Annotated in this window: 85 protein-coding genes and 2 pseudogenes; 39 read left to right on the forward strand and 48 right to left on the reverse strand. The window is 39.3% G+C overall.

The genetic code is table 11. The features are described from left to right. The 3 genes from ACTHN6_RS10135 to ACTHN6_RS10145 all read left to right on the forward strand — a co-directional run. The coding region (locus ACTHN6_RS10135) for a protein-L-isoaspartate O-methyltransferase family protein (RefSeq protein ID WP_440435641.1) at window positions 1–335 on the forward strand (335 nt) is incomplete at its 5' end. 125 nt (window positions 336–460) lie between these two features. Then, complete coding sequence (locus tag ACTHN6_RS10140; RefSeq protein WP_440435642.1) at window positions 461–955, forward strand: asparaginase domain-containing protein; 495 nt, start codon at window positions 461–463, stop codon at window positions 953–955. A gap of 55 nt (window positions 956–1,010) precedes the next feature. Further along, on the forward strand, window positions 1,011–2,009 hold the full coding sequence (locus ACTHN6_RS10145) for a beta-ketoacyl-ACP synthase III (protein ID WP_440435643.1): 999 nt from the start codon (window positions 1,011–1,013) through the stop codon (window positions 2,007–2,009). A 48-nt stretch (window positions 2,010–2,057) separates the two neighbouring features. Here the strand turns inward: ACTHN6_RS10145 and ACTHN6_RS10150 are convergent, their stop codons facing one another. Continuing rightward, window positions 2,058–2,300, reverse strand: a complete 243-nt coding sequence (locus ACTHN6_RS10150) for a hypothetical protein (RefSeq protein WP_440435644.1) — start codon at window positions 2,298–2,300, stop codon at window positions 2,058–2,060. 181 nt (window positions 2,301–2,481) lie between these two features. On the opposite strand from ACTHN6_RS10150, the gene pdxA reads away from it, so the two are divergent. Both pdxA and ACTHN6_RS10160 read left to right on the forward strand, forming a co-directional pair. Next, window positions 2,482–3,591, forward strand: coding sequence for a 4-hydroxythreonine-4-phosphate dehydrogenase PdxA (gene pdxA, locus ACTHN6_RS10155; protein ID WP_440435645.1), 1,110 nt, complete (start codon window positions 2,482–2,484; stop codon window positions 3,589–3,591). A gap of 121 nt (window positions 3,592–3,712) precedes the next feature. Beyond that, the gene (locus ACTHN6_RS10160) at window positions 3,713–4,228 is read left to right on the forward strand and encodes a YdeI/OmpD-associated family protein (protein WP_440435646.1); all 516 of its coding nucleotides are present in this window, start codon (window positions 3,713–3,715) and stop codon (window positions 4,226–4,228) included. 44 nt (window positions 4,229–4,272) lie between these two features. Here the strand turns inward: ACTHN6_RS10160 and ACTHN6_RS10165 are convergent, their stop codons facing one another. The 6 genes from ACTHN6_RS10165 to ACTHN6_RS10190 form a co-directional block, all read right to left on the reverse strand. Then, the gene (locus tag ACTHN6_RS10165; protein ID WP_440435647.1) at window positions 4,273–4,704 is read right to left on the reverse strand and encodes an acyl-CoA thioesterase; all 432 of its coding nucleotides are present in this window, start codon (window positions 4,702–4,704) and stop codon (window positions 4,273–4,275) included. Window positions 4,705–4,737: 33 nt separating this feature from the next. Then, entirely contained in the window at window positions 4,738–7,266 is a 2,529-nt protein-coding gene (locus tag ACTHN6_RS10170; protein WP_440435648.1) for a hypothetical protein, read from the reverse strand. Between the two features lie 108 nt (window positions 7,267–7,374). After that, window positions 7,375–7,758 (reverse strand): DUF3037 domain-containing protein, encoded by a 384-nt coding sequence (locus ACTHN6_RS10175; RefSeq protein WP_440435650.1) that lies wholly within the window; start codon window positions 7,756–7,758, stop codon window positions 7,375–7,377. After that, a complete protein-coding gene (locus ACTHN6_RS10180) occupies window positions 7,736–8,533 on the reverse strand; it encodes a HipA family kinase (protein ID WP_440435651.1) in 798 nt (265 codons plus the stop codon). The genes ACTHN6_RS10175 and ACTHN6_RS10180 overlap by 23 nt, the downstream gene beginning before the upstream one ends. 301 nt (window positions 8,534–8,834) lie before the next feature. Next, window positions 8,835–9,176, reverse strand: coding sequence for a hypothetical protein (locus ACTHN6_RS10185; RefSeq protein ID WP_440435652.1), 342 nt, complete (start codon window positions 9,174–9,176; stop codon window positions 8,835–8,837). A 14-nt stretch (window positions 9,177–9,190) separates the two neighbouring features. Next, window positions 9,191–9,583, reverse strand: coding sequence for a VOC family protein (locus ACTHN6_RS10190; protein ID WP_440435653.1), 393 nt, complete (start codon window positions 9,581–9,583; stop codon window positions 9,191–9,193). A gap of 415 nt (window positions 9,584–9,998) precedes the next feature. Here ACTHN6_RS10190 and ACTHN6_RS10195 point away from each other — a divergent pair, with 415 nt between their 5' ends. The 3 genes from ACTHN6_RS10195 (at window position 9,999) to ACTHN6_RS10205 (ending at window position 13,402) form a co-directional block, all read left to right on the forward strand. After that, window positions 9,999–10,808: a DUF6597 domain-containing transcriptional factor gene (locus ACTHN6_RS10195; protein WP_440435654.1), complete on the forward strand. Its 810-nt coding sequence runs from the start codon at window positions 9,999–10,001 to the stop codon at window positions 10,806–10,808. Between the two features lie 113 nt (window positions 10,809–10,921). Further along, window positions 10,922–11,362, forward strand: a complete 441-nt coding sequence (locus ACTHN6_RS10200) for an ester cyclase (RefSeq protein WP_440435655.1) — start codon at window positions 10,922–10,924, stop codon at window positions 11,360–11,362. Between the two features lie 141 nt (window positions 11,363–11,503). Beyond that, a complete protein-coding gene (locus ACTHN6_RS10205; RefSeq protein WP_440435656.1) occupies window positions 11,504–13,402 on the forward strand; it encodes a hypothetical protein in 1,899 nt (632 codons plus the stop codon). Window positions 13,403–13,483: 81 nt separating this feature from the next. Here ACTHN6_RS10205 and ACTHN6_RS10210 read toward each other — a convergent pair whose 3' ends face one another. Continuing rightward, on the reverse strand, window positions 13,484–14,059 hold the full coding sequence (locus tag ACTHN6_RS10210) for a TVP38/TMEM64 family protein (protein WP_440435657.1): 576 nt from the start codon (window positions 14,057–14,059) through the stop codon (window positions 13,484–13,486). A 3-nt stretch (window positions 14,060–14,062) separates the two neighbouring features. Further along, on the reverse strand, window positions 14,063–14,599 hold the full coding sequence (locus ACTHN6_RS10215) for a class I SAM-dependent methyltransferase (protein WP_440435658.1): 537 nt from the start codon (window positions 14,597–14,599) through the stop codon (window positions 14,063–14,065). Window positions 14,600–14,819: 220 nt separating this feature from the next. Here ACTHN6_RS10215 and ACTHN6_RS10220 point away from each other — a divergent pair, with 220 nt between their 5' ends. Together ACTHN6_RS10220 and ACTHN6_RS10225 are read left to right on the forward strand one after the other, a co-directional pair. Beyond that, window positions 14,820–15,929 carry a sensor histidine kinase gene (locus ACTHN6_RS10220; RefSeq protein WP_440435659.1) on the forward strand — a complete coding sequence of 370 codons (1,110 nt, stop codon included), beginning with the start codon at window positions 14,820–14,822 and terminating at the stop codon, window positions 15,927–15,929. Beyond that, complete coding sequence (locus tag ACTHN6_RS10225) at window positions 15,926–16,645, forward strand: LytR/AlgR family response regulator transcription factor (RefSeq protein WP_440435660.1); 720 nt, start codon at window positions 15,926–15,928, stop codon at window positions 16,643–16,645. Before ACTHN6_RS10220 ends, ACTHN6_RS10225 begins: the two co-directional genes overlap by 4 nt. A gap of 44 nt (window positions 16,646–16,689) precedes the next feature. On the opposite strand, the pseudogene ACTHN6_RS10230 reads toward ACTHN6_RS10225, so the two are convergent. The 4 genes and pseudogenes from ACTHN6_RS10230 to acs all read right to left on the reverse strand — a co-directional run. Further along, window positions 16,690–16,848, reverse strand: a pseudogene (locus ACTHN6_RS10230) (hypothetical protein); the annotation flags it as partial. A 104-nt stretch (window positions 16,849–16,952) separates the two neighbouring features. Next, window positions 16,953–17,189, reverse strand: a complete 237-nt coding sequence (locus ACTHN6_RS10235) for a hypothetical protein (RefSeq protein ID WP_440435661.1) — start codon at window positions 17,187–17,189, stop codon at window positions 16,953–16,955. Window positions 17,190–17,315: 126 nt separating this feature from the next. Beyond that, window positions 17,316–17,639: a hypothetical protein gene (locus ACTHN6_RS10240; RefSeq protein WP_440435662.1), complete on the reverse strand. Its 324-nt coding sequence runs from the start codon at window positions 17,637–17,639 to the stop codon at window positions 17,316–17,318. A gap of 140 nt (window positions 17,640–17,779) precedes the next feature. Further along, window positions 17,780–19,714: an acetate--CoA ligase gene (gene acs / locus ACTHN6_RS10245; protein WP_440435663.1), complete on the reverse strand. Its 1,935-nt coding sequence runs from the start codon at window positions 19,712–19,714 to the stop codon at window positions 17,780–17,782. A gap of 700 nt (window positions 19,715–20,414) precedes the next feature. Here acs and gldA point away from each other — a divergent pair. The 3 genes from gldA to ACTHN6_RS10260 all read left to right on the forward strand — a co-directional run bounded on the left by gldA (window position 20,415) and on the right by ACTHN6_RS10260 (window position 23,978). Then, a complete protein-coding gene (gldA, locus tag ACTHN6_RS10250) occupies window positions 20,415–21,338 on the forward strand; it encodes a gliding motility-associated ABC transporter ATP-binding subunit GldA (protein WP_440435664.1) in 924 nt (307 codons plus the stop codon). Window positions 21,339–21,429: 91 nt separating this feature from the next. After that, entirely contained in the window at window positions 21,430–22,101 is a 672-nt protein-coding gene (locus tag ACTHN6_RS10255) for a DUF2461 domain-containing protein (RefSeq protein ID WP_440435665.1), read from the forward strand. A gap of 131 nt (window positions 22,102–22,232) precedes the next feature. Then, entirely contained in the window at window positions 22,233–23,978 is a 1,746-nt protein-coding gene (locus ACTHN6_RS10260) for a tetratricopeptide repeat protein (protein ID WP_440435666.1), read from the forward strand. Between the two features lie 37 nt (window positions 23,979–24,015). On the opposite strand, the gene ACTHN6_RS10265 is transcribed toward ACTHN6_RS10260, so the two are convergent. Both ACTHN6_RS10265 and ACTHN6_RS10270 read right to left on the reverse strand, forming a co-directional pair. Then, window positions 24,016–24,840 (reverse strand): glycoside hydrolase family 19 protein, encoded by an 825-nt coding sequence (locus ACTHN6_RS10265; protein WP_440435667.1) that lies wholly within the window; start codon window positions 24,838–24,840, stop codon window positions 24,016–24,018. A 29-nt stretch (window positions 24,841–24,869) separates the two neighbouring features. After that, the gene (locus ACTHN6_RS10270) at window positions 24,870–26,354 is read right to left on the reverse strand and encodes a hypothetical protein (protein WP_440435668.1); all 1,485 of its coding nucleotides are present in this window, start codon (window positions 26,352–26,354) and stop codon (window positions 24,870–24,872) included. 295 nt (window positions 26,355–26,649) lie between these two features. Here ACTHN6_RS10270 and ACTHN6_RS10275 point away from each other — a divergent pair, with 295 nt between their 5' ends. Continuing rightward, window positions 26,650–27,060: a hypothetical protein gene (locus tag ACTHN6_RS10275; protein ID WP_440435669.1), complete on the forward strand. Its 411-nt coding sequence runs from the start codon at window positions 26,650–26,652 to the stop codon at window positions 27,058–27,060. Window positions 27,061–27,183: 123 nt separating this feature from the next. Here the strand turns inward: ACTHN6_RS10275 and ACTHN6_RS10280 are convergent, their stop codons facing one another. Beyond that, on the reverse strand, window positions 27,184–27,366 hold the full coding sequence (locus ACTHN6_RS10280; protein WP_440435670.1) for a hypothetical protein: 183 nt from the start codon (window positions 27,364–27,366) through the stop codon (window positions 27,184–27,186). A gap of 150 nt (window positions 27,367–27,516) precedes the next feature. Between ACTHN6_RS10280 and ACTHN6_RS10285 the strand changes: the two genes are divergently transcribed. Next, complete coding sequence (locus ACTHN6_RS10285; protein WP_440435671.1) at window positions 27,517–27,651, forward strand: hypothetical protein; 135 nt, start codon at window positions 27,517–27,519, stop codon at window positions 27,649–27,651. A 59-nt stretch (window positions 27,652–27,710) separates the two neighbouring features. Here the strand turns inward: ACTHN6_RS10285 and ACTHN6_RS10290 are convergent, their stop codons facing one another. The 11 genes from ACTHN6_RS10290 to ACTHN6_RS10340 all read right to left on the reverse strand — a co-directional run bounded on the left by ACTHN6_RS10290 (window position 27,711) and on the right by ACTHN6_RS10340 (window position 38,156). Further along, window positions 27,711–28,988, reverse strand: a complete 1,278-nt coding sequence (locus ACTHN6_RS10290; RefSeq protein ID WP_440435672.1) for a DUF4861 domain-containing protein — start codon at window positions 28,986–28,988, stop codon at window positions 27,711–27,713. A gap of 287 nt (window positions 28,989–29,275) precedes the next feature. Then, window positions 29,276–29,647: a response regulator gene (locus ACTHN6_RS10295; RefSeq protein WP_440435673.1), complete on the reverse strand. Its 372-nt coding sequence runs from the start codon at window positions 29,645–29,647 to the stop codon at window positions 29,276–29,278. 210 nt (window positions 29,648–29,857) lie between these two features. Next, entirely contained in the window at window positions 29,858–31,846 is a 1,989-nt protein-coding gene (locus tag ACTHN6_RS10300) for an FAD-dependent oxidoreductase (protein ID WP_440435674.1), read from the reverse strand. A gap of 195 nt (window positions 31,847–32,041) precedes the next feature. Beyond that, window positions 32,042–33,268 carry an RNA polymerase sigma factor gene (locus ACTHN6_RS10305; protein WP_440435675.1) on the reverse strand — a complete coding sequence of 409 codons (1,227 nt, stop codon included), beginning with the start codon at window positions 33,266–33,268 and terminating at the stop codon, window positions 32,042–32,044. Between the two features lie 44 nt (window positions 33,269–33,312). Beyond that, on the reverse strand, window positions 33,313–33,663 hold the full coding sequence (locus tag ACTHN6_RS10310) for a YciI family protein (protein ID WP_440435676.1): 351 nt from the start codon (window positions 33,661–33,663) through the stop codon (window positions 33,313–33,315). Window positions 33,664–33,745: 82 nt separating this feature from the next. Further along, a complete protein-coding gene (locus ACTHN6_RS10315) occupies window positions 33,746–34,087 on the reverse strand; it encodes a YciI family protein (protein WP_440435677.1) in 342 nt (113 codons plus the stop codon). A gap of 84 nt (window positions 34,088–34,171) precedes the next feature. Beyond that, the gene (locus ACTHN6_RS10320; protein ID WP_440435678.1) at window positions 34,172–34,636 is read right to left on the reverse strand and encodes a carboxymuconolactone decarboxylase family protein; all 465 of its coding nucleotides are present in this window, start codon (window positions 34,634–34,636) and stop codon (window positions 34,172–34,174) included. A 130-nt stretch (window positions 34,637–34,766) separates the two neighbouring features. Further along, a complete protein-coding gene (locus tag ACTHN6_RS10325; RefSeq protein WP_440435679.1) occupies window positions 34,767–35,690 on the reverse strand; it encodes an SRPBCC family protein in 924 nt (307 codons plus the stop codon). A gap of 71 nt (window positions 35,691–35,761) precedes the next feature. Beyond that, the gene (locus tag ACTHN6_RS10330) at window positions 35,762–36,628 is read right to left on the reverse strand and encodes a DUF6597 domain-containing transcriptional factor (protein ID WP_440435680.1); all 867 of its coding nucleotides are present in this window, start codon (window positions 36,626–36,628) and stop codon (window positions 35,762–35,764) included. A gap of 99 nt (window positions 36,629–36,727) precedes the next feature. Continuing rightward, entirely contained in the window at window positions 36,728–37,597 is an 870-nt protein-coding gene (locus tag ACTHN6_RS10335) for a DUF808 domain-containing protein (RefSeq protein ID WP_440435681.1), read from the reverse strand. Window positions 37,598–37,745: 148 nt separating this feature from the next. After that, window positions 37,746–38,156, reverse strand: a complete 411-nt coding sequence (locus tag ACTHN6_RS10340; RefSeq protein WP_440435682.1) for a VOC family protein — start codon at window positions 38,154–38,156, stop codon at window positions 37,746–37,748. Between the two features lie 387 nt (window positions 38,157–38,543). Between ACTHN6_RS10340 and ACTHN6_RS10345 the strand changes: the two genes are divergently transcribed. The 9 genes from ACTHN6_RS10345 to ACTHN6_RS10385 all read left to right on the forward strand — a co-directional run bounded on the left by ACTHN6_RS10345 (window position 38,544) and on the right by ACTHN6_RS10385 (window position 44,474). Then, window positions 38,544–38,909, forward strand: coding sequence for a DUF2200 domain-containing protein (locus ACTHN6_RS10345; RefSeq protein ID WP_440435683.1), 366 nt, complete (start codon window positions 38,544–38,546; stop codon window positions 38,907–38,909). A 509-nt stretch (window positions 38,910–39,418) separates the two neighbouring features. Then, window positions 39,419–39,862, forward strand: a complete 444-nt coding sequence (gene rplK / locus ACTHN6_RS10350) for a 50S ribosomal protein L11 (RefSeq protein WP_440435684.1) — start codon at window positions 39,419–39,421, stop codon at window positions 39,860–39,862. Between the two features lie 21 nt (window positions 39,863–39,883). After that, complete coding sequence (rplA, locus tag ACTHN6_RS10355) at window positions 39,884–40,576, forward strand: 50S ribosomal protein L1 (protein ID WP_440435685.1); 693 nt, start codon at window positions 39,884–39,886, stop codon at window positions 40,574–40,576. Between the two features lie 38 nt (window positions 40,577–40,614). Beyond that, window positions 40,615–41,142, forward strand: coding sequence for a 50S ribosomal protein L10 (rplJ, locus tag ACTHN6_RS10360; protein ID WP_440435686.1), 528 nt, complete (start codon window positions 40,615–40,617; stop codon window positions 41,140–41,142). Between the two features lie 173 nt (window positions 41,143–41,315). Further along, entirely contained in the window at window positions 41,316–41,696 is a 381-nt protein-coding gene (rplL, locus tag ACTHN6_RS10365; RefSeq protein WP_090659314.1) for a 50S ribosomal protein L7/L12, read from the forward strand. Between the two features lie 126 nt (window positions 41,697–41,822). Then, window positions 41,823–42,317 (forward strand): hypothetical protein, encoded by a 495-nt coding sequence (locus tag ACTHN6_RS10370; RefSeq protein ID WP_440435687.1) that lies wholly within the window; start codon window positions 41,823–41,825, stop codon window positions 42,315–42,317. Window positions 42,318–42,368: 51 nt separating this feature from the next. Further along, window positions 42,369–42,701, forward strand: coding sequence for a nucleotide pyrophosphohydrolase (locus tag ACTHN6_RS10375; RefSeq protein ID WP_440435688.1), 333 nt, complete (start codon window positions 42,369–42,371; stop codon window positions 42,699–42,701). Window positions 42,702–42,796: 95 nt separating this feature from the next. After that, a complete protein-coding gene (gene tsaE / locus ACTHN6_RS10380; RefSeq protein ID WP_440435689.1) occupies window positions 42,797–43,210 on the forward strand; it encodes a tRNA (adenosine(37)-N6)-threonylcarbamoyltransferase complex ATPase subunit type 1 TsaE in 414 nt (137 codons plus the stop codon). Between the two features lie 49 nt (window positions 43,211–43,259). Continuing rightward, window positions 43,260–44,474: an alanine dehydrogenase gene (locus ACTHN6_RS10385; protein ID WP_440435690.1), complete on the forward strand. Its 1,215-nt coding sequence runs from the start codon at window positions 43,260–43,262 to the stop codon at window positions 44,472–44,474. Between the two features lie 14 nt (window positions 44,475–44,488). Here ACTHN6_RS10385 and ACTHN6_RS10390 read toward each other — a convergent pair whose 3' ends face one another. Then, window positions 44,489–46,222 carry a M14 family metallopeptidase gene (locus ACTHN6_RS10390; RefSeq protein ID WP_440435691.1) on the reverse strand — a complete coding sequence of 578 codons (1,734 nt, stop codon included), beginning with the start codon at window positions 46,220–46,222 and terminating at the stop codon, window positions 44,489–44,491. 209 nt (window positions 46,223–46,431) lie between these two features. Between ACTHN6_RS10390 and ACTHN6_RS10395 the strand changes: the two genes are divergently transcribed. Both ACTHN6_RS10395 and ACTHN6_RS10400 read left to right on the forward strand, forming a co-directional pair. After that, a complete protein-coding gene (locus tag ACTHN6_RS10395) occupies window positions 46,432–47,016 on the forward strand; it encodes a hypothetical protein (protein WP_440435692.1) in 585 nt (194 codons plus the stop codon). A 152-nt stretch (window positions 47,017–47,168) separates the two neighbouring features. After that, window positions 47,169–47,996 (forward strand): alpha/beta hydrolase, encoded by an 828-nt coding sequence (locus ACTHN6_RS10400; RefSeq protein ID WP_440435693.1) that lies wholly within the window; start codon window positions 47,169–47,171, stop codon window positions 47,994–47,996. Between the two features lie 45 nt (window positions 47,997–48,041). Here the strand turns inward: ACTHN6_RS10400 and ACTHN6_RS10405 are convergent, their stop codons facing one another. The 5 genes from ACTHN6_RS10405 to ACTHN6_RS10425 form a co-directional block, all read right to left on the reverse strand. Then, on the reverse strand, window positions 48,042–48,662 hold the full coding sequence (locus tag ACTHN6_RS10405; RefSeq protein WP_440435694.1) for an outer membrane beta-barrel protein: 621 nt from the start codon (window positions 48,660–48,662) through the stop codon (window positions 48,042–48,044). Window positions 48,663–48,674: 12 nt separating this feature from the next. Then, window positions 48,675–49,307, reverse strand: a complete 633-nt coding sequence (locus tag ACTHN6_RS10410) for a DUF4136 domain-containing protein (protein ID WP_440435695.1) — start codon at window positions 49,305–49,307, stop codon at window positions 48,675–48,677. A 174-nt stretch (window positions 49,308–49,481) separates the two neighbouring features. Next, window positions 49,482–49,634: a lmo0937 family membrane protein gene (locus ACTHN6_RS10415; protein WP_440435696.1), complete on the reverse strand. Its 153-nt coding sequence runs from the start codon at window positions 49,632–49,634 to the stop codon at window positions 49,482–49,484. 105 nt (window positions 49,635–49,739) lie between these two features. Continuing rightward, window positions 49,740–51,185, reverse strand: coding sequence for an ATP-binding response regulator (locus tag ACTHN6_RS10420; RefSeq protein ID WP_440435697.1), 1,446 nt, complete (start codon window positions 51,183–51,185; stop codon window positions 49,740–49,742). 135 nt (window positions 51,186–51,320) lie between these two features. Next, entirely contained in the window at window positions 51,321–52,793 is a 1,473-nt protein-coding gene (locus ACTHN6_RS10425; protein WP_440435698.1) for a sigma-54-dependent transcriptional regulator, read from the reverse strand. A 286-nt stretch (window positions 52,794–53,079) separates the two neighbouring features. Here ACTHN6_RS10425 and ACTHN6_RS10430 point away from each other — a divergent pair, with 286 nt between their 5' ends. The 7 genes from ACTHN6_RS10430 (at window position 53,080) to ACTHN6_RS10460 (ending at window position 59,940) form a co-directional block, all read left to right on the forward strand. After that, complete coding sequence (locus ACTHN6_RS10430; protein WP_440435699.1) at window positions 53,080–53,421, forward strand: response regulator; 342 nt, start codon at window positions 53,080–53,082, stop codon at window positions 53,419–53,421. Next, window positions 53,402–54,523: a DNA topoisomerase IB gene (locus ACTHN6_RS10435; RefSeq protein WP_440435700.1), complete on the forward strand. Its 1,122-nt coding sequence runs from the start codon at window positions 53,402–53,404 to the stop codon at window positions 54,521–54,523. The genes ACTHN6_RS10430 and ACTHN6_RS10435 overlap by 20 nt, the downstream gene beginning before the upstream one ends. A 135-nt stretch (window positions 54,524–54,658) precedes the next feature. Further along, a complete protein-coding gene (locus tag ACTHN6_RS10440) occupies window positions 54,659–55,147 on the forward strand; it encodes a RidA family protein (RefSeq protein WP_440435701.1) in 489 nt (162 codons plus the stop codon). A gap of 232 nt (window positions 55,148–55,379) precedes the next feature. Continuing rightward, window positions 55,380–56,471 carry a chorismate mutase gene (locus ACTHN6_RS10445; protein ID WP_440435702.1) on the forward strand — a complete coding sequence of 364 codons (1,092 nt, stop codon included), beginning with the start codon at window positions 55,380–55,382 and terminating at the stop codon, window positions 56,469–56,471. 86 nt (window positions 56,472–56,557) lie between these two features. Further along, window positions 56,558–57,586 carry a 3-dehydroquinate synthase gene (gene aroB / locus ACTHN6_RS10450; protein ID WP_440435703.1) on the forward strand — a complete coding sequence of 343 codons (1,029 nt, stop codon included), beginning with the start codon at window positions 56,558–56,560 and terminating at the stop codon, window positions 57,584–57,586. A gap of 6 nt (window positions 57,587–57,592) precedes the next feature. Then, complete coding sequence (gene aroA / locus ACTHN6_RS10455; protein WP_440435704.1) at window positions 57,593–58,900, forward strand: 3-phosphoshikimate 1-carboxyvinyltransferase; 1,308 nt, start codon at window positions 57,593–57,595, stop codon at window positions 58,898–58,900. A gap of 35 nt (window positions 58,901–58,935) precedes the next feature. Then, window positions 58,936–59,940: a chorismate synthase gene (locus ACTHN6_RS10460; protein ID WP_440435705.1), complete on the forward strand. Its 1,005-nt coding sequence runs from the start codon at window positions 58,936–58,938 to the stop codon at window positions 59,938–59,940. On the opposite strand, the gene ACTHN6_RS10465 is transcribed toward ACTHN6_RS10460, so the two are convergent. From ACTHN6_RS10465 to ACTHN6_RS10480, 4 genes are all read right to left on the reverse strand, one after another. Then, window positions 59,937–60,941: a PorP/SprF family type IX secretion system membrane protein gene (locus tag ACTHN6_RS10465; RefSeq protein ID WP_440435706.1), complete on the reverse strand. Its 1,005-nt coding sequence runs from the start codon at window positions 60,939–60,941 to the stop codon at window positions 59,937–59,939. The genes ACTHN6_RS10460 and ACTHN6_RS10465 overlap by 4 nt on opposite strands. A gap of 95 nt (window positions 60,942–61,036) precedes the next feature. Next, window positions 61,037–61,690: a uracil phosphoribosyltransferase gene (gene upp, locus ACTHN6_RS10470; RefSeq protein WP_440435707.1), complete on the reverse strand. Its 654-nt coding sequence runs from the start codon at window positions 61,688–61,690 to the stop codon at window positions 61,037–61,039. 164 nt (window positions 61,691–61,854) lie between these two features. Beyond that, window positions 61,855–62,496 (reverse strand): response regulator, encoded by a 642-nt coding sequence (locus ACTHN6_RS10475; protein ID WP_440435708.1) that lies wholly within the window; start codon window positions 62,494–62,496, stop codon window positions 61,855–61,857. A gap of 108 nt (window positions 62,497–62,604) precedes the next feature. Continuing rightward, complete coding sequence (locus tag ACTHN6_RS10480) at window positions 62,605–63,246, reverse strand: sensor histidine kinase (protein WP_440435709.1); 642 nt, start codon at window positions 63,244–63,246, stop codon at window positions 62,605–62,607. A 671-nt stretch (window positions 63,247–63,917) separates the two neighbouring features. On the opposite strand from ACTHN6_RS10480, the gene ACTHN6_RS10485 reads away from it, so the two are divergent. Continuing rightward, the gene (locus tag ACTHN6_RS10485; RefSeq protein WP_440435710.1) at window positions 63,918–64,823 is read left to right on the forward strand and encodes an NAD(P)/FAD-dependent oxidoreductase; all 906 of its coding nucleotides are present in this window, start codon (window positions 63,918–63,920) and stop codon (window positions 64,821–64,823) included. Between the two features lie 78 nt (window positions 64,824–64,901). Here ACTHN6_RS10485 and ACTHN6_RS10490 read toward each other — a convergent pair whose 3' ends face one another. Further along, complete coding sequence (locus ACTHN6_RS10490) at window positions 64,902–65,198, reverse strand: SelT/SelW/SelH family protein (protein WP_440435711.1); 297 nt, start codon at window positions 65,196–65,198, stop codon at window positions 64,902–64,904. A gap of 81 nt (window positions 65,199–65,279) precedes the next feature. Next, window positions 65,280–65,810, reverse strand: coding sequence for a 5' nucleotidase, NT5C type (locus ACTHN6_RS10495; protein WP_440435712.1), 531 nt, complete (start codon window positions 65,808–65,810; stop codon window positions 65,280–65,282). A 232-nt stretch (window positions 65,811–66,042) separates the two neighbouring features. Between ACTHN6_RS10495 and ACTHN6_RS10500 the strand changes: the two genes are divergently transcribed. The 3 genes from ACTHN6_RS10500 (at window position 66,043) to ACTHN6_RS10510 (ending at window position 70,095) form a co-directional block, all read left to right on the forward strand. Further along, window positions 66,043–67,464 (forward strand): TolC family protein, encoded by a 1,422-nt coding sequence (locus ACTHN6_RS10500; RefSeq protein WP_440435713.1) that lies wholly within the window; start codon window positions 66,043–66,045, stop codon window positions 67,462–67,464. A gap of 24 nt (window positions 67,465–67,488) precedes the next feature. Beyond that, window positions 67,489–68,850, forward strand: coding sequence for an efflux RND transporter periplasmic adaptor subunit (locus ACTHN6_RS10505; RefSeq protein ID WP_440435714.1), 1,362 nt, complete (start codon window positions 67,489–67,491; stop codon window positions 68,848–68,850). Window positions 68,851–69,096: 246 nt separating this feature from the next. After that, window positions 69,097–70,095, forward strand: a complete 999-nt coding sequence (locus ACTHN6_RS10510) for an NAD(P)H-dependent glycerol-3-phosphate dehydrogenase (protein ID WP_440435716.1) — start codon at window positions 69,097–69,099, stop codon at window positions 70,093–70,095. On the opposite strand, the gene trpB is transcribed toward ACTHN6_RS10510, so the two are convergent. The 9 genes from trpB to ACTHN6_RS10555 form a co-directional block, all read right to left on the reverse strand. Beyond that, window positions 70,084–71,304 carry a tryptophan synthase subunit beta gene (trpB, locus tag ACTHN6_RS10515; RefSeq protein WP_440435717.1) on the reverse strand — a complete coding sequence of 407 codons (1,221 nt, stop codon included), beginning with the start codon at window positions 71,302–71,304 and terminating at the stop codon, window positions 70,084–70,086. The genes ACTHN6_RS10510 and trpB overlap by 12 nt on opposite strands. Window positions 71,305–71,409: 105 nt before the next feature. Then, the gene (locus ACTHN6_RS10520) at window positions 71,410–71,901 is read right to left on the reverse strand and encodes an N-acetyltransferase family protein (protein WP_440435718.1); all 492 of its coding nucleotides are present in this window, start codon (window positions 71,899–71,901) and stop codon (window positions 71,410–71,412) included. Then, a complete protein-coding gene (locus tag ACTHN6_RS10525; protein ID WP_440435719.1) occupies window positions 71,898–72,623 on the reverse strand; it encodes a phosphoribosylanthranilate isomerase in 726 nt (241 codons plus the stop codon). Before ACTHN6_RS10525 ends, ACTHN6_RS10520 begins: the two co-directional genes overlap by 4 nt. Window positions 72,624–72,713: 90 nt before the next feature. Then, on the reverse strand, window positions 72,714–73,517 hold the full coding sequence (gene trpC / locus ACTHN6_RS10530; RefSeq protein WP_440435720.1) for an indole-3-glycerol phosphate synthase TrpC: 804 nt from the start codon (window positions 73,515–73,517) through the stop codon (window positions 72,714–72,716). Continuing rightward, window positions 73,514–74,506 carry an anthranilate phosphoribosyltransferase gene (gene trpD, locus ACTHN6_RS10535; protein ID WP_440435721.1) on the reverse strand — a complete coding sequence of 331 codons (993 nt, stop codon included), beginning with the start codon at window positions 74,504–74,506 and terminating at the stop codon, window positions 73,514–73,516. Before trpD ends, trpC begins: the two co-directional genes overlap by 4 nt. 87 nt (window positions 74,507–74,593) lie before the next feature. Beyond that, window positions 74,594–75,184, reverse strand: a complete 591-nt coding sequence (locus ACTHN6_RS10540) for an anthranilate synthase component II (protein ID WP_440435722.1) — start codon at window positions 75,182–75,184, stop codon at window positions 74,594–74,596. Window positions 75,185–75,225: 41 nt separating this feature from the next. Further along, the gene (locus tag ACTHN6_RS10545) at window positions 75,226–76,638 is read right to left on the reverse strand and encodes an anthranilate synthase component I family protein (protein ID WP_440435723.1); all 1,413 of its coding nucleotides are present in this window, start codon (window positions 76,636–76,638) and stop codon (window positions 75,226–75,228) included. Between the two features lie 295 nt (window positions 76,639–76,933). Then, complete coding sequence (locus ACTHN6_RS10550) at window positions 76,934–78,382, reverse strand: sulfatase-like hydrolase/transferase (RefSeq protein WP_440435724.1); 1,449 nt, start codon at window positions 78,380–78,382, stop codon at window positions 76,934–76,936. A 162-nt stretch (window positions 78,383–78,544) separates the two neighbouring features. Continuing rightward, window positions 78,545–79,933 carry a sulfatase-like hydrolase/transferase gene (locus ACTHN6_RS10555; protein WP_440435725.1) on the reverse strand — a complete coding sequence of 463 codons (1,389 nt, stop codon included), beginning with the start codon at window positions 79,931–79,933 and terminating at the stop codon, window positions 78,545–78,547. A 175-nt stretch (window positions 79,934–80,108) separates the two neighbouring features. Here ACTHN6_RS10555 and ACTHN6_RS10560 point away from each other — a divergent pair, with 175 nt between their 5' ends. Together ACTHN6_RS10560 and ACTHN6_RS10565 are read left to right on the forward strand one after the other, a co-directional pair. Beyond that, window positions 80,109–81,224, forward strand: a complete 1,116-nt coding sequence (locus ACTHN6_RS10560) for an acyltransferase family protein (RefSeq protein ID WP_440435726.1) — start codon at window positions 80,109–80,111, stop codon at window positions 81,222–81,224. A gap of 103 nt (window positions 81,225–81,327) precedes the next feature. Further along, window positions 81,328–82,654: pseudogene (locus ACTHN6_RS10565) on the forward strand (hypothetical protein); the annotation flags it as partial.

The raw sequence follows: 82,654 nt of genomic DNA on the forward strand, positions 1-82,654 counted from the left end.
TTTATACAATAGAACGACAGCGTAAATTGTACGACATTAATAAATCTTTCTTCTTCAAAACAAAATATCCCAGCATAAAATTTTTTTACGGAGATGGCTTTGAAGGATTGCCGGCCTATGCGCCTTTTGATAAAGTGCTTATTACGGCAGCGGCGCCTTTTATCCCGCCTAAATTAGTGGAGCAGTTAAAAACTGGCGGCTTAATGGTGTTGCCTGTGAATGAAGGCGATAAACAACGTATGTTGCGCCTTACCAAAAAAGCTGATGGCAGTTATGATGAAGAATGGTTTGATTATTTTTCTTTCGTACCTATGTTGAAAGGGAAAAATAATTAGAAAAAATTCAGGCGTTTACGTGTTCACAGGTTCACTTGTTTGACAAGCTGGTTAAGTTTAAAACGCATGGTTTAATTTCAGTCCGTGAACAAGAAAATCATGACCTTGTAAACTTAAATTTTATTATGGCAATACGCATTTTTATAACCGGCGGCACATTCGATAAAGAATATAATGAGCTTACCGGCGAGCTTTTTTTTAAAGATTCGCATTTACCGGAAATGCTTAAGCTTGGCCGCAGCAATATAGATGTTGATATACGAACGCTAATGATGATTGACAGCCTTGGCATGAGCAATGAAGACAGGGATTTGATTACACATCATTGCGAAACGGCTAAAGAAGATAAAATTATTATCACACATGGTACGGATACAATGGCTGATACAGCTAAAGTGTTATCCGGTAAAATAAAAAATAAAACAATTGTACTTACCGGCGCAATGATACCGTACAAGTTTGGCAGTTCAGACGGGTTGTTTAATCTTGGCAGTGCGCTGGCTTTTGTGCAAACCCTGCCGCCCGGTGTTTATATAGCTATGAATGGAAAATACTTTCATGCGGATAACGTTCGCAAAAACAGGCAAACGGGTATGTTTGAAGCGCCGTATAAGCAATGACGGGTTCTGTCAATAATTATAATTTCAATACTTTTGAAACACAATATTTTAAAATATGAGTAAAATAACTGCAGCCATTACTGCTGTAGGCGGTTATGTTCCGGAGTACAGGTTAACGAATAAGGAACTGGAAAAGATGGTTGAAACAAATGATGAATGGATAAGAACAAGAACAGGTATTAGTGAAAGAAGAATTTTGAAAGGGGCCGGTAAAGGAAGCAGCGATCTTGCCTTACCTGCCATTCAGGAAATAATCAAAAAGAAAAATCTGGACCCTCTTGAAATTGATTGCATTATTGTAGGCACCGTAACACCCGATATGGTTTTTCCCGCCACTGCAAATATTATTGCGGCTAAAATTGGCGCAGCAAATGCATGGGGTTTTGATGTAAGCGCGGCCTGCAGTGGCTTTTTGTATTCACTCACAACCGGGGCCACGTTTATTGAAAGCGGACGGTACAAAAAAGTTCTGGTGGTTGGCGTAGATAAGATGAGCGCCATAGTTGATTACACCGACAGGGCCACCTGTATAATTTTTGGTGACGGTGCCGGCGCTGTTTTATTGGAACCTTCCACCGATGAAACGGGTATCAAAGACAGTATATTAAAAAGTGACGGAAACGGTGCTGAATACCTGCACATGAAAGCCGGCGGCTCCCGTGAACCCGCCACTATTGAAACGGTTCAGGCTAAAAAACATTTTATTTACCAGGAAGGCAAGGCCGTATTTAAACATGCTGTAGAGGGCATGGCCGACGTAAGTGCAGAGATAATGAAACAAAATAATTTGAGTGCAGATGATGTGGCATGGCTTGTGCCGCACCAGGCCAATCTCAGAATAATTGATGCTACTGCAAACCGCATGGGGTTATCAAGAGAAAAAGTGATGATTAATATCCAAAAGTATGGCAACACTACTGCTGCAACCATACCGCTTTGTTTGTGGGAATGGGAGAAGCAATTAAAGAAGGGCGACAATCTGATTCTCGCTGCATTTGGCGGTGGATTTACGTGGGGCGCTACATGGGTTAAATGGTCTTACGATACCCAATAAAAAAGAGGTTGCATTTCGCAACCTCCATTATTTTCCTGCTATAATAATTCAATTAGATTTCAATGTGGTTGACTTGGATTTTTTTACAGGCAGGCTTACCAGTATTAAAATAAATATGGCTGATCCTACTATCCAGATCCAGGTATGGTCATACCAGGGCGATGGGTTTGCTGTAGCTGCAACTTTTGGATTCTCTGAAGTTTCCTGTGCATACAAACAGCAAGTAATGAAGCAAAAAATAAATAATAATGAAAACATCTTTGCAGCAGCCGTTTTCATAGTTTGTTTCATATATTTTTATTTGATAATTATTCAACAATCGCGCCAGTAAAGGATTGTATTAGTTGCTTTGCGTGCAAAGAATTAAAATACAAGTACTTTTGCCATAAAGAAATCATGTACGAATAAATCCTGGTACAGGCTTTATTGTGGATTAATTTACTTTTACCCAAACAATGTTTATTAATTTATTATGAACGCAGAACAGCAAAAGCCACTTATAGGATTTACAAGTGGTGATATTAATGGTATTGGTATTGAGCTTATTATTAAAACATTAAGTGATAACCGCATTCTCGACCAATGTACGCCCGTGGTTTTTGCGAGTAACAAGAGCATAAATTTTTACCGTAAATCAATGCCTGAAATCAATTTTTCGTATCAGTCTGTGAAAGATTTTTCACGTATTAACCATAAGCAGCTTAATATATTTAATTGCTGGGATGAAGAAGTGCCTATTTCTGCCGGACAGTTAAACGAAACCGGCGGCCGGTATGCAAGGATATCCTTGCAACATGCGGTGGATGCTTTAAAGGATGGGCTAATACAGGGCCTTGTAACAGCGCCTTTACATAAAAAGAATATCCAATGTGCTGAGTTTAATTTTACAGGCCATACGCCTTATTTGAAACATGCATTTGGTTTAAATGATGTGGTTATGCTGATGGTTGCTTCAAACCTCCGCGTGGCGCTGGTTACAGAACATGTGCCTGTAAAAGATATAGCTGCCCATATTTCCAAAGAAAGTATATTAAGCAAGCTTATTATAATAAATGAAAGCCTGAAAAGAGATTTTGGTATTGAAAAGCCAAAGATCGCGGTGTTAGGCTTAAACCCTCATGCAGGCGATGAAGGCCTTGTGGGTAATGAAGAACAAACTATTATAAAACCTTCTGTGAAGGAAGCAAAAGATAAAGGCATACTTGCTTTTGGGCCGTTTAGCGCCGATGCTTTTTTTGCAAGAGCGCATTACCAGCAGTTTGATGCTGTGCTGGCTATGTATCACGACCAGGGTTTAATTCCGTTTAAATCACTGGCAATAGGCGAGGGCGTTAATTATACAGCAGGAATGCCGGCAATAAGAACAAGCCCCGATCATGGTACCGCTTTCGATATTGCAGGTAAAGGCAAGGCAGACGCTTCTTCTTTTCTTGCAGCATTGTTTGAATGCATAGATATAATTAAACGCCGCGCAGATTATGATGAAAGCCGCAGTAACCCGCTGCGTAAAATGAGTAATGTAATTATAGCCAATGCCGCCGATGAAGCCATTGAAGTGAATGAAGATGAAAGTGAAAACTGATTTATTGTAGGCTCAAAATATAAAATACAGTGTCCTGAATTGCTTTTTTTGGATTGCATGTTTAAAGATTACTCACGATATACCACTCACAAAGCACGGTTAACCTGAAAGCAGTATAACGATGGTAAAAATCACCGCTACATTATTGAAATTTGATGAACAGGGTGAAAAAACCGGCTGGACTTATTTTGTAATACCTGCTGATATTGCACAGCAAATAAAACCCGGATGTAAGAAAATATATCGCGTAAAAGGTAAACTGGATAATTATAAAATAAGCAGCGTAGCTATAATGCCAATGGGCGATGGTAATTTTATAATGCCGGTAAATGCAGTTATGCGCAAAGCAATTGGCAAACGCAAAGGCGCAATAATAACTGCAATGCTTGAAGCCGATGATAAGCCGCTGCAATTAAATGAAGATTTTATGGCCTGTTTAAATGATGAACCGGCAGCGCTGGAACATTTCTATTCGTTAAACGGCAGCCACAGAAATTATTTTAGTAAGTGGATAGACAGTGCTAAAACAGAACCTACCAAAACAAAAAGAATTGCAATGGCCCTTTCTGCTTTATCAAGAAGAATGGGTTATCCTGAAATGATACGCGAACAAAAGGCAAAGAAAGAATTAGGTTGAGCCCGGGTTTCCTTGTTTATACTTATTTTAAGTTTCAAAATAGATCACACCGTTTTATAATCTTCTGTTTTCGGAATGGTATTCAATGTATCAATCACCATTTGCGGGGGCGCAGCTATTTTTCTTTTTACTGTATCCATCCATGCGCCATCAACAATTAATAGCGCAGCCAATTCATTGTCGTTTCTAAAAATTTCGTGCTGCATAGAGAATTTCCTGAAATCTGCTGAAACGGATTTCAGCTTTAGCGATATACTTATCTTATCACCCAAAATTATTTCCTTCATAAAACAACATTCTTCGCGGAATAAAACAGGGCCGATAGAATGTTCCCGCATTATATCTTCTGTTATGCCGTTATCAAACAAAAAATTGATGCGGCAATAAGCACCAAAATCATAATAAACAGAATGGCGTAGATGAAAATTAGGATCAAGATCACTCCACCTGATTTCAACTTGTTTTATATAATTCATGTATTGAAGATAATAAAGACACGTTAAAGCCTGTTACTTCGGCAATGGAAATGTTGCCCGAACCTGCAGTGTATTTTCATTTTTATAAAACCCAAATGTGGCATCTAAATAAATGAGGTTAAAAGGAGCAACTATAAGTCCGGCGCCATAAGCAATGTGTAATGTATTTGATTTTTCACCCGAAAGCCAAACGCGGCCATCATCACAGAAAATCAGGAAGCCTGCCTTGCCATTAAAGAACCAGGAATGAAAAGGTGAGATAAAACGAAGATCATTTGTGTTATAAAAGGCTGTTTTACCACGAAACCTGTCTGCCGGCACACCGCGGAATATTACACCACCGATTGAAGGATATTGATAAAATTCAGGGTTGCCTGTAACAGTAGAAATGCCAGCCCTTAGATTAAGTGAAAATTTTGATACCAGCGGAATATAAACGTAAGCATTCCCACCATACTTTATATAATGGCTTGAACGGTCGTTTACATTTTGCTCGCCCATTGCCGAAGCGTTAATATAAAAACCTTTTGTTGGCACAATGGCATCATTCAATAGCTGGTAACTATAGCTTAAACCGCCGCCTGCATAAGTTTGCCATTTAAAATTAGTGGTATTCATGCCGGGATTGGCAATAAACCTCGCCGTATCGTTTATCACTTTTATACCCTGCACACTGGCAAATGCACCAATGCTGCTATTGCCAAAATATTTTGTAAGCTGTGGCCTGAATATCCACTGCCTTGTTCTTGTAGTATAATATTTCAGTTTACGAATGCCTTCATGTGTTGTTTTGTTGCCCAGCCCATAATAAAATTGCCAGCGCACATGATCATAATTAGCTAACAACGACAGGTTTGATTTTAAAATAAGCTTTGGAAATAATGCCTTATAGGTAAGGCTTGGTGCCTTTTCCATGATGGAGTAATGCAGGCTGAAATTTTGCACAGAAGCAAAAGGACGCTTGTCCCATCTATTCGATAATATATTATAGCTAAGCCCTGCAAATAACCTGTCTTCCAGGGTAAAGAATAGTATGGGCGATATACCACGCCGGTTATACCGGAACCAGTCATAATGATAAGACCGGTTCATAGTATCGCTGTTGATGTGAATGCTGTTGGCACCATTTGTTTTAATGCCATCTTTTGCATAAACCGTTATGGTATTATTTTTTTTGCTTAACGTTGATATATCAATAACAGAATCATTATTCAGGCCATCACTTATTTTTATGCTGATGTTATTTTTACCCTCGCCTGAAATATGATAACTGTCATTGCCATTCAATCCAAATAATCTTATTTCTTTTGTTTCGGAAGACTTAAACGTTTTTGAATAATGAGGAGAGTTATTATCCGCTTCAAAAACCTGCAGCCGCACTTCGTTGTTATTAATGCGTTGCACATCAAACCTATCGTTATTGGAAGAACCTGTTACCTGCACTTCTTTGAAAAGAAAATGATAATATTCATTTGCCCATTCCACAATATGCCTGCGCCTTTCTTTAAGTTTTGAAGTTATTGCATTACCTGTGGCGGCATACATTTCCGGCGGGAATTGTTTAACGGCATTTTCAATAACCTCATCTGCCAGGGACTGCTGTAAATCTTTTGCAATGCTTATCCATTCTTCCAGGCTGGTTTGATTGAGTAGTCTCCGGTCAAGGTCTTTTTCCCGCTGGTTAATAAATTTTACACTTGGAATATCTTTTTTAAATTTTTGAAAATAGTTTAACCTGCCTATGCCTAAACCTGCACCAAACAATAACCCGTCATAATTGGAAAACGCCTGGTCGCGGTTCACGGGTAAAGGAATATATACCGTTTTATCGCCGCTTATTGTTTTGCCCCAAAGCCAGTTTTGTTCCGGCTTGTTCCAGTCGTTTAAAAACATATCGAACAACCTTGCTTTTATTAATGCTTTTTCATCAATACTAATATTGGTATTGTTGTTTAATGTATCCAGTAAAACCGTTGTTGTAATATAGCTTTCAAAATTGCCCGGCACGAGTTCTTCAAATACAAAAAATTTATCACCGAATACATTGTTGTATTCGCCAAGCAGTGGTTGCGAAGGCACATACCGGTAAGAAATATTTGCCGAATAAATACCCGCAGCTTTTGCCAGCATGGGCACAGGCGCACCGGCATAAGGATTAGAGGCAGAGCCGCCATCTGTTAACCTTTGTTCAACAAACGTTTTGCGGAAAAGTTCAGGAAGAATTTTCCCCAAATGTTTATCAACCGGCCTTATTAAATATTCTTTGCCGGCTGCATTTTGCACGTGCAGGTTCAGTAAATTGTTGTTAATACCGGTGGAAAGTATTTTAAAGCTGGCAGCACTGCTGTCAAGGTTTAATACGTGGATGGTGGCAGGCATTGTCCATTCATTCCTGTAATTATTGCCCCACAGCCAGCGCTTAAAACCGCCTGCTTCATATTCAGCACCGGGAATAATTTTTTGCCAGGGTCCGGCTGTATCAGCAGTTGTTTGTGCAATAACAAAATGGCAGGCAGCGAGACAGATTAAAAATTGTGGAAAAAAGAGATAAAATTTTCTCATACACTGCTATGTAAAAAAATCCTGCCAAGTATTATGTTAGTCAACCGGTCAGACGCTTTTAAAGCGTCTGACCGGTAGCAATTCTCTGAATGTGATGATATCCCGGCCTTACAACACCAGCGTTTCAAAAAGTTTATCCAGCGTTGTTTCAAGATCATCCGACAAACCGGGGTGTACTGGTGATGTTTGCACAATCGTGCTCCTCACAGCCGTTAACCACCTGAAGCGCCCCGCCAGCGGCAAGGCTGCAATGGGGCCGGCGCTTTTATCGGCTTTACATATCTGTTCAAACACAAGCAATCTTTTTTGCAGGTCATCTATATCAATCTCTTCACAAAAAGCAGCTATCTTTTTTTTATTCAGCTCATATTTTGTTTGCAAAAAACCGGCGGCAGCGCAATACATAATTACACCCACATTAAAGAATTCCTGCCGCTCCACACGCGGCACCACCCGTATAACGGCATATTCAAATAATAGTTTCTCTTGCATGTATTGCTTCTTTTGTAAAAATGGCTGATGCGGCAAACCTCGCCTTTAAAAACTGTGCATACATATTCCTTTTTATTTCCGGCGTTTCATCGCTATCGTTTTCTTCAAGCCATGCCGAAGGAATTAATTCTACTATTGCGTCAATTATCTCATCATTTAATATTGTATGAAACAATGCATCAACATCTTCAAGCCTTGACGCGTATTTCAAAAGCACATGATCTTTCACCTGTTCAAAAGGCCGCTGCGCATTCTTTAGAAAACTCTGCCATGCATGATGAAAATATAAAGAAGCGCCGTGATCTATCAGCCATAATTCCCTGTTCCATATAAGCATGTTGGTATTGCGTACTGTGCGGTCAACATTGCAGATAAAACAATCCAGCCACACAATCTTTGACGCCAGCATTTCATTCACCGGCGTAACAGCCGCATCAAATGTAACAGCGCCGGAAAGATAATGCAGCCCCATATTCAAACCCGTGCTGGCTTTTAAAAGGTCCTGGATTTCTTCATCAGGCTCAGTCCTGCCAAATGCAGCATCGAGGTTGGCAAAAACTATCTCAGGCACTTTAAGCCCGAGTATTTTAGCCAGCAAGCCGCCAATTAATTCTGCAATAAGCGCTTTTTTGCCCTGGCCGGCGCCTTTAAATTTTACCACGTACATAAAGCCGTCATCTGCTTCTGCAATGGCCGGCAGCGAGCCGCCTTCGCGCAGCGGCACCACATAGCGCATTACATTTACGGTTCTGATATCAAAAGCAATTGCCTGCATTTTTTTGTAATTGATAAGGGCTAAAATTATAGCAATGGAATGAATTGGAAGAAGCTGTTATAAAATTGCAGGTTGAAATTAAAGCCCGCTGTTAGTAAAGCACTATAATAACCGGGAAGGACTTTGGCCTGCCAGTAAACACCATACACCGGCAGCTTCGTCGGCTTCGTAGAAATAAGGTGCGCACCAGCCGTCATATTTAAAACCATTGGAAGTGTCTTCATCCGGGCATACCGGGCGCCTGCATTACGCCATCTAATTGCGGGAAATAAAGTTGATGGCGTAGCTTTTTCATTCTTTTCTAAGTGCCCGCCTTTACTTTGAAATATGTTGTTGATACCGGTAAAAACAACAGGACGGAAACTATTACTAAAAAAGCTATATGAGCAGTCATTTCAGACGTTGAGTTGAATGCACTTATTATAACATGATAGAGCAGCCATGCAATCGCAAGCCATCGTGCCCTGCCAACTCTAAAAAGCAAAAGAATGCCACAAGCTACGGCTAAAATTTCCACAAAAAGAACCCATATTGTTTCATACGGCTCATCGGAAAGCTCTTTTACATGATAAGCAAATCCCGTACATCCAACAAGAATAAATAAAACGGAAACTATAATAATAGGAATAGGACGTTTTTTCATTGCCGGTTAATTAATTATATTTTCATTTCAATCATCCATTGATGTCCAAACGGATCTTGAATATTTCCTTGCCTGTAACCATAATCGTAGTCTTGAGCGGGACTTAAAAGTATTGCTCCGGCTTCGATTGCTTTATTCATTACCGTGTTTACATCGTCAACAAAAAGACCTATAAGTGTTGTAACACCTTTTATTTTATTTGGTTCAAGTTGTCCCTTAGCTGGCCGCTCCTCATGCAAATGAAAAATTGTTCCGCCAATAGAAAGTTCAGCAACGTGAACACTGCCATCATCGTTCCACCATAGCCTGATCTCAACAGCTCCGAATGCTTTGTAATAAAATGAAATATCTGAGACGCCGGCCGGAATAAAAAGCTGGGGTGCAAAAAAGATCTTGTTATTTGTCATCGTTATACTTATTAGTTTATGTAGTGCATTCAAAATTAGCAGTGCCCAAACTTGCCACTCCTGTTGTTGCTATAGTTGCCCTGGTCATCTTTCATTTCCAGTTTCATTTGTTGTCCTTACAAAATAAATTGTGGAATTAAAAGTAGGAAAATTAACAGTCAGCCAAATGAAAACCAGTTCCAAATAAATTGCCATTTGATTTTTAGTTATCTCTTTCGATTTATGGATTGTGTTTGCAGCATCCATTTTAAACAGTAAAGAAGAAGGCAGCATTTTGCGGGGTGGGCGCTAATGTGCCTGATACCTGAATCCGCATTCAAAAAAAACGGGCGAGATGGTTTGAAAAGTAGCAGCCCATTGAAGTCGCACCGTTACTGATAATCTTTTATCTTACAAAATGTTTTATCATAAGCATATGCCTTGTGAGGCGCTGCAGCCATTCATCGTATGTTATTTTATATGGGACAGCGAAGGCCCAATGGATTCAACAATGATTGTTGAATCGCCCCCGAGCGGTTTTTGTTCCATCGTGTTTAATTATGGAGATGCTTATCACCTGCAGAATAAAAAATATGAGAAGCTGCCGGTGCCGCTCCAGTTTGCAGCAGGGCAAAGCATTTACAGTTATAATTTGTTTTTGCAGGGAACCATAGGCATTGCGGGCATTGTGTTTAAACCTGCGGCGCTGGCAACAATTTTTAACTGGCCCATGTTTGAATTTGTTGAAGAACGCATTGACCTGTATAAACTGTTTACGAAAGAAATTACGGATAAATATATAGCTGCTATTAAATCGGCTAATAATGAGCAGGAGAAAGTGGCGTTGCTGGAAGCATTTATGTTGCAGCAATTACGTATGCTGAAACCCGAGCCCGATTATATTGATGAAGCAGCCAATTTTATTGTAGAGCAGAATGGTATGCTGCAGGTAAACGACCTGCTTGAAAAAAGCTACATGAGCCGCCGCACTTTTGAAAGAAAGTTTTTTCAGAAGGTGGGGTTAAGCCCTAAATATTATGCCCGCATTCGCCGTATTGGCTATTTGTGCAATCTTATTGCAGGCAAAAAGAAAGTTGACTGGCCTAAAATTTTTTATGAATGCAATTTTTATGACCAGGCGCATTTTATAAAAGACTTTGAAGAATTTACAGGCCGCACACCACAGCAGTATTTAAAAGAAAATACAGAGCTCGCTAATTATGTAGAAAAACCGGCCGGTAGCTGATACTTTGTTGTCGCATTTTTACAACGGATTGACGCATACTTACAATGCCAGCCCGCGCCGGCTGAATAATTTTGTTCAACAAAACAAATTATTCAAAAACAAAAATGTATATCATGGAAACAACAATAGCAATGCAGCATGAGCTTAGTTTAAAAAATGCCTGCGTTGAATTTATGTTTGCTTATCAACAAAAAAATATTGATAAGATGTTATCGCTTTGCAATGCCGATGGCATAGTTGAATTTGTGCCTTTGGGCGATGCCGGAACCGGCAAAATTGGCGAGCTGGGCAAAGGCATCTGGACAGCTTTGATAGATTGCTTTCCTGATATTGATAACACTTTGGATGCTGCCGTTGCTGAAGATGAAAGCACCATTCGTTGCCAGGTTGTAATTCGTGGCACGCAGGCAAAAGACTTTGCCGGCATTGAAAGCAAAGGCAAAACTTTTGACAGCGACCATATTTTCGTTTTCCGTTTTAGCGACGATAATATTATTGAGCACATAACGGTTACCTGGGATCATTCAGATTTTATGAAGCAGTTAGGCGCCTGATTATTTTCGCTGCTAACCGCACACACTTTATTTGCCTGCGCCCGCAGGTAAGGCTTGCCATGCAGTATAATATGCATGCCGCATACATGGCAAGCTTTTTTTCTACCATTAAATAATTATTACAAACAATAATAAAAATCTATGAAAAGGTTTAATGCCATTGTATTGGCCATGATCTTCCTTCAGCACACATTTGCACAAGACGCTAATCAAAGCCTCTCGAATTTAAATACTGTTACTGCAGTAAATGCATCACTTCTTCCCGGAAATGATAGTGATATAAATATAGGTTCAGTTTCCAAATCGTGGAAAGATATATACCTTGATGGTTCAATCTATATAGGAGGTTCAAGGTTTATTGCTTATAACACAGGAACAGGTTTGGCAAATACAGCCCTGGGCGCGGATGCATTGATTGCAGGCACTTCGGGCAATAACAATACCGCGATAGGATTTAATACTTTACGCAATAATGTGGCCGGGCAATCAAACACAGCCAATGGTGCTTATGCTTTGTATGCCAACAGGTCGGGCTCGTTTAATACGGCTATAGGACATGCAAGCCTCTACAATAATGCAGAAGGCTGGGCGAACACAGCGGCAGGATATAAAAGTCTTTACAGTAACACAACCGGGCATGGTAATACTGCTAACGGCTACCAGGCGCTTTATTACAACATAAGCGGGGATTATAACACGGCAATGGGCGAGTCTTCGCTGTTCATGAATACAACAGGCACGGGCAATACGGCAAGCGGTTATTATACACTTGCGCAAAACACAACAGGTACCGGCAATACGGCAACGGGCACGGCTGCGCTTTCTGAAAACACAACAGGTTCAGGTAATACGGCAACCGGTAAGCTGGCCCTTAATCATAATATTACAGGCTATTCAAATACGGCTACGGGTATAGGCTCGCTTATGGCCAACATTTCCGGATATGAGAATACAGCAAACGGGTTAAGTGCAATTACTGCAAATACAAATGGTTATTCCAATACTGCCAGCGGGGCCAGGGCGCTTTTTAAAAATACATCAGGCTATCAGAATACAGCGGTAGGGGTAAGTGCCCTATACAACAACACCCGTGGTAATGGTAATGTTGCATATGGGTATAATGCGCTATACAATAATACAACAGGCAACAGGAACACTGCTATAGGGTATTTTGCTAACGTAAGCACAGGAAATTTAACCAATGCTACAGCCATTGGTTATATGGCCCGGGCAGACGGATCGAATAAAGTGCGCATAGGAAACACTGGGATTGTTTCCATTGGCGGGCAGGTTTCATGGACAACTTTTTCTGATGGCCGTTATAAAAAGAATAAAAAAGATGATGTAAAGGGGCTGGCTTTTATCAATTTACTTAAACCCATTACTTATACGGTTGATGTAAATGCACTCAATGCACATTATGAAAGAAATTCGGCAAATGACAGCGCCTATAACAATCTGAAACAGGAAATGCAGGCAGAAGCAGCGCGTGCAGCAACGATTGTTTACAACGGTTTTGAAGCGCAGGAAGTGGAAGCTGCAGCCAGGAAACTGAACTACAATTTCAGCGGTGTTGACATACCGCAAAGCAAGGACGGTTTATATGGATTGCGTTATAGTGATTTTGTAGTGCCGCTGGTAAAAGCTGTGCAGGAATTAAGCAGGGAAAATGAAGCAAAAGAGGAAAAAATAAATAACCTGCAAAAACAAATAGATGAGTTAAAGGTAATGATCGGTTCAAAACAGTTAACGGTCAATAATCAACAAGCTGCAGTAATAACTGGGGCATCGCTTGAGCAGAATATGCCTAATCCGTTTCATAATAGCACAACGGTGCCATATTCACTGCCTGCAAAGTTTTCATCGGCAAAAATTATTATCACCGATGTAAACGGTAAGCCATTAAAGGAATTAAATATTTCGGGTGGAGGTAAAGGCAGCATTCGTATTGATGCATCAACACTTGCTTCAGGCGCTTATTATTATTCCTTATATATAGATGGGCGGTTAGCTGGTTCCAGGCAAATGATACACAATTAAAAATAAGAGGACAAATCAATCGGTGCTGGTTTAATTGTGTAAGATTGGTTTGCGTGGAGATGCTTTTAAGCACTGTTATTTTTACTGCTGCTTATATAACAACGCAGCTCCGTTAAAAATATATATCGCACAAATTATAGCTTCTCCCAATATCAGCGGCAAGATAAATTTCATAAAACGCATTCTTAGCGAACCAGCCACATAGCATACGAGATCGGTGGGCGTAAAAGGCGTAAAAGACCATATTAATATAAACCAAAAGCCGTAACGGCCATTCAGCTTACGCCTCACCTGTTCGGTTTTGTGCGGGTATCGTTTTTCAAAATAACGTGCAAAACCCAGGTAGTCCGAAGCATAAAAAAGCAACGTCGCCACAACAAAAATGCTCGCCATAAATACAATTAATAATAAAATCGGTGTTGCCGAAAAAAGTATGATACCTGTTAACAAAAACGGCGTACTGGGCACAAGTGTAAAACCGCGTACAACACAAACTATAAAAAATGCTGCCAGCATTTGATGGTTGTAACGCTTAATAAATGCAGCAATATTTTGCCCGGTGAGATAGGGCGAATATATTACGTACAAAGAAATACAGGTTAATAAAAAACATACCCAAACTATGCGCAAAAACTTTTTTGTTACGAGGGAATCCATAAGCTAATTTTTGGCATAGTAAACAAATGCAGGAGGGATGTTAAGGAGTGCAAAACCACAGCTTACCGAAAAGAATTGCCGTTTAAGCAGGCTTATATCGTTTAATGAATATTGAAACTGTATATAATAACCGTTTGGTTTAAGCACTCTTTTACAGGCGTGCAAAATGCTGTTTTTTTGTTTTGCAGCAATATTGGCGAGCGGCAAACCGGAGATGATATAATCAACAGACCGGTCGGAAATATATTTGGGCAGGAACAACACATCATCATTTATTGTAGTAAGCCGTTCATCATGAAATTTTTCCAGCCGGTCAAAAAGCGTGGGATTAATTTCAAAAGTTGTAAGACTTGAATGCCGGCTCATTTTAGAAAGTATATGCCGCGTAATGCTTCCGGTGCCCGCGCCCAATTCTACAATATGCACGGTCTTTTTAAAATTAATAATACGGGTCATGCGTTTGGAAAGATGTGATGAGCTTTCTATTACAGAGCCTGTTTGCTGTATATTGCCGAATGCTGCTTTTAAAAACGTAAACATGTTTGCGTGATTTTATGAAGCAAAAAAATGCGGCCGCAAAACCATAGACAAATAAAATCGACAGGCCTTTATTAATTACTAACCAAGCGGTATTTAACAGGAATAAATAAAAAAGCAACTACGTACGAGCTTTGTTGCCGCCCAACAGCCATTGGTTGCCGTAAAACATAGTTTTATCGGTAATATTTTGTTGCAAGGCATCGATCGCTACTTTTACGTTATGCGTTTCAGGTTTTTAAATTATCAATCCCGTTCAGGAAAATTGCGCAGGGTTTTACTGCACCTGCTTTTTTGGTCAATATTTTTGGGGGCGCAGTGGTATTTTAATCTCGTATCGTTTAACAACCTGAGAAGCACGCCTGCCGCTTACTTATATCCAATAAGGATAACGGTTTGCTTAATGATGGTTTATTATCCATTGATATATTTTGTAATACCTGAATTCTTTGCAAGAAAAAAATATTTTAAAGGCATACTTGCATCGCTTTTGCTCGTGGTTCTATATGCCGTTATTGACGCGGGATGGGAAATGTCGATTCTCAACGCATGCCGGGAATGCATGGAAACATTAAAGGATCAACAACCTTCTTATTATAATTATTTGCAAAGGGGCAGTTTAAATGTTATCCTTACGAGAATAGCAAGTTTAGGTGTTATATACCAACTGTTGTTGTTAATGGCCTTGCCTGTTGGCATAAAAATAAGTACAGCCTATTTGCGGCAACGGGTGACCACGCTGCAACTGGCAAAAGAAAATGTGGAGCTGGAATTTAATTTTTTGAAATCGCAAATACATCCTCACTTTCTTTTTAATACGCTCAATAATATTTATGCGCTGATATTAAAGAATAAAAAAGAACAATCTGCAGAAACGGTTGCCCGCCTGGCTAATTTCATGCGGTATTCTTTGTACCAGGATGAAAAGGAAAATACCATCGGAAAAGAAATTCAGTTGCTGAAAGATTATATTGAGCTGGAAAAAATCCGTTTAAACCACACGCTTGTTAATTTTAATTATGAAGTTGATGATGCGTCGGTGGCTTTTCCGCCCTTATTGTTTATGCCGGTGGTGGAAAATGCATTTAAGTTTTGTGTGGAAGAAACCGGTAAGGTGAGCTGGATATCCATACAGTTAAATCTAAAAAATAAAAACCTGTATTGTAAAGTATCCAACACCTGCAAAAAAAATATGCCGGCAAAAGGAGGTATCGGACTGGAGAATATTCAAAAGCGTTTGAACTATTATTATGCAGATAATTATTCTTTTGAAACAAAAAGCGGCCAGCATTTATTTACCGTTATCACCAATATTAATTTGAGTAAAAAATGATTAACTGCCTGATAATAGATGATGAGCCTTTGGCAAGACAAATGATAGCAGAACATCTTGCGCACTTTCCTGATTGGGTGGTGATAAAAGAATGTATCAATGCCACCGAGGCCTGGCAGGCATTGCATGAATCGACTGTTCATGTATTGTTTTTAGACATACAGATGCCGGGCATCAGCGGCATTGATTTTTTGCGTTCATTAAAAAATCCGCCACTGGTTGTTTTTACTACGGCCTATGCTGATTATGCGGTAGAAGGTTTTGAATTGATGGCTGTTGATTATTTGCTAAAACCCATCACACCCGGGCGTTTTAAACAGGCGGTCATTCGTGTGCAGGAAAAATTAAGTTTGCCTGTATTGACAATAAAAGAAAAACCGGCAGAGCTTCAGCCGGGATCATTGTCATCTAATCATATTTTTGTAAAGATTGACAGCAGGCTGATAAGAATAAATTTTGATGATATATTATTTGCAGAAGCGCAGCGTGATTTTACAAAGATTTATTTTCATGAAAAAAATATCCTCATCAGCTTTCACCTGAAGATGCTGGAAGAAATGTTACCGCAGAATAAGTTTATCCGCATTCATCGTTCCTATGTTATCAATATGTCGAAAGTGGCTGGTATTGAAGGCAACCGGGTTTTTATTCATCAGCAGGAAATACCGGTTGGCAGTAATTATAAAGAGCATTTTTTAAAAAGCATGGGGATATGATTTTTTGTGCTCAACAATCTTGATGGCCCGTGTATTGATATATGTTATTGCATACCTGTATGCTTAAGCCTTAAAATAACAATATAATTTCGCTTTATCTTATAGATAAGTCTATAACGGCGGGTAATTAATGTTTGCCTGAACCGGGAATGTTTTGAGCTTTTATAACCAATATCGGGTTGTTTTTGCAGTAGTTTCATCTTAAGTTCTAATCTGCGTTAAAATTTGTTTAAGACTTCTGGCGCCCAATTTGTTTCAAGATAAATAACGATTTCCCAAAAATCTTTTTGAGCTATTAGAGACCAAACTATTTCTTTTTCCATGTCTTGAATTGCTGCATCAATTCAGTGTGTGTAATGAAATTGCCCTTTTCATATTCTTCTTCTGACTCCATAATAAGGTTTTTATCTTCCTCTGTTAATTCATCCCACCAGTCTTTTACTTCCGGGCCTGATGCCGGCAAGGCCTTAGCTTCAGATAGCAACAATTCACTATCACAGTTATCAATCAGTTTGTGCAATTCATTTTTTATATCAGCGGTCATACAATTCTTTTATCAAATTTATTGATTTCTTATTGATGTTGCACAAGGCTGCTATGAAGACGCTGCTACGGCGAGAAGGCGATGGCAATACTAAACGAACCTGTGCTATTTTATAATCATATGCAATTAACTTGTGGGAAGATGCTTAGTCCTGAAAAATGAAGTTGTTTGTTTTAGAACATATATAGCTCTTTCAATTGCCAGTCCAAAAAACATACAGTTCAGTATAAGTCCGCCAAGAAAAAGTTCTCCGTTATGGGAAAAGAATTTCCAGAATAATACATGCGTGGGGAAACGAAGAATGTAAAATGTTTTTGAAAGTGCTACTAAGAAAATATTGTTGTTTAAAGTCCCTTCATCTTCTCCCCATGCTGCAATAAAACAAGGAATAAGCAGTAGGCCGATTAAAACAGACGCAAACAAAAAAAATCTTTTATTGAAATTCCTCATTTTACGGGTATTGATAAAGTAGCATACAATAAATATAAAGTGCCCGCCCAGTCCATAAAATTTGAAGGGCTTTGCAGGCACGTTTAAGTTGCGGTCTCAACCTGAAAATTGCTCAGAGAAGGCAGCAAATTAATTTCCCCCTACACCTTTCCGTTCTTAATCTCTTCCACAATATTCGGGTCGAGCAATGAAGTGGTATCGCCAATATTTTTGGTTTCGCCTTCAGCTATCTTGCGTAAAATACGGCGCATAATTTTTCCGCTGCGTGTTTTAGGCAGGCCGCTTACAAACTGTATTTTGTCGGGCTTGGCAATAGGGCCTATGATACGGCTAACGGTCATGGTAATATCGCGTTTGGTAAGCTCGGCATCGTGGGTGCCGGTATAAATTACATAAGCATAAATGCCCTGGCCTTTTATATCGTGCGGGTAACCAACCACAGCGCTTTCCACCACACCGCTGTGCATATTAATGGCATTCTCCACTTCTGCAGTGCCAATACGGTGGCCGCTTACATTTAATACATCATCCACACGACCGGTAATGCGGTAGTTGCCATCCTTATCTTTTAAAGCGCCGTCGCCGGTGAAGTATAAACCGGGATAGGCAGCAAAATAATTGGTGCGGCAGCGTTCATGATCGCCATACGTGGTGCGTATAATGGAAGGCCATGGAAATTTAATACAAAGGTTGCCTTTATATAAACCTTCTTCATCAGGTTCTGTGACTTCCTGGCCATTTTCATCCACCAGCAACGGCTGCACGCCAGGCAGCGGAAGCGTTGCCCAGCTTGGCTTTGACGGAGTTACGCCAGCCAGGTTGGATATTAATATGCCGGCCGTTTCGGTTTGCCACCAGGTATCAACAACGGGGCATTTTTTCTTACCGATATTTTCATTATACCAATGCCAGGCTTCTTCGTTAATGGGCTCGCCAACGCTGCCCAGTATTTGCAATGAAGAAAGATCTTTATCTTTTAAGGGCGCTTCACCAAAACCCATCAAGCTGCGTATGGCCGTGGGCGCCGTATATAAAATATTGACCTTGTATTTGTCAACAATATCCCAGAAGCGGCCTGCATCAGGCCAGGTAGGAATGCCTTCAAACATTAAGGATGTTGCGCCTGCTGCCAGCGGCCCGTAAACAATATAACTGTGCCCGGTTATCCAGCCAATATCGGCCGTACAAAAATGCACCTGCGGAAACTGGTACTGAAATACGTTTACAAAACTGTAAGTGGTAAATATCATATACCCTGCACAGCTATGCACCACACCTTTTGGCTTCCCGGTGGAGCCGGATGTATATAAAATAAATAACGGGTCTTCCGCATCCATTTCTTCTGCATCAAACTTAACAACACCGTTCTTCTCCACCTGTTCTTCTGCATACAGCATTTCATCTTCCCACCAGATATCGCGGCCTTTTATCATAGATACAGGTGTTCTTGTTCTTGTAAAAACAATCACTCTTTTTACCGTTTTATTGCCTACCAATGCATCGTCTATTACGTCTTTCAGCGGAATAACTTTCTCGCCGCGGAAGGCACCATCGCAGGTAATAATGTATTCGGCATTGGCATCTTCCAAACGGTCGGCAATGCTTTGCGCGCTAAAGCCGCCGAATATAACGGAATGAATAGCGCCTATTCTTGCGCAACCCAAAACAGCATAAGCCAGTTCGGGCACCATGCCCATATAAATGCAAACGCGGTCGCCCTTTTTAACGCCATTATTCCTGAGCATTTGTGCTACCTGGCAAACACGTTTATGCAGGCGGTTATAAGTTACCACCCTTGTTCTTTCTTCAGGATTATTCGGCTCCCATATAATAGCCGGCAAATCGCCCTTCTCTGCCAAATGGCGGTCGATACAATTCTCTGTAATATTTAATTTACCACCTTTATACCATTCAACTTTGGGTTCGGTAAAATTCCATTCGAGCACTTTATCCCATTTCTTTTTCCATAAAAAACTGTCAGCTACTTCGCCCCAGAACTTTTCAGGGTTTTCAACACTTTGCTTGTAACGTAACTGGTATTCTTCTAACGATGTAATCTGAAACGGATATGGCATGAGCTATATATTTATTGTGAGGCGTAAATTTATTAAACATCTTTACATAGCAAAGAATAAAAATGTTTTTATTAACGGAGTGGTAAGCCTCTGCTTTATTTCAGCGGCTATCTTTGTGAATGTTGACAGGGTTCGTGAATCGTCAATCGTCAGATGCGAATGTAAGCTCGTTGAAAATTTATAGTTGTTATGGCCTTGCAGGCAGCTTGATTTATTTGGTGACCAGCAATTGATACATTGTGGCATCGTTCCTTGCGTCGCAACACTTGTGCCGTTGAACAGATGGCAGCTTGTCTGAACCCTGATTTGTGGGATTAAAGGATTTACAGGATTGATTTTCGTGAAAAGTGAATCGTGAAACGTGAATGTAACAGCTATAAACAATTAAGCGCTTGAACATACTCACGCTGATTAAACCTAAACATCAAGGCTAAACCGCTGAAAAGTCATCAGCACAAAAGTTTAATCAGGGCGTGGGAAAATGTGCTGAAACCGACGAAGAAGGTTAGTAAAGACAATTAAAAAACAAATATGATACTGAGCAATATCATTTTTTCTTGATTTTCTTTCCTGCCCGACTGATTCGGTCAGGCGGGGGCTACTTTCTTTTATCAAGAAAAGAAAGTGACAAAACTTAAAATAGAAACAATCTTATCATCCCCTTGGAATTAAAAATAGAAGAAGGTTCAATAATAAAAACATGTCAATTGAAGTAAAGAATCTTTTAAAACAATACGGCGAACAAAAAGCGGTGAACAATGTTTCCTTCTCTGTTGGCAAAGGAGAAATTGTAGGTTTTCTTGGCCCGAATGGCGCTGGTAAAAGTACGACCATGAAAATGATAACCGGGTATTTACAGCCTGATGCCGGCGATATAAAAGTGTGTGGCGCAGATGTGAATAAGGATGTGATGAATGCCAAGAAAAAGATTGGTTACCTGCCGGAATCCAATCCTTTGTACTACGATATGTATGTAAAAGAATATTTACAGTTTATTGCCGGCGTGCATAGAGTTCAGCATGCAAAAGAAAAAATTCAAAACGTTATTGAGTTAACTGGCCTGGCAATTGAAAGCAAAAAGAAAACGGGCCAACTTTCCAAAGGATACAAACAGCGTGTTGGCCTGGCAGCAGCATTATTACATGATCCTGAAGTTTTGATCCTGGATGAACCCACCAGCGGTTTGGATCCTAATCAAATCATAGAAATACGTAACGTAATTAAAGAACAGGGCCGTAATAAAACCGTATTATTTTCTTCGCATATTTTACAGGAAGTGCAGGCCATCTGCGACAGGGTTATTATTATTAACAAAGGCCAGCTTGTTGCCGACAGCAGCGTGGAAGCGCTTAAACAAAATGTGCAATCTAACAGTATTGCAGTAAGATTTTCAACGAAGATCAATAAAGCGCAGCTTGAAAATTTGCCCGGCGCCAAACAGGTGGTTGCAGTAAATGAGCAAAGCTTTAAAATATCCACCAACGACACAAATGAGTTGCGCAGGCAACTGCTTGAATTCGCTGTTGCAGCGCAGCTCGATATAACTTCCTTACAAACGGAAGGCAATAACCTGGAAGATATATTCAGGAGCCTGACTTCGCCAGCCATGAATCGTCACACGTGAATCCATGTTGTTATATCCTGCAAAAAACCTCTCAGGTTGGTTGAACCAATCAAACATTAAACGTATCAACTATTCAACTTAACTACACACTATGCTACAAACATCAACGCTTCAATTTCTAAAGCAACTCGCAAAAAATAATAACAAGGAATGGTTTGATGCCAACCGCAAAAAATATGAAGCAGCCAAAGAAGATTTTACGGCTTCGCTTCAAGCTATATTATCAGGCTTCTCAACAATTGATACAACATTGGTATCGCTTGCGCCAAAAGATTGCCTGTTCAGAATTAACCGGGATATTCGTTTTAGTAAGGATAAATCCCCCTATAAAACGAATTTTGGCGCGTACATTAATGCCGGTGGAAAAAAGAGTAATACAGGTGGATATTATTTACACCTGCAGCCCGGCAATAGTTTTGTTGGTGGCGGTATTTACCAGCCTGATGCCGATATGCTGAAAAAAGTAAGGCAGGAAATAGATTACAATTTTGATGAGTTTAAAAGCATCATTAATAATAAAAAGTTTAAAACGGTTTATACAAAAGGTATCAGCAGCGATAGTGAATGGAGTTTAACAAGACCGCCAAAAGGTTATGATGAAAACAACCCGGCTATTGAATTTATAAAGCTGAAAAGTGTTGTAGCCACGGCACCTTTAAGTGATGAACAATTAACTGATAAAAAATTTGAAGCAACTGTTATAAAAGCTTTTGAAGCTTTATACCCGCTTATTATTTTTTTGAATAAGGCGGTGCAGGGTTAACACTGCTGAGATGTAAGATTATTTTATTCCCGTATAAACTGCCCAAAACTCAGGCAGCAGGCAATCCATGTTTCTGAATTATTCATGTTTTTATTTTCTAATTCATAAATTTATGTCGCTAAAACACCGCTATGAAACTGCTTATCATTGCCATTGCCGCCATTGTGTTTGAAGGATACCTGTTTTTTTATCACAATAAAAATGCTGTTGATACAACAACGGCAAGACAACAGGTTTTAAAATATAAACAAAAGAATAGTGCAGGCTGTGCGGTAAATATTGCTGCATTTAATACGGAAGATTCTTCCAATATTATTCCCCTGCTGAGGGGATGGGGCAATTACCGCATGCCCGTAACAGCAACAAACGACAGTGCCCGCATTTATTTTGAACAGGGCATTAATATGTATTATGGCTTTCATATTATTGAAGCACTGGCTTCATTTGATAAAAGCACAAAATTTGATACCAGCTTCGCTATGGGTTATTGGGGCAAGGCTTTGAGTTATGGCCCCAACATCAACGATTATGGCTATGCAGCTTCGCCGGAAGCATTGGTTGCGATTGCCAAAGCCAAACAATTTTCATCATCATGCACACCTGTTGAAAAAGCATTGATAACAGCCATGCAGATAAGATATTCGTCAGATACCACGCAAACGAGGGAATACCTTAACCAGTTATATGCAGATGCAATGAAGCAGGCACATGCACAGTTTCCTGAAAGCATTGATGCCGCTGCATTATATGTGGATGCATTAATGGTACAGCATCCCTGGGATTTATACGACAGGTATGGAAAACCCAAAGCCTGGACGCCGTCTATTGTAGCCGCCCTGGAAAGTATCATTAAAAAAGCACCGCTTCATCCGGGTGCAACCCATTATTATATTCACGCGGTTGAAGCATCTGATCATCCGGAGAAAGCTTTAAAAATTGCTGACGAATTATCAACGCTTATGCCGGGCGTTTCGCATCTCGTGCACATGCCAGCACATATTTATATACGCACAGGTAATTATACAAAAGGTTTTGATGTAAATGATAAGGCAGTAAAAAGCTATGAAGATTATTTAAGCGTATACCCCGCTGTTGTAAACAATGCATCGTTATACTTGATTCATAACCTGCACATGCAGGCAACATGCGCCAATATGAATGGTTATTATGCAGATGCCATGCGCATATCAGTTGATACACGCAACAGCTTTGACAGTAGCTGGATGAGCCTGCCTGATTTTATGGGCATTTTTGTTCAGTATGTTTATGCAACACCTTTGCTTACACAAATACGTTTTGGCAAATGGGATGATATTCTGAACGAAGCTGAAATACCGGGAAGTTATGTATATGCAAACCTCTTGTGGCATTATGCCCGCGGCCTTGCTTATGCCAGAAAGCATGAGTTTAATAATGCACAACAGGAACTTGTATTGCTGCAGGCAGGCTTGCAACACCCGCAACTGAAAGCGCCTGCTCCTAACTATGCAAACCCCGGGATAAATGGCGCCAGTATTGCTGAACAAATTTTATTGGGGGTTATGGTAGAAGAACAAAACAATTTTTCCCAATCCATAGTCTATTTGCAGCACGCTGTTGAACTGGAAGATGCAATGGTATATAATGAGCCGAAAGACTGGGTACATTCTGCAAGGCAGTATTTGGGCGCAGTGTTAATTAAAGCAGGCCGGTATACTGATGCAGCAAAGGTTTTTGCAGACGACGAAAAGATAAACCCCCGGAATGGCTGGAGCTACACCGGTCTTGCTATTGCATTGGAGAAACAAGGAAAGCAAAAGGATGCCAATGTTATTAAAGCACTTGCTGATAAGGCATTTGAGCACAGTGATGTGAAAATTACGGCATCAGTTTTTTGAGAAGACTGATGGAAGGCCTTGTTCATTCCCGCTCGGGTTATGCGAACAAACTGGCGCCTGCTTTATACCGCGAAACCCTGTCTGATAACCCGTTATATCCGCCATTTATTTTTTTGGTGATGGCTTTAAATTGAGTAAGATTCAGATCGTCTTCAATTGGTTTTGTTATATCCATTTTATCTGCGAGGTCATTTAATTTCCGCGAATTCCAAAACCATCCCGCACTTAATGCTGCGTTTTTTAATTGCTCCGGCGTACAATTATTGGCATTGCGCCCGCCCAGTAAAGAGGGATTATGCACGCAATCAATTCCAAGCTCATTACTGAGTGATGTATAATTGGCGCGGCCTGTAATTTGTATAAGCCCTCTTCCCTTATAACGTACGCCATCGCCGGTTTGCGTGTTGCCTAAATCGGCACGTCCTTCGTAGGCTTTTCCGCTGGCTAATTCTTCTGTATAAAACAGTCCGCCGCTTTCATGGCCCACCTGCGCCAAAAAGCATAATGCACGGGCTGGTGTATTAATTTGAAAACGGGTGCAGGTGTCGTTTAGAAATATTGAAAATTTTTCAGCATTGGATGTTAATGCACCGGTGGCAAATTTTATCTGCAATGCAGAAATACCTGAAACAGGCGTTAGCGGATGGACTTCGGTTGCTATATCTTTTACTACCATTAGTGCGCCGCCCCAATAAAAAAAGCCATTGCTGTCTTTATACCATTTATCAAGCGGTGGCTGTGGTAATGTAATGCCCGGAACAGCCATAACTTCAGTGCCGAAGAAAATATAGCCTTTAGGCACGGTGTCAACAATATTATTGGCATCGGGCAATATCATTGGCAATGCGCTACGCTTGTTCAATTTTTTTGTAACCATTAATTGTGGCATAACTATCCTACAGCCTCCTCGCTGGTATTTTGTGTGCTTGTTGTATTAATGGCAGTGGTTGAGGTTTCTTTTGTTGCAGTTAAATCAACCGTATTACTGCTGTTGTTATTGTTTCCTGTACCACGCATTTTAATGAGTTTATTCAAAAGATCAAACCAAAAAGGTGCGCCCAGGCAAATGGCAAAAGCCGTAATTATAAATCCCAGTATTTTTTTGGCGCCGACTGAATAAAATATATAAGATGTTTTTATTCTAACAGGAAAATTTTTTACCTGTTCTTTATAAAACTGAACAAGTATTAATGAGTCTTTATTAACCGGTGGCTGAAGCGTAATTTCTTTGTTTATGCGATTGCTTACTGCGTTAAGCGAATCTTTCATCTTTATTCTTCCAAAAATTAAAAACCGGTGAAAACATTTGGCAGAAAGCTTTTGTATAAATGCCGGGTCATCTTGTCCATATTCGCCCCATCCAAGGCCGGCAACCATATTCGGGTTTTTAAGACTGGAGTCTAATGTTTTTTTAGCCTCGTTTAAATAACCCTGTGAAAGTTTTAATAATGAATCAGGGTTAGTTTCAGCGGCAGGTTGTACCTGTTTTTGAATACGCGGATCATTCTTGTATAAATCGGCTGATTGTACAGCTAACTGAACCATCTGGTCCCTTGCATCCTTATCTGTTGACAAATTATTGGTAATAGCCACTGTATCAACATTAAAAATAAAAGCGAGGATAAAGCCCAGCACAAAAAGTATGAATTGTGTTTGCCTTTTGTACCAGCCGCTCACTCTGTCCATCGTATCGTTATACCAGCCTTCAATTTTTTTATTAAATGCATTAAAATCGAATAAACTGTTGCGCAGATGCAACTGCAGGATGCAGTGTATTTCTTTATCAAGCCCACGCGGCAGTCCGGGTAATTCATTATAGGTTTTAATGCCCGGGTTAGCTGCATAATACCAGGCATAGTAATCAAGCAATTCTTTAATCTTGATAATATCCGGACTGTTGTTCAACTCATCAAACACTTCACGAACGGATTTTCCATTGCCAAATTTTTGCGCTGCAATCTCATTAACCTTATTATTAAAATCTTCTTTTAAACTTTCTATAAGAATTATGGCAAAGTTGGAAGCAGCGAGATAGGAAGGGATTTTAAAAAAGCTGCTCGATGCATAGTTTTTAATTATAGGATGCGAATAAAACTGGTCGCCTATATTTTTATCTTCAGGCCTCTTCTCCGGCGCACCGCCAAATATGTAAACTATCTCTGTAAAAATGCCGGCGAAACCTTTGAGGAAGTTGAGTACTTTATTTTCTTCTTCTGTATTAGACAGCATGCGCAGCATAATGGCTTTTCTAAGCATTCTTGCCCGTAGCGATAAGCCTGTTGCAATGGCTTCATTAACAGACGTGGCAAGCAGGCTGTATAACAGAAAAATAAAAACAAGCCCAATGGCAACATCAAGAACAGGAGTGTTGAACATGCAGTAAATTTTTGGCCTACTCTGAATACCTTTTCGGCTATATGGTTATATAAAATAATTACTCAAGCCCGGCAGTTATGATCCTTATACGAAGCGGATGATTTGCAAAGTGTTTTTCTCATTATTATTCGGAAAAGCATAACTGTACGCAAACACAATAAATAAAAAGAATGAGGGATGCAGCATTTTCCATAGCACGTTAGCCTGTAAAAAAATCCCGTAACGATATTAATTATAATCAGGCATATTTCCAAAGTTTCTGCAGACAAATTTTTTGAATGTAATTTTGATGCCGATGAAAACAATACGGCAAATTTCCTGCAATATTCTTGTTGTTATTTTACTTGCTTCCTGTACCGGCAATAACTATTTGCCAGCGGAAACAGCGCTGGAAGGCGGGCGTGAATTTATTGATGCATGTTTAAAGGGTGATTTTGATAAAGCTGCTTTTTATATGATTGATGACAGCGTTAATACAGAAGATCTTTTAAAAATCAAGCGCGACTATAATTTAAAGTCCTCCGATGAAAAGTATAACTATAGCAGCGCTTCCATTATTATTAATGCAGATGAGACGATAAACGATTCAACCCACATTATTAATTACAAGAATTCTTATGACAAGATTGCACGAAAAGTAAAGGTTATTAAAAGGAATGATAGATGGCTGGTGGATTTCAAATATACATTTGATGGTAACCTTTAAGAAGCGGGTTTAAATTATTTTAGAACATACAATAATCAGCCACAGATGTACAGATTTTCATCTGTGCATCTGTGGCAAAAAAAGCAAATCCTGGCCAAAATTTTCTTTTTTGTGCAAAGCCTTTTAATAATTATGAAGTTGGCCAATTTTTAGGTCTTCGGGCAGCAGGCTGTAAGCATCCTTTATTATGTTATGATGAACAGTTTTTGACTGTACTGATTTTTTATTTTCCTGTATAGTTATGTATTTCCTGATCACCAGTATTAATAAACTAACACAGGCGATCAGCAATAATGTTGATCTCATTTTATGATTTAATTTGAAAAGATGGCGGCTATATGCCTTTACAAACCGGTAAATTTTTACCGGAGCAGATTACAGGATAGCAACTTCGGGTGGGTTTTCCCTTAACCGGCAAATGGTGAATTTCTTTTGAAGAAATGTGTTCATGATTATATGAGCGGAGCCCTTTTATTTGAAGGCGTAAAGATATTTCGCCCGGGAATTGCCGGCATAAAATCTCATACAAACGGTATTTTTTATTTCACGAATGGTAAAGCATGTATTACAGACGTAACAATTGATGTGTGAATTAAATATTGAGAACTTTCATGATAACAGGAAAAATCACAACTAACCATTCGCTTGTTTTATTTCCACTCCGCCTGCAAAGGCTTTCCAAATTTTTCTGCTTCGTTATGTAAAAATTGTTTGAAGTAATCTTTTGAAGCAAATCTGTTATCTGTTAAACTCCAGCAACTATAAAATCTAAAGGTGAGCGGTTCGCCATCTGTAATATTTTGGGCGGCGAGATGTGTTTCCATTACATCAGAGTTGGCTTTTGGCGCCTCTTTAAAGAAAGCGAATGTTTTTTGCGGGAATAAAACTGCCATGCCTAATTCATCTTTATTTTCAGATTGCCTGCCATGTGATAATAAAGCAGCAGTGCTTGAGGTATGAAAACTATCAACTGTATTTTCATAAAAATCTGCAATACCGCTCACCAGTTTTGAACCTTTCGGGGCGCCACTTATCGTTACTTTACTTTCATAAAAATATTGCCCGCTCCAAATACTTATTTGCTGATTTATGATGACAGGTTTATCATTAATCTTCCATTCATAATGCATGTTAAATGCAGCATATAAAGGGCCGTCGGCCATTTGCTTATATGTTTCTTTTGCAATGTTTTTACCACCTAAGCGTATCAATGTGTCTTTACCGTTTTCATCTTTTGTAGCAATAGCCAGGGAACCGGCGCCGAGCGATTTTACAACATGCAGAATATCCATTCCCCATGCGGATAAGTTATGATAGCTGTTGGCTGGGTTAGCCCCAACTGTATCCATCACCATGCCGGGAATATGCTTGCCGTAAATATCAATTGTATTTCTCGTGTCAAAGTATAAACGGAAAGCAACCTTGTCATTTTCCCAGCCAGGCCCTTCCGTTAAATAAGGCGGTAATTTTTGTTTGCCGAAATCTGTTGGCGGGTTTTGATAAGGCATGGTTGCACTGGTTACGCTTTCGCCAAAACTGTCGTCTGCATTTTTATACTTCATGCGCACATGCGCCATTACAGTTGCTGTGTTTGCAACAGGTTCATTAGTCACAATAAGTTTAAAACTCTTTTTTTCACCTGGTTTGAACGATGATAAAAAGACAAGCTTGTCCCAATTGCCATCATAATTTGTATCAGCAGCTTGGTAAATTATTTTATCATTGCCTGATATGATTTCATAACCGGAAGCATTGCTGGTCTTCCCAGCATATTTTTCAATATCGCTTCTCATTAACGTAACAAGTTCATTGGTTCTTTCAACCTTTGTTTTGTTTAGAATGGAAAATGTATGTTGCTGTGCATTGCTTTTTACACTACCAAAAAAACTTATTACTATTAAAAGCAAAATATGATTGATGGATTTCATTATTGCAAGTTTACATGCAAATGATAAGAATAAAAATTGCGTTTCAATTTATTTGCAATAAGCAGTTGTTTAATACCATACCGTTTGCCTGCATCACTACTTCAAAATGTTTGCAGAATTATGCATTTTGCTTTGGCATTCAATGGACGCTTAATATTGCTTTATTTTAATTGCAGGCATTGCTTTAATAAAAGCAAAGGTTGAGGCAGCAAAGCCTGCAAAAAGTTTGAGAACGGAATAAGTATAGAAATGATTTGTTGGCTGGTTTAATGTGGAGATGCAGAAAATTATTCGTCAAACGCCTTTTTGAAAATTGATCTTAATTCCGGGATGCTTTCAGGTTTTTGAAAATAATGCCGGGCGCCTAATTTAGCGGCTTCCCGTTTATTCTGGAGGGCTGCATTTGTTGAATACATATAAACGGATATGTTTTCTGCCTGCAGAAATTCTTTAATAGATTCCAGGAGTCTTAAACCGTTAATGCGCGGAAGGTTAACATCTAAAAATACCCACTGTGGTTTTGCTGAATAAATTAATTTCAAACCTTCTTCACCGTCATATGCTGATATTATCTGGAGACCTGATTTATATTCATGTAGTTGTTCAATAAAAAATTCCTGATCGTCCTGATCATCATCAACCAATAATACTTTTTTCATTGTACTTATTTTTATGAAAGCCTGTAGTTATTGATAAGTGCCAATGGAACGTATCAAAAATTATTAAGCGGGTTTACCCTATTGCCTATAATCGTGCCAAAAAAGGCTAATAGCCGTTAAGACATCTTTGTTGGGTTTTTAATGAAATAATAGAAAATTGGCTTTAACTTATTGATTTACATTAAATTATAGTTGTCACTCTGGAATTAACTAAAACTCCGGTACGAATAAAACAGCATCAGCTACAATAGTTTTATTGCCTTTATTTAAAATTTTTACATGGGCATTTTTCCCGGCGGGCAGGCTGTAAGAACCAAGTTTAACCCATTCACCTGATGTTTGTCCCTGCACATTTATATCGCTCTCTTTTACTTCTTTGTGAATGACTGTTTTGCCATCGTAAACTTCAACTGTGATTAATGGTGCCAGTGAAGCAAATTTTGGCAGGTACGTATATACTTTATAGTTGCCTGCCTTTTTTACAGCAGGCATAAATGTTACTGAGGCTGTTTCACCGGCCACACCATTTGTTACATACATAGATGGCCCATAAGCGCCCCTCGTTTCTTTTTGCCAATTGCCTTTAACAACAGTTTGTGTAGAGTCATCGTTATCAACCAATATTTCAGGCGTACTGTTATCAGCCAGCGGGTTAAGGGCAAGTGCATGCTGAAGCTCTGTTACATTAATATCCTGAACAGCTTTGTTTGAATCAACAGCCATCACAGCAGCCATGCCAGCAGATTGCGCCAGCACCATAAAAACAGGTTCCATCCGGATAGAACCATAAGCAATATGTGTGGCAGATAAGCAAACCGGCACCAACAGGTTTTTGCATTCTGAAGGTTTGGGCGTTAATGCGCGGTAAGAAACAGGGTAGGGGCCAAAACCGCCTATTTGTACGTCGCCTTCATTTTTTACCATACCATTTACCACAAGGCGTTCGCAGTTGTGCGAATCCATTGTATAGGCAGCCATGCCAATGCCATCCTTTACCACTTCTTTTCCTTCGCAGTTAGCCTGCGTCATAACATAATCTCCTTTCATGCGCCTTACCTCACGTACATACATTTGCGGAGACCAGTTATGGTTATCGGTATATTCATCTTTCGGGTAACCCCAGCGCTGCATAAGTTCACGCAAATGCTGCGGCATGCGTGGATCGTGGCCTATAAAATATAAGAGCCCTTTGGTATAAGCTTCATGCTTTGCCTGTATTTCTGAACGCGTTTTATAATCAGCTTCAGGATAATCGTAATTCATGCCAATCATATCTGTTGAAAAAGGGCCGTTATTATTGATGTCTGTTTTATTGTTGGGCATCAGGTCAAACTTCAAAAAGCCGTTAAGATCTTTTGCCGGTTTTTTTTCCAGGTAACGCAGCAGCAGTTCGTAGCGGGAAGCATCATAACCTGCAGGCTTTGCAATATCTATTTTGTTGGCAGGATTGCTGGTTAAGCATATCCTGAAATTGTAAGCCTGGATTTTTTTATCGCCAGAACCCTGGGGCTGCAATGGTTCATTACTAATACCCCATAACAAGCCACTTTCGGGCTTGCCGGGAATTATATAGGGGTCGATACCATCCGGGAACTGGTGCTTATCTCTTAACTGAACGCCATTGTAAGTTTCATTATAAAGACTGTTAGCTTCCCTGCCTGTGAAATAGGATACGCCTGCTTTCGCCATCAGGTCGCCTTCGTATGAACAATCAATAAATACTTTTGCCGTTATTGTTTGATAAGAATTAGTGCCTGGGTTATTACTGTCTTCAATTACAATATTTTTAATAAAGCCGTTCTTTTTCTCCAGGCGCACCAGCCTGTGATGAAACAAGGGTTGCATCGATGCACGTTGTAAATAATCCATCAAAATATATTCGGCCACATGCGGTTCAAAGATCCATTGTTCAAAGTTTCGATAATGTTCTCCTATGCGGCGGTAAAAATTTCTTGCCAGGCCGGTGATGGCATATTTGTTACCAATGTCTGTATAGCCTAAACCGCCGGTAGTCAGGCCGCCCACATGTTTGCCCGGTTCAATAAGCAAAACTGTTTTGCCTGATTGTTTTGCTGTATAAGCTGCTATTACACCGGCGGCTGTTCCGCCATAAACACATATATCGTATGCCTTATTGCTTTGAGCCCTTGATTGTATTAAACTGATGATGCCAACAATAAGCAGTATATACTTCTTCATGCTTTTATTATGGGGTTTAAAAAATAATATCGTTATGTTTTCAGGTTTGCAAAATCATTTATGAATAAACCTGCTTCCTGTATTTGTTTGATTAATACATTTTGCAAAGAGTTGTAAAGATAATAATGGTGTGCTCTTAAATCTTAGATTAATGTTTACAGAAAAGCAAGAAGAACAGTATTGAAAAAAGTGTTGCTATAATGCATCTATCTTTCGTTGTATAAGCTGCTTGTCTTCCGGGGCTTTCGCAAGCCCTAATGCTTCTGAAAAATGAAAGGCTGCTTTTTGCGTATTTTTATTTTTATACAATTCGCCCAATAATGAATGGTATAAATGGCTATGGTTAAGCTCCAGCTTTTCGGCTTCTGCAATAGCTTCATCAATGCTGTTGGCTTTTGATAAAGCATAGGTTCGGTTTAGTGCAATAACAGGCGAGTATTCCAGCATCAGCAATTGATTATACAACTGCAAAATGTTTTCCCATTTTTCTTTGGTATTTTCTTTATAGGTATGCCAGTAGGCAATGCCTGCTTCAAGGTGATATTTGGATAACTGCCCTCCTTGCGATGACTGCTGTAAAAAATATTTACCCTGCTGTATCAGCTTTTTATCCCAGAGCGCTTCATCCTGTTCATCGTATAAAACGGCTTCACCCTTTTCATTGAATCTTGCTTCAAACCGCGAAGCATGAAAACTCATTAATGCAAATAAGGCATTCACCTGCGGAAGATTGGTTTGTTCATTTTCTATTAATGAAAATGTTAAGCGCATGGCTTCATAGCAAAGCTCTTTGCGTAAAATATTTTCATTTTGGGAAGCATAATAGCCTTCATTATACAAAAGATATAAAGTTCTTAATACCACGTCAAGCCGGTTATTAATTTCATCGGGCAGCGGCAATTCAATGGGAATATTTTCCCTGCGCAATTTGTCTTTTGCCCTTACGAGCCTCTTATTAACGGTGGCCTTGTTTGTTAAAAATGCAGAAGCAATTTCATCAATGCCAAAGCCGCAAAGAACCCGCAAAGCCAATGCTATTTGCGCTTCTGTTCCAATGCAGGGATGGCAAACAGCAAACATCATTTTTAACTGGCTGTCACGAATGTTTTCAGCGCTCAGGTCTATTGTTGTTTCTTCGGTTTGAGGGGCGCTGTATTTAATGCCGGGCATTATTTTATCAAGCAAAATCTTATTATGCTTCAGGTAATTTCTTGCTTTGTTTTTAGCAACGGTATTCAGCCATGCTGCAGGATTATCAGGCAGGCCTTTAATGCCCCAGGTTTCTGATGCCTGGAGAAATGTATCGCTGGCAATATCTTCTGCAATCTCAATATGTTCCAGGCCGAATGTTTTACAGAGCACAGCTACTATTTTCCGGTACTCTGTGCGGAACAAATGCGGTATTAATTTATCATCGTTCATAAAATAAAAAGCCTTCGCAAAAGTACGAAGGCTTTTTCCGGGAATTAAATAGTGCTTATTTCCCGTATTTCTATACTCCCGCCTATATTAAGCTTGAACAGGGGGTTATTTTTCGCAATGTCAACGGCTTCTTCTATTGTAGCTGATTTTATAATCAGGTAACCGTTTATGGCTTCTTTGGTTTCTACGTAAGGACCATCTGTAATAATGTCCCTGGTTTTTAAAACTTTTCCTGCACCCGGTATCAGGCGATTGCCTTTATCTGCCAGTTTATTTTGTGCAGCAATATTTTCAATCCAGCTTTTAGCTGCTGCTGCCACGTTTTGAAGTTCTTCTGTAGAAAGCTGGCTCATCGTTGAATAATCAACACGGAAGATGAAAAGAAAATCTTTCATTGTAATTTAGTTTTTATGATTAAAAACAAATGACAACCTGCAAAATAAACATAGGACAGGTTAAGGAAGTTTTTTTTGATGATTACATCGTGCTGATTTCTCTTACTTCCACAGTACCGCCGATAGAAAATACAGGGCAACCTTTTGCCATTTCGCAGGCCTCTTCTATGGTATCTGCTTTTACAATGGAATAACCCCCGATGGATTCCTTTGTTTCCGCGTAAGGGCCGTCTGTAACAAGGCTCAGGCTTTTCACCACTTTCCCGCTAACTTCTAAGCGGTTACCCCTGTTTGCTAATTTGTTTTGTGCGGCTATACTGCCTATCCAGTCCATCCATCGTTTTGTTTCATTTTGCATTTCTTCAGGTGAGCCTTTGGGAATATTATTAACATCCCTGCGATAGATAAATAAGAATTCTTTCATGGTTTTATCTTTTTTGATTTTTAAAATGAATTGTAATAACTGCAAAGAAGTTAGCCTTCTTTGCAGTTAAAGAAAAATTATAGGTTAAGCAAACTGGCCAACTTTATAACTGCCTACATCAGCACCAAACGCAATATTAATGCGGTTATAACTGTTGATGGCAATAACGCCCATGGTAAGATCAATCAGTTCCTGTTCAGAAAACTGGGCACGTGCATTTTCATAAATTTCGTCAGGCACAGAACCACTCCCCAATTGGGTTAATGCTTCTGCCCATGCTAATGCCGCTCTTTCACGATCGCTGTAAAAAGGCGCTTCTCTCCAGGCATCGATCACATATAAACGTTGCTCAGATTCGCCCATTTCCCGCAGGTCTTTTGAATGCATATCAAGACAAAAAGCACATTTGTTTATTTGTGATACGCGAAAATAAACAAGGTCAAACAAGGCGTTCTCAACAGAAGATTTTGCAAGGTATTTATTAAGCGGATAGAGAGTTGCAACCGCTTCGCGGCCTGCTTCATTAACTTTAATTCTTTGTTTCATCATTGAATATTTGTTGATTAAAAACAAATGACAACTTAATGAAACAGAATAGGACAACGAGGCCGAAATAATTTTAAAAAAATTCCGGCCACGCAAGTCGCTGGAAGAATTCAGGTGTTTTTTGCAGGGGCATTTATTCGGAAAGACCTTTGCCTTCGTTAATGAATTTTTCGAGAGTGTTAATATGACCATTCCATCCTTTTTCACAAACATCATAACATTCAACTTCCGGCGTAAGGCCCATATGCGTAAAGTCAATTTTGGTTTTTCCGTTATTTTGGGAAAGCTGAAAAACAACTTCTGTATTATTCCATTCTTTTTTATCCTTAAACCAGGGCAAATAGCAATCAGTAACTTTCCAGGCTATTTTTTTGCCGGGTGAAAATTCGCTTACAACGAACTCAACAAAAGAAGGCGCTCCAAACGGAACGGTGAAAGCATCATCCAATTTTTCAGCACTGCCTGAAAAATCTTTTTTCCACCAGGCGTTTACCTGGCTTATTTTTTTCATAGCTTCTTCTGCAGCAGCGTTTACCGTAATGGTTTTATGAAAATCCTTTTTTAATGTTTTGGTTGTATCCTCAAAATGCCGGTTCCTGATCTCCGCTGCTTCAGCCATTTTTGCTGAAGGCGTGCCCACTGAAATAAAGTGAAACAACCAATCTTTAATAACTATATCCCACCCTTTTTCGCACATTGCATAACATTCTTTCTCGGGAGAAAGCCCCTCGTGTGTAAAATGAAGAACAGTCTTGTTTTCGTTACCGCTTATTTCAAAAATCATTTTTGTATTTGTCCATTCTTCCTTATTGCTTTCAATCCAAGTAAGCTTGCTTTCTGTAACAAGCCAAACCATCTTTTTATAAGGAATAACTTCAATTAATTTTTGTTTTGAATAATGCTTGCCGGGATGGTTAATGATAAATTCATCATTCAGCTTTTCGCTGTTACCTTCAAAATCTTTACTCCACCATTTTGTTACATCAGTAACTGCATTGAAAACTTGCTTTGCTGATTTGGCAACATTAATGGCTGCACTATAACTTTTATTTTTCATATTGTTTTGTCTTTAATTGTTATACAAAAAAAGATAAAACCATTAAGGCAGTATTGTAAAAATCGGAAGTGCTATTCCCTGTAATAACTTTTACCGAAATTGTTTGTTTGCTTTTCAAACTTTGTGGGAGCCAGGCCGGTAAAGCGTTTAAAGTCTTTTATAAAATGAGACTGGTCGTAATACGCGTTATAAAAATCGTTCCTGGAAAACGGTTTTTCCTGGCTGTTTATATATAGCTGGTAGTATTGTTTGAAGCGAATTATGGAACAAAGGTTTTTGGGGCTTATGCCTAATTTTTCATTGAATTTTAAATTCAGCCAGCGGCTGCTGTAGCCTGTTTTTCTTTCCAACTCTTTAACGGTTATACTTCCTTTTGCGGCAGCTATTTTTTCAATGCAATATTCAAAAATAAAATCATCATTGGATAGCGAAAGTTGTTTAAGAAGAAACTGCTGTAATAAAATTATTTTTTCCTGCATCAATGCGGTATTGCTGATTTGCTCCGTTAACCGGCTGCCCGTATTTCCCAGCACATCACTCAGGGAATAGATTTTATTCTGAATATCATTCAGCTTAAAATGAAAAAAACGGTATGCCCCTTTCGGGTTGAATTCAATGCCAATGGTTTCTGTAGAGATATCTTTATCAACGTCTAATATTACCGGCACATCAATCAAGCCTGTTAAAGTAATATCATGCTCTTTTGATGAAAATGTTTTACCGTTTATCGCAGCTACAATTCCGTTTTGATAAGAAAGGGTAAGTTTGATATTTCCGTTTGGCACTACCAGTTTCATATCATCAGCAGGCATTTTCCCGCTGCTTTTAAAAAACCACATTTTTTCTATATAGTTTTTGAGCAGAAAATGAGGTTCAATGTGGTGAAATTGAATTTGCATTGCTTGTCCTGCTATGATATTATGGTGATGTTCAGGCATGGTGGTTTTGTACAGCAATCACTCATCATACAAAAGCCTTTTCAAAACTATAAAATTTCTGTGAAGGGGAATAGTTACCGCGTTACACCCACGGCAGGTTTATGGCCTTTTTACTAATGCAGTTAATTTTTTGCCGCCTGTTATGACTGCAACCGCAATAAGGCCGGCAAGCAAACCAAACAATATCTCTTTGACTACAGGTGGAATGCCCGGGAAAAGATGATGGAAGTAATCTACATAATGTATAAAAATACCGCCCGAAACCAAAATCAAAGCAATGGTGCCAACAACGCTAAGTATCTTAATAATAACCGGCAATGCTTTCACCAGTAATATTCCCAGTTTTGACAAAAGGCCCTTATTGTTTGTATGCTTTATAAGCTTATAACCGGCATCATCCATTCTTACAATTAGCGCAACAATTCCATACACGCCAATTGTGGCCAACGTTGCAACAACAATAACGGTAATGATCTGAATGGCCATGCTTTTATCTAAAACTGTTCCCAGTGCTATGATCACAATTTCTATAGAAAGAATAAAATCAGTTGATATGGCCGCTTTTATTTTTGCTTTTTCGGCATTGTTGTTATTTTTTTCTTTTTCTGCAATTACTTCCTGGCCTTTTTTAGCGCGGTGAAAAAGAAAATCGATGATCTTTTCAACGCCTTCATAAGCGAGGTAAAAGCCGCCCAAAACCAATATTATTTTTATGGCGATGGGAAGAAAAATATTCAATAATAAAGCTATGGGTATTATAATAGCCTTATTAAGCAGTGAACCTTTTGTAATAGCCCATAACACAGGCAATTCCCTTGAAGACAGGAAGCCCGTAGCTTTTTCTGCATTCACCGCCAGGTCATCGCCTAATATTCCTGCTGTTTTACCGGTAGCCACTTTGCTTGCCACGGCTACATCGTCCATTAAAGCGCCTATATCATCTAAAATTGCAAAAAAGCCTGATGCCATACTTCGTTTGTTGGTAAGGGCGTAAAAATATCAATTTAAGAATTGTATTGTGCTTGTTTTTAAATGTTTAAACAAGCGTGTGCCAAACCGGGCGTATAAACCTTTATTGATGACAGCATCAACGGGAAATTTTCTCTTATAATTTTTGTTACTTCCCTGTATTAAATTTCTTAATTGCATCCTGTGAAACGGGCGTAAAAAAATTAACCAGGTTTCCATCCGGATCCCGGAATAAAAGCGACCTGTTGCCCCAGGGCATTGTTGTGGGCTTTTGTACAATATAAGATTGAAGAAAACCTGCCAGCCTTTCGTAATCCCTGTCGGCATCTGTAACCCTGAATTCGATAATAGCCGTACGGTTTTGAGCCGCTTTTGCAACTTCATCACCCCCAAAAAATTGTAAAGTATTAGTACTGCCGATAGCTAAGGTGGCTGTTGGTGTTTTTAGTTCGGCAAAATCTTCGGTGTATTGTACAGGTGTAACACCGGTTACTTGTTCATAAAATTTCACCAGGCGTTTAACATCAGCCGTAATTATTCTAACAGAAACGAGATTCATAATGTTGATTTTAGTTTGCAAAGATTTATATGCTGATGTAAAAATGAAACCGCTTATTGACAACCCTATGTCAGCAGGGTTGATTTTTTTTAAAAATTGCAGGAATTCAGGCCTTATTACGCTTATGGATCAGCGAGAGGCATTTTCAACAGGTCACGGCTTTCCGGTTATCGGTAGCAATGCCTTCCGTATGGGCACGAAGCGAAGCCTCCTTATCGCGTGGATTGTACAGTACCATTCCGTTTTCGCCGAGTGCATGTAAATCGCGCTTTTGTCTTTTATCCCCGGCATCTGGAGTTTTAATTTTACTATTCGTTGCAATATTTGATGAAAGTTATGAACTTTGAGCTACTCAGAATAATGAATGATAACACTAAAACACAAGCTATGAATACAACTGCGACACATGACCAGCGCATTGCAAAAATGATATTTGCCTCGGTTTATCCCTTGTATATCGCAAAAGTGGAGGGGAAGGGCAGAACAAAAGAGGAGTTAGACCAGGTTATAGAATGGTTAACCGGTTTTAATAATAAGAAGTTACAGCAGCTAATAAATGACAAAGTAACGTTTGAAACATTCTTTCAGCAGGCTTCGCTCAATCCCAATGCAAAACTTATAACGGGGGTAATTTGCGGGTACCGCGTAGAGGAAATTGAAAACCCTTTAACACAAAAGGCAAGGTATTTAGATAAACTGGTGGACGAATTGGCGAAGGGCAGGAAGATGGAAAAGATTTTACGGGAAGCATAAGAGTGTGAAGGATTTGACATTATATGAATTGAATACATTCATTTTTTCCTCTTTGCTTTTTGAAGTGCTCTGTAATTTTGATTTGCCTCTTTGCCTGCTTTTTTACAGAATTTCCTTTCTGATATTTATTAATGAGCCAGCATACCGGCCACAATAAACTTGAAGCACCGACTATATTCACTATTTCTGACATTTCATATATTCATTTATTTTTCAAATCTATTTCTGATGTTTTTGGTTGTATTTAAATTTTAACCCCGAACGATTTACTAAATGCCCTAAATCACGATGAAGCCTAAAAAAATACTTTACAACAATCGAAGAAGTTGTATAAATTGGATCCAACTTAACCATACTTTTAAATTTTTACTTTTGACTTTCCCTTCTTTTCCTTACCTTTGCCGCCCCAAAAGTTCTTTTAGAATATTTCCCGGTTAGCACCGGGATAAACTTGGGAGTCGAACCCGCACACTGCAGGCGAGACGTTTGAACCAATAAAAATTATTAAAATGGCTAAAGAAATCTCCGGCTTTGTAAAGCTGCAGGTAAAAGGCGGTCAGGCAAATCCTGCACCTCCGGTAGGTCCTGCGCTTGGCTCTAAGGGTGTGAACATCATGGAATTCTGCAAACAGTTCAATGCCCGCACACAGGATAAAATAGGAAAAGTGCTTCCTGTTTTAATTACTGTTTACTCCGATAAGTCTTTTGACTTTGTTATCAAAACTCCTCCCGCTTCAATTCAGTTAATGGAAGCTGCCAAAATTCAGAAAGGTTCCAAAGAAAGTAACCGTAATAAGGTGGGTAAAGTAACTTGGGATCAAATTGAGGCTATTGCCAAAGATAAGATGCCCGATCTCAATTGCTTCACCGTTGAGAGCGCAATGAAGATGGTTGCCGGTACTGCCCGCAGCATGGGTTTAAATGTTGAAGGCACAGCACCCTGGAACAATTAATCACACACTAAACTTATTACAATGGCAAAGCTTTCTAAAAAAAGAAAACAAGTAGAAGGAAAGGTTGATAAAAATAAATTATACACCTTAAAAGATGCATCTGCGCTGGTAAAAGAAGTGAACACAGCGAAGTTTGATGCCTCTGTTGACCTGCATATTCGTTTAGGTGTGGATCCTAAAAAAGCAGACCAGCAGGTTCGTGGCACCGTAAGCTTACCGCACGGTACCGGTAAAACAAAAAAAGTATTGGTTTTATGCCCGCCCGATAAAGAAGCAGATGCAAAAAGTGCAGGTGCTGATTTTGTTGGTTTGGATGAATTTGTAACAAAAATTGAAGGTGGCTGGACGGATGTTGACGTTATCATCGCTACACCATCGGTTATGCCCAAGATTGGTAAACTGGGTAAAATTTTAGGCCCGCGCAATCTTATGCCAAATCCTAAAACAGGCACCGTTACAAACGATGTGGCGGCTGCCGTAAATGAAGTAAAAGGCGGTAAAATTGCTTTCAAGGTAGATAAAGCAGGTATCGTTCACGCTTCTATTGGCCGCGTATCTTTCACTCCTGAAAAATTAGCTGCCAATGGCCAGGAACTGATCAATACCATTATCAAATTAAAACCTACAACAGCCAAAGGCATTTACCTGAAAGGCGTAAGCGTTGCCAGTTCCATGAGCCCGGGCATTACTGTTGATACAAAATCTGTTCACTAAGCCGAACCCTTAATAAGGTAAAGCACAAAATATTCTTTATGAATAAGGATCAAAAAAACGAAGTAATTGAAGCTCTTAAAGAGAAATTCAATCAATATAATAACTTCTATGTTACCAACACAGAAGCATTATCAGTTGACCAGATTGGTAAACTGCGCCGCATTTGTTTCAATAAGAATGTTGAAATGAAAGTGGCTAAAAACACATTGATTAAAAAGGCGCTTGAAAGCATTGATGCAGAAAGATATTCCGGCATGTTTGAAAGCCTGAACGGCGTTACCGCTTTAATGTTCAGCGAAAATGCGAAAGAGCCGGCGTTGATCATCAGCACCTTCCGCACAGAAGGCAAAACAGATAAACCTGTTTTGAAAGCAGCTTATATTGATAGCGATGTTTTTGTAGGCAATGATCAGCTTGAAACATTAAAAACGCTTAAAAGCAAGAACGACCTTATTGGCGAAATCATTGGCTTGCTGCAATCACCTGCCAAGAATGTTATCAGCGGCTTGAATGCTGGTGGCAAACTTGCAAGCCTTGTAAAAGCGCTGGAAGAAAGAGCAAACTAATTTGATAATGTGCAATTTGAAAATTTGAAAATGAACTCAAATTCAAAATCATTTTCAAATTAACGCATCTTCAAATTTTCAAATTATTATCCCCGCCTGAAGGGATAATACGCAAGTTTTTTTAATAACTACCGCCGGAGCTCAGGCAATGAAGGCGGCAAAAATTTGAAATCATGGCAGATTTAAAAGCATTTGCAGAACAACTGGTTAACCTCACCGTAAAAGAGGTGAATGAATTAGCAAAAATTCTTAAAGAAGAGTACGGTATTGAACCTGCGGCTGCTGCAGTAGCTGTAGCTGGTCCTGCTGCAGGCGGTGCTGCTGCTCCTGCTGCTGAAGAAAAAACAGCTTTTGATGTAATTCTGAAAAGCGGTGGCGCTAACAAATTACAGGTTGTAAAAATCGTGAAAGACTTAACTGGTCTTGGCCTGAAAGAAGCTAAAGATTTAGTTGATGGCGCTCCGAAACCTGTAAAAGAAGGTGCTGCTAAAGCTGAAGCAGAAGAAATCGCAGCTAAATTGAAAGAAGCAGGTGCTGATGTAGAAGTTAAATAATTCTGCACACAGCTTTCTTTAAAAAGATAATGAAATACAAAAGATCCCGCCACCGTTTCCCGGCGGGGTTTTTTGTTTATATAGATTGCTGTGCATTTACTTTGATATATAAATCTATTGCTTGCCATGTCAAAACTGTTTACACAAATCCGTATCCTCATCATTATTTTCATAATTGTGCTTTTACTAAGCGGTATAACCGTTTTCCCATTAATAGCCGAATTAAAATTTTTACTCAGCATAAAGTTTTTTGAAGAAGGTTCCATTATACAGCAATGGCTTTTAAAAGTGGTAACGGGTTTGGAAGCAACTAAAAAAGAATATCCTTTTATTTTTTATGGCTTTGACTGGCTTGCTTTTGCACACATTGTAATTGCCGTTTTATTTATCGGTGTTTACCAGCATCCCGTACGCAACAGATGGATCATTCAATGGGCTATCCTCACCTGTATTTGTATATTTCCGCTTGCATTTATTGCAGGCGGCATAAGAGGCATTCCTTTCTTTCATATACTGATAGATTGTTCTTTCGGCATAATTGGACTGATTATTTTATTCCTTATCCAAAACCGCATTAAGGAATTAAAGAAATACAGGTCGAGAGGGAAAACAGGCCATTGATAAATACATAAGTTTATTTTTGCTGCCTTTATCTAACTTAATTCAATCAGTATGACTATACAGCAGGCGCAGCAGGATGTAGATGCGTGGATAAAAACAACCGGCGTTCGTTATTTCAGTGAGCTTACCAATCTTGGCATTTTAATGGAAGAAGTGGGCGAATTATCAAGATTGATGGTACGTACTTACGGCGAGCAATCTTTTAAGGAATCCGATAAAAATAAATCGTTAAGCGATGAAATGGCCGATGTGCTTTGGGTATTGCTTTGCCTGGCCAATCAAACCGGCGTTAACCTTGCAGATGCCCTGCAAAAGAACTTTGAAAAAAAGAATATTCGCGATGCAACAAGGCATAAAGAGAATGAGAAGTTGCAGGGAAGTTGATTGGGTGGTTAGTTGATTGGTTGAAAGGATCAGGAAATAAGGGATTTGTAATTGGGAATTAGAATGGGAAATAACTTTTGAACAAATAAAAAACATTGAAGCATTTAACATATAATATATCAGAAATAAAAACTGTTGCCCGGCAACTGTGGAATGAGTACAGTTCAAAAAAAATATGGGCCTTTCATGCGCCAATGGGTAGTGGCAAAACAACGCTTATTCATGCATTGTGTGAAGTATTACGGGTGAAAGATGCCGTAAGCAGCCCGACATTTGCCATCATAAATGAATATACAAGCCCTGTTGCAGGAACCATATTTCATATCGACGGCTATCGCATGAAAGATGAAACGGAAGCCGTGCAGGCAGGCTGTGAAGATTGCATTGATAGCGGCCATTATTGTTTTATTGAATGGCCCGAAAAGTTTCCGGAGCTTTTACCGGAAGATACAATGCACCTTTCATTAGAAGCGATTGATAATAAAGTGCGTAAGCTTGTAATTCTTTAGCAACTATTCTAACTTAATATTATTTTTATAGCCCCAATTAATTTAAAGCATGGCAACTACGAAGCCAATCATCAGTACCGGTTTCAGTTTTGAAACGCAGGAAGAAACATTAGACATAAAACCGCAAAGCGCAAAGTTAACTATAGGTATTCCCAAAGAAATGGTATTGCAGGAAAACCGTGTAGCGCTTATTCCCGAAGCAATTAATGTGCTGGTAAGTAACGGCCATCATGTAATTGTAGAAACCAAAGCAGGCGAAGGCAGTAATTATTCCGACAACGATTTTAGTGAAGCCGGCGCAGAAATAGCTTTAAAAAAGAAAGATGTTTATAAGGCGCCCATGGTTATTAAGAGTGCCCCGGTAATGGAAGAAGACCTTCCTTTTTTGCATCATAATCAAACCATTATTTCGCCCATTCATCTTTCTATGCTGAAGAAAGAGCTGGTTGAAAAAATGATGGAAAAAAAGATTACGGCGCTCGGTTTTGAAAACCTGAAAGATGGCAGTGGAAATTTTCCTATCGTTCGCTGCATGAGTGAAATTGCCGGCAGTGCAGCCATGCTGATTGCAGGCCAGTATCTCGGCAGCCGTGAAAAGGGCAGGGGCGTTTTATTAGGCGGCATCAGCGGTATTCCGCCCACAAAAGTCATCATTATCGGCGCCGGTGTGGTGGGCGAATTTGCCACAAGAACAGCATTGGCTATGGGTGCATCTGTAAAAGTTTTTGATAATAATGTTTACCGTTTAAAACGTTTGCAAAACAATCTTGGTGTTCGTACCTGGACGAGCGTTATTGAACCCCGTATTCTTGCCAAACAATTAAAAACCTGCGAAGTGGCTGTTGGCGCTTTAACCAACCAGGGTGGCAGAAGCCCGATTGTGGTTACGGAAGAAATGGTAGAGAATATGCGCTACGGCAGCGTTATTATTGATGTGAGCATAGACCGTGGCGGATGCTTTGAAACCAGCGAAATTACCACGCATCAGCACCCCACATTTGTAAAGCATGGTGTAATACATTATTGCGTACCAAACATTCCAAGCGGTTATGCACGCACGGCCAGCCATGCCATCAGCAATGTGCTTATGCCTTTATTACTGGAAGCCGGTGATGCGGGCGGCATAGAAGAAATGGTGTGGCATGATTTTAACCTGCGTAATGGTGTATATATGTACCGCGGCCATCTAACCGATTTATATATCAGCCAGCGCTTCGATTTAAAATTTACCGATTTGAATTTGCTGATTGCAAGTAAGCGGTAAGCACTCTTAAATAATTATTTCGAAACGATTTTAAATACCGGTATCCTCATATAGCCTGGTTCGCTATACGGCGAGTGTGTATAAACGAAATATAATTGCTGCTGTGCAGATGCTGCGAACGAAGCATCAGTTTTCTTTTTTTCTTCCAGTTGCTTGCGTATTGCAGGATGTTGTTTTAAATAAGCTGCCGCAATATCTTCCCAGCGGTAATCGCTGTAATATTCTTTGCGTTGAAGCACCGCATCAAAAAAATTCCAGGAAAAGAAACTGTCATCACCCAAAGGCTCTAATGTTTCAACAATATACCTGTCTGCATGTTGCCCGGTATAAATAATATAATCACCTTTTAAAAAATGAATGGTATCGGTATAGCTACTTAACCGGATACTATAATTACGGTGATGTTTTTCATAAGCTTTAGGCATAGCTTTATAATCATCCACTTTATAGTATTCAACATTAATCACAGTATCTTTTTGCAGTTGATGCATGGTAACGTTATTTAGTTTTAAACGGTTGATTGCATCATGCCAGCCCTGTGGAATAATGTATGCTTTTGGTTTTTGTGCAGATACAGATTGAATGAAATAATCGTAAAACTTTATTTCTTTTTCAAATGGTTTTGAATGATTGTAATAATAACGTGGCAGGCCGGTAACATCGCTTATATTCATAGAAGTATCATAACCCTTAAAAGTGATGTTATCATACTTTGAAGAATCAACTTTCCAGCTTAAAGCAAATTCTTTTTGCTGTTTAACAGCATCAAGCGAAGCTTTTCTTTTTGCCAGAATATCATCAGAAAATCTTGAAGCCTGTTCAATCACGGTTTGCATAAAACTATAAGTGCTTTTTACGCGGTCTGCATACGGTTTCAACATGTGTGTTTCGGGCATAAAAGCTATTGTTTCAAATAAAGCGGCGTAACCGGTGCTATACCTTGGCGCATCATAATAAGCTTCCCATCCGTTCTTTAAACTGCTTTCTTCAAAGTTTACATACGGGCACATATTCCAATGCTTTTCCTTCATGCCTTTATACAATGCCGGTTCAAAAACATCGTGCAGGAAATTACCGATTTCACCGCCAAGCTTGTTATGCAGCGTTGTAAGCAATGTCATTGTGTGCTGATAGTCGGCGCCATCGCTTACATGATTATCTATAAAAATATCAGGGTTTAATTGCTGAAATATTTTTTCAAAAGCAAGTGCGTTTTTGGAATCCGCTTTTATAAAATCGCGGTTAAGATCGAGGTTTTGACTATTGCCGCGAAAGCCATATTGTTCCGGCCCGTTTTGGTTCACTCTTGAAAAGCTACCCCTGTTTAAACTTCCGCCAATATTATAAACCGGGATAACAGCTAGTACAACATTTCCGGGCATTTTTATTTTGTCTTGCGCAAGATTGCGCAGCAGCAGCATGCTGGCATCAATACCATCCGGTTCACCGGGATGAATGCCGTTATTAACCAGCACAATCACCTTATGCTGCTGATGCCAGCTATTGATATTAAAATTTTTATCAGCAGTAAATAAAACCACCTGCAACGGATAACCGGCATCGGTGGTATCACCGGTTAATATTTTTATTGCGGGAAACGTTTTTGCAAGCTGTTTATAATAGTTAATACATTCAAAATAGGTTGCACTTTGTTTGCCGTTTGATTTTTCAAAAACAGTAGCCAGGTTTTGTGAAAAGGATATTTGTGCAGTCAGTAAGAATATGGATAGGAAAAAACTTTTTTGCATGCGTTAAAGATAATAACCGTAAAGGCATTAATTTATTAATGTGAATATTTTGAAAAGCTGTTTCAGCTATTTGATTAAATCCTATTATGCAGTAACCTCAATTTTTTGTACCAATACATTTTTCTGTATTATAAATTAGTATTTTCACTTTTAAAGAAACTAATTGAAAGCCCTTCTTTTTCCTATTCACATTTAAAACTACTTATTGTATGAACAGAAAATTTTATGCATTTCTGGTGGCATGCCTGTCTGCCTGCTTATTTTTTACAGCCTGCTCAAAAACCGGCCCTGAAGGCCCACAGGGCGAACAAGGCCCTCCGGGAGAAACCGGCGCACAGGGCGAACAGGGCGCTAAAGGTGACACCGGCACTGCCAATGTAATTTATTCAGGCTGGCTTGATGTTACCTACGATGCCGATACAGTTCATAACGGTGATGCAATTGACACGATTGGCTTTTATGCGGGTATTACGTCGCAAAGTCTTACCAGCGATATAATTAACGGCGGCGACATTCATGTTTATTTCAACTTTGGAACTGCTGATGAACCCAACGTTGTGCTCCTGCCTTTCCTGGATATATATTCCGGCATAAGTATAACGCCTTCGTTCACGGTCAATAATATTTTTCTGTATGCTAATGCAGACGCCAGCACGGTTACAGACGGGAATGTGGCTTATTATCAGTACAGGTATGTGCTAATTCCCGGCGGCGTTTCAGGCAATGCAGTGGTGCATCCGCCAGACTGGAAAGATTATAATGCTGTAAAAGCATTTTATCATTTACCGGATTAATTACCGGTTAATAAATGAGGCCGTCTGAAAAGACGGCTTCTGTTTTATTAAATTTTTTGAGATTGATTTTACAACATTCATGCACCAGCATCTTTGCGGTTCCTGCGATATAATAACAACAGAGTCGACATATTGTTTTAAAAAATAAAAAGATGAAGAGATTATCGTTTGCCCTTTTGTTTACGATGGCTTGTTTTTTTGTAAAAGCAGCTAATGTTGATACGATTGCTATTTACAGTAAGAGCATGCATAAAAATGTGAAGTGTATTGTTATAACACCATCAAAATATGCAACAGATACTGCGCATTTACCGGTTGTATATTTACTGCACGGTTACAGCGGTAATTATAGCGACTGGGTTTTGAATGCCTCGGATTTATTGCAAACAATTGATGAAAATGGTTTTATAGTTGTTTGCCCCGATGGCGCTTTTGGCAGTTGGTATTTCGACAGCCCGGTTGATACAAGTATGAAATATGAAACTAATGTTGCGCTTGAAATTCCTGAATATATTGATGCGCATTATAGAACCATTGCTTCGCGAAAAGCCCGTGCAATAACGGGTTTAAGCATGGGCGGGCATGGCGCATTATATCTTGCTATGAAACATACAGATATTTTCGGAGCTGCAGGCAGCATGAGTGGCGGCGTTGATTTCAGGCCATTTCCAGATAACTGGGATATTAAAAAATACCTCGGTGAGTATGCTTTACATAAAGATGTGTGGGATAAAAACGTTGTAGTGAACCTTGCCGGTTCTTTACAAAATGACGAGCTTAAATTGATATTTGATTGCGGCGTAAATGATTTTTTTATACAGGTTAACCGCGATCTTCATAAGAAACTACTGGATAATAAAATTGATCATGATTACATTGAAAGGCCTGGTGAACATAACTGGGTTTACTGGAATAATTCAATAAAATACCAGTTGCTTTTTTTTCGCCGGTATTTTATTGATAACAAAATAATGAATTGAAAAATTAATAGCCACAGATTATCCGTGGCTATTAATGCTTGCCTTTTATTTAAGAGGAAAATATATCCCGCCCTGGAAGCTTAGATTATTAAAATTGCTGAAGCCATTATGATGATAGGAAACCATATTATAATTGGCACCCAATCTGAAACCGGCTTTGCTGTATTTTCCGAATGGAACCCTAATGCCTGCGCCGCCCTGCAGCATTAAGCCGCCTGCATTATCGGTGCCTCCAAACTCCCCAAGGTATTGTGTAAAACTTGATATGCCTAAACCTGCACCTGCAGTTATATAAGGTTGAACAGGTGCTGTGCTGCCAAGCGGGCTGAATTCAGCTTTTGCCAATAATGGTATTATTTGAACAGAATTGCTTAATACGGCGGAGGTTACTTCTTTATCGTCGGTATTATATAAAGCCCTCGGAAATTTTTCATAAAAATCCTGGAAACCAAGGCCGAGGCCAACCGAAAATTTATCGCTTATGCCATAGAGAATATCTCCCGTAAAACCACGGGGAGACCCCTTGCTTATAACATCTGTCTTAAAACTTCCCAATGGCAGGGCATAATTATATTGCAGGCTCATATTTACCACGCCTCTTTGTGCATGTAACTGCGCTGCTGAAAAAATGAATATTGCAAAAAGCAACGATTTTAATGCTTTCATGATTATAATTCTTTAATTGCTGTGTAAATAAGTTGACTGATCGAATAAAGCTTTCACTGAACCTTCGGCTATTGAAGCATTAAATATGCCTTCGCCGCGTATGAGGCCATTCCAGATAACTTCTATCTTGCCTTTTTCGGAGGCATTTTTTAAATCAAGCATATCCACACTCATAGCTCCTTCGGTTACCTGGTAAATACCAAAAAATGTGGGTATATAATAACCATAGCCGCCATAGCCCCAGTAATAAGGATCCCAGTATCCACCATAATAATCCCAGTAATCGTTATAGCTGTAATAACCTGTAGAGGTATTGTATATCCTGTTTACATCTATACCAATGTCAGGATTGTTTGACCTTGGCACTTTTGTGTAACCTCTTTGCTGCATGTATTTATTTACAGCATCAATGTATGCCTGGTCAGATGGCTGAAGATCTTTGTATGACTGGCCGTTATCAAGTACAACCACAGAATCTGAAATACTGTATGTTTTAAATGCGCTGAAATTTATTGTTGTATCGGCGTTAGTTACATAGATCCTTGATTCTTCCTGTGTGAGATTATTTAAAGGCTCTTTGGTGCAACTAAACAGCGTTACAACGCAGGCAACCAGGGCTGCCGATGTTAATTTATTATTTAGCATTGTGTGAGATTTTTTAAGTAGAGATCAAACCAAGTGCACAAAAAATTTAGTGTATTTATAGAACGTTTATTCGACAATAATTTAATGCAGAACGTTTACTAAGGTTTTCCTAAAATAAAAAACCGGTTTTAAAACCGGTTTTTAAATGCTTAATAAAAATTATTGTATTTGTAATTATGTTCTTCTTCCGCCTATTAGGCCAATCAATAAAGATATTATTGCCAATACCAGCAAAATATGGATTAAACCGGTTACGCTGTAAACAAAAACGCCAAGCAACCATCCAATAACCAGGATAACTGCGATGATGTATAAAATGCTTCTCATATCTTGTAATTTTTATAGTAGTAAGTTTAAAAAGTGTGCCAGTTATTTATACAACCCGGCGATAAATTTTATAAACTTGATAAGAAGATTATCGGGCATTATATTCTACAAAGATTTGCTTTTAACGGGCAAGGTTACGGCAAAGGTAGTTGACCTGCCGGGTTCTGAAATTACTTCCACAGAGCCATTGTGCGCCTGTATAATATTTAACGTGGAAGCGAGCCCTAAGCCAATGCCATTTCGTTTTGATGTATAATAAGGTTCAAATAAACGGTGAAGATTATCTTCGCTTATTCCGCTGCCATTATCGGTAATTTCAATAAAGGAATTTGTTTTATCGTTTTTAACTTTTATTGAAATCCTGCCTTTATCGTGTTCAATGGCTTCAACAGCGTTAATTAATATGTTGAGCAGGGCTATTGTTATTTTATCAAAATCGGCATTAACATTAATTAACTCTGAAGGATAGTCTATCTGCAGCGCAATATTTTTAAGACTGATCCTGTCCTTGGCCGAATTTATAATTTCATCAATAATAGATTGCAAAACGCAATCTGTAAGCTGCATTTCAGCGGGCCTTGAGCTGTTGAGCAATTCTTTTATGAGCTCGTTAATGCGGCCGCTGTTTCTGTAAATAATATCCAGGTATAAGGCATTTTCTTCTGATTTTTCTATGCTGCGCAAATGCTCGCAGGCAAGGTTTATATTATTGATTGGATTGCGCACTTCATGCGCCAGTGTACGCACCAGCCTGCCGGTTGCCGCAAGTTTTTCAGCGCGTAAATTGGCACGTTCCGCCTGCTTTATAAAACTTATGTCGTGAATTACACCCTGGTAATATGCTTTGCCTTCAGCATCTTTTTCTTTGGTTGCAGAAATAATGCATGGAACGGGTTTGTTTTTTTTATAACGTATTTCGGCCTGGCGGTTTTCAATAGCACCCTTGTGTTTTAGTTCCTCCGTTAGTTTTCTTGATAAATGATTATCGGTGAAAAGTTCGCTGAGCTTTACTTTGAATAAAGCATGCTCATCGCAGGAAAGTATGTTACTGAATGCTGAATTTATTTCAGTGAAACAAAGTTTATCATCTGTAACAAAAATGGCATCGCTCGATTTATCAAAAATATTTCTGTATTTTTTTTCTTTCGCTTTTAATTCATTCAGCGTTCTCGCCCTGTCAATAGAATACCGTATGGAACGCTCCAGTTTTTCGCTGCTTAATTCTCCTTTAACCAAATAATCGAAAGCGCCAAGACTCATGGCTTCTTCATCTATATTAATATCTCCTTTACCGGTAAGCAATATAAAAGGAACATCAGTTTCAAGCTTCACTGCTTCTTTTATAAGATCAATACCCGTTTTGGCGCCGAGCCTGTAGTCTACCAGAAAAACGTCATGTTTTTCACGTTTTATTTCGTCGAGTGCATTTTTATAATTATAGCACCATTCTATAATAAAATTTTTGCCTGGTATATTTTTAAGATAGTCACTCGTAATAAAGTAATCGTCTTCGTCATCATCTATAATAAGAACATTTATGTTATTTGTCATGATCTGGCCTTCTGTATTTGGGAGCACGATGAAGCATAATGCCTGCGATGCATAAACACGCTGTAATTGCTTTATTGTCCTTCAAAGGACTAATGATTTATGTAATTAAAAGGTTTACTCTGCGGTTCTTATTCCTCATTTATTATTTAACAATTGATACTCTTTTATTTTATTATATAAAGTCTTTCTGTCTATTTTCATCAGCTTGGCTGCCTTGCTTTTATTGAAATTTACCTGCTTCAATGCTTCAAGAATCGTTTCATATTCGGCATCAATGCTTGCCGATTTCAAATCAAGGTTGCCTGTTTTTACAGCAGCAGATGTTGTTGCTGCCTGCGGTATTGCCGCATTTGGCATGTCATTATTCTTTGCAGGCTGCGATGGTATCAGTTCATTAATCTTTTCATAGTTTGTTATTTCAAACGGAAGGCTTTTCAATTCTATTGTATCGCCATCGCTCAGCAGCACTGCTCTTTTAACAACATTTCTTAATTCCCTCAAATTACCATGCCATACATAATTATTAAAGGCGTTAGTAACATCCTGTGAAAACCTGGTAACATTTTTTTCAAGCTCTTTATTCGTGATGCGTAGAAAATATCCCGCAAAATGCATTATATCTTCTTTCCTGTCACGTAATGGCGGAATTTCTATGCTAAACTCATTAAAGCGATGATAAAGATCTTCCCTGAATTTACCTTCCTGGGTTGCATTCCATAGTTTTTCATTGCTGGCCACAATAATTCTTACATCGAGCTCAATATCTTTAGTGCCACCCACGCGCCGCATTTTTCTTTCCTGTACCACTCTTAATAAAGAAACCTGTATGTCGTAAGAAAGATTGGCTACTTCGTCCAAAAAAATAGTTCCGCCATTAGCCAATTCAAAACTTCCCACTTTTTGGTTTAATGCGCCGGTGAATGATCCTTTTTCATGGCCAAATAATTCACTTGCGGCAAGGTCTTTACTCAGCGCGCCGCAGTCAATGGCAATAAATGGTTCCTTGGCTCGTTTGCTATGCCTGTGAATTTCGTTGGCAACAGCTTCTTTACCGCTTCCTGTTTCACCATAAATTATAACGCTGTAATTGGTGGGCGCTACAAGCTTTACCTGTTTTAATATTTGCTGGAATGCCTGGCTGGGGCCAACTACATAATCCTCATGCATGTCAAACTCAAGGTCTGGCGCATTTTCACTGGTCCGCTTTTGAGATTGTACAGATTTAACAGGTTGATTTTTTAAAGTCTCACTATTAGCAAGCGCCTGTTTTATGGTCACTAAAATTTCATCGGGAAACAGTGGTTTTGTAATGTAATCATAAGCGCCATGACGCATTATTTCTACAGCACTGCGCACGTCGCTGTAGCCTGTAATAATTAAAAAGGGCAGGGCAGGATTTGTCGATTTCATCTTTTGAAGAATTTCAAGGCCACTTATATCTTCCAGCCTTAAATCGCAAAGTACAATATCGGGCATATTTTCCTCATACCAGGCCAATGCTTTTTTACCACTTGTAAAATCTATTACTTCGAAATTATTTCTTTCCAAAAATTTCCGCAGTAAAAGGCACATGTCCCTGTCGTCGTCTATTACTAAAACTTTAGTCATGAATAAATTTTGTAATGATTTAATTATTTCTTCGCAGCTCGTTATGCAAGTTCAAGACCAAATTGGGTATGCTTTACTACAAGGTAGTTATTTTGGGTAAATTTACTCAGAAATGGGAAGTGTATTGTAGAATTATGTCAACAAATGTTACGGACTAAGGAATGGATTAAATGCGGATTGCCAAACTTATAAAGGCTTTGTATCAAATCCTCATACTCTCGTTATGGTTTATAATACAATATTTTGTAAAAAATATTAGGCATATTTTTTATTGTATAAGATGGCTATGAACGGGAAAAAGGTGTTAATTATTGATGATGAAGTTGATTTGTGCCTGTTATTGAAAAACTACCTAACCAGGCAACAATTTGAAGTTGTTATTTCACATAAATTATCTGATGGTCTAAAAGAAGCGCTTGACTTTGTTCCTGATATTATTTTCCTTGATAATAATCTTCCTGATTCACAGGGCTGGACAAAAGCTGGTTATCTACTTGAAGCATTACCAAATGCCTCCCTCTATTTAATCAGCGCTTATAAATCGGGCAATGAAGCGCCCAAAAATCCCCGTGTAACTGTTATTGAAAAACCGCTCTCACTAAAAGCAATTGAAAGTCTTATATCCTGATTTTGAACAAGGTTATTATATGATTGGCCCGAATATATCGCATAAAGATTTTATTAAAATAACAAAGGATTATTCCCGTACCGCAGAAGTTGCAAAACTTATATATGTTACAGATAAAGAGCAGGGGATTATTCGGTTGAAAAAAGGTAAAGGGTTTTCTTACCTGTTTAAAAACGAGGTATTGAAAGATAAGCACCAATTAGAAAGGATAAAGAAATTAGTGTTGCCGCCTGCCTGGAAAAATGTATGGATCTGTTATAAAGAAAACGGGCATTTACAAGCAACAGGTTATGATATAAAAAACAGGAAGCAATACCGTTATCATGCTTTATGGAATACCCTGAGAAATGAAACAAAATTTCACCGCATGTATGAATTTGGCAAAGCTTTGCCACAAATTCGCCTGAAGGTTGAAAACGATTTGCTTCAAAAAGAATTAAATGAAAAGAAGGTGCTCGCCACAGCTGTAAGCCTTATGGAACGGACTTATATACGTGTTGGCAATATTGAATACGAAAAAACCAATGGCTCTTTTGGATTAACAACGCTTAAAGATAAGCATGTAAATATTAATGGGAGCCATATTACGTTTGAATTTAAAGGCAAGCGCGGTATAACGCATAATATTACCATTCAGAACAGGCGTTTGGCAAAAGCTGTAAAAGATTGCAGGGATATACCCGGCAGGGAATTATTTCAATATTATAATGAAGATGGTAATCATAAGAGCATCGATTCGGGCATGCTGAATAATTATATAAAAGAAGCAACGGGCGAAGATTTTACTGCAAAAGATTTTAGAACATGGGCCGGCTCTTTGCAAATGCTGCGCAGTTTAAAAGCGTTGGAAAAAGCGGAGGATGAGTCGAAAAGAAAATCAAATATTATTAACGCTTTAAATGAAGTGAGTATAAAGCTTGGTAATACCAGAACTGTGTGTAAAAAATATTATGTGCATCCGGGCATCATAAATCTTTATGAAAAAGATGGGATTGAAAATTACCTTGAAGAGCTTGACGGAATAGAAGAACCTGATGATAAATCGGCCTTAACCAAAGATGAGAAAGTGCTGATGAAAGTACTGAAGCAACTGGTCTCCTGACCGAAAACCTAAGCCTCCAATCATTTTTTTAATGCATTTATTTTACATTTATTGCACTTTGCATTTCGTTTAGCATTTCATAGATACGAAACCTATGCACGGCAAACATTAAATTGTAAACATTAAACTTTCTATATGACTCCGGATGAACGTTTCGAACACCTGAAATTGGAACTGCCGCCTGCACCTTTACCGCTTGGCGTTTATAAGCCATTTTTAATTGTGGGAAATCTTGTATATGTGTCTGGTCACGGGCCTTTATTACCCGATAATACTTTAATAAAAGGAAGGGTAGGAGATACTTTGAACGAAGATGAAGGCAAGCAGGCTGCACAGCAGGTTGGCCTCACCATTCTTGCTACACTGAAGCAAAACCTTGGCTCGTTTAATAACATAAAACGTGTTATAAAAGTACTTGGCATGGTGGCAGCAACGCCTGATTTTGAAAAGCATCCTTACGTTATTAATGGGTGCAGTGAATTGTTTGCCCATGTGTGGGGCAGCGATAACGGCGTTGGTGTTCGCAGTGCTGTGGGCATGGGTTCCCTGCCGGGAAATATACCAGTTGAAATTGAAGCCGTATTTGAATTGGAAGAAGCTCAGTTTGCTATATATACTTCATAAAAGAATTGCAGCACATATTTTACTTTCATGCAAAGCTGCAATTGCATTCATTAACTAACACTTGTTTAGTTAGCATTGATATAAATATCTCAGAAAAAAACTTAATTGTAGTAATTTAGCAGCCCTTTAAAGAGCAGGCTTTGCCGAGTAAAGATCGGAACGTACAAGGGAGTGACACAACTGAAGATGCCATTACTACTATAGCCGGCTACATAAAACAAACATCAAAAAAATGCAAGCAACTGAAGCAAACATGAAAGAGGTTACACAGGCGGCATGGAATAAAAGGCCGCTGGTTATTTCAGGCCCGTGCAGCGCTGAAACAGAAGAACAGGTAATAGAAACGGCTGTTCGTTTACAAAAAACAGGAAAGGTTGATATGCTGCGTGCCGGTATATGGAAACCGCGTACCCGCCCCGGCAGTTTTGAAGGCGTGGGTACAAAGGGTTTGCCCTGGATGCAAAAAGCCAAACAACTTACAGGCTTGCCTGTAACTGTTGAGGTGGCAACCGGTAAACAGGTGGAAGATGCTTTGCATTTTGGTATTGATGTTTTATGGATAGGCGCCCGCACTACCGTTAACCCTTTCAGTGTGCAGGAAGTGGCTGATGCTTTACGTGGTGTTGATGTACCGGTGCTTATTAAAAATCCTATTAATCCTGATCTTGAATTATGGATTGGTGCGGTTGAACGCGTTGCAAAAGCGGGTATTAAACAGATTGGATTGATACATCGCGGCTTTAGCTCTTATGGTAATTCTGAATACCGCAATGCACCTATGTGGCACCTGGCAATTGAAATGAAACGCCGCAATCCCGGTATGATGCTGATAAATGACCCTTCACATATTTGCGGGCGCAGGGATATTCTGCTGGATGTTGCCCAAAAAGCAATTGACCTTGATTATGATGGTTTGATTATAGAAAGCCACATTACGCCCGACGAAGCCTGGAGCGACGCCAAACAGCAGATTACACCTGAAGTGCTTGGTGAAATGCTAAGCGCCATAAGCTGGAGGAAAGAAGATGGGGCCAGTGAAGAATTTCATGCACAAATGGAAAAGTTACGCCAGCAGATAAACCATTTGGATGATGAATTGATGCAGATTTTAAGCCAGCGTATGAAGGTATCTGAAAAAATCGGCCAGTATAAAAAAGATAATAATATCACCATCCTTCAAACCAACCGTTGGAATTCAATACTCGAAAGAGCATACGCACAGGGAGAAAAATTAGGCCTAAGCAAAGAATTTGTTACAAAATATTTTGATGCCGTTCACATGGAAAGCATATCGCATCAAAATAAAGTAATGAATGATGAATAAAGAGGTCTCATCCCATTTTTGTGATAAAAGCTTAAAAACAAATTGTAACACTTTACAGCTTTGCAAACTTTGCTTCTTTGCGTGAAATGAATATTAAAAAGGTAAACTTCAATACATCTTCCACTACTTTCTATTTTGCGGCAGGCATTGCTCATTTAAAAGAGTTTGTTGATGTTCAACATGCTGTTATGCTTGTTGATGAATACGTTTTTAACCAGCATGTAAAGAAGTTCAAAGGCTGGAAAACAATCATATTAAAATCCGGTGAGCAATTTAAAAAGCAATCAACTATTGATGCTATCATAAAACAGTTGATTGAATTGGGTGCAGACCGCAAAACAATATTAATTGGCGTGGGTGGGGGTGTTGCCACAGATATGACCGGATTTGTTGCCAGCGTTTATATGCGCGGAATAAAATTCGGTTTTATTCCTACCACTATTCTTTCAATGGTTGATGCGTCTATTGGCGGTAAAAACGGTATTGATGTTGGTGTGTATAAGAATATGGTTGGTACAATCAATCAGCCATCATTCATTTTACACGACCTTGTTTTCCTGAACACACTCCCTGAAATTGAATGGCAGAACGGTTTTGCGGAGATCATTAAACATGCCTGTATAAAAGATGCGGCTATGTTTAAAGAACTGGAGGCAAACAGCCTTAAAAAATATCAATCTAAAAAAGCTTTATTGCGTGATCTTATTCAACGGAATGCTTTACTAAAAGCAAAAGTGGTTGGTCAGGATGAATTTGAAACCGGCGACAGGAAGCTGCTGAACTTTGGCCACACGTTTGGCCATGCCATTGAAAATACGTACAAGCTTTCTCATGGTTATGCCGTAGCTGTTGGAATGGTAATGGCCTGCATGATATCGGAAGCTTACGAGGGTTTTAAAGATACTAACCGGGTGGTTGAACTGATAAAGCAATATGGGTTGCCCGTGCATCAATCTTACAATGCAAAAAAAGTGATTGATGTAATGAAAGCTGATAAAAAGAAAGTGAAGGATGTGATCAGTTATGTGTTGCTGCAAAAAATTGGTAAAGCTGTTGCAGCGCCGATAGCAATAAACGAGGTAGAAAATATAATAACACAGCTGGAATCTAAGTAGCATATAATGAAAGCAATCATAAAAGGATACGGCTTTAATAACTTCTCTTCAGTAAAGGGAGGCAGCGTTCATGCGCCTGCATCCAAAAGCTCCATGCAGCGTGCCTGTGCAGCAGCGTTGGTGAGAAAAGGTGAAAGCATTATCCGTAATCCAGGCAAGAGCAATGATGATATTGCAGGATTGAATGTTATACAAACTTTAGGCGCTGAAGTGGAGAACCTGGAAGATGGAAGTTTGAAAATTATAAGTGATGGCATAGATCCCGTTTCATCTGTTGTAAATAATGGTGAAGCGGGTTTGGGTATTCGTATGTTTACACCAATTGTTGCATTGAGTAAAAAAGAAATGTTGATTAACGGTGAAGGTAGTTTACTTACACGCCCAATGGATTTTTTTGATGAAGTAATGCCGCAGTTAGGTGTACAGATTGCATCTAATGAAGGTAAGCTTCCGATAAAAATACAGGGACCTTTGCAACCAAAAGATATTACAATAGACGGTTCGTTGAGTTCACAGTTCTTAACGGGTTTATTGCTGGCCTATGCAGCAAGAGATGCAAAGAATGTAACTATTAATGTAACTAATCTTAAAAGCAAACCTTACGTTGATCTTACTCTAAGCGTAATGGAATCCTTTTTATTAAAGGTTCCTGAAAACCGCAACTACGAAGCATTTTATTTTGAGGAAACTCCTGATACGGAAAGCGGCGATTTTGTTGATTACACGGTTGAAGGCGACTGGAGCGGTGGTGCATTTTTATTGGTGTTTGGCGCTATTGCAGGCAATATAAAAGTTGCAGGACTGGATATAGCATCAACACAGGCCGATAAAAAAATACTGGAAGCTTTGGAAAGCTGCGGTGCACAATTGCTGATCGGTGAAAAAGAAATAGAAGTTGCTCCATCAGGTGATGGCCTTAAGGCTTTTGAATTTGATGCAACGGATTGTCCCGATTTGTTTCCACCACTGGCTGCATTAGCGGCTTGTTGTAAAGGCATCACAAAAATTACCGGTGTTCATCGTTTGGCGCATAAAGAAAGCAACCGCGCCTTAACTATTCAGGAAGAATTAGGCAAGGTGAATATTAAAGTTGTGCTGAATGATAATGTAATGGAGATTGAAGGCACAAGCGACATTAAAACTGCAACCGTTCATTCGCATCACGATCACCGCATTGCCATGATGTGCGCTTTGCTGGCCTTAAAAGCTGATGGCGAAACCACGATTGAAGTGGCCGAAGCCATCAATAAATCATATCCTGATTTTTACAGACATTTACAATCTTTAGGTATTTCAATAAAAACTGAAGATTAAATTGCAAACATAAAATTCCATAAGGGTTAAGGGGCATGAACGCATTTGGCCGCATATTCAGGGTAACAATTTTTGGCGAATCGCATGGAGAAAGTGTGGGCATTAATATTGATGGTATTCCGGCTGGTTTATCATTAAGCGTAGAAGATTTTTTGGAAGATATTGAACGCCGCAAAGGTGGCACTCAAAAAGGCACCACGCCGCGGCAGGAAAGCGATCTTCCCATTTTTAAAAGCGGTGTTTTCAATAATAAAACAACGGGTGCGCCACTTACTATTCTTTTTGAAAATAACAATACACGTTCCGGTGATTATGCAAAACAGCGTGCCGTGCCACGCCCGGGCCATGCTGATTTTGTGGCCAGTAAAAAGTTTGGAGGTTTTGAAGATTACCGTGGTGGCGGCCATTTCAGCGGAAGGTTAACCGTATGTTTGGTAGCAGTGGGCGTTGTTGCAAAAAAACTTTTGGCAGCAACCCAATCTATAAAAGTGGCTGCTGCAATATTGGAAATAGGCGGCGAACCTGATCTTGAAAAAGGCCTGCAAAAAGCCATTGATGCCAAAGACTCCATTGGCGGTATAGTTGAATGCCGCGTAAATAACTTACCGCTTGGTTTAGGCGAACCCTTTTTTGATAGCGCTGAATCTTTACTGGCACATGCTGTATTTGCTATTCCTGCTGTGAAAGGTGTTGAATTTGGCGCTGGTTTCGCGGCTGCAAAAATGTTTGGCGCAGAACATAATGACGCCATTATAGATGAATCCGGGAAAACAAAAACCAATAACGCTGGAGGTATTGTAGGCGGCATCACCAATGGCAACGAGCTTATATTCCGCATTGCTGTTAAACCTACGTCATCCACACCAAAAGAACAGCAAACACTTAACTGGGAAACCAATCAAATAGAAAAATTTTCTGTAAAAGGGCGCCACGATCTCTGCATTGCATTGCGGGTGCCGGTAGTGCTTGAGGCTATTACAGCCATGGTACTTACAGATTTAATGTTGCTTGAACAGCGCATTCCACGCATACTTCATTAAAATTTCGGGCAGGGTACAAATTTGCCGTCGGGATGTTTCATAATGTAAATCAATGAAATCTCAATGCCGCCGCGGCTTTCAGAAGCTGTTTTGAGGTCAGAGATATTTATATCGTAAGTAGCGCCAACACGCAAATCGTTGAACTCAAGGCCGAGATAAGGTATGAGCGCATCTCCAAAACGCATCCAGGCGCCGCCATAAAAACTTGTTGGATTTTCAGATTCAGGATCTCCGGCCATAAACTGCATGGCGCCGCCTATGAGCGTTTCTGTTGCTCCGGCCTGCGTACTGAAAAGCCCGCTCAGGTGCAAAGTGGTTTGAACGCCTACAGGAAAATATCCGCCGGCATGAATAGTGGCCCTTGGATATAAATCGTAATTAACGCCTGTAAATTCCTGCTTGGGGCGGTTAATATGGTACAGGCTTACACCGGCATAAAAATTATTACGGTCGGTGGTACTCATGGAGTAAAGAATGCCTGCATTTAAATCGAAGTAATTGGCTTTAAGCGTTGAATTATTAAAAACTTCCTGCGTGGGATTTGTAAAACCCGCTGCCGTTAACTGGTCTTCAAACGTTAATTTGGAAGTATTGATAAGCATATTGGAATAAGTAGCCTGAAAACCCAAACCAAGTTGTTTGAGGCCATCTTCATCCAAACCTTTATGATAAGCTGTTGAAAGCGAAAAATAATTAAAGGCCACAGCGCCGGCAGCGCTTTTATCGGTATAACCCATTAAGCCTACGCCCCAGGTATCATTATAAGGAATTTTATTGGCAAGAATAGGAAAATCAACAGAAGCTGTAGCTGTTTGATAAGCCCTGTTAATGGTAGGCCATTGATTACGGTAATTGAAAGCGCCACGCACCATTCCGTTAAACTTACCTGTAAAAGCCGGGTTAAGCGTCATGGGTGATGAGAAGAATTGGGAAAAATGCGGATCCTGGGCAATGGTTGTTGCAGTAATCAATAAGCAAAAGATGGTTACAAATAATTTCATTCTCGAAATTTAATAAAACGGGCTTTTTTCAATTTTATTGAAAATAAATAACATTTTTTAAGACAAAGAGATATAATTAAAGCTGCATTCGTTTATCAGAATTGTGTTTTAAGGCCAAAAGCGAGATCGCCTGCGTCTCCCAGGCCCGGTACAATATACCCTTTCGCAGTTAATTCATCATCAATATCACCGCACCAAATATATATTCTTTCTCCAAATTCCCTTAATAGATATTCTATTCCCACAGAAGCAGCAATAGCAGAAACGATATGTATTTGTGAAGGGTTGCCGCTATTTTTCAAAGCCTGTAATGCGGCTACAAGCGATGACCCGGTTGCCAGCATAGGATCGGAGAGGATTAATATCCTGTCATCAAGAGAAGGAGCGCTAAGGTATTCAAGGTTTATCTCGAAGCTCCCATCGCGGCGGTGCTTGCGGTAGGCGGAGATAAAAGCATTGTCAGCTTTGTCAAAGTAGTTTAATAATCCCTGGTGCAATGGTAGCCCGGCCCTGAGTATGGTTGCCAGCACAGGCTGCTGCGCCAGCACTTTGCTTGAATGAAAGCCCAGCGGGGTTTGAATTTCTTTTTCTTCCCAGGGCAAAGTTTTGCTTATTTCAAAAGCAATGGCTTCGCCAATGCGTTCGAGATTGCGGCGAAACCGCATGCGGTCTGTTTGCACTTCTGTATTTCTGATCTCGCTTATCCAGTTAGTGAGTAAGCTGTGCGTGGCGCTCAGGTTGGTAACCATGGCACGAAGATAGAACGTTTTCAGGTTTATAAATTACGCCGGAATTGCAGATTTTAAACCTTTTTGAAGTTTTTGGCAGGAGAAAAACATAATTGATTTTGCAACGGAAAATGGTGCCTGTAAAGTGGTTATCCGGGAATGAGTTATGAATTTCGGCTGAATATTTATAAGGAAACAAAATTTCTTCTTATCGCTTCAAGCGCCATACCGGTGCGGCTTTGAACATTAAGTTTTTTAAAGAGGTTTTCGCGGTAGCCGTCAACTGTTCTTTCTGAAACATGCATAGTAGCGGCAATTTGTTTATAAGTAGCATCGCTGCAGGCAAGCTGTAAAAATTCTTTTTCCTTATCGGTAAGCTGCAATTCTTTTTCTTTCTCCTGGTGCTGCAGCAGGCGGCGGTAATTTATATTAGCCGCATCTGAATTGTAATAACCTTTTTTATGAATTTCAAGAAGCGCTTTGTTCAATTCTTCAGGATGAATATCTTTTAGAAGATAAGAGCAGCAGCCGGCTTTAATCATGCTGATAATAGTGGCGTCGTCATCTTTCATGGAAAGCGCAACAAGCTTTATGGCAGGATATTTTTCAGAAAGATATTCTGCGGTTTGCCTGCCATCCATCACCGGCATATTTACGTCAAGCAGAATTATATCGGGCTCGATTTTTTTTATTTCAAGTTTATTGATGAGGTCTTTACCATTCATGCCTTCTGCAATAATGGTAAAACCTTCAAGGCTGCTTATGAGAAGGCTGAGTGATTTTAAAAATAATTGATGATCATCTGCTATGCCTATAGTAATATTCATGATTGTAAAGTTTCGCAGTTTTGAAGCCTGGTTATCTAAAGGTGTGATTTTTTTTAATATCTATAAATGAAATTTTAGTTTTCCTGAGTAAAGACGGCTTGTCATCAGTTAAGCAACATCTTGATTATTTACAGGTATCTTAATCTGTAATGAATATTTGTTGATTTCATTATACTGCCACTTAATCATGCCGCCAAGCAATTGAATGCGTCGTTGCATATTGTTTGAAACACCATTCTTTAACGGGTATGCAACGTCTGCGAGAACTATTTCAACTTCAAACAAATTTAGTCCACCTTTTAACCGGATGGTAATGCATTTGGCAGAACAATGTTTGCCGATATGCTGCAATGCTTCATGAACTACCCTGAACAGCATTATCTGGACGCCGGGCTCTAACGACAGCTCTTCTCTATTGCTTATAATAGCAACCTGGGCCATGCCCTGCGCATTTATTCTTTCTTTTTCTGCTTCCAGGTGACTGATAAAATTAAAATGGGGAAGCCATCCATTGTGCAGGGTTTTTGATAATGAGCGCAGGTCAACTATTGCTTTTGCGAGCGTATGTTCCGCAGTCTTCAATGTGTCGGGCGGCTGTGCCAGTTCCATTGCCGTCATGCCAAGCAATAATTTGGTTGTACTTAATAACTGGCCTATATTATCATGCAATGCCATGCTTATCTGGCTTAACGAATATTCCTGTGTTTCGAGTTGCGATAACAGTAATTCATGTTCGAATCTATATCTCATTTTTACCCGGCTTTCTTTTTTATTTCGCTGAAGCATTAATTTATAAAGATGCACTTATTAATATAAGTGCCGTTGACACGATCATTATTGAAATAACAGGTGTTGCATAAAGCTGCCAACGCTTAATAGAAGCATTTTGTAATTTACAGATTACTTCAGGCATTCGCGATAATTTCGTTTCAAATTGTAAGACGCTATAGCAACCGGAACAACCAACATGCCAATACATAAAAGGAATAACACGGGTTAATTTGCAGGCTATTGGTTTTATTTAGTTTAATTAATATTGTTATAAAATGTTTACTGTTTTAATATAAACGATATTCAACAAGTTTTTATAATTTGTTACAGCCAATAAATACGGATACTTTCTTTGCTACTTTTCCGGTCTTTGTTTAATTACTTTTCAAGTACAATGTTCAGCTTTTTATGATTATTATGAAAACGTATTTTACGCATTTAAACAATGGGAATTTTCCCGTTTGCAAAGTGGCTGTTATTACATAAAGCACCCATTTTCTATGAGGATATTATTTTAGAGATTAATTAAAAGTGTTTGTTGCTCAGGCAAATTTTGTTGTCATGTGCAGTGTTCCTGCTATTGATTAAAAAATCTAATATTTATAAATGCAACATTGTTGCATTTATAAAAAAGCCGGTATATTTGCTTTATGACTGATAAAAATTTTGAAGTAATTATTATAGGCGGAAGTTACGCCGGGCTTTCAGCAGCAATGACGCTGGGCCGTTCGCTGCGCAGCGTTTTAATTATAGACAGCGGCTTGCCCTGCAACAGGCAAACACCTTATTCTCATAACTTCATTACACAGGATGGGAAGGAACCCGGCGCTATAACCCGAAAAGCCAAAAGCCAGGTACTAAACTATTCTAACATACAGTTTATAAACGGGCTTGCTGTTAACGGAAAAAAAATGGGAACAGATTTTAGTATCACCCTGCAAACAGGTGAAGTCTTTGTCTCAAAAAAATTGATTTTTGCAACGGGCATAAAAGACATGATGCCGCCCATAAAAGGCTTTAGCGAATGTTGGGGTATTTCTGTTATACATTGCCCGTATTGCCACGGCTACGAATTCAGGAGCCAAAAAACAGGTATACTGGCCAATGGCGATAAAGCATTTCATATAGCTTCACTGGTTAATAATCTTACAGATGATATTACAATATTAACTTCAGGCAAAGCGGGGTTTACAGCCACGCAACTTGCCAGGCTGCAGCAACATAACATACAAATTATAGAAGCTGAAATTGCAGCGATAGAACACGAGAATGGTCATATAAAGAATGTGGTTTTCAAAGATGGCGATAAAGCTGGTTTTAATGCAGTGTATGCTGCCATTCCGTTTGTGCAACATTCAGATATACCCGTTTCGATGGGTTGCGAGCTGACTGAACATGGATATATAAAAACGGATACCTTTCAAAAAACAACCATTGACGGTGTTTTTGCCTGCGGCGACAATGCCGGCATGATGCGGTCTGTAGCTAATGCCGTGGCAGCAGGCAATATTGCAGGGGCAATGGTAAATAAAGAGCTGACAGAAGAAGTGTTTTAAAGAATTGGATTTCGGTTAGCTGTAGTATTCAGTAAGAGAGGTATAATATAGTTTTCTGTTTTATCATGTGCACCGTTATTAATCTTTACCTGCAGTATGCCCGTTTTCACTATGACCCAAATTTTTATCCGGCGCCACAATATCCCGCACCAATTGTTTCAATTCTTTTATTTCGGGAAAACGGCCCGCTTCCTTACGGTCGAATATTTTATTACCATCAATGTAAATAATATACCGGCCGTTTAATGCCGCAGGTTGTAGCAATACGCCCTTTAATTCACCGGTAAAAGTAGTGAGCAGTTCCTGCGCCATGTAGGCAGCACGCAGCAGCCAGCCACATTTTGGACAATATTCTATGGTTACAGTTGGTTTCATTATTTTGATTTATTATAAGCATACAAGCAACACCAATGCAAAGAGAAGATGAGTTTAAACGCAAAATTTTGAATTATCCATCTATGGCATTCCTTCAAAGAATTTCTTTGCCTCAAGCCAGTTATCCATTCTTTCATACTCCTTATAATGTATATTATGCGGCGCTGTGAATACAATAGGCCTGCCGGGAAAAACGGAGAGATTGAAATCATGGTCATCAATTAATACATCGCCTTTTACCAAATGTTTGTTGCCACAAAATATTCTTTGCTTCCAATGGATGAAAGGAAAATGCTTATCGAGCCATTCATATTTATCCGTGAAAGAATATTTGAATTCCATTGCAGCCGATACAATATATATTTCATGCATTCTGCTTAAAACCTCTACGGTTTCTTTTGCATCCTGTATAACGGGCAGGTCTTTGAAAAATCCCTTTTGATGCGGGTAGCTTCTCACGAGTTGCTTATGTTCATCGGGTACTATCTGGTAAAAATGTTTACCGGGAATATCTGCTTTGGTATAGCGGATACCAAAATCTCTTTCATACCATTCAAAAAACCGCTCTACGGCATCGGCTAACACATCATCCATATCTATTAAAATGCGCATACAAATTATTTTCCTTCAAAGAAAATAAAACACCATTACTTCGCAAACAAAAATTGTTTTTGCAATAACCAACAAACACTTTTCTTAATAACCAGCAGTAGTTTCAACAAGCCAGTTTTCCGTTTATATAAATTTTAGGAGTTGGCACAATTGCTTTCTTTTATTTTTGTTTTAATGAAGCAGTCTGAAAATCTTAATTATAAATATCATCTGCTTTAAACATGAGAAAAAAATGATGAAATATTTTATAAGTTTTCTTCTTCTCTTTTCGCTTGAAAAAATAAATGCACAGGATACTGCAACCTGGGATCTTCGCAAATGCGTGGATTATGCTATAGCGAATAATGTAAGCGTACTGCAGGCCGACGTTCAGGCCAGGCTTGCCGCACTGGATAAGAAACTGGCCAACTGGCAATCCATTCCAACCCTTGGATTTAATACACAGGCTGGTTACCAGTTTGGCCGCAGCATCGATCCTACATCGAACCAATACACCAATAATAAGATATTTTTTCAGAGCTATGGTTTGCAGGCAGGTGTTACATTGTTTAATTTTTTCAGTATAAGAAATAATCAACTCTCCTCGGCTAAAAATGAAGAAGCCGCAAAAATTGGAATAGAGAAGGCCAGGAATGATATTGCTTTGAATGTAGCAGCATCTTATCTGCAAACACTGCTCGCGGTAGAGCAAACGAATATTGCAAAAGTGCAGATTGATCAAACCCGTGCCCAACTTGATAATACAAGGAAATTGGTTGATGCGGGCAGCATGCCTGAATTGAATGCGGCACAACTTGAATCGCAACTGGCAACAGACAGCTCCAATTATATTACTGCACTGGGCACAGCAGATCAAAACCGGATTCAACTGATAGCAATGCTTAATTTGGATGAGTCCACGCCATTCAGGGTAGCCACGCCGGATGTTGATAAAATTCCTATTCCGGCATTGGCTGAGCTTGATCCTGCTTATGTTTACCAGTTGGCTTTGGGTAGCCAGCCTTTGCAACAATCAGACAGTGTGCGTATTCTTTCAGGAGAATATGCTGTAAGAAGCGCAAGAGGTGCTATGTATCCTACACTAAGTTTATATGGGCAATTAGGCAGCAATTATGGCAATAATTATTATGAACAAACCGGTTCATTTCCCTATACTGATACAACCCATACCAATGACCCCAGATATTATGTTGTTAACCACCATGAATTACCCTTATATAGTAAAGTGCGTTATTTTAAACAAATCGGTAATATCAATTTTAGCCAGGGTATAGGCCTGCAATTAAACATACCCATCTTAAACGGAAGGCAGTTAAAAACCAATTACGACCGCGCCAAACTTAATCTTGAAAATTACAGGCTGCAAAAGCGCACGGATGATTTAACATTGCAGCAAAATGTGTATACTGCATACAGCAATTCGGTGGCGGCTTTGGCGAAATATAGTGCCACAACAAAAGCCGTGCAAACACAGCAGTATGCGTACGACCTTGCTACAAAAAGATATGAGATAGGCATTCTTTCAACAATAGATTACATTACCATTCAAACCAATTTATTTACAGCCAAAATTAACCAGGCGTCTGCCAAGTACGATTACATCTTTAAAATGAAGGTGCTCGAATTTTATAAAGGCCAGGGCGTACAGTTTTAAGATGAATGCATAAACTTTTACATTATGAGTAAAAAATTAAAATGGATAATCGGGATACTGTTAATACTAATTGTACTGCTTGTTATTTTAAGCAAAGCAGGTGTTTTGGGTAAAGATGAAGGCATTGAAGTTACCGCTGAAAAAGCCGCTACACGTACCATTACCGAAACAGTAACTGCCACAGGAAAGGTGTTCCCTGAAATTGAAGTAAAAGTGAGCCCTGACATATCAGGTGAAATCGTGGAGCTGAATGTGCAGGAAGGTGATACAGTGCGCCGCGGCCAGGTGGTTGCCAAAATTTATGCTGATATATATTCTTCACAAAGAGATCAGGCTGCTGCCGTAGTAGCTCAATCCCAGGCGCAGGTAGCCAATTCGCAGGCACAACTGGGTGCATTGAAGGCCACATTGGACCAGGCAGAAGCTGCCTACAAACGCCAGAAAACGTTGCTTGATCAAAAGGTGATCTCACAATCTGAATTTGAAACTGCCCAGCAGGCTTATGAATCAGCGAAAGCTAATTTTATTGCTGCACAAAGCGGCATCAATGCCAATAAAGCCAGTGTACAAAATGCTCTTGCAGGGTTGACCAGCGCCAACAAAGATTTACAGCGCGCCACCATTACCGCGCCCATGGATGGCGTTATAAGTTTATTAAGCGTAAAGAAAGGTGAACGTGTTGCGGGCAACAGTTTTAATGTGGGCACGGAAATGATGCGCATAGCCGATCTCAGCAGCATAGAAGTGCAGGTGGATGTTGGTGAAAACGATATCCCTAAAGTAAAGCTGGGCGATACGGCCATCGTTGAAATTGATGCTTTTAATAATCGTAAATTCAAAGGTGTTGTGTATAAGATTGCCAATCCGGAAACATCTGCCTTAACCAGCAGTTCCGGCTCTTCCTCCACTTCTGTAACCAACTATGAAGTGCATATTCGCCTGCTTCCCAACGATTATAAAGACCTTATTATAAAAGGGCAGCCTTTTCCTTTCAGGCCAAATATGACAGCCAGCGCCGATATTCAAACGCAAACACACACGAATGTTTTGACAGTGCCTTTGAATGCTGTAACCACGAGAAGCAGGGAAGATGTATTGAAAGCTGATTCAACTAAAAATAATAAGACCGGCAGCACTGTAAGCAGCAACGCTGACAATGATCTTGCAGAAGTTGTTTTTGTGTTGCAACCGGATGGTAAGGTTAAAATGAGCGAAGTAAAAACTTCTATTCAGGACATTAATAATATTGAAGTTAACAGCGGTTTAAAAACCGGTGAACAGGTAATTACCGGCCCTTACGATGTTGTAAGTAAAACGCTTAAGAACGGCGATAAGGTTAAGGTGGTAAATAAAGACCAGCTTGTAAAAAGTTTTGAGAAGAAATAAGTAGATTGACTGAGGCATAAGGTGCAGGGGCGGGAGAAAGTTCCATTGGAAAGGCGAAGCCGCCTGATGGATGTTTGAAGAATGATTATGCTATATTATTTTCTTTGTTGTTATTCAATAATTGTGCAACTGGCTCAGTTTTTTAAACTGAGCCAGTTTTTTATATGATACCTTAAACATGTGATTAACACGTGAAATTCATTGTTTGCTTGTTTTGCTTCTATCTTTGATATTCTAATTTACGATATGCAATTCGGAGTAATAGGAAGCGGAAGCTGGGCTACGGCCCTCGCAAAAATTTTAACCGGTAACAGCAATAATATTTATTGGTATATACGTAATACTGATACCATTAATCAGCTTGCACAACGCAGGCATAATCCTCATTATTTAAACAGCGCTTCCTTTAATACAGATTTATTGCAGCTAAGCAGTAACATCAATTATGTGATTGAAAAAAGCGATGTGCTGGTTATGGTAATTCCATCAGCTTATGTGCATCAATCTTTGAGCGCCCTGAATAAAGATGTGTTTACAGGAAAGAAAATAATCTCTGCTATAAAGGGCATTCTGCCTGAGAAAAACCAATTGTTGAACGAATACCTGGCAGAGAATTTTGATGTGCCGCTGGAAAATTATTTTACCGTGCTGGGCCCTTGTCATGCTGAAGAAGTGGCAGCCGAAAAATTATCTTATCTTACTTTTTCCGGGCTTGATTTAAATATAACCAAACAACTTGCCGTCAGTTTTAAAACAGAATTTATCAATACCGTTACAAACACTGATATATTAGGCGTACAATATGCTGCTATATTAAAAAACATTTACGCATTGGGCGCCGGTATTGCACACGGCCTTGAATACGGCGATAATTTCTTAAGTGTTTATATAGCCAACGCTGCCAATGAAATGGTTAGGTTTTTACGCGAAGTGAAACATGAAGCTTCTGACGTTCAGCTTAACTATTCAGCTTCTGTTTATCTTGGCGATTTGCTTGTAACCTGCTATTCTTTATACAGCCGTAACCGCATGCTGGGTAATATGATCGGAAAAGGATATTCCGTTAAAGCGGCCCAACTTGAACTGGGGATGGTGGCGGAAGGTTATAATGCGAGTAAATGCATTCATATCACCAATCAAAATCTCGGCGTGCAAATTCCGATAGCTGAGATTATTTATAAGATTTTGTGGGAGCAATTACAACCCGCTGAAGGCTTTGCCGCCATTGAAAATTTATTGGTTTGATTCCATGGCTTTCATATAAGTAGCCAAATCTTTATCACCTCTTCCACTTAAACAAATTATAGTAACATCGGTTGGTTTAAACTTCATCTGTTCCAATGCCGCCAATGCATGCGCAGATTCCAGGGCCGGAATAATACCTTCCATTTTGGTAAGATTGAAAGCTGCATCCAGCGATTCTTTGTCAGTAGCGCTTAAAAATTTTGCACGGCCACTTTCATATAAATGTGCATGTAATGGCCCAATGCCCGGATAATCCAATCCCGCAGAAATGCTGTGCGGCTCTACCACCTGGCCATCAGGCGTTTGCATTACGAGGCTTTTGCTGCCATGCAAAACTCCCGGTTTGCCAAGCTGCGTTGTAGCTGCGCTCATGCCGCTGTTAATGCCACAGCCTGCAGCCTCCACAGCCACCAGCTGCACCTGCAGGTCATCTAAAAAATGATAAAAGGCACCGGCTGCATTGCTGCCGCCGCCCACACAGGCCACTACATAATTTGGAAATTCAGTGCCCTCTTTTTCTTTTAATTGCTTTTTTATCTCTTCACTTATCACGCTTTGAAAACGCGCCACCATATCAGGATAGGGGTGAGGGCCAACCACAGAGCCTATCACATAATGTGTATCATTAGGATTATTGATCCAGTCGCGGATAGCTTCGTTGGTGGCATCTTTCAATGTTTTGCTGCCGCTTGTTGCGGGCAATACCGTTGCACCCAGCATATGCATACGCGCTACATTAGGCTGCTGGCGTTCCATATCCACTTCGCCCATATATACAATACATTCAAGCCCCTTTAATGCACAAACTGTTGCGGTGGCCACGCCATGCTGCCCGGCGCCCGTTTCTGCAATAATTCTTTTCTTGCCCAGTCGTATAGCAAGCAATACCTGGCCAATGGCATTGTTTATTTTATGCGCGCCGGTATGGTTTAAATCTTCCCGCTTTAAATAAATTTTTGTATTGAATTGTTTGCTTAAACGTTCTGCCAAAAATAAAGGTGTTGGCCTTCCCACATAATCATGCAGCAAATGCTGAAACTCTTTCTGGAAGCTATCTTCATACATTATCTGCAAATACTTTTCCTTTAGTTCCTCCACATTACGTTGCAGCATTTCGGGAATATAAGCGCCGCCAAAATTTCCATAATAACCAAAAATGTTTGGTTGTTTATATGTGCCTTTATTATTGGGTGTTACTATGTTTATCATCACTCGTTAATTATCGTAAGAAATATTTTTTATGATACAGCTTTTGCAGTGCTATTGAACACGGTTGCGTCGCAACACTGCGGCTGATGAATTGCTATTGAGCTTTTACAGCATCAACTGCATAAAAATTAAATCAAGCCATTTATCAAATTTATAGCCTACCTCTTTTAAGCAGGTTGTTTCCACAAAACCAAATTGTTTATGCAAGGCAATGCTGGCTTCATTGTCAGCAGTAATGCCCGCAATCATTGTATGCAGGTTCATTGCCCTGGCAGTATCAATTAACGGCTGCATTAATAATTTTGCAATTCCTTTACCGCGTTGCCCCGCTTTCACATACACAGAATTTTCCACCGTATATTGATATGCCTGCCATGCCCTGAATTGACCAAATGTGCTGAAGCCAACGATGTCATTATTTTCTTCTGCTACAAACACAGGAAAGCCTTCTTTTTGTTTTTGAGCAAACCATTCTTTCCGCATTTGCAATGTTTGCAAATCGTAATGAAATACAGCCGTTGTATTTTGAATGATATCATTATAGATATCAAGTATTGACTGCAGATCGGCTGCTGTTGCTTTACGGATTGATATCATGGCCTGGTATTTTCTTCAAACAAATTGGGCAGCAAGGGTTCGCTTAGCCGCTTTTTAAAAGCTTTTATCAGTTCAATATCTTTTACACCGGGCATTAATTCAAATTTGCTGTTGATGTCAATTGCAAACAGGTCTTTTGCTGTTGCATGAGTAGCGAATTTTTTTATTTCATCCGCATCATCGGGCGATATGCCGCCTGCTAAAAAGAACGGCTTTTGAATATCCAGGCCTTTTAAAAGCTGCCAGTTAAATTTTTTGCCGCTGCCGCCAAATGAAGTTGTTTCTGTATCGAATAAAAACATATCGGCTGCTTCATAATAATCTTTTATTTTCCATTCCACATTATCATCATTGCTCAGCCGGAATGCTTTAATAACAGTTATATAATTTGATATTTTTTCACAATAACGCGGCGATTCATTCCCGTGCAATTGCACCAGGTATAAACCGCAATCATCTACGGTTCGCAGTACTTCATCCACGTCTTCATCCACAAAAATTCCCACCTTATTTATTTTGCCGCGTATTTTCTTTATAGCTGCAGAAGGCATGCTTTTATAAACATATCTCGGTGAAGGCCGGTAAAAATTAAACCCTGCGAATTCCACTCCAATCTCGTTTAGCTGGCTTACCTGTTTGATATTGGTAAGCCCGCAAACCTTAATCCTGAAATGGTCCCGCCGCTTTATATTACCGGCAGCCTGGTTATTTAATTCAGTCATGTTTGTTGCTGAATGTTGCAGTTGTTGGAAGATTCATATTAAACTTCTGAGTCTTCAAACAACTTCGTCAATAAATTAATTACTGCATGCTTAAAAAGCAGATTTCATCTGTTTTTTAAGCGCTTTCATAAATTCAGCAAAAGCAACCGCAGGTTTTGACGCCTTCATAAAATTTTCGCCAATTAAAAATCCTTTAAATCCAAAATTGTGTAAAGCTATAATTGTTTCAACATCCGAAATACCGCTTTCAGAAATCACAGGCTTATCTGCCGGCAAAAGTTTTATCAGGTCTTTTGAAGTTTGTATATCAGTAACAAAAGTTTCGAGGCTGCGGTTGTTAATGCCGATAATATCTGCTTCATCACAAATATGCCCGATCTCTTCTGCCACATGTAACTCAAGCAATACTTCAAGGTTCAGCTCTTTGGCTTTTACAGCAAGCTGTTTCACTTGCTCTTTTGATAAACAGGCTGCAATAAGAAGTATAACATCTGCGCCGTAAGCCTTGGCTTCATATAACTGAAACTCATCTATTATAAAATCTTTGCGCAATAAAGGAATATCCACTTCAAGCCTTGCAATTTTTAGTTCTTCTATGTTGCCTCCAAAAAAATCTTCATCTGTTAGAATTGAGCTGGCTGCAGCGCCGTACTCTTCATAAGCAGGAACGACTTCACCAATGTGTATATGTTGATTGATCCAGCCTTTTGAAGGTGATTTTCTCTTAAACTCAGCTATAATATTTGGCTGGCCGTTTAACAAACACTGCTTAAGAGAAAGCCCTTTGCCATTGAAATCTTTATTCAGCGATTTTAAAAAATCAATATCCATGATTGATTTTTTTTCGGCTACCTCCAGTTTCTTTTTTTCTATTATTGTTTGCAGGATATTCATTGCAGCGAAATTAGTTTTTGTAACGCAGAATATGCTTTTCCTCCATCAAGACTTTCTACCGCTGCGTTATAAGCGTCGTTATAATTTTTATAATTGCCCGTGCATTGCAGGGCCATGGCCGCATTGGCAAGCACTACTGCATTTTGCGCCCATGAACCATCGCCTTTTATAATCTGCATAAAAATTTTTGCTGCCTCATCGGTTGTATTTCCACCCATAATATCACGGGCGTCAACAAACCTTTTTCCAAGTTCCACCGGCGTTTTAATTTTTTCGCCGCTATTGGTTATAACCTTTGTATCGTTAGTAAGCGATATTTCATCATAACCATCAAGGCCATTGATAATGGTAAAAGGCCTGCCGCTTTTTTGCAACAGATAATTATAAATTCTTGCCATTTCCAGGTTATACACGCCTACTAACTGAAACGCCGGTGAAGCAGGGTTAACCATCGGGCCAAGCATATTGAAAAAAGTTCTTAAACCAAGATTTTTGCGAAGCGGCCCCACTGTTTTTAAAGCAGGATGAAACAAAGGCGCATGCATAAAGCAAATATTGGCTTCTTCTATTTCAGCTTTCAGCTTTGTATTGTCGGCTTTAAATTTATAGCCTATTTGCTCCATTACATTGGAGGCGCCGCTCACAGAAGTTGCTCCATAATTACCATGTTTGGCAACTTTCTGTCCTGTGCCGGCAACAATAAAACAGGCGAGTGTTGAAATATTAAAAGTGTTTTTTCCATCGCCGCCGGTGCCAACAATATCTATTGTTTTATGGCCGTTCAAATCAACTTTTACACAAAGCTCAAGTAATGCATCGCGAAAGCCTTCAAGCTCTTCAATGGTAATGCTGCGCATTAGAAATACGGTTACAAAAGCCGTAACTTCTGTATCGTTATATGCACCTTTTGAAATGTTGATTAAGATTTCCTTTGCCTGTTCGTAAGGCAATGTTTTGTATTCAAACAAGTATTGTAAAATTCTTTTCATATCCTATCCCCTAAAGAGGAATTTATAAAGTAATTAATTTTTAAACGTTTTTGTTTAATAACATAGATGACTAAATTTTAGTCCGCTTCAGAGATGGGAGCTTAACCAGTTCCGCATGATCTTTTCCCCATCCGGCGTAAGCACACTTTCAGGATGAAACTGCACACCCTGCACATCATACGTTTTATGCTGAAGTCCCATTATAAAACCGTTTTCATCTTCTGCTGTAACTTCCAGCTCTTTGGGAAAATTTTCTTTGCTTACAATCCAGGAATGATAACGCCCAACGGGAAAAGTTTGCGATAAGCCTTTAAACAAAGCGCTGTTAACCGTTGATTGCTGGCCGTTAACTGTTGTCACCGGCGTTGCTACACCATGAAATACACTGGAAAGATTGGTAAGTTGTCCGCCAAAAGTTTCAGCAATTGCCTGGTGCCCAAGGCAAACACCAAGTATAGATTTTGATGGCGCATATTCTTTAATTAAAGGCAACAGCAAACCGGCTTCGGACGGGATGCCGGGGCCGGGCGATAAAATGATTTTATCATATTCCTTTATTTTTTCCAGCGGTATTTTGTCGTTGCGGTATACATCAACTTTTTGATGCGTTATTTTTTCAACAAGATGGACAAGATTATAAGTAAATGAATCGTAGTTGTCGAATATTAATATTTTCATTTTAAATAAGTCCATTGACCATGGACCATGGTCTATAATCATTAAATTGTTTGGGCTATTTCAATTGCCTTTTTAAGTGCGCCTAATTTATTATTCACTTCCTGCAACTCGTTTTCTGGGTTTGATGCGGCAACAATACCGGCGCCTGCCTGGTAATGCAATGTATTTTCCTTACTTAAAAATGTGCGTATCATAATGGCCGTGTTGCAGGTGCCGTCAAATCCTATGAACCCTATACAACCTGCATAATACCCACGGGTGGTGGGCTCAAATTCATCAATCAATTGCATGGCTTTATACTTTGGTGCGCCGCTTAAAGTGCCCTGCGGAAAAGTAAGGGCAATCAATTCAAACGGGTTTGCATCTTTGCCCACGTTGCCAATAACCTCACTTACCAGGTGAATAACATGCGAGTAATAATATACCTGCCTGAAATAATTTACATGCACATTATTGCAGCAACGGCTAAGATCGTTGCGGGCAAGATCAACGAGCATGGTATGCTCTGCATTTTCTTTTGCATCTTCCAATAAAGCTTCAGTAAGCTCACTGTCTCTTACCGCATTGCCGGTGCGTTTAAATGTGCCGGCAATAGGGTGTACAATGGCTTTTCCGTCTTTAATTATCAACTGCGATTCGGGGCTTGAGCCCATGAGTTTATAATCGCTGTAGTCAAAATAAAATAAATAAGGCGATGGGTTCACGCTGCGCAATGCGCGGTACACGTTAAACTCATCGCCTGTAAATTTTTGCTGAAACCGCCTGCTTAAAACAATTTGAAAAACATTACCGCGAATGCAGCTTTTAATGCCCTTCTTCACCATTTCCATATAATCATCATCAGAAATATTCACTGTTTCGGTTGCCTGGAGTTTGAAAGGAAATACAGGCACGTCCCTGCTTCTTATGAGCGATTCTATTATATCCATTTCGCCCCGCAAGCCATTGATAACATTCTCGCATAAATACATCTCATCCTTAAAATGATTTATTGCGATTACATATTGATAAAGCCTGTAACGCATTACGGGAATTTCGGGCGTTTGCTTTTTGCTTTTTAATTCTATTGTTTCAAAAAACTGAACCGCATCATATGTACAATATCCAAATAAACCCTGCGCAATTTTTATATTATTATCATCCGTTTCGTTTAATTCAAACTGCTGCATAAAGTCCCACAATAAAGAAGGTACATTGGTTGTTTCATTAAGCGGTTTTTTTTCAGGCTTATGATTAGGGTATTTTAATTCTATTTCTGAAAAGCTGGTTATTTCAATGCCACCTATGGCATTAATGCCGATAAAGGAATAACTATTTTCAGCCGAGTGATGGTCTGTGCTTTCAAGCAATATGGTATCTCTGAACCGGTCTCTCAACCGCAGGTATATGCCAACAGGCGTGTAAACATCTGAAAGCATTTTTTTGTAGCGTGTTTCTATCCGGATCTTTTTCATTCTTATAATTTTTATTTTCCGTGGCCTTGTGAAATCTTTTATTATACATTCCCTGTGTAATAATAACTTAATATAGGCGCTTCCTGTATCAATAATTTTTCTTTAATGTGTTTACAAACAAACAGCCCCGGTGTTGCCGGGGCTGTTTGATATTATTATAATAGCAATAGCATTACATACCCCTGGAAAAGTTTGTATGCCACCACCAATTTGTATTTAAGCTTAATTTTTTCATTTGTGCGTTGCGAATGTAAAACAATTTTTAAATCATCAAAATTATTTTGCAGAATTATCATTAGTGAAGCTCTGACATCGTTTTTAAAAAATTCTTGCTCAATTTTTTTTCATCAGGCGTTAATTCCGATTCAATAAGCGGATGTTCCTCAAAGGGATCAGCGGCAAGATTATAAAACTTTCCGCCCTTCGGATTATCTGTTGTATCGTATTGTTTATAAACTGAGTTTTGCATCCATCTTCGCAAATGCGTTAAATCTCCCTCAAACTTGCCGGCGCCGGGATAATGATTAAAAACCCAGTCTCTATAAATATAAGACTGCCCTGTTAATTGAGGGGCAAAGCTTACCCCATCTGTTATACCATAAGAAGCTGGTATTGAAACCTTTGCTATATCTGCAAGAGTTGCCATAAAATCGACAAAACTTATGAGTGAAGAATCTTTTTTGCCGGCAGGTACCAAACCGGGACAATAAGCAACCATCGGCATGTGTGTACCAATGTTTAAAGGTGAAGACTTTCCTCCCGGAACTATAACATTATTAGCCTCGCTGTGAATAATATTGGCTGTGCCGTTATCTGCAGTAAATATAATAACAGTGCTGTCTGCAATGCCGGCGGCTTTTACTTTATCAATTAATTGCCCAATCAGTTTATCCATATAATTTACCATTGAAGGAAAATACAGCGTATCATCCAGGCTCCTTGGCCCTTTTGGATTCCACGATGCAAACGCAGGGTCGTCCGGCATAGGGCTAAAAGGGGCATGGCATAAATCTAATGCCCAATAAACGAAAAACGGGTTTTTATTGGCATTGCTATCTATAAAATCAAATACATAATCCCTGAACATATCCTGGCCAAACTTACCATTGGTTGCACTGTCTGGTAAGTAACCCCCGTTTTCATATATCTCCGGATTTTTATAAAACCTATTGGCAGTTTCTTCGGCTCCCCCACTATTTAAATTAAAGGCGTTATTTACCATGTATTTATCAAATCCAAACAGTTTAATTGAATTATCGCCGCCATCAAGTTGCCATTTACCGGAAGCACAGGTGGCATAACCTGCCAGTTTAAATACGTTGGCAAAAGTGCGCTGAGACTGATCCAGTATGCCCCATGTAGTATAATTCCTGAAATTATATTTGCCGGTTAATAACATAAACCTCGAAGGAGAACATAAGGCACTGCCGTAACAATTTGTAAACTGTGTACCGTTTGCCGCCATAAAATCAAGGTTAGGCGTTTGGTAAGATTGACCGCCGCAAAAGGTTGGGATTTCGTAGCCCACATCATCTGCCAGGATTAAGATCACATTCAGGCGTGATTTAGATATTACAGGAGGAGTGGGAGTTGTGTCAGCCGGGTTGCCGGGAATATCAGGCGGGGAAAGGTTTCGCTTATTGCAGCTTGCAATCCCTAAGAAAACAGGTACAATTAAAAATAACCATATAACGCCGTTAAGATGTGGGAATATCCTCACCTGTTTGGCAGTAGTCGTTTTCATAACAGATAATTAGAAGTAAGTTACTTGCATAGAGAGCAGCAGGTTAAGGTTAATGGCGGTAAAAGTATTGAAAAATGCAATTAATTACAAAATTGATATGAGGCTGAAAGTTTGATTGGATTGTTATTTTGCAATAAACTCTCTCTTTCTTAAAATTGTTTATTAATTGTGATAAGCGTCTATAACGCTTTGCAATGTTACTGTTTCTTTTTGCTCATCAATCGTTTGTTCGTTTTCCGGTATTGGATTTTTTTCCAGGAAATCTTCTGCATAATTTATCAGGCTTGTTTGATTACTATAAAGCTTATATTTTTTATCCATTGCCCAAACAACCGGAGGGTCGGCATCCGGTCCGCGTTGATTTAAGTCATACCAATTATAACTGTATTGCCTTGCTTCTGCATTACTACTTCCCATTAACTGATCAAAAAAGCTAATGCCATCCAATGTACCATAACCGGGAGATACGCCAACACCTGCTGCCGCTGCGATGGTTGGCAGAAAATCAACCAGGTCAACCAGGTTTCCGTTTTTCGAAGGGGAAATATGGCCCGGCCAGTAGGCCGCAAATGCAAGATGGGTGCCTGATATTTTGGTGTGGCCTTTACCGCCACTGATGTATGCACCCTGAAATTTTGAATTGATCTCATCATCTGTTCCATTATCGCCGGCTATAAATAATACCAGCGTATTCTGTTCAATACCCGCTGCTTTTAATTTTGCCAAAAGCCTGCCCATATTTTTGTCATAATATTTTATCATCGATTTAAAAAATATGGTATCAGAAAACGATTCCCGTTTGTATGGATCCCAGGTAGCAAACTCAGGATCATCGGGTGTTGGCGAAAAGGGTTTATGACAGAGATTAGGTGCATAGTATATAAAGAAAGGTTTCTTTGCTTTATTGGAGCTGTCGATAAAACCAACCATGTAATCCATAAAAATATCTTCCGAATATTTTCCTTCCATTTCAGATTCCGGGCGGTAAGCGCCATTTTCATAGATAGTTGGGTTTTTATAAAGTCTTAATGTGGGAGAATTATTTTCTGATGCAAGCTTGAAAGGATCGGTTATGCAATATTTATCAAAACCAAAAGTTACCAGCCCTGTGTCGCCATGGTTAAACTGCCATTTACCGGCGGCACAGGTTGCATATCCGGCAGATTGAAGTATATTGGCGACTGTTCTTTGATCCAGCTCCAAATTTGCCCATGAGTTATCTCCATAATTCCTGAAATTGTATTTCCCGGTGAGCAGCATAAAGCGGGAAGGTGAGCACATCGGGCTTCCATAACACCTACTAAACTGCATCCCCTGTTCGGCCATTGCATCTATGTTTGGAGTAGCGTAAGATTCGCCACCTGTAAAACCGGGCACTTCAAAGCCCACATCATCACCCATAATTAATATAATATTCGGCCTGGAGCCTGGCAAAGGATCGGGGATAACCGGCGTTGCCGGATCAGTTTTTTTGCAGGCAATACCTGTTACCATTATAAAGATTATAAGATAAAAAGCTGATCGCAGCGGGCAGGAATAAACAGTATTCATTATTGGTTTCTGTAAAAATGTACACGAAATAAGTAATAAAAGATAACTTTTTATAAGAATCCATAGATTAATCATGCAATTTTAATTTTAACAATTTCAGCTTTCTTAATATCGATTTCATATTATTGTTTTTTATTACTGAAATAATGGCCTTATAAGTTTTTAAAAACCGTTTATGCAGCCGGTTAATTCTAACAACTCTTTTTCATCAAGATTGCTTTCCCTGGATTTTATGCGTGGCTTTATAATGGTATTGCTCGCGCTTGAAAGCACGGGTTTATATGAACATATTTTTGATTCATCTTCCGAAGAAAGTGTTTTTCGCGGCTTTATGGAGCAGTTCTTTCATCACCCATGGAATGGCCTGCATTTCTGGGACCTCATTCAACCCGGCTTTATGTTTATGGCCGGCGTTTCCATGGCTTATTCGTTAAGAAAGCAAAAACAGCTGGGTTATACATGGAACACATCGTTCAAAAAAACGCTCAGGCGCAGTGCCTGGCTGTTCTTTTGGGGCGTGCTGGATTATGCTGTGCGCAAATCAGGATTATCGTTTGAATTGTGGGATGTATTAACGCAGCTTTCTTTTACAACACTGGTTACATTCTTAATTTTTGAATGGAGCGTCAAAGCACAAATATTTTTTTGTGTTTTTATTTTATTGCTCACGGAAATTTTATACCGTTTTACCAATGTGCCGGGTTTTAGCCAGCCTTTTACCGACCAGCATAATTTTGGAAACTATGTTGACCTGTTGCTGATGAATAAAATAAATAGCGGCGGCTGGGTAGCTATTAACTGCATTCCAACATCAGTGCATACAATTGCCGGCGCTTTGGCAGGCAAATTGTTTTTAAGCAGTTCAAAAAATAAATTAAAGCCGCTTGTGTTATGGGCATTTATATGTTTGATTGTTGGTTATGGCCTGGATATTGTGCATATAACGCCCATTATTAAACGCATTGCCACATCATCTTTTACATTGGCATCTCTTGGCTGGTGTTTACTTGGCCTGGCGCTTTGTTACTGGTGGATTGATGTGCTGGATCACAAAAAATATCTCAGGTTTTTTGTGATAGTTGGCATGAACTCTTTATTTATTTACCTGTTTTTTGAAATAGTGGGCCATCGCTGGTTTAATGATTACATAACAGCCATAAGCGGCGGGCTGATGGAAATTATAAAAGTGCCGGACCTGCCTGCCTCCATCATTTCATCGCTTTGTATTTTCGCGCTGGAATGGGGCTTATGTTATTTTTTATATAAAAAGAAAATATTTTTTAAGTTGTAAATATGATAGCAGGTTTTTTGAAAAGAGAATTTAATAACGTTGTAAAAGGCAAACAATTATAAATTCAATCTTCATTTTATCTTTACCCGCATAACACATCGGCTTGGTTAAAAATATCTCAAAAATATTGTTGGGTTTAGGCATTGCAGTAGTTGCATGGATATATATCTGGCCAAACCTCTTATTGCTGATTATAATTTATGTGCTTATAGCATTTTTGTTGTTATGGCCAAAAATATTCCTCCGTTTTATAATTGGTCTTTTTGCACTCTTATTATTGATGTGGCTGCTGATTCAGTTACCGCCTGTTCAAAATTATATTGCCGGTAAAGTTGCTGCCAAACTATCTGCCGATTTAAAAACTACGGTGAAGATAGGAGAGGTGAATTTTTCTTTGTTCGATAAAATGAACCTCAACAATACCTTTATTCTCGATCAGCATAAAGACACTTTATTAAAAGCAGGTTCTCTCAAACTGCGTATAACCGATTGGTTTTTTCTTAAGAAAAATATTGAACTGAAATATATCGGTATTGAAGATGCCGTTATTAACCAGCAACGCAGCGACTCTACCTGGAATTATCAGTTCCTGATCGATCATTTTTCTACACCCGGCGAAGCAAAAAGGCAAAGCAGGAATATCGTGCTTAAAATTCAGAAGCTCGATTTAAAAAATGTGGTGTATGTAAAAAATGATTTGTGGCGCGGGCAAAAAACAATTTTAAAAACCGGCAGCCTGCTGGTTGACGCCGATAATATTGACATTTCCAAAAACCTTATCCTTATCAATTCAATTGATATGGATAAAACATCGTACAACATTGAAAATTTCGACGGCATTGATAAAACACCAGGGAAAGTAACGCTAAGAGATACGGGACGCATGTATTTCAATCCCGGCAATTTGCGTGTGCGTGTGTCAGCTTTAAATATTACAGATTGTTTTTTTGGAACCGGATGGCGAAACGAAATAACACAGGAAGGCGTTTTTAACGGAAGAAAACTTATGGTAAGTAAGATTAACGGAACCATTAAAAACCTTAATTTTCTTAGAGACACCATAACGGCTAACATTGACATAAATGCTGCTGAGAGAAGCGGCTTGCGTGTAAGAAAGCTGCAGGCACAATATAAATTAACGCCGCAGAAAATGGAGTTTTCAAAACTGCTTTTGAAAACGAACCGAAGCACCATTACAAATTATTTTGTAATGAAGTACAAAGATTTTAATAAAGACATGGCCGACTATACAAACAAAATTGTTATGACGGCCAGTATAAAAAGCAGCCAGGTTTACTCAGACGACATTGCATTCTTTGCGCCGGCGCTTGCCAAGTGGAACCAGCTATTTACGCTCGGCGGCACTTTTAACGGTACCGTTAATGATTTTACTGTAAGAAATCTTTTTGCGAAGAATGGCAATAACACCT

The sequence above is a fragment of the Parafilimonas sp. genome, assembly GCF_051953455.1.
GTDB lineage: Bacteria > Bacteroidota > Bacteroidia > Chitinophagales > Chitinophagaceae > Parafilimonas.

Coding starts and splice junctions, on each gene's coding strand:
- ACTHN6_RS10140 (WP_440435642.1), top strand. CDS start 461: ATGGCAATACGCATTTTTATAACCGGCGGCACATTCGATAAAGAATAT.
- ACTHN6_RS10145 (WP_440435643.1), top strand. CDS start 1,011: ATGAGTAAAATAACTGCAGCCATTACTGCTGTAGGCGGTTATGTTCCG.
- ACTHN6_RS10150 (WP_440435644.1), bottom strand. CDS start 2,300: ATGAAACAAACTATGAAAACGGCTGCTGCAAAGATGTTTTCATTATTA.
- pdxA (WP_440435645.1), top strand. CDS start 2,482: ATGAACGCAGAACAGCAAAAGCCACTTATAGGATTTACAAGTGGTGAT.
- ACTHN6_RS10160 (WP_440435646.1), top strand. CDS start 3,713: ATGGTAAAAATCACCGCTACATTATTGAAATTTGATGAACAGGGTGAA.
- ACTHN6_RS10165 (WP_440435647.1), bottom strand. CDS start 4,704: ATGAATTATATAAAACAAGTTGAAATCAGGTGGAGTGATCTTGATCCT.
- ACTHN6_RS10170 (WP_440435648.1), bottom strand. CDS start 7,266: ATGAGAAAATTTTATCTCTTTTTTCCACAATTTTTAATCTGTCTCGCT.
- ACTHN6_RS10175 (WP_440435650.1), bottom strand. CDS start 7,758: ATGCAAGAGAAACTATTATTTGAATATGCCGTTATACGGGTGGTGCCG.
- ACTHN6_RS10180 (WP_440435651.1), bottom strand. CDS start 8,533: ATGCAGGCAATTGCTTTTGATATCAGAACCGTAAATGTAATGCGCTAT.
- ACTHN6_RS10185 (WP_440435652.1), bottom strand. CDS start 9,176: ATGAAAAAACGTCCTATTCCTATTATTATAGTTTCCGTTTTATTTATT.
- ACTHN6_RS10190 (WP_440435653.1), bottom strand. CDS start 9,583: ATGACAAATAACAAGATCTTTTTTGCACCCCAGCTTTTTATTCCGGCC.
- ACTHN6_RS10195 (WP_440435654.1), top strand. CDS start 9,999: ATGCCTTGTGAGGCGCTGCAGCCATTCATCGTATGTTATTTTATATGG.
- ACTHN6_RS10200 (WP_440435655.1), top strand. CDS start 10,922: ATGGAAACAACAATAGCAATGCAGCATGAGCTTAGTTTAAAAAATGCC.
- ACTHN6_RS10205 (WP_440435656.1), top strand. CDS start 11,504: ATGAAAAGGTTTAATGCCATTGTATTGGCCATGATCTTCCTTCAGCAC.
- ACTHN6_RS10210 (WP_440435657.1), bottom strand. CDS start 14,059: ATGGATTCCCTCGTAACAAAAAAGTTTTTGCGCATAGTTTGGGTATGT.
- ACTHN6_RS10215 (WP_440435658.1), bottom strand. CDS start 14,599: ATGTTTACGTTTTTAAAAGCAGCATTCGGCAATATACAGCAAACAGGC.
- ACTHN6_RS10220 (WP_440435659.1), top strand. CDS start 14,820: ATGCGTTTCAGGTTTTTAAATTATCAATCCCGTTCAGGAAAATTGCGC.
- ACTHN6_RS10225 (WP_440435660.1), top strand. CDS start 15,926: ATGATTAACTGCCTGATAATAGATGATGAGCCTTTGGCAAGACAAATG.
- ACTHN6_RS10235 (WP_440435661.1), bottom strand. CDS start 17,189: ATGACCGCTGATATAAAAAATGAATTGCACAAACTGATTGATAACTGT.
- ACTHN6_RS10240 (WP_440435662.1), bottom strand. CDS start 17,639: ATGAGGAATTTCAATAAAAGATTTTTTTTGTTTGCGTCTGTTTTAATC.
- acs (WP_440435663.1), bottom strand. CDS start 19,714: ATGCCATATCCGTTTCAGATTACATCGTTAGAAGAATACCAGTTACGT.
- gldA (WP_440435664.1), top strand. CDS start 20,415: ATGTCAATTGAAGTAAAGAATCTTTTAAAACAATACGGCGAACAAAAA.
- ACTHN6_RS10255 (WP_440435665.1), top strand. CDS start 21,430: ATGCTACAAACATCAACGCTTCAATTTCTAAAGCAACTCGCAAAAAAT.
- ACTHN6_RS10260 (WP_440435666.1), top strand. CDS start 22,233: ATGAAACTGCTTATCATTGCCATTGCCGCCATTGTGTTTGAAGGATAC.
- ACTHN6_RS10270 (WP_440435668.1), bottom strand. CDS start 26,354: ATGTTCAACACTCCTGTTCTTGATGTTGCCATTGGGCTTGTTTTTATT.
- ACTHN6_RS10275 (WP_440435669.1), top strand. CDS start 26,650: ATGAAAACAATACGGCAAATTTCCTGCAATATTCTTGTTGTTATTTTA.
- ACTHN6_RS10280 (WP_440435670.1), bottom strand. CDS start 27,366: ATGAGATCAACATTATTGCTGATCGCCTGTGTTAGTTTATTAATACTG.
- ACTHN6_RS10285 (WP_440435671.1), top strand. CDS start 27,517: ATGAGCGGAGCCCTTTTATTTGAAGGCGTAAAGATATTTCGCCCGGGA.
- ACTHN6_RS10290 (WP_440435672.1), bottom strand. CDS start 28,988: ATGAAATCCATCAATCATATTTTGCTTTTAATAGTAATAAGTTTTTTT.
- ACTHN6_RS10295 (WP_440435673.1), bottom strand. CDS start 29,647: ATGAAAAAAGTATTATTGGTTGATGATGATCAGGACGATCAGGAATTT.
- ACTHN6_RS10300 (WP_440435674.1), bottom strand. CDS start 31,846: ATGAAGAAGTATATACTGCTTATTGTTGGCATCATCAGTTTAATACAA.
- ACTHN6_RS10305 (WP_440435675.1), bottom strand. CDS start 33,268: ATGAACGATGATAAATTAATACCGCATTTGTTCCGCACAGAGTACCGG.
- ACTHN6_RS10310 (WP_440435676.1), bottom strand. CDS start 33,663: ATGAAAGATTTTCTTTTCATCTTCCGTGTTGATTATTCAACGATGAGC.
- ACTHN6_RS10315 (WP_440435677.1), bottom strand. CDS start 34,087: ATGAAAGAATTCTTATTTATCTATCGCAGGGATGTTAATAATATTCCC.
- ACTHN6_RS10320 (WP_440435678.1), bottom strand. CDS start 34,636: ATGATGAAACAAAGAATTAAAGTTAATGAAGCAGGCCGCGAAGCGGTT.
- ACTHN6_RS10325 (WP_440435679.1), bottom strand. CDS start 35,690: ATGAAAAATAAAAGTTATAGTGCAGCCATTAATGTTGCCAAATCAGCA.
- ACTHN6_RS10330 (WP_440435680.1), bottom strand. CDS start 36,628: ATGCCTGAACATCACCATAATATCATAGCAGGACAAGCAATGCAAATT.
- ACTHN6_RS10335 (WP_440435681.1), bottom strand. CDS start 37,597: ATGGCATCAGGCTTTTTTGCAATTTTAGATGATATAGGCGCTTTAATG.
- ACTHN6_RS10340 (WP_440435682.1), bottom strand. CDS start 38,156: ATGAATCTCGTTTCTGTTAGAATAATTACGGCTGATGTTAAACGCCTG.
- ACTHN6_RS10345 (WP_440435683.1), top strand. CDS start 38,544: ATGAATACAACTGCGACACATGACCAGCGCATTGCAAAAATGATATTT.
- rplK (WP_440435684.1), top strand. CDS start 39,419: ATGGCTAAAGAAATCTCCGGCTTTGTAAAGCTGCAGGTAAAAGGCGGT.
- rplA (WP_440435685.1), top strand. CDS start 39,884: ATGGCAAAGCTTTCTAAAAAAAGAAAACAAGTAGAAGGAAAGGTTGAT.
- rplJ (WP_440435686.1), top strand. CDS start 40,615: ATGAATAAGGATCAAAAAAACGAAGTAATTGAAGCTCTTAAAGAGAAA.
- rplL (WP_090659314.1), top strand. CDS start 41,316: ATGGCAGATTTAAAAGCATTTGCAGAACAACTGGTTAACCTCACCGTA.
- ACTHN6_RS10370 (WP_440435687.1), top strand. CDS start 41,823: ATGTCAAAACTGTTTACACAAATCCGTATCCTCATCATTATTTTCATA.
- ACTHN6_RS10375 (WP_440435688.1), top strand. CDS start 42,369: ATGACTATACAGCAGGCGCAGCAGGATGTAGATGCGTGGATAAAAACA.
- ACTHN6_RS10385 (WP_440435690.1), top strand. CDS start 43,260: ATGGCAACTACGAAGCCAATCATCAGTACCGGTTTCAGTTTTGAAACG.
- ACTHN6_RS10390 (WP_440435691.1), bottom strand. CDS start 46,222: ATGCAAAAAAGTTTTTTCCTATCCATATTCTTACTGACTGCACAAATA.
- ACTHN6_RS10395 (WP_440435692.1), top strand. CDS start 46,432: ATGAACAGAAAATTTTATGCATTTCTGGTGGCATGCCTGTCTGCCTGC.
- ACTHN6_RS10400 (WP_440435693.1), top strand. CDS start 47,169: ATGAAGAGATTATCGTTTGCCCTTTTGTTTACGATGGCTTGTTTTTTT.
- ACTHN6_RS10405 (WP_440435694.1), bottom strand. CDS start 48,662: ATGAAAGCATTAAAATCGTTGCTTTTTGCAATATTCATTTTTTCAGCA.
- ACTHN6_RS10410 (WP_440435695.1), bottom strand. CDS start 49,307: ATGCTAAATAATAAATTAACATCGGCAGCCCTGGTTGCCTGCGTTGTA.
- ACTHN6_RS10415 (WP_440435696.1), bottom strand. CDS start 49,634: ATGAGAAGCATTTTATACATCATCGCAGTTATCCTGGTTATTGGATGG.
- ACTHN6_RS10420 (WP_440435697.1), bottom strand. CDS start 51,185: ATGACAAATAACATAAATGTTCTTATTATAGATGATGACGAAGACGAT.
- ACTHN6_RS10425 (WP_440435698.1), bottom strand. CDS start 52,793: ATGACTAAAGTTTTAGTAATAGACGACGACAGGGACATGTGCCTTTTA.
- ACTHN6_RS10430 (WP_440435699.1), top strand. CDS start 53,080: ATGAACGGGAAAAAGGTGTTAATTATTGATGATGAAGTTGATTTGTGC.
- ACTHN6_RS10440 (WP_440435701.1), top strand. CDS start 54,659: ATGACTCCGGATGAACGTTTCGAACACCTGAAATTGGAACTGCCGCCT.
- ACTHN6_RS10445 (WP_440435702.1), top strand. CDS start 55,380: ATGCAAGCAACTGAAGCAAACATGAAAGAGGTTACACAGGCGGCATGG.
- aroB (WP_440435703.1), top strand. CDS start 56,558: ATGAATATTAAAAAGGTAAACTTCAATACATCTTCCACTACTTTCTAT.
- aroA (WP_440435704.1), top strand. CDS start 57,593: ATGAAAGCAATCATAAAAGGATACGGCTTTAATAACTTCTCTTCAGTA.
- ACTHN6_RS10460 (WP_440435705.1), top strand. CDS start 58,936: ATGAACGCATTTGGCCGCATATTCAGGGTAACAATTTTTGGCGAATCG.
- ACTHN6_RS10465 (WP_440435706.1), bottom strand. CDS start 60,941: ATGAAATTATTTGTAACCATCTTTTGCTTATTGATTACTGCAACAACC.
- upp (WP_440435707.1), bottom strand. CDS start 61,690: ATGGTTACCAACCTGAGCGCCACGCACAGCTTACTCACTAACTGGATA.
- ACTHN6_RS10475 (WP_440435708.1), bottom strand. CDS start 62,496: ATGAATATTACTATAGGCATAGCAGATGATCATCAATTATTTTTAAAA.
- ACTHN6_RS10480 (WP_440435709.1), bottom strand. CDS start 63,246: ATGAGATATAGATTCGAACATGAATTACTGTTATCGCAACTCGAAACA.
- ACTHN6_RS10485 (WP_440435710.1), top strand. CDS start 63,918: ATGACTGATAAAAATTTTGAAGTAATTATTATAGGCGGAAGTTACGCC.
- ACTHN6_RS10490 (WP_440435711.1), bottom strand. CDS start 65,198: ATGAAACCAACTGTAACCATAGAATATTGTCCAAAATGTGGCTGGCTG.
- ACTHN6_RS10495 (WP_440435712.1), bottom strand. CDS start 65,810: ATGCGCATTTTAATAGATATGGATGATGTGTTAGCCGATGCCGTAGAG.
- ACTHN6_RS10500 (WP_440435713.1), top strand. CDS start 66,043: ATGATGAAATATTTTATAAGTTTTCTTCTTCTCTTTTCGCTTGAAAAA.
- ACTHN6_RS10505 (WP_440435714.1), top strand. CDS start 67,489: ATGAGTAAAAAATTAAAATGGATAATCGGGATACTGTTAATACTAATT.
- ACTHN6_RS10510 (WP_440435716.1), top strand. CDS start 69,097: ATGCAATTCGGAGTAATAGGAAGCGGAAGCTGGGCTACGGCCCTCGCA.
- trpB (WP_440435717.1), bottom strand. CDS start 71,304: ATGATAAACATAGTAACACCCAATAATAAAGGCACATATAAACAACCA.
- ACTHN6_RS10520 (WP_440435718.1), bottom strand. CDS start 71,901: ATGATATCAATCCGTAAAGCAACAGCAGCCGATCTGCAGTCAATACTT.
- ACTHN6_RS10525 (WP_440435719.1), bottom strand. CDS start 72,623: ATGACTGAATTAAATAACCAGGCTGCCGGTAATATAAAGCGGCGGGAC.
- trpC (WP_440435720.1), bottom strand. CDS start 73,517: ATGAATATCCTGCAAACAATAATAGAAAAAAAGAAACTGGAGGTAGCC.
- trpD (WP_440435721.1), bottom strand. CDS start 74,506: ATGAAAAGAATTTTACAATACTTGTTTGAATACAAAACATTGCCTTAC.
- ACTHN6_RS10540 (WP_440435722.1), bottom strand. CDS start 75,184: ATGAAAATATTAATATTCGACAACTACGATTCATTTACTTATAATCTT.
- ACTHN6_RS10545 (WP_440435723.1), bottom strand. CDS start 76,638: ATGAAAAAGATCCGGATAGAAACACGCTACAAAAAAATGCTTTCAGAT.
- ACTHN6_RS10550 (WP_440435724.1), bottom strand. CDS start 78,382: ATGAAAACGACTACTGCCAAACAGGTGAGGATATTCCCACATCTTAAC.
- ACTHN6_RS10555 (WP_440435725.1), bottom strand. CDS start 79,933: ATGAATACTGTTTATTCCTGCCCGCTGCGATCAGCTTTTTATCTTATA.
- ACTHN6_RS10560 (WP_440435726.1), top strand. CDS start 80,109: ATGCAGCCGGTTAATTCTAACAACTCTTTTTCATCAAGATTGCTTTCC.